Raw genomic sequence first — 115,343 nt, forward strand, 5'->3', positions numbered from 1 at the left:
ATCGGTCTCATCGTAGACGCAGCGCCTCCTCGTCCTGTTGAATGTAACCGTTCACGGATGAGCACGCCAGGCTGGGTTCGCGAGGAGGACGGATGGATGGATGGATGGACGTGGGGCGGCTCCTCGTCCCCGACCTCATCCGATGGAAAGGGCTCTTCACACCCAGCCGTCGTGATCCAGGACGTGCGTGCAGAGGATCGGCCTAGCGACGTGCCGGTGCCCGAGCAGCCCCTCGATCGTCCGCGACTCCTGAGCAGCCTCGTGGAGGTGCGTGGCGAACCGATGCCGGAGGTCGTGGCCGTGGACCCGCTTCCAGAGCGTTGCCTCGAAGGGCTCGACCCCGCAGGGCGTCCCAACGAAGTTCATCTCACAAGCTCGGCTTACCCCTCGTCCGCCTTGCCCTCCTCCGGTCGGTCGTCCTCGACACAGACAGCCGGCCCAGTTTACCTTGCACGAAAGATGATGAGCACCGTGAACGCTCCCGGTTCCCCGGGCCTCGCCGCGAGCTACATGAGGGCTGTCCGGAGCGCGCCTTTCGCCGTGATCGAGTGCGCGGGGAACCTCGACGAGCTCGTGGTCGCCGAGTGGAACGCCGAGGCAGAACGCATCTTTGGATATACCGCTGACGAAGCGGTGGGCCGCCGCCTCGCGGACACGATCGTGAGCGAGCCGGACGCCAGGACCTTCGGGCGTTCGCTCGGGCAGGAGAGCGCCCCGCACCGCTTCACCCATGCCCGCAAGGACGGGCGCGCCGTCGTGTGCGAGTGGCGGTATGCGCCCGTGCTCGACGACGGCGGCGAGCCGATCCGGCTGCTCTGCTTCGGGCAGGACGTCACGGAGCAGGTCAAGGCCGTCGAGAAGTTCAAGGAGGGCGACATGATCCTCCGGGCCATCCTCGGCACCGTGGATACGGCCGTGACCCGGATGGATCGGGATGGAGTCACCACCTTCCACGAGGGCAAGACGCTCCAGTCCCTCGGCCTCAGGCCGGGCCAGTTCGTCGGACTGAACGTGTTCGACGAGCCTCCCGCGCCGATGGACATGGAGCCAATGCGAAGGGCGGTCCGGGGCGAGTTCGTCCGCACCCGCGTCGAGGCGTTCGGGATGGCCTGGGAGACGTGGCTCATCCCGCTGACCGACGAGCGCGGGGAGCGCAACGGCGCGGTCAGCTTCACGCTCGACGCCACGGAGGCGTTGCTCAGGGAAACCGAGCTGAGGGCGCGGCTCGAGCTCATCGAGCGCCAGCAACAGGTGATCCGCGATCTGTCGACGCCGATCATCGAGGTCTGGGACAGCGTGCTGACCCTCCCGATGGTGGGCGTCGTCGACAGCAGGAGGGCCGCCGACGTGATGGACGACCTCCTGGCCGCCATCGTGGACAAGCGGGCCCGCTTCGCGATCCTCGACCTCACCGGCGTCGAGGTCGTCGACACGAAGACAGCGAGTTATCTCGTCGAGCTCATCCGCGCCATCCGGCTCCTGGGCGCCGAGGGGGTCATCACGGGCATCCGGCCCAACGTGGCGCAGACGATGGTCTCGCTCGGGCTCGATCTGTCGGGCATCGCGACCGTCGGAAACCTCCGCGCGGGCCTGAAGCTCTGCATGCGGCGCGTGGCAGCGGACGGCGCGGCGCCGCCCGGCGCGCCGCCGCGCGCCCCCGGGGGCGCGGCGCCGAGGCTCCCGGGAAGCGGCGGGCGCTGAGGTCCAGGACGCGAGGCGGGCCTCGGAGGTCGGGTAGATCGCGGTGGCCTGCGGAAGTTCACCTTTGCGTCGGCAATCCCAGGCCCGTAAGGAACGGCGGACAGGCACCGCGCGCGCGGCGCCGTGGAGACGCCGATCGTGACCACCCACCCCCGCAGCCCCAGGAGCGGCGGCGAGCGCCCCGGGAGCCCTCGCCTCGCCGAGCGCCCCCCCGTCGCTCGCCGCCCCCTCCTCGTCGCTCGCCGCGCCGCCCTGGCGCTCCCCCTCGCGCTCGCCGCCGCCGCGCCCGCCGCGTGCGCCCCTCGGGGCGCCGCATCGCCGCTCCCCGCCGACGCGCCGCTCCCCGCCGCGTTCTCCGCCGCGCTGGAGGCCGAGATCACGAGCTCCGCCGCGGCCGCGCCGTACCTCGACGCCCTCGACCGCGCCGTCGGGGCGCCGAGCGAAGGCGGCGCCCTCGCCACCGTGATCGCGTCGCTCGACGCGCTCGTCTTCGGCGCCGGCACCGCGGGCGGCCCCGATCCCGACGCCGCGGCCATCGCCTTCCGCTCGCGCGAGGCGCTCCCCGAGGTCGCCCGCCGGCTCCAGCGCGCCTGGGCGTTCGCGGACGTCGACGGCCGCGGCGCGCCGGAGATGCCGTTCGTGCGCGGCGCGCTCGCGAGCGCCCTCCACCGCATCGCCCTGTTCGTCGGCGACGAGGCCGCGGCGGCGACCTGGAGCGCGCGCCGCGGCTGCGCGGGCGAGGCCGCCCTCGTCGGCCCGCTCGACGCGGCGCCCCTCCACGGCCTCGCCCGGCCGTCCCCCGTGAGCTCCGCGCCGGGCGCGCCGCTCGCCAGGGCCTACCCGGGGCTCGCGCCGTTCGCGCAGAGCGCCTCGCCCGTCGTCGTCCGCGCCGACGCGTGCGCCATCGACATCGACGCGGTGAGCGCCCTCCAGGGGACGCGCGCCGTGGTCGTCGACCTCCACAACCCGATCGCCCAGCGGGTGAGCCTCGCGCTCGCCTCGTCGTCCGCCGCCGTGCTCGAGGTGGGCGGCGTGCCCGCCCTCCAGCGCGACTACGCGGCCGGCGGCGCGCAGGTCACGCGCCTCGCCACGGTCGAGGCCCAGCCGGGGACGCTGCGCGTCGTCGTGCGCGTGGCGCAGAAAGGCGACGGCGACGCCATCGAGCTCACCGCGTGGGGCGAGAACGGCCTTCCGCTCCGCGCCCGCGCGCCGCGCCCCGGCGCCGCCGCGACCGCGTCCGCGTCCCGGCCCGCCGCCGTCAGCCTGGCGCCGGCCCCGGCGTCGCGCGGCGCCGCGGACCAGCGCCCGGGCGCGGCGAGCGTCGAGGTCGCGGCCGCGGCCCTGCTCGCGCTCGGCGACGCGCGCGCGGCCGAGCACCTCCTCGACCCGGACGGCGACGGCGGCCTCCGCCAGAGCGACGCGCGCTCGCCGGCCGCCGCGCCGCCTCCGGCCACCGCCGCGCCGCGCTCGCCGCGCCTCGACCTGCTCTACGCGAGGGCCATCCGCCGCGTGGGCGATCTCCCCGAGGCCGAGGTCGTCGAGCGCACCCGCGCCGCCGTCGATCGCGTGCTCGCCGCGTGGCCCGCGTCGTGGGAGGCGCGCCTCTACAAGGCGGAGCTCGCCGAGCGCCGCGGCGGCCGGGGCGAGGGCACCATGGACGCCCTCCGCGAGCTCGGCGTCCGGGTCGCGCCACCGGGGCCGGCCGGCCCGAGCGCGCCCGCCGTCGCCGACGCCGATCGCATGGTCCTCGCGGAGCTCGCGGTGGTCGCCCGCCGCGCGAACGTCACCGACGTCGCCGAGGCCGCCTACGCGAAGCTCGCCGCGGCCGCGCCCGGCTCGACGCTGCTCGCCGTCGTCGACGACCGCATCCACGGCCGCGCCGGCGTCGACGCGGTGAAGGCCGCCTGCGAGGGCGGGCTCGATCGCTCGAGCGCCGCGTGCCTCGGCGCGCTCCTCGACGCGAGCGACCGCGACGCGGTCCTCGCCGAGATCAAGCGGCTGCGCCGGCTCCGCCGCGCGCCGGACGCCCTGCGCGAGGTCGAGCTCCGCGAGCGCGTCGCCCGCGGCGACCTGCGCGGCGCGCTCGCCGTCTACGATGCCATGCCGCCGGGGCAGCGGGCGATGCTCGAGGCGCTCGGCCTCGCCGCCGGCCGCGGCGACGCCCGCGCCGTGCGGGGCCGCCTCGCCCGCGACCGCGCGACGGCGCGCGACACCCCCGCCGGGATCGGCCCCATCACCCGCGCCCTCGGCCTCGCGCCGGACCCGGCGCCGGCGCTCGAAGCCGAGGGCCGCAAGCTCGTGCTGGAGGACCAGAAGAAGGCGTTCCTCCCCGGCGCCGCGACCGCGGTGCTCCGCCACGTCGAGCGGTTCACGATCTCGCCCGACGGGCTCGTCCACTACGTCACGTACGACCTCCGCCGCGTCTCCGGCACCACGGACGTGGCCCAGGGCGCGGCCACCTACGGCCCGCTCATCGAGGGCCGCGCCATGCCGCGCCTCCTGCGCCGCCGCATCCACAAGCGCGACGGCCGCATCCTCGCGCCCGACGCGGCGTCGAACGCCGCGCAGGACCAGAGCGACCTCTCCCAGCTCGAGCAGGGCGACTACATCGAGCAGGTCACCGAGGGCCACGCGCTGCCGGGCGACGGCGGCCAGCTCGTCATCGACACGTGGGACCTGCTCCCCGAGCGCACGAGCGTCCGCGAGGCGACGATCGAGGTCAGCCGCCCGACGTCGCTCCGGCTCGCGCTCTGGTCGCACCCGCTGCTCGGCGCCGCGGAGCAGCGCGCCGAGGGCGCCTCCACCGTCAGCGTCTGGCGCATCAAGGACCAGCCGCCGCGGCGCATGGAGGACGGCGTGCCTCGCGTGGAGATGGGCGTCGGCGTCAGCCTGGGGACGCAGACCTGGGACCACGTGGCCGCGGCGCTCGACGAGAACATCCGCGCGCTCGAGGACCGCGATCCGTACATGACCCGCTGGGCGCGGGAGGCCGCGGGCGCCGACCGCACGCCGTCGCCCGCGCTGCTCGAGCGCGTCGTCGCGGCCGCGGGCAAGGCGATCAAGGTCGCCGGCGGCGCCGAGCTCTCGGACATGGCGGCGCTCCTCGGCGGCGGCCCGCAGCGCACGACGGCGCGCGCGATGATCGAGCTCGGCCAGGGCAGCCGCTCGTGGGTCGTCTACCGCGCGCTGCGCGAGCTCGGCGTGCGCGCCGATCTCGCCATCGCCGAGACCGAGCCGTTCAGCTCGTCGGCGGACTTCCCGCCGCACGCGGGGCGCTTCCGCCACCCGCTCGTGATCGCCCGCCTTCCGGGCGGCGACGTGTGGATCGACGCCGACGTCGAGGGCCCGCCGCTGCCCCCCGGCCGCATCAGCCCCGAGCTGCGCGGCCGCGCCGCCATGCTGCCGGGCGGCGAGCTCGTCACCGTGGCCGGGACGAGCGGCGAGACCGGCGACGAGGTCGACCTCCGGCTGGCGGTCGACGTGCAGGGTAACGCCACGGGAACGTTCACGATCCTGCTGCACGGGCGGGCGGCGCAGGCGCTCTCGGAGGCGTTCGAGACCGTGGTGGGCACGGCGCGGCGCGAGATGCTCCGGGGCGTCGTGCTCGGCTGGCTCCCGTGGGCCGACGTCGAGGACGTTGTCGTCTCGTCGACGGAGGGCTCGTGGGAGGTCGCGCTCCGCGCCGCCGTGACGATCCACGGCTTCGCGCAGCCGGTGGGCAAGGACGCCGCGGCGTGGACGCTGCCGGGGCTCGAGCCGGTGCACCTCGTGTTCCCGCGCGCGTACACGAGCACGCTCGGCGCCTCGTACGCCTCGCGGGGGGCCCGCAAGAGCGCGCTCGCGATCGAGACCGCGCTCCAGTACCACGTGCGCCGCAGGATCGAGCTGCCCGAGGGCTACGCGGTCACGCGCGCGCCCGAGGGCGTGCGCGTCGAGCACGCGGGGCTCGCGGCGTCGCGCAAGGGCAGCTACGGCGCGGCGATCGAGGAGGACTTCGCGCTGAGCTTGCCGACGGGGACGGTGTCGATCGACGAGTACAAGGCGTTCGTCGAGCGGGTGCAGGCGGTCGACAGCGGCTTCATGGCGGGCATCCGGGTGGCGCGGCCGGCGGCGCCGGCGCGGCCCTCTGGCGGCGCGCAGGGGCCGGGCGCTGTCGGCGGCGCGCGGCCGCAGGCGCCGGAGAAGCGGCCGCAGGCGCCGGAGAAGAAGCCGTGAGCCTCGACGTCCGCGAGTCGGTCCCGCTGGCCCCGCTCACGACGCTCGGCGTGGGCGGGCCGGCGCGCTACTTCGCCGAGGCCGCCGATGAGGCCGCGGTGGTCGAGGCGTTCCGCTTCGCCGAGGCCCGCGGCGTGCCGCTCTTCGTGCTGGGCGGCGGCTCGAACCTGCTGGTCGCCGACCGGGGCGTCGACGCGCTGGTGCTGCGCGTGCGCGTCCGCGGGATCGAGCTGCTGCGCGGGCGCGGGGAGGAGGGCGGCGGGGAGGCCAGCAGCGGGGAGATCGGCGGCGGTGCGGAGGCCGGGCGCGCCCTCGTGCGCGCGGGGGCGGGCGAGGCGTGGGACGACCTCGTGGCGCGCTCGGTCGCCGAGGGCTGGGCGGGCGTCGAGTGCCTGTCGGGCATCCCGGGCGACGTCGGCGCGACGCCGATCCAGAACGTGGGCGCGTACGGCCAGGAGGTCGCGGAGACGATCGTCGAGGTCCGGGCGATCGATCGCGCGACGGGGGCGGCCGTGGTCCTCTCCGGTGCGGACTGCGGCTTCGGCTACCGCGACAGCCGGTTCAAGCGCGCGTGGCGCGGGCGGTACGTCATCACGGCCGTCACGTTCGCGCTGCGCCCGGGGGGCGCCGCGGCGGTGCGCTACCCCGAGCTCCAGCGGGCGCTCGCCGCGTCCGCGGGGGGCGCCGCGCCGCCGCTCGGCGAGGTGCGCAGCGCGGTGATCGCGCTCCGCCGCGGCAAGTCGATGGTGCTCGATCCGGCGGACGAGAACGGCCGGAGCGCGGGGTCGTTCTTCATGAACCCGACGCTCGCTCCCGGCGCCGCCGCCGGCGTCCTCGCACGCATCGAGGCAGCGGGCGTGCTCGCGCCCGGCGAGGCGATCCCGCGGTATCCGGCGGACGGCGGCCGGGTGAAGCTGTCCGCTGCCTGGCTGATCGAGCGCGCCGGCTTCGCGAAGGGGACACGCCACGGCGCCGCGGGCATCTCGACGCGCCACACGCTCGCGCTGGTGAACCGCGGCGGCGCCACGGCGGAGGAGCTGCTCGGCCTGGCGCGGCGCGTGCGGCGCGGCGTGCTCGATCGGTTCGGCGTGGCGCTCTCGGCCGAGCCGGATCTGGTGGGATTTGCGCCCGGTGAGATCGACGATCTCGTCGGCGGCGCCCACCTGTAAGAGGGGCCCCGGGCGACCGAGGGCCCCTCCTCGACAGCTCACCGCCCGGCGTCGTGGAGCATGCCCTTGATCGCCCAGCCGCTGTCGACCTGGCGCGGGTACAGGTCGCCGACGAAGTGCGCGCCGTGCATCAGCCAGATGCCGACCTGGCCGTTCGTGTGCCGCCAGACGATGTCGTCGCGGCGATCGTGATCGAAGTCGCCGACGCCCTGCACCTGCCATGCGAGGTCGCCGGGCCCGTGCGCGTTGTTGTACGAGGGCGAGTCGAAGCCCTGCTCGCCGCCGAACCAGATGGCGAGCTGGCCACTTTCGTCCCGCCACAGGATGTCCGAGCGCAGGTTGCCGTCGAAGTCGCCGATGGCCTGCACCTTCCAGAAGAGGCTCGGGTCCTGGCCGCCGGGGTAGGCCTCGCCGACCCGCGTCCCGCCCGACATGAACCAGAGGGCGACCTGGCCGTTCGTGTTTCGCCACAGGATGTCCGAGCGCGCATCACCGTCGAAGTCGCCGATGCCCTGCACCTTCCACGCGTTGTCGACCGGCGCGGGCTGGTTGTTGTAGCCGGGATAGGCGGCCTGAGCGGCGTCGCCCTTGAACCAGATGGCGAGCTGGCCGTTGGCGTCGCGCCACAGGACGTCCGAGCGCCCGTCGCCGTCGAAATCGCCGACGCCAGCCACCTTCCAGAAGAGGCTCGGGTCCTGGCCGCCGGGGTACGCTTGACCGACGACGGCTCCGCCATCCATGAACCAGATGGCGACCTGACCATTGATGTGTCGCCAGAGCACGTCGCTCTGGCCGTCGCCGTCGAAGTCTCCGGAGCCCTGGATCTTCCAGGAGAGGCTCGGGTCCTGGCCGCCGGGATAGGCCTCGCCGACGATGTCGCCGCCGTCCATGAACCAGATGGCCACCTGGCCATTGGTGTGCCGCCACAGCAAGCTCGTGCTGGCCGAGCAGGAGCACGTGTCGCCGTGGCCGCTGCACTCGTTCGAGGGTGACGACGGGCACATGTGCGATTTGATCCAGTCGAACTCGGAGCCTGTCGTGACCCCCTTGCTGACCCAGCCATGGCTCACCGTCCACGTGTTCATCGAGTGGACGGCGTAGAGCCGGCTCGCCTCGACGTTCAAGACGGCCCCGCCCGAGTCACCACCGCAAAGGACCTGGTCGTTGAAGCGCAGGATGTCGTGGCCGTCCTCGTACCCGCCGACCTCGGCGGTGTCGAAGTTCAGCGTGCCGAAGGGGGTGCTGCAATCGGCGCCCGTGCGCCCGAAGCCGGCGATCGTGACCCTCGAGCCCTCTGCGGGGTGATCGCTGGCCACGACGAAGGGCTTCACGTGCGCCGGCGCGACGCCATTCAGCTTGATGACCGCGACGTCATGCTCGATCTGCCTCTCGGTCCATGACGGGTTGTAGTCCGGCTGGATCTTGGCCACGCCGCTCAGCACGCGCGGGCGCGCGCCCGGGGTGGCCGGGTCGGGGCGAAAGGTCACCGTCGCGTCCGTGGAGCAGCCGTTGTCGCCGACGTAGCCCTCCTCGCAGAAGCAATGCGCGGCGGTGAGGACCGTGTCCGCGGCGATGACCATGCCCGAGCAGCTCCCCTGCGAGCTCGACACCTTCACCATCGCGAGCAGATCGCTGGGCCCCGCCGGCGTCGGGTCGACGATCGGCGATGCGACCTCAGCCGTCTCCTCGAAGTCGCCCGCCCCGCCGGGGTCGGCCGCGCAGGCGGCCAGCGACGCCGCCAGCAAGGGATACAGCAAGCGCCGTAGACGAACATGCTCTTGAGTCATCGATTCAATCATCATATCGCTACCCTCCTTTTCGCTTCGCCCGCCGCGGTGGCGCGCGAAGGGGACACGCATCGGTTGCTGCTCTGGTGCGCGCTCGCGCCCCCGGTCTTCGGAGGGCGTTCAGCGGGCCTCTTCAGCAACGCTTCGCTCTTCCGCCTTCAGCAACACACGTGCCGGGGCAGGGACGCGCCCGCCCTCGCGGTTCGTCGATGCGCAGGAGCGGGAAGTGCGCTTCTTCCGGCCCCCTCGCGAGCCCGTCGTCCCGAGCGAGGTGTCGCCCCGGGAGGACCAGGTGTCTCCTCGACAGAGACAGGGCGAGTGGGGCATCGCGCCAGGATGCGGAGCTCCAGCGCGACGGATCTCTGCTCTTCCAGCACGAACGCGCCGCGCCCACGCAGAGGCGAGGTTCGGATCGGGACCTCAGGCCGCCACGCCGAGGGCAGCCGGCGCCTGGGCGTGGTACGAGCGCCCCGTGATCGCGGGGGAGAGCGCGGTCGTTTTCCTGCGCTGCAGCGCGAACGACTCGCCGTTCAACCCGCGCTGCGCCCGCTGCGGGGAGCCGCTCTCGGAGGAGCCGGAGGCGCCAGCTGCGAGCAACCTGGATCTCTCGTACGAATCATCGCATACCAGGAAGCGCCCGACTGGGCATAACGCTCGACCAGCCAGCGGGTAGGTCGACGGCGCATGGACTGGGCGTTCGGCTGCGAGACGCCAAGGCTTCGAGATCAGGGAGTTGGTTGTCCGTGCTTTGGTCGATCGTCGAGCCACGGAGGTAGCGGGTGGCTTTCACGAAGAGGACATCGAGTGAGGCTAAAAAGTTTCACTGGGCTGTTACCGCCGGTCACGAAGGTGTCCGCGACGGTCCAGGCCCGGCGCTTGACGAACGCGAGGGTGTCGCACGCATGGGTCACTCCCTGTCTACTCCACCGGCGCTCCACTCTCGGAAGAGCTTCCACGCGAGCATGAACGCTTCCGGGTCCGGAGGTCCCTCGTTCGCACTGGGAGCGAGAACCCCTGCACGTGTCCTTGACAGCAGATGCTCCAGCCATGAAAAGAGCGCGAATACCTGCTGCCCACCCCACTCTGCTCCCATGCGGTAGTCGAACGCGATGGTGTCCTGAAAGACGTGAACGCCGAGACACGGAATGATGACTTCGCAAGCGCTAGCTCCCTCGATTGCGAAGTGGAAGGGTGATGCTTGGCCGGTGCTAACCAGCAGAGCGGCATTGGGCACCTCGTCCAGTCCACGTTCTGTTGTTGCCTGCGCGTCCCAGAATGTCGCATCTCGACTGACAACACGGGACCCGCGTCGAATCGACAAATACAGGTCCGCGACTTCACCGTTTGTTAGGTTCTGAAGCTCGACGGTTGGAAGAGAGCCATCATTGGTCTCAAAGCACTGCCGCACACGGTTCCAGAGCATCTCGGGTGACATCTGCCTCACCTAGTACTATTCCACGAAACCACCGAAGGAGCCGTCCGAATTGAACCGAGCACCTCTTCCATCAGGCGCGCTGACCTGCCAGCCTCCTCGACCGAGGGGCTTTGTTGTTGACCCTGGGCTGGCCAGTATGTCATCCAACTGATCCTGTCCAGCCTTGTTCCAGTTTTCGGGTGGCCCCTTGGCGCCAGGAAACTTCGTGCTCCCAGGCCTCCCGCCGGTCCGATGCTTTTGCAGTGCCCGCCCAGCCCTCGTCAGTAGTCCTGCCTTATCGGCCGGGTATAACGCCTGCCCTGCTTTCGAGAGAGCGTCAACGGATGGTCCCCCGCTTGCGGCCGGCTTCTTCGGCGGCTCCGCCGCAGGCGGCGCAGGCGGCTTGGGAGGATCCTTCGCCCCGCCCCCTCCCGCAGCCGGCGGCGGCGCCGCGACGTCCTCGGGCGTGTCCTCGGGGATGGGGAACGACTCAGGTGGCTTGGGCGGCTCTCCATTCGCGGCAGCATCAAAGATCAGATAGCCCGCGTAGCCGATAGACCCTACAACGAACGCCCCCGCAACGACAATCTCTCCGACAGGCGTCGGCTCGGCCACGGCAGCGGCGGCGGGCACCGAGAGCGCCGTCCCGACGACCGCCGTGCTCTTCACAAACGCCTCGGCTATCGCTCGCGTCGTAAGGCGCCCGTCCGGGTCGATGAGGACGACGGGGTTGTTCCACGCGTACGTGTACAGACCCAGGTTGATCGGCCTGTACACACCGCCGTTGATCCGGCCGGCCATGTACTCCGCCAGCACCGGATCCGGGCTCATCCACACCCCGAGCCGTGGCTCATAGCTCCGCGCCCCGTAGTGGTAGAGCCCCGTCGACAGGTCGAGCTCCTTCCCGGTGAACAGGTACGGCTGCCGGTTCTGGAACCGCGAGTCCGTCTGGTCCGCCCACAGCTCCCCGCTCGGCAGGTACTCGACGTGCTGGCTCAGCGCCTGGTCCTGGTCGGTGACGTACTGCGTGCTCCCGAGGTGGTCCGGGTGGTAGTACAAGACCGGCGGCATCTGGTAGTAGTCCGCGTCAATCTTGCTCGCGATCCGCGTCTCCCCCGCGAACAGGTGCTTCGTCGCGATCACCCCGTTGCGCACCACGAGGTGCTGATCGACGTACGCCGTCTCCTCCTCCCCGGCGACCCGGTGCAGGTGGACCCGCCGCTCGCCCGCGCCGTCGTACAGCGCACGCGACATCTCCTGCCCGTTCTCGCTCACCGACACCAGCCGGTTGTCCTCGTCCCAGCTCAGCGTGCGCTGCAGGTTGCCCCGGTACTTCCACTGCTTGTGGTTGCCGTTCGCGTCGTACGACAGCTCCCTCAGCCGCGGCTGCGACTCCGCCGGCACGTACTCGTCCACCTGGGTCGCCGCGTGTGGCCTCGGCCCGGTGTAGCGGTAGTCGTTCCGGTACGTCCTCTCCCGGATCGGATACTGCATCTGCCAGTTGTCCGGCCCGACCCGCCCGTACCGGGCGACCTCCTGCCGCTTCGTCGTCGCGTTGCCGAGGACGTCGTAATCGATGCCCAGCGTGTACCGCTGCTGCTCGTTTCCCCGCTCCTGGTAGTTCCCCGACGCCTCCGTCAGCTGGTTCAGGTCGTCGTACGCGAACCGCTGCTGCGTCCGCGCCACCATCACCGCCCCGCCCAGCGACTCGTCGAACGGCACCTCGTTGTTCAGCTCCCGGATGTTGCCGACGAGGTCGTACCGGTAGCGCAGCCGCTGGAACGGCCTCGGCGCCCGCCCCATCGATCGCATCTGCGCGCTCTGGTGGTCCGCGTCGACCTCCGTCATCCGCCGCGTCGACTCGTCGTACCGGTACTTCGTCTCGATCCCGTTGCCCGCCACGACGCGCGCCCGCTGCCCGAACTCGTCGTACCCGATGTGCCTCAGGTACTCCGTCGTCCTCGGCTCGCTCGGGTGCTGCGGATTGACCCGCTGGTTCTCTCCGACCACCGACACCACCGCGCCGCCTCGGTCGTACCCGTAGCGCACGATCTCCTCGCCCGAGCCGGGGAAGTGGAGCTCCTGCATCCGTCCCAGCGCGTCGAACACGTACTTCATCGTCGCCTGGTACGGCCCCCTATGCGGCTCCCGCAGCCGCGGGAACTCCGAGGTCAGCTCCGCCGTGTTGCCGAACCGATCGTAACGGAAGCTCCGTTTGCCCGCCGCGCTCGTCTCCTCCACCAGCCGCGCCGCTCGGTTGCCTTGCTCATCCCCGGCGTCGTCCGGCTCGCCGTACGTGTAGAGCACGTCCTGCGTCACCGGAGTGTCGATCTTCCGCAGCCGGTTGAAGTCGTACTCGTACCGGATCAGCTGCCCCTGCGCCGCGAGCTCCGCCGTCTGCTTCGCCCGAAGGTTGCCGACCAGATCGTAGCGCCACTCCGTGCGGCCCGCGTCGGGGCTGACCAGCGTCACCATCCGGCCCACCGAGTCGTACGTCGCCGTCGTCGCGTTGTTGCGCGCGTCCGTCACCCGTACGAGCTCGCCGAGGGGGCTGTGCTGGTAACGCGTCACGATCCGCGTCTCCACCCCCTTGATCCGGTTGAACTCCTCCACCGTCGCGATCCGCCCACCCACGTCTCAAGATCCTACACATCTCGCTTGATGTGTGCTGGGCGACGTGATCAAAGCTGCGGATGGGTTCACCTGCAGCAGAGCACGCAGCGGCACTCGCCGAGGAGATGAGCGACGCGCACTTCGGCGATGCGCGGCTTTCGAAGCGCCAGACCAAGCTGGTGCAGAAGCTGGCGCAGGCGCCGGACAAGAGCTTCCCCTCGCTCTTGTCCGACAGCGAGCTGGAGGCGGCGTACCGTTTCTTCGGCAACGACGCCGTCACGCCCGCGGCGATTCTGGCTCCGCATGTGCGCGCCACCCTCGCGCGCATGGAGGCCGAGCCGGTCGTGCTCGCCATCCATGACACCACGACCCTTTCCTTCCGCTCGGACGGCCAGCGGCAGGGGCTCGGACGGCTGCGCTCCTCGGGGCAGACGTTCTTCGCCCACTTCACGCTGGCGGTCAGCGGCGATGGAACGCGCCGCCCGCTCGGCGTGCTCGATCTGAGCACGCACGTGCGCGACGACGGCACGACGGACAACGAGCACGACCGCTGGGGAGAGCAGGTGGAGCGAGTCGCGGTCTTGGGCGCTGCGCCGCACGATGTGGTGCACGTCATGGACCGCGAAGGCGACGACTACGGCCTGTTCGCGCAGCTTCTGAGCGCAGGGCATCGGTTCGTGATTCGGCTCGCGCACAATCGCCTCGTCGAGGCTGACGCCCTCGGAGCGGAGGCCAAGCTCGAGCAGGCGCTCGCGCATGTTCAAGCGGTGGCCGTGCGCGAGGTAGAGCTTTCGCCGCGGCCGGCAGGCAATCGCAGCCCTCAACAGAAACGGCTGCATCCTCCGCGTGCAGGACGCTTGGCCAAGCTCGCCCTTGGAAGCACGCGCGTGACCCTGCGGCGACCGAGATCCCAGCCGCGCGAGCTGCCTGCGACGCTCTCGTTGCGGGTCGTACGCGTCTGGGAGATCGAGCCGCCGCCGGGCGAAGCGCCGGTCGAGTGGGTGCTGCTCACGAGCGAGCCGGTCGAGTCCGTCGAGCAGCTGACGCAGCTGGTCGACTGGTACCGGGCGCGCTGGATGGTGGAGGAGCTCTTCAAGGCCCTGAAGACCGGATGCGCCTACGAGAAGCGCCAGATCGAGGACCTGCACGGCCTGCGCAACGTGCTGGCGCTCTTCGCGCCCATCGCCTGGCAGCTATTGCTGCTGCGCAGCGAGGCTCGGCGCGCTCCGGAGCAGCCCGCGACCGCCGTGCTCACGCCCACCCAGCTCGAGGTGCTGCGGGTCTTCGCGCGCAAGCCCCTGCCCGAGAACGCCACGGCCCGCGATGCCTTCCTGGCGATCGCCGGGCTCGGCGGACACCTCCGGCGAAACGGCGAGCCCGGCTGGCAGACCTTGGGCCGTGGCTACGAGCAACTGCTCACCCTCGTCCAGGGCTGGAGCGCCGCGAGGGAGGTGGGGAAAATATGATCAATCCTGAGACCCACGTCCCGGTAGGTGTTCCGCGACTTGCCGTTCGCGTCGATGAGCGTTCCCTGGAACCACAGCTGCCGTCGCGCTGCACCAGCTCGTGCTCGGTGCGCGCCTTGGCGTACCCGCCCGTCATCGTCGCCTTGGGGTCCAGCCCCTCGATCGGCCGCGTCCGCGACAGAACATCGTGCCCAAAGTGCTTGCTCCGATGCATCTCCACGGCCGTGAACGTCGTGTCCGGCTCCCTGCTGGCTTGCCCAGCTTCGGCACGGCCTCGACCGTGGCGGCACTGGCGGAGGGAGCGGCGCCACGCGCCGCTAGGATAAGGGTATGATGGTTCGAGCGGACATGGGAAGGCGTCGACATGGGTCGCGTCCATTCTCCGCCCTCGCTACACAGATTTCGAGAGGAAAGCGGTCTCACGCGTCATGGGCACAGGGCCTTGCGGCATGGGCTCATTCCGCTCCTGGCACGGACTTCCTGAACTCTTCCCATAGCGCAACAAAGGCTCGAAGCCCGCTGAGGTCAGCTCCCTCGAACACACGGATCATCGCGTACCAGGAAGCGCCCGACTGCGCGTAACGCTCAGCTAACCATTGTTCAAAGGCATCGAAGCGTTCTCGTTCCTGCAGAGCCGCAGTCGGGTCGACCTCATCCAGTCCTGCGAGGAAGCCTTTCCAGAAGTTCGCGCACCAATCAACGGTAGGCTCAGCGAACACCATTCCCGTTCGCCCACTCACGATAGGGTCGCGCACAAGCTCCATAAACCCGAGCTGCGTATTCGCCGGCCGACTACCCGCCAACGCCGGCTCTGCAGCAAGCATTGAGCCCAGAGCTTCTAGCACGCGTCGGAGGGCACGTTCGGTGTTCCGATCGCTCAGATACGCTCGAGTACATGCGTCTGCCTGATCGGCCCCTTCGAATCGCCGTGTCAGCTCGCGAAGAACAGGAGCGCAATTTTCGTTCACCATACGATACCCAAACAGAAAGGCTCCAAGGGCCAGCACGCACGCCTCGGTGAGGTACTCCCCCGGATCCCTTCGAATCGCGTCAATCACATTCACAAGTCCCATCACTTCTCCCTCCGAGTCAAAACCCAACAGCTTTGATTGCCACACCACCGATCGCGTGCAGCGAGTCTACGTAGGTCTGATATGGAACGCCTCCGGGAAAGAAGTTATCGAAAACGATGTCCCCGACGCGGACGGCCTCGTGGTAGCCGTTCCGGGTGATGCTGGTCGTGCCCGACTTGACGAGATCGCTAGCAATGAACTCGCCAGCCTTGGCACGAATTTGCAGTACCTGCCCCGGAATTCCTCGAGCTTTCAAGGCATTAGCCATCGCACTCGCGCACTGCACGCATTGTAAAGGCTTGAACAGGCTCCCGGAGACCGTCCCAATTGCCTGGCGCGCTGCGGCGTAAATGTCTGAGTTGTTGTGCACGAGCACACCACGCTCGCCCACGAAGTACGTGTGAAACTGCTCCACCTCGAAGTTGTAGACGGTGACACTCTCACCGGTCTCGCTGACGGTCACTACCCGCGACCACGTCCCCGAACGCTGAAGTACGCGATCGCGGCTAGTGAGCTGCCGTGCGCCTACCCAACCTCGCTGTGTCCAGAACGGGTGCTCGACTGTCGAGCGGATGCTCTCTGCCTGGCCGTCATCGTCTTCAAGTACGACTTCGACCACGGGTTGATCGGGCGTTACGAAAGTGCGCACGACCCGTCGTAGTGCTATCTCGCCAGTGACCTCGTCCTGGGCCCACACAACGTCTCCTGGCCGAACCTTCTCGATAGGCCTGAGCCCGTCTTCGGTCTGTACAGGTGTCCCGGCCGCGAAGCACAAACCGCCGGCTCCCCTTGCTGCCAGAGCTTCCGCTTTCGCTAAGGTCTGCCGCGTGGCCAATTTGGTGAGCGCCCTACTTCCTGCTTTCCAAAGTACTTTGATTCCGCCGCCAGCGCCCACGAGGTCAATCGGATCGACCAGCGAGGTCTCTATGGGCACATCTGCCCTGCTGATCTGTTCCGCGTGCGCCCTCGCAACCTGAGATCGGCTTATATCGTTCAGCTGAGCGATCGTAGGGCTCATGCTCATGCATCCGCCGGAGGTGCATTCGGTAGCGGCTGGATCGACACTCTGCGCCTCGGAGTCCAACGCTCCCGCATACGACTCGCAACCGCCACCGGCGCATGTCTCACTCATCCCGGTCGGGTCAACGAACCTCAGGGGATTGTTACGCGTGTACGTGTACAGCCCCAGGTGAATCGGCTCGTACACCCCACCGTTCGGCGCCCCTCGCATGTACTGGTCGAGGATCGGATCCGGGCTCATCCACACCCCGAGCCGTGGCTCATAGCTCCGCGCCCCGTAGTGGTAGAGCCCCGTCGACAGGTCGAGCTCCTTCCCGGTGAACAGGTACGGCTGCCTGTTCTGGTATCGCGAGTCCGTCTGATCCGCCCACAGCTCCCCGCTCGGCAGGTACTCCACGTGCTGGCTCAGCGCCTGGTCCTGGTCGGTGACGTACTGCGTGCTCCCGAGGTGGTCCGGGTGGTAGTACAAGACCGGCGGCCTCTGGTAGTAGTCCGCGTCGATCTTGCTCGCGATCCGCGTCTCCCCCGCGAACAGGTGCTTCGTCGCGATCACCCCGTTGCGCACCACGAGGTGCTGATCGACGTACGCCGTCTCCTCCTCCCCGGCGACCCGGTGCAGGTGGACCCGCCGCTCGCCCGCCCCGTCGTACAGCGCCCGCGACATCTCCTGCCCGTTCTCGCTCACCGACACCAGCCGGTTGTCCTCGTCCCAGCTCAGCGTGCGCTGCAGGTTGCCCCGGTACTTCCACTGCTTGTGGTTGCCGTTCGCGTCGTAGAACAGCTCCCTCAGCCGCGGCTGCGACTCCGCCGGCACGTACTCGTCCACCTGGTTCGCTGCGTGTGGCCTCGGCCCGGTGTAACGGTAGTCGTTCCGGTACGTCCTCTCCCGGATCGGATACTGCATCTGCCAGTTGTCCGGCCCGACCCGCCCGTACCGGGCGACCTCCTGCCGCTTCGCCGTCGCGTTCCCGAGGACGTCGTAGTCGACGCCCAGCGTGTACCGCTGCTGCTCGTTTCCCCGCTCCTGGTAGATCCCCGACGCCTCCGTCAGCTGGTTCAGGTCGTCGTACGCGAACCGCTGCTGCGTCCGCGCCACCATGACGGCCCCGCCCAGCGACTCGTCGAACGGCACCTCGTTGTTCAGCTCCCGGATGTTGCCGACGAGGTCGTACCGGTAGCGCAGCCGCTGGAACGGCCTCGGCGCCCGCCCCATCGATCGCATCTGCGCGCTCTGGTGGTCCGCGTCGACCTCCGTCATCCGCCGCGTCGACTCGTCGTACCGGTACTTCGTCTCGATCCCGTTGCCCGCCACGACGCGCGCCCGCTGCCCGAACTCGTCGTACCCGATGTGCCTCAGGTACTCCGTCGTCCTCGGCTCGCTCGGGTGCTGCGGATTGACCCGCTGGTTCTCCCCGACCACCGACACCACCGCGCCGCCTCGGTCGTACCCGTAGCGCACGATCTCCTCGCCCGAGCCGGGGAAGTGGAGCTCCTGCATCCGTCCCAGCGCGTCGAACACGTACTTCATCGTCGCCTGGTACGGCCCCCTATGCGGCTCCCGCAGCCGCGGGAACTCCGAGGTCAGCTCCGCCGTGTTGCCGAACCGATCGTAACGGAAGCTCCGTTTGCCCGCCGCGCTCGTCTCCTCCACCAGCCGCGCCGCTCGGTTGCCTTGCTCATCCCCGGCGTCGTCCGGCTCGCCGTACGTGTAGAGCACGTCCTGCGTCACCGGAGTGTCGATCTTCCGCAGCCGGTTGAAGTCGTACTCGTACCGGATCAGCTGCCCCTGCGCCGCGAGCTCCGCCGTCTGCTTCGCCCGAAGGTTGCCGACCAGATCGTAGCGCCACTCCGTGCGGCCCGCGTCGGGGCTCACCAGCGTCACCATCCGGCCCACCGAGTCGTACGTCGCCGTTGTCGCGTTGTTCCGCGCGTCCGTCACCCGCACGAGCTCCCCGAGGGGGCTGTGCTGGTAACGCGTCACGATCCGCGTCTCCACCCCCTGGATCCGGTTGAACTCCTCCACCGCCGCGATCCGCCCACCCACGTCCCGGTACGTGTTCCGCATCTTCGCGTTGGCGTCGATCACCATCTCCTGAAAGAGCAGCCGTCCTTCCAGCGCCACCAGGTCGTGCTCGATCGCCGTCCGCGCGTAACCGTCCAGCGCGCTCGTGTCCGGCATGGCGACCTCCCGCACACGCGAGACCGCGTCGTAACGCGTGAGCGTCGGCCGCAGCAGCGCCAGGCTCACGAACGCCGTGTCCGGCTCCGCGCTGAAGCCCGGCTGCCCCTGCTCCACCACGCGGCCGAGCGCGTCGAACGCCACCGCCCCGCTGACCGTCATCCCGACCTCGATGCCCGTGCCCGTGTCCCGCTCGTGGTCCTTCTTGGTCTGCAGCACGCGCCCCAGCCCATCCGCGAACGTCATCGTCACGATCGGATCGCCCGGGTGCTCCACGTCCTTGTGGCTCGTCTTCGCCCACGCCGGCAGCGCGGCGGTCTGGTCGGGCTGGAGCGCGTACTCGAACCCGATCGTCGGCTCGCCCTCGCCCACGAGCGCTTCCGGATCGTACACCGTCGTTGGCGTGCACCCGACCGGCCCGGCGTCCTCGCCGTCCTCCGCCAGGTCGCTCGGCCCCCAGACCTCGGTGAGCCGCCCGAAGTCGTCCACGCGGTGCACCATCGTGTGCCCGTTGACATCGGTCTCCTGCGCCACCGTGCCATACAGCAGATTCGGCACGCTGTTCGAACGGTACCCGAAGCTATCGCTCGCGCACGTGCGGTAGCTGTGCGTCACCTCATCATAGCTGTACGTCAGCTTGTAATTGTTCGGGTCGGTCGATGTCTCGAGGTTGCCGAAATCGTCGAACACATAGCTCCACGTGGCCTCCGCGTTCGCGTAAGTCGTCCCATCCGCCCGTTTGCCGCCGGAGATGACGTTCGTGACCGTCCGCAGCGCGCCCGTCCCCGGCCAGTACGTCGCCGTTCGCCGGCGCAGCACGCGACCCTGCTCATCGGTCGTCTCGACGAGCTCCGGCTTCACGATGTAAGCCGAGCCAGGCTCCGTGTACTCCACCCGCTGATGCACGTTGTCGTCCGGCGTATCGGCCTCGCCGTCGGCGTGCAGCGCGATCAGGTTGCCGAGCTCGTCGAAGACCCTTGTCTCGCGCGTGCTCTTGTGCGGCGCGCTCGGGTCGTCGGTCGTCCCCTCGTAGAACGCGCTCCTCCTCTCCGTCTCCCTGGGGAAGAACCAGCCCATCCCGGGCTCCAGCCCCTGGGGCGGCGGCGCGTAGTCGACCTCGTTCACCGTATAGAGCAGCCCGTCGCCGTCGCGCAGCGTCGAGCGCGCGACCAACCCGCGGCGGTAGACGTCGTGGTTCAGATGCTCGACGTCCTCGCTCGACATCGCCGTGACGCCATCCTCGCCGAGCGCCGTCGTCGTCACGAGCCCGTACCCGAGCTCGACCCGCTCCTCCCGGTCGTAGACCCCATCCGCGTGCGTCGCGAAGCTCGTCCGGTACGCATGCACCCCGTACACCCCCGGCGCTCCCTCCACGCCGTCGTGCACCGTCACCTCGCTCAGCACCCACTGGCTCGACGGCATGTCGACCTGAGGTGCCCTATCCATCTCCCCGAGCGCCCCTTCGCTCGGCACGACCAGGTTGCCCTCGCGCCGGTAGTCCAGCTCGATGCCCCCGCCGAGCGGCCGGCTCACCCGCCGCAAGAGGTTCGTCTTGCCGAGCGCGTTCACCCGCGCGTACACCGTCGCGTCGCCGTCCCGCTTGAGCACGTGATCTTGAAGCCCATCGCCGTCGATGTCCTCGAACGCGAGGTGCGATGAGCCGGCGCCTTCCGAGTAGAACACCGACCCGCCGACGCACACGAAGTAGCAGACATCGACCTTGAAGCTGCCCTCGTAGCTCTCCGACCTGCGGAAGCTCACCGCGTCGCCCCCGCCCATGAACGCGTACTCCGGCGGATCGATCGACACGCCCCACGCCCCCGCGGGCCAGGACTCCTCCGGCGCGAACCGGCTCCCGAGGTTGAGCTGCACCCGGAACCACGGCTCTTCCGGGTCCTTCATCACCTTGTCCGGCAGCCCGTCGCCGTTCACGTCCGCGAAGTCCACCACCGTCCGCGCCGTCGTGTACGTGTACCCCGCGCCGGCGGCGGCCACCGTCGCGTCCATGCCGACGCCGACGCTGTTCGCGCCCGTGTCCTCCAGCCGCACCGCATCCACCCCGGCCGCGTCCGTGAACTCACTCAAGATGTCGCCGAGCGTCTCGCGCAGCGTCCCCGCGTTGAAGTCGCTCTTCTCGAAGCGCGCCCGCTCCAGCGGCGCCGGCCCCGCGAACCGATGCCCCAGGTTGAACGCCACCTTCATCACCCCGCTCTCGGGATCCTGCGTCACCTGGTCCACCAGACCGTCGCCGTTGACGTCCACCAGATCCACGTGCGTGGCAGACAGGCCATAGCTCGTCCCAAGGCGGAATTGCGTGTGCAGGTACCCCTCGAAGCGCCCCTCGCTCGTGGTCTTGGAGATCGTCTGGATCTCGCTGTCGACAGTGACCGATGCGCTCCCTTCCAGCCGGATCGCACGGTGCTCGATCCGCCGCAGCGCCTCCGGCAGCGACCAGCTGTCCCGCGGCCCGAACCCTCGCCCCGTATTGAGCACCGCGCCCTCGCGCGTCACGCTGTCGGGCAATCGATCGCCGTTGATGTCGATGAGGTCCAGGTCCGACGTGGTGCTGCCGAAGCTGTAGCCCGCCCCCAGTGGCCCGAGGTTGGCGCTGATCTCCGCGTTCCACGTCTCCGCGCTGCGCAGCCGGCCGAGCTGACCGTCTCCCCGCCTCACCTTGCCCACGATCGACGGTTTGACCGAACTGCCCCCGACGAACGCCTCCGACGCGGCCGCGCCCCACACCGGCGCGCTCCCCTGTGGCAGCGGCACCGCGAGCGTGAAGCCGCGCTCCGGGTGGAGCGTCGGAAAGGCGATGTCCGCCTCCGAGAACGCGCGATCTCCATCGAGGAAGCCGACCGACCAGCCATGGAACCCGCCGGCCATCGGGTCCTCTGACCCGGCGCTCGCCGCCGCCTCGGGCGCGAAGACGCCGAGCGACACCGGCTCCCCGTCGATCGTCGCGTTCAGCGCGGCGCCCGTGGGCGGCACCTGCGCGAAGGCCGTGACGAAGATCGGCTCGCCGGCCTGGACCTCCAGGTCGATGTCCACGGGGAATGCCGTCCCGGCAGCGCTCGGCGCGGAATACGCCTGCTTGAAGAGCAGCCGATGCACGCCCTGAACGACCAGGGTCAACGGCTGAGTGAATGTATAGGTCCCCGGCACGAGCAGCAATCCCTCGAGCCGCGCCGTCCCCGTGCTCGGCGCGATCCACGGCCGCGGGCGCGTCGCATGCGACCACCTCGCGACAGGCATCGACACATGCGCCCGCTGCTCGATGAGCGCGAGCGGCAGCGGCCCGTCCCCGGGTCCATCGTTGTGCAGCGTGCAGCCGGTACGGCCATTCGGCTGCGCGCTGCACTGCACTTGCCCGCGCCGCGGCGCGCCCGTCGCCCGGTCCACGCGTGTGTACTCCTCGTAGCGAACCACCGGGCTCCATGCGATGCGCGCCGGGTCATCGGGCAGCTCCGCCTTCACCCGGAACCGGAGGCGATCGCCCGCGAGCACCGGGATCGCCTCGGGAAGCAGCGCGCCCAGCCCGAGCCCGCCGGCGCCCGCGCCGACGTGCTGCGGCGCCAGGATCGACTCCGCCGCGGCGCTGCCGCGCTCCCGCACGATCTCCACCCACAGCTCATCGCTCGTCGCCCACTTCGTGAGGTCGCCCGTGATCCGGACGCTGCCGTCGGCCGGCGCCACCCACGGCACGTCTGGGCGCCCCGCGAGCCGGTGGTCGTGGCTGTACTCGAAGCGGTGGATCGGCGCCCCGTCCGGCCCCGCCTGCGCGAGCTGCGCCTCGCTCACGTCGTAGGTGATCGACGGGCTCCACGAGATCAGGTCAGCCGCCGTGTCCACGCGCCGCTCGGGGTCGATCGCCGGCGCCGCGCTCACCCGGAAGTAGATCCGGTCGCCCGCGGCCACATGTGTCGTGAGGACATCGCCGCCGCACCGATGCGCGCCAAGGAGGCACGGAGTCAGCTCGTCCCCGTCGAGCACATCGTCGAAGAGCGGCTCTTCCTCTCCGCTCCGCACGATCTGCACCCGCACCCCATCGCCGCCCGCCTCCTGCTTCTGCAGCGCTCCGCCGATGCGGATGTCTCCCTCGAACGGCGCGATCCAGCGCAGCAGCGGATCGGCCGGATGCAGGTCCTTGCGCGCCGCCTGGGCCAGGTCGGGACGGCCGGACGGCGCGCCGCTCGTGTCGAGCGCGCCCCACGGCTGCTTGCTCCCGAAGCGGCCTCGCCGGTCGTTGAGCGCGGCGTAGACGCCCCCGAGCGGGCCGCCCGACACCAGATCGGGGTAGCCGTCGCCGTTGATGTCCGTGACGATCTGCTCGTCCTCCGTGCTGCTCCGCGTGTACCCCACCGAGCCGCTCAGCGCCGCGACGTTCAGCCCCGCATAGACGCTCCATCCCGAGCGGTCCGTCAGGCCGAGATCCCTGTCGAACAAGCCCAGCGCGCTCGCCGCCGTCACATGGTTCCCGGACGCCGCGCGAAGCAGGTTGAGCCCGACATCGCCGCTGTCCTCCAGGAAGTCGGGCATCCCATCGCCGTTGAGGTCGAACACGCTCTTGCGCACCGTCTCGTCGCCGAAGAAGCCGCCCCCGCCGACCGAGATCGAGAACATGCCGATGCCGAGCCCCACCGACGCGCTGCCGCCCGCGGTCGAGTCCTCCGTGCGCGACAGGCCGCTTCTCGCCTTGGCCTGTCCCCATACCTCGGCCGCCTGCGCGAACGCCGCCACCTCGCCGGACGCGGTGCGAGGCGCCGTGAAGTACTCGAACGTATGCCGGTACAGCTCCTCGCCGACCGTCACCTGCCCGCCCGCCTGCCGCGCGCCTCGCCCGTGGAACGCGATGGCCTGCAGCAGGCGCTTGCCGAAATCGCCGTCGATGTAATGGAGCGCGTAGCTGCGGACCACGACGTCGCCGAACCGCACGTCCACACGCGAGAGCTGCTTTTCGGTCTGCTCGAGAAAGCCGGGCCTGCCGCTGAGCATGACGTCGGGCCGCCCGCCCTCGGACACGAAGTCCACGGCATGGGCCGCTTCGACCCCTCGTGACGCGTTCGCCGTGTACTCGATGCGCTCGGGGTGCACCTCGATGCGCGGCGGCGGACCGGGCTCGATCTCCCGATCGTAGCGGACCCGCATCTGGTTGCCGAACGTGTCGCGCACCTCGTCGAGGTACCAGCGGAACACGTTGCGCGGCTGGCCCGGTGCCGGCTCGGGATCGTCGAGCCGCGCGTTCGCGTCGCGGCCATAGACAGCCGTTGTCCCGTCCTTGTCCGTCACCTCCCAGAAGTAGCTGGCCGCCCCGGTGCCGTGCCGCACGATGCGGTCGAACCGCCCTTCCACCCGCCGCCGGAACAGGCACGGGTCGCCGCAGGCGCCGCCTTCGACTTGCACGAGCTCGCTCCCGTCGAGCAGGTAGCGCGGCGCCTCACCCGCCGCGTACGCCGGCACCCCGAAGCGCGTGTCGATCTCGATGCTCGACAGCCTCAGATCCCACCCCACGCCGAGCCAACCGTTGCGGTGCTCGCTGTCGTACGCGATCGCGAGCGCCGGCTCGATCCCGTTGCGCCCCGGCGGCACCTCGATCGCATGACTCAGCCGCGCAGCGCCGCTGGAGCTCGCCTCCGGCGGCGCGACCACCGTCACCGCGGCGAACGGGCTCCCCAGCGCGAGCCCCTTGATGCTGTTCGGATCGAAGCTGCGCGCTCCCGGCGCGTCCGGCATCGCCAGCGTCGCATTGACGAAGTCGGTGAAGTGGTCGGTCAGGCTCGCCAGCTTGCCCTGTGCGGCGTCGCCGTCCCGTGCGACGCGCTCCCACTTGCCCAGCGCCTCGTCGAAGTAGAAGCCCGTCACGTGCTGCGCGGTCATCCCCGGGGGAATCGCATGCTCGTCATAAGGCAACGTCAGCCGCACCGGCTTCTTGAACTTGAGCCCGTGCGGCCCGAACCGGTACGCCCTCGCCCCGGGCGTGACGTTGACCATCGCGCGCCCCATCGGACGGACCTCGCCCTGGTCGAGCGGGCGAATCGTGATCCGCACCGGCTCGTCCACCGCGCCCTGAGGGATCTCCAGCACGGCCCCCTCGAACGCCACCACCTGCGCCTTGTCGGGCAGCACCATCTCGCCGAACGGCGCCCCCACGTCCTCGACCGGCGGCGCATCGACCCGAGGCCCCAGGGACAGCCCCCGGACACCGTCGCTCGGCAACCGGAAGGGAATCGAGGAGAGCGCTACCCCGCCGCCTGGCGGCGACAGCGGCATGAGCCGCGGCTCCGGAGGACCTGCCAGCGCCAGGCCTTCATGCCCCCGCCCGAGCAGCAGCACCACCGCACAGAACAAAGCAAGACGGCACAACCAGCCCGCGTGTCGCATTCGAGACACTCCCGACGCAAGGTCTGTTGAATTCGCGGCCACCTATGTCCCGCATGACCCGCCGTGTCAACACCACCTCGATTACAATCGATTACAGCGGGCCGCCCTCTCCTCGCCTCGCCGGCCGCAAAGCCCCTCGATCCGACCAGCGACGAGGCGCTCCTCGCGCTGGACTCGGCCTACGCCTCCGCCCCCGACATGTCCGCGAGCGTCGCGGAGCGCGAGCTCACCTCGCTGGCGCGCCTCGCGCACGCGCAGCAATCACGCATGGCGAGGATCGGTATCACCTCCGACAGGGTGGATCTCCTCGCGCGCTTCGCGCGGCGCCTCGGCGCCCTCGAGAAGGGGTGGCAGAAGGCGCGCGGCGCCGTGACGCTCACGTCCGCGCAGCGCAAGCTCCGCGACGAGGCCGAGGCGCTCGACGCGAAGCCCGTGGCCGGCGGCCGCTCGGGCCGCCGCGACGCCGCCGCCCAGGAGGTGCGCTCGTTCAGTGATTTCCGCCGCAGGAGAGATGATGATGGCGTCGACGAGGTGACCGGCGCGCCTCGGGTGCGGAACCGCGCCCTCGGACCTCAGCATGCGAATCGGCGCAGCAGCGTTCCGGCGCCGGGTCGCGCGGAGTGCCATCGACAACTCTCCCCTGTTCGCAGCCTTTGCACGGTTACGCTGAGCCAGGAGATCCGCACGCTCTGCGCGACGCCTTCGCGAGCCAGGTTGCCGAGACGGCGCTCGCGCTGCTCGACCCCGATCGCATCGAGGCGATCGGCGAGGACATGGGCATCGTCCTCCAGCACCGCACCCACCACGCCGGGTTGCACCTCCGCCTCTGCGCCGCGGCGAGGCCCTCGATCCGACGATCCCCGGGCGGCGGCGCGCACACGCTCCGATGCGCCCAGAAGCGGTCCCACCGCCGAATGGGACGCAGATCTCCCGCTCCCTCGACGGGTCACCCGCCGCTCCAGGCGCAGATCTGTAATCCAACCAGCGCCACCCCCGCCGAGCGGCCGACAGATCTGTAACAGATATTACGCTCCACCCGTCGCCTCGCGCTCGGGGCGCGGCAGGCGGCAGACCCCTTCGGTCCGGCAGCATCGCGGCAGCCGCGCGCAGCCGGGCAGCACGGTCTCGGCGGCGCTTGCCCTCCGAACGACCGGGCGAATTGAACAGGATGCTGGTTTCATGGCAGCGTCCGCTCGGCGAGTCGCCCCACGCGATCCGCTGGGCGAGTCGCCTCCACGTGAAGGGAGACCCATGGGCGGGAACAAGGAAAAAAAGGCGAGCAAGACCGACAAGGCAAGCAAGGCCGACAGGGCGAACAAGGCCGGCAAGGTGAGCAAGACCGGCAAGAAGGACGCGCGGCGCCTGCGCAAAGGCAAGCCCAGCGACGCCGATCCGGCTTCGCTCATCGCGGCGGCGCGGCGGGGCGCGTTCGTCGACGAGATGCCCGAGCGCGCCTTCGCGCACTTCCGGCCGCTCGCGGAGCAGGTGCCGACAGCGGACCTGCCGATCTTCACGGGCCAGCCGCTCCTCATGCGCGCGAACGTGAAGATCGCGCTCGCCGCCGTCGAGCCGCACCTGCCCGCGGCGGTCAGCGCGCTGCGTGAGCCCAGGCTGAAGGACGTCTTCGAGCTGCCCTCCCTGGTCATGGCGCTCGACTTCGCCACGGCGCGGGTGCCTGTCGCGAAGCTCAGCGCGGGCGAGATCGAGAAGATGCTCGCAGAAGGCGCCCCGTGGCGCGAGCTGATGCTGACCTTCCTCGAGGTCGCGTCGCACCCGCTGCTCGGCCTCCTGCCGCGCGAGCGCGTCGCCGCGGTGCGCGCGGGCTCGGGCAAGCTCGACAAGGCACGCGATTTCGTCGCCCTTCCAGGGCTCTTCGCCGAGTTCTCCAGCGCGCTCGAGGGGAAGCACCCGTTCCCGGCCGACAAGCTCGATCTGCTCGCCACCCTCGGCGGCGCGCTCGTGCAGCAGGTGCGACCCGGCAACGCCGCGGCGACGGTGGCGAAGCGTACCCCCGAGTCGATCCTGCGCGACCAGCTCGCGTCGCTCGTCGCCGACCGCTACGACCAGCTCCAGGTGCTCGCGGCCGTCGCGCTCGGCAAGCGCAAGGCGGACGAGCTCCTCCCCGCGCTCCGTTCGGCGGTCTCGTTCGGCTCCACGGAAACCGCCGATGCACCAGAGTCCCCGCCAGCAAGCGGAACGGCGGAGAGGCCAGGGGCAAACGGAACGGCGGAGAGGCCAGGGGCAAACGGAACGGCGGAGAGGCCAGAGGGGTGACACCCGTCCGGGCTGGGGCCGCTCACGCGCTCTTCCCGCAGCACCGCTTGTACTTCTCGCCGCTCCCGCACGGACACGGGCCCTTGCGGGACGGCCCTTCCCGCCGGGGCGCCTTCGCCTTCGGGTGGTAGTGCTCGCGCAGCGGCGCGAGCAGCTGAATCGTGGCCTCCGGCGTCCAGCGGGTATGGACGACACGGATGAGCTCGCGCGGAAGATAGAGCTGCTCCGGCTCGGCGCGCACCGCCCACGGGACGAAGAGCATCGTCAACGCCATCACCTCCGCGTCGTCAACGAACGACTGCCGGGTGTTCACCGCGAGGGTCATCGCGAGCGCCTCGGGCACGTCCTCCTCGCGCTCGAAGCGCAGCGGGTCGCCCGCGGCGAGCCGGCGGGTGAGCGCGACGGCCATGTGCGACCCGAGCTCCCGCTGCACGGCGGCCGCCGACTCGGGCTCGTCGAACACCACGTCGGCGGTGGTCCGGAAGAGGGTGAGGAGCGACTCGTGGAAATGGGCCCCGGAGAGATCCCGCGGCGCCGACAGCACCTTTCGCACCTCGGCGCGGAGCCTGGCGTGGCCCACGCCGAGCGCGATGAGGCTCCCGACGCTGGTCACGAGCCGGAGCGGCGACGCGGCCTCGTCGAACGCCGTCTTGCAGGCGCGGAGCTGCGCCTTGCCGATCTTTGCGACGCCGCGGAAGCCGCGCAGGGCGAGGGCGACGCTCCCCTGGCGCGAGGCCCCCCACGCGAGGCAGCTGGTCGAGAGATCCAGCTCCTCCGGGAGCGACTCGATGAGCGCGCGACCGTCCATGAACGCGAGGGCCGCGAGGTGCCCGACGGCCCAGAACAGGTCCCAGTACCGCCGGAGCACGGGCGTCAGCGTTCGCTTCGGGTGCTCGATGCGGAGGAGCGCGCCGCGCAGCTCGTCGAGCTCGGTCACCGAGCCGAAGAAGGCGCGCAGGAACTCGAAGCCGAAGAGCGGCCGGAACGCCGAGATGCCCACGAACTCTTCGCGCGACAGGTCCGGGCCGGCGTGGAAGATGCGGTCGAGGAGCTGCGCAGTGTGCCCCCTCGGCCCGGCGAGCGCGTTCGCCGCGGCCATGCGCGCGCGCAGATCCGCGACCTTCGCGGTGAGCCCGTCGAGCTGCCCGCGGGTGATGACCGGGAGGTCGCCCGTGCGCATCCCGGCGCCGAGGCAGGTCACGAAGCGACCCTCGCGCGTGACGACGAGGAACGGCCCGCGCTCGGGATCGTCGAGCGCGATCGCGACCCGCTCGGCGCCGTCGGGGAGCTTGACGCAGCCGAGGAGGTACTGGACGAGGCCGTGATCGCGGTAGAGCGTGAGCGCGAGCTCGACGTGAGGGAGCGAGACGCGATCGAGCCTGGACAGGAAGTGATGTTGATGCCCCACGTTGCGGGCGGATTCTAGCTTGTTCCTCTGCCCCCTCACCGGCTCTCTCTCACCCATCCGCTCCACGCGTCGAGCCCGCACGGGTGCCGCTTCGCCCCTGACGTGCGCCTCCGTCGCGCGCGTTCCGCGCCGCACGCGCGTTCCGCGCCGCATTCCCTGCGCCGAGGCGAGCCTTGCGCTGCGGCGCACCCTGCGCTTTGATGCCCGCCCTTCCCCATCCGAGGTGGAACGAACCATGGCGACCCTGGGCGACCTTCGCGAGCGCATCGACAGCATCGACGACCGGATCCTCGATCTCCTCGCCGAGCGGGCCGAGGTGGCCGTCGAGGTCGCGCACGCGAAGCGCGCCGCGAACGCCACGCAGTTTCACGACCCGGAGCGGGAGCGGCGCGTGCTCACCCGCCTGCAGGCGAAGGGCGCGGGGCGCTTCCCGCGCGACGCCATCCGGGTCGTCTTCCGGGAGGTGATGAGCGCCTGCCTGTCGCTGGAGGAGCCCATGAAGGTGGCCTTTCCGGGGACGGAGGGCGCCTTCGCGGAGGTCGCGGCGCGGCACCTGTTCGGGCTGGCCGCGCGCTACCGCGAGACGGGCACCATCGAGGGCGTCTTCGACGCCGTGCGCGCGGGCGAGGCGGCCTGCGGCGTCGTCCCCGTCGAGAGCTCGACCGACGGCTCGGTGACCCTGACGGCGGACGCCCTGATCGAGAGCGACCTCCAGATCCGGCAGGAGCTCGTGCTCGACGTCGCCTATTGCCTGTTCAGCAAGGCGGAGGGGCTGAGCGGCGTCGCGCGCGTCCACGGGCACCCGCACGCGCTCTCGCAGTGCCGCCTCTGGCTCGCGAAGCACCTCCCCGGCGCGCAGATCGTCCAGACCGTCTCCGCGGCCGCGGCGGCGCACGAGGCCCTCGGCGACCCCGCCGCGGCGGCGATCGGCAGCCGCGGGGCGGGCGAGCTCTACGGGCTTCCGCTCCTGCGGGAGCGCATCCACGACCGCGCCGAGAACGCAACCCGCTTCATCGTCATCGCCCCGGCCGACGCGCCCGCCACCGGCGCGGACAAGACCTCGATCGTCTTCTCCGTGCAGGAGGAGCCCGGCGCGCTCCGCCGGGTCCTCGCCATCTTCGACGATGCGGGCATCAACCTGACCCGGATCGAGTCGAGGCCGAGCCGGCAGAAGCACTGGGACTACGTCTTTCTGGTCGATCTGGAGGGCCACCGGAGCGATCCGCGCGTCGCCGACGCGATCGAGCGGCTCCGCGCGCGCTGCGAGATGGTGAAGGTGCTCGGGAGCTACCCGCGGTCGACCGGCGCGCGCTGAGGCGCGGAGGCGGACATCCCGCCGGGCCCGGCCCGGGGCAGAGGCGTTAACGAAGCCTCGCGCCGCGTTCTCCTACAGCCGAACGTTTACGTGGTCGTGGTCGTGGTCGTGCGCGTGGTCGTGCGCGTGCACGTGCACGTGCACGACCACGACCACGACCACGACCACGACCACGCGCACGCGCACGTGCACGACCACGAGCACGACCACGTAAACGTAAACGTCCACGTAAACGTTGGTCATCGATGGGTGGGAACGCCTATGCCCGACGGGGGATGGTGCCCCGCGGGGAACGATGATAATTTTCCGCGCCCGTGCCGGCTGCGTCGCTCGCGCTCGCCCTCCGCGCTGCCCGAACGGCCGCGAGCGCGGTCGCCGGCACCCTGCTGGCCGCCGTCGCCCTGCCCGCCGCGGCGGGCGAGCCTCGCGGCGCCGGCGAGCCGTTGCTCGTCCTCGCCGCCTTCCCGGGCGCCGGCGGCATCGACAAGCGCGCCCTCGACCTCGTCGTCGCCCATATCCGCCCCGTCGGCGTCCGCCTTCAGATCGTCCGCCCCGGCACTCCGAGGCCCGTGCTGCAGACGCTCCTCCCCGAAGCCAACGCGCTCGCCGACACGTGGGACGCGCGGGGAGTTCTCTGGATCGACGCCGGGGCGAGCGACGAGCTCGCCTTGTACGTGGTCGAGCGCAACGGCGAACAGATCTACGGCCGCCGCATCCCGGTCTTGCCCGGGCAGACCGCCACCGCCCTCGAGTCGCTCGCCAACATCGCCGGCGCGGTCGCCGAAGAGCTCCGCGAGGGCCACGTCGCCGGCCTGGCCGAGGTGAAGGTCGCCCCTGTCGCGCCGGCTCCAGCGGCTCCGCCCGAGCCCTACGGTGCCCCCGCGCTCGCCGCGTCCCCCGCGGCGCCCGCGGCCACCACGCCCGCGGACGCCGCGCCGGACCTGCAGCCGCCCGCGGGCCCACCGTCGCCATCCACGGGCGCCCGCCGCGAAGCGAGCCCGCTGCCCACGTTCGGCGTCCTCGCCGGCTACTCCGGCGCGAGCTTCAGCAGCGCCGCGCCCTGGCAGAGCGCCGCCGCGCTGCGCGCCTCCTGGGCGCCGGTGGACTACGCCGTCCTCGGCCTGGGGTACGAGCTCATCCCCTCGACCTCCCTCGGCAACGAGCAGTCCACGTTCGAGCTCTCGCGCCACCCGGTGATCACGACCGGCCAGGTCCGCCTCAGGCTCCCCCTCGGCCTCGACCTGCAGCTCGGCGCGCGCGCAACCGTCGATATCGTCGAGCGCGTCCCCGAGGAAGGCACGACCCAGCAGGCGCTCCGGGAGCCACCCCCGTTCCCGCCTCCTCCCGGTCATGTCCCGCCACCGCCGCCCCCGTGGCGGTGGCCACGGATGTTTCCCCAGCAACTGCCGCCGCCGGAGGCCCGCACCGACGTGCTCGTGAGCGTCGCGCCGGTCGCGGAGCTCGGGGTCCCGCTCACCGGGTGGCTCCGCCTCAAGACGACGCTGGGTGTGGACGTGCTCCTGACGGAGCCTGACGCCACCGTACACCCGGCCCTCGCGCTTTCAGCCAATCCGGTGCGGATCCTCGCCGGCGTCGGGCTGGAGCTCGGCCTCGACCTGACGGCCCCGCCAGCCCCCGCGGGCATGGTCAGGAAATGACCACCCGCGCCGCATGACCCGACACGAAAGGAAAATTGACCCGCTTCGGGCCGTGCGACGCACCAGGTCGAAGCGATGGACGCTGAGCACGCGCGAGCTCTCTCCAGGAGCCTCGGCCCCCTGCCCGAGCCGCTCCTGGCCAGCGCCATGACGCGCCCCGTCCCCGCCCCGCCGCCTGCCCCGTCGGCCGCCGTGTCCTCGCCGTCTGACCTCGAACGGATGCGCCACGCCGGCGCGGGTGACCCGGAGGCCCAGGCCTGGCTCATGACGCACGTGATCTCGCGGGTCCGCCGGATCGCGCGGACGTTCCTCCGCAGCGCGGCCGACGCCGACGACGCCGCGCAGCTCGCCCTGCTCGCGATCCTCGAGAGCGCGTCGAGCTACCGCGGCGACGCCGCCGTCGAGGCCTGGGCCAGGCGCGTCGCCGTCCGGACGATCCTCCGGTACGCAAGGCAGCAGCGCAGGGAAGGCGCGCCCGTGGCCCCGGAGAGCGCGATCGACGAGGAGATCGCCCAGGCGCCATACCAACCCCCGTTCGAGGCCCTCCCGCGCGAGGCGCGCGCGTACCTCGACGAGCTGCCGGAGGCGCAGCGCCATGTGATCCTCCTGCACCACGCGCTCGATTACTCCATCGAGGAGATCGCCGGAATGACCGAGGTCAGCGCCGATACGGTGAAGAGCCGGCTGCGCCTCGGGATCGGCGCGCTCCGCAAGCAGGTGCGACAGGACCTCGCCGTCGGCCGGAAGAGAGCATCATGACAGGGACGCAGAAGTCCGAGATCGATCTGGACCTCCTGCCCGCGATCCTCGCCGCGGAGGCGCGCGGCGAGCCGATCCGCCCCGAGGACGCGGAGCTCCTCCGCCGCGCCGAGCAGGACGACCCCGAGCTCCGCGGCGAGGCGCCGCTCTGGGCCGCCATCGGCCGGCTCGGCGACGCGCGCGGCGACGGCCGCGAGCTCAGCGACGCCGCCATGCTGCAGCAGGTGCTCGCGCGCGCCCGCCTCGGGCCCGGGGGCGCCCGCGTCGAGCCCCGCGCCGCTCGCCTCGACCCGAGGGGCGCCCGCGTCGAGGCCGCGCCCGAGAGCACGGCGCGGCTGCGCGCTGCGCCTCGGCCGATGCTGCGGCGCGGGATCGCCGGGTCGCTCGCGGGCGTCGCCGTCGCGGCGACGCTCCTGGCCGCGCTCGCGGCGGAGCTGTTCGACGGGCCCGCGCAGGCGCCCCCGCCGGCGCCGAGCGAGACGCTCGATCCGAGCGGCGCGCGGCGCACGGTCCTGAGCCTCCCCACGCTCTCGGTTCCGGAAGCGCCTCCGCCAGGCGCCGGCGCGCCCACCGGCGCGCCCTCGCCCGGCGCCGGTGAGCCCTCGCCCGGCGCCGGCGCGCCCTCGCCCGGCGCCGGCGCGCCCAGCGACGAGCCGCCGCCCGGCGCGAGCCCGCCCGCCGCCGAGCCCTCGCCCGGCGCCGGCGCGCGCACCGGCGAGCCCGCGACCGCCAGCGCCGTCGGGGCCCGGGATCGCGCGCAGCAGCCGCCCAGGCCGCGGGCGGAGGAGCCCGCGGCGGGCCCGCAAGCGCTGCTCCTGCGCGCGCAGACCCAGCTCGGCCAGGGGAAGAGCGCCGAGGCGAACGCCTCCTACCGCGCCCTGCTCGCGCAGTACCCGGCGAGCCCCGAGGCGCGGGCGGCCCTCGTGTCGCTCGGGCAGATCGCGCTCCACCAGGGCAAGGCGGCGGAGGCGCTCGGCTATTTCGATCGCTACCTCGCCGGCGCCGGCGGCCCCCTCGCCGCCGAGGCCCGGGTCGGCCGGGTGCAGAGCCTGCGCCGGCTCGGACGGGCGGCCGACGAGCGCGCGGCCATCGCCGATTTCCTCGCGCGTCACGGCGAGAGCGTCCACGCGCCGCGGCTGCGCGCGCGCCTGTCCGAGCTCGGCGGCGGCTGAGCACAGGGGCCTGACGCCGGATCGCCGGCGTCCGCGCGGTGGGGCTTCTTCGGCGTCCGCGCGGCGGGGCTTCTTCAAAAAAGATTGACCCCTGTTCCCGCCGCGTCGCCACCTGGCCATCGACATGTCGCAAAACCTTTGCCGAACTGAAAAATTCCTCTCACGAGGCGGATGGCGCGCCGGCATCCTTGGCGGGGTCGTGGCCCTCGTGACGCTCGCCTGCTCGAGCTCCGATGGTGGCAACGACGCGTCGGGCTCGGGGGGCTCGGCCGGCGGCTCCGGCGGCTCCGGCGGCTCCACAGGGTCTGGCGAGCCGACCGGCGATCCCACGAAGCTCGTCGGCGCCTTCCAGGTGCGCTCGTTGCCTGGTGCCGAGCCGGGGACGGGCACCACGTCGGTGATCGGGAAGATCTACGACGGCCCCACGCCCTCGCAGATCGTCTGGGAGGTGAAGTCCGAGGAGGGGGGCTGTCAGCTCCTCACGCCGCGCGTCCCGTTCTGCAACGAGCCCTGCGGTGGCAGCGCCGTCTGCGTGGAGGACGACACGTGCCAGCCCTACCCGGCCGCGCACAGCGCCGGCAACGTGACGGTGACCGGCTTGAACCTCGAGTCGGGCGAGGCGTCCCTCGTCATGAGCCCCACGGCGAACAACTACCAGCCTCCCGCCGGCGTGAAGCTCCTCTACCCGCCCGTCGACGAGGGCGAGGCGCTCAGCTTCGAGGCGAGCGGCGATTTCTTCAGCGCCTTCAAGGTGGAGGCCAAGGGCGTGGGCCCCCTCGCTCTCCTGAACGAGACGATCGAGCTCAAGCCCGATCAGCCCCTGCAGCTCACGTGGACCCCGCCGGCGCAGGCCAACGTCGCCAAGATCCACGTGAAGCTCGACATCAGCCATCACGGGGGCACGAAGGGGATGATCGAGTGCAACGTCGAGGACACCGGCTCGCTCGAGCTCTCGGCGTCGTTCGTCAAGCAGCTCCTCGACCTCGGCGTCGCGGGCTTCCCGACGATCATCGTCACGCGCAAGTCCGTGGGCTCCACGACGATCCCGCCCGGCCGAGTCGATCTGGTCGTCTCGTCCCAGATCGAGCAGGCGGTGGTGATCGCGGGCATCACGTCGTGCAACGACGACTCGCAGTGCCCCGAGGGCCAGACCTGCCAGAGCGATCTCACCTGCAAGTGAGCCTCGCCGATCCGCGGCGCGGCCGACCGTCTAGCTTAACAAGGAAAAGGACACAGAGACCATGACACGCACTTATCGCCCCTTGCTGCTGCCCCTCACCCTCGCGCTGCTCTCCCCCGTGGTCGCCTGCTCCAGCTCGGACCCGGGCGTCTCGGACGACAGCTCGACCAGCACCTCGTCCAGCTCCGGCGGCAGCACCTCCTCGTCGTCCGGCGGCAACTCCTCCTCGTCCAGCTCCGGTGGCAGCACCTCCTCGTCCAGCTCCGGCGGCAACTCCTCCTCGTCCAGCGGCAACACCACCTCGTCCAGCTCCGGCGACACCACCACCTCGTCCGGCTCCGGCGGGACGACCGAGAAATTCAGCTTCTTCGTGACCAGCCTCGTCGCCCTGCAGGAGCTATCGGGCTCGCAGGACGGCTTCGGCGGCGATCTCCGCTTCGGCGAGACGGGCCCCGGCGCCGGGCTCCGCGGCGCGGACAAGATCTGCGCGACCATCGCCGAGAAGAGCATGCCCGGCGCGGGGAGCAAGCAGTGGCGCGCCTTCCTGAGCGCCGTCGCAGGGGAGGACGGCAAGCAGGTCAACGCGATCGATCGGATCGGCGAGGGTCCCTGGTACGACCGGCTAGGCCGGCTGCTCGCCAACAACAAAGAAGAGCTGCTCAACGACCGCCCCTCCGCGGCCGACCCTGCGATCATCGACGACTTTCCGAACGAGGACGGCGTCCCCAACCACCAGCCCGATCCGAGCCAGCCCGAGGTGGACAACCACGACATGCTGACGGGGACGAACGACAAGGGAGAGCTCTACAGCGCGACCGCGACCTGCAAGGACTGGACGGCCAAGTCGGGCGACTCGAGCGAGGGGCGGCCACGCGTCGGTCACTCGTGGCCCAGGAACTTCGGAGGTGGCGGCTTCCCGACCGGCGGCAGCAGCGGGGCCGGCTTCCCCGGCGGCAGCACCGGCGCCGGCCCCGGCGGCAGCACCGGCGCCGGCCCCGGCGGCAACATCAACATGGCCAACTGGATGTCGTCGCTCGACGAGGCGGGGTGCGCGCCGGGCATCAACCTCCTGGAGCAGGGGGGGCCGCTGCCCGGCACGGTCACCGTCGGGTCCGGCGGCGGTTACGGCGGGTTCTACTGCTTCGCGCTGACGCCCTGACGCCTCGACGCCCTGATACCTTGACGCCTTGACGCGGGATCACCGGCGCGCGCCGCTCCTCGGTCAGCATCCTTATCTCAGGAGGAATCATGTACAAAGGCACTCGCATCACGTCGATCGTCGCGCTCGCCTTGCTCGCCTCGGCGCTCCCGGGCGCGTGCGGCGGCGGCGGCGGCGGCACGGACGACCCCGGCGTGACCGAAGAGGTCTGCGAACGCACGGACCCCGGTGAATCCACGGAGTTCCTGAAGCGCGTCGGGTGCGCCGCCGACTTCGAGGCGCTCGCTTCGGTGCCCATCGACGCCAGCTTGCCCGGCGCGCGGTCGGTCAAGGTCGTGCTGGATCAAGCCGATCAGAACGCGCTGTATTTCCAGAACAGCGTCCTCTACCTGATCCACTACGACTTCGTGTCATCGCACCTCTCCGGCGACGCGCTGCCCCTCGTCCCGCCGCTCGCCGAGTTCAACGCGACCGAGTACTTCACGCCGGATCGCCGCTTCGTCCTCGGCGCGGTGACGCATTACGAGGGCCCCGGCGTGTGGGCCGTCGAGCTCTCCCCCTACGACACCGCGTCCGCGGACATGATCGCCACCCTGTTCAGGGCGGTCAAGGCGGCCTCCTTCTTCGGGTCGAAGCTCGCCTTCCACCCGACGTCGGAGGCCGTCGCGGCCGAGGCGAAGAAGCTCCCCGCCGACATCCCCGTGGTCAGCACCGGCGATCTCTACGCCGGGATCGACTACCAGCCGCTCTCGCTGGGCACGGCGGTGGGCCGGCTCCACTTCGCGAAGGCGGCGGATCTCGACTCGGAGTACCTGTCCCACCAGGACATCGTCGTCCTCGACGAGGCGCCCAACGACATCTCGGTCGTCCAGGGGATCATCACCGAGGAGTTCCAGACGCCGCTCTCGCACGTCAACGTGCTCTCGCAGAACCGGCGCACCCCCAACATGGGGCTGCGCAACGCCATGACCCACCCCGACCTGCTCGCGCTGAAGGACAAGCTCGTCGAGCTCACCGCGGGGCCGACGTCCTGGAGCGTCCGCGAGGTCACCGAGGCGGAGGCCGAGGCGTTCTGGGAGGCGCACAAACCCACGCCCGTCACGCTCCCCGAGATGGATCTGACGGTCACCGATCTGCGCGACCTCGAGGAGGTGACCCCCGATCCACCGGAGGGCGAGACGCTCCGGGACGCGATCAAGAAGGCCGTGCTCGCCTTCGGCGGCAAGTCGGCCCACTACTCCATCCTGGCCAGGATCCCCGAGGTCCCGATCCAGAAGGCCTTCTCGATCCCGATGTACTACTATGACCAGTTCATGAAGCAGAACGGGTTCTACGAGCAGATCGACGCGATGCTCGCCGACCCGAAGTTCGCCACCGACGCCGCGGCCCGCGACAAGCAGCTGAAGGCGCTCCGCGACGCCATGAAGACCGCGCCCGTCGACGCCGAGCTCCAGGAGCTCCTCAGGGCGAAGATCGAGGCGGAGTACGCCGGGCACCCGATCCGCTTCCGCACCAGCACGAACAGCGAGGATCTCGACGGGTTCCCGTGCGCCGGCTGCTACGACTCGAACACGGGCGATCCGACGGACTGGGAGGACGTCCTCGACGCCATTCGCAAGACGTACGCGAGCGCCTGGAAGCTCCGCACCTTCGACGAGCGCACCTATTACGGCATCGACCACCGGACCATCGGGATGGCCTTGCTCGTGCACCACAACTTCCCGGACGAGGAGGCGAACGGCGTGGCCATCACCAACAACCCGTTCGACACGGCCGGGGTCCAGCCCGCCTTCTACGTCAACGTGCAGTTCGGCGGTGACGTGGAGGTGGTCGCCCCGCCCGCGGGCGTGACGAACGACGCGTTCCTCTACTTCTTCAACCAGCCGAACCAGCCGGTCACCTACCTGACGCACTCGAGCCTCATGCCCGAGGGCCAGACGGTCCTCTCGACGGCGCAGGTCCACCAGCTCGGCGTGGCGCTCGACGCCATCCACGAGCGGTTCTCCCCCGCGTACGGGCCGGCGAGCGGCAACGACGGCTGGTATGCGATGGACGTGGAGTTCAAGTTCGACGACGACGCGAACCCCGACGAGCCGCCGACGCTCTACATCAAGCAAGCGCGCCCCTACCCTGGCCGCGGCGCCGCCTCCGGGGCGCCGTGACGCGGACGCGCGTGGATCGCGTGAATCGCGTGAATCGCGTGAATCGCGTGGAGCGCGTGGAGCGCGTGGAGCGCGTGGATCGCGTGGATGGCGCCGGGCGCGCGCCGCGGCCGGCGATCACCCCGGGAAAGAGCGGCTCGCCGTGATAGACTGGCTCGGATGGGTCACCCAGGGGAGCGCCATGGACTTCCGCAGGGCGGTCGTGGCGCTCCTGCTGGCGTTCGGGCTCGGCCAGGGGGTCGCGCTCGTCTACATGGCCACATTTCGCGGGCTGTCCTACTCCCGCTCGTCCGTGCACAGCATGGCGATGGGCAGCGTCATCACCTGCATGCTGATGCTCTCCGTGGGCAGCAGCATCGCCGCCGGCATCGGCGTCGCCGTGGGCCTGAGCGCTGTCCGGTTCCGCACGACCATGCGCGATCCGCGCGACGTCATGTTCGTCTTCGCGGCCCTCGGCGTCGGCATCGCCTGCGGGCTCCAGGCGATCGGCGCGGCCCTCGGCGGGACCGCGATCTTCGCCGCCGGGACCTTGCTCCTCCATTTCACCGGCTGGGGCTCGCGACGACAGCCGGATGGCCTGCTCCGCTTCACCGCGCCCGCCGCGGCCGAGGTGGAGGACGCGCTCGCGAGGGTGCTCCGCGCGCACTGCCGGACCTTCTCGCTGGTGACGCTCCGGGAGGCTGCGCAGGGGACCGTGATGGAGCATGCTTACCAGCTCACCATCCTCGCGCCCGAGCTCCGCTCGGCGCTCGTCGCGAAGCTCCAGGCGATCCCGGGCGTGCAGGATGTCTCTCTCATGCTTCAGGAGCCGACGCTGGATCTCTAGCGGCCGAGGTCCATCGCGGAGGATGCCTGTCGGTCACGCCCTCGTGGGCCATCTCGCTTCGTTGACGCAGCCGCCGCCGTCATCACCGCGCAAGGATCATCGATGTACAGCTACCAGCGACTCCGCTCGGCGCTCCAGGACGCCGCCCCCGCGATCACCTTCGTGCTCACGCTCGGCGCCGCCCTGTGGCTCCACGTGGGCAGCGGCCCGCGCGGGCGGGTCTTCGGCTACGCGGAGGCGCTGCCCGAGGTGCTCTCGCCGGTCGAGACGGCCCGGGTGGCCTCCATCGAGGTGACCGTCGGCGAGGAGGTCGAGGCCGGGCAGATCATCGCGACGCTGGACACGTCGGTGATCGACGCCGAGATCGCCGTCGCCAAGGCGGAGAAGACCCAGGTCGAGGCCGATCTGAACATGGAGCTCGCCCTCCTCGAGCAGGAGCTCGACACGAACCGCGAGACGGTCGAGCGCCACCTCGCGGTGCACCGCGAGGAGCAGCGCCGGGCGGCCGCCGAGGCGAAGGTGCTGGACAGCGAGATCTCGCGGATGAAGCAGCTCGTCGAGAACCGGCAGGCGGTCCTCGAGGACCTGACGAAGCTCGACCTGGCGCACGCGACGGTCACGGCGATCGCCAGCGAGAAGCCGCGGACGCTGAGCGTCCTCACGGAGCAGCTCAAGGCGACGGAGCGGCGGCGGAACGGCCTCCGGGATCGGACGTCGGGGCTGGCGGCGAAGCTCGACGCCGACGTGCGCGTCGCGACCGAGAACATCGCGATGCTCGAGCAGCGGCGCGCGAGCTACGTGCTGCGCGCCGCGAACGCGGGGCGCGTCATCTCCATCGACAGGCAGCCCGGCGACGTGGTCCCGGCCGGGATGCCCCTGGTGCAGCTCCTGAGCGCGCGCACGGGCGCGCGCGCGATCGCCTGCGTCCCCGAGCGCTTCGCCCTCGGCGTCAGCGACGGGGACGCCGCCGAGCTCTACGTCCGGGGCCAGCTCGGCGACGCGATCCCGGGCACGGTCATCGCGGTGGGGCCGCTCGTCTCCCAGCTCCCCCCGCGCTGCTGGCTCACGCCGGAGCTGCCGGCGTGGGGCCGCGTCGTCACCATCTCGCTGGACGCGCCGATGGCGCTCGTCCCCGGCCAGGCCTTCGACATCACGTTCGACGCGCGCCGCGGCGCGGCCCCCGCCCAGCCGCCGCCGAAGCCCACCACGACCGCGCCGAAGGCCGGCGGCACGCCGAAGGCCGGGGCGGTCGCGTCGCAGTCCCCCATGAAGGTGCCCCCGACCCTGGCGAGCCGGACGCGCTTCGAGCCGTCCGGCGTCCTCGCGCGCCCCGGCGAGTCCCGGTACCTCCTCGTCAGCGACGACACGGGCCACGAGCAGAACAACGAGGGCGCGCCGTGGCTCTTCGCGATGTCCCCGGGCGGCGCCGTCGCCGCGGATCCGGTGCCGGTGAGCGGCGTCGACGAGCTGAGCGACGTCGAGGGGATCGCGGCCGGCGACGCGGGCGAGATCTACCTCCTGTCGTCGCAGAGCTACAGCAAGAAGGGGAAGCGCAAGTCGGAGCGGACCGCGCTCCTCCGCCTCCGCCAGGACGGCCAGGGCTTCCGCGTCGACGGCGGGATCCACCTGGCCGAGGTCCTCGACGCGGACCCCGCGCGCGCCGCGGCGCTCGGCCTCCCCGACGGGACGCGGGCGCTCGACATCGAGGGCCTCGCCTTCCGGCAGGGCGCCCTGTACCTCGGGCTGAAGGCGCCGCTCGACGCGCAGGGCAACGCGATGATCTGGCGGATCGGCTCCCCGAGCGCGCTGTTCGGCGGCCTCCCCGGCGAACAGCGGGCCGCGGCGGTCGAGGCCGCGAGCGCGAAGAAGAAGCATCGTATCACGGCCGAGGCGGCGCGCTTCGACGCGGCCCGCGTCTCGCTGTGGGCGCGCGCGCGCGTCGACGTGGAGGTCGCCGGGAAGCCCACGCCGGGCGGCATCTCGGAGCTCGTGTTCATGCCGGACGGCGCGCTCGCCATCACGTCCACGCCCTCGACGGCGGACGGCGACGCCGGCGCGCTGTGGCGGGTGGATCGCCCCGAGGGCGGCGTCCTCTCGCCGCGCCTCGTCCAGCGATTCCCGGGGCTCAAGCCCGAGGGGATCACGCCGTCGCTCACGCCGGGCTCGCTGACGATCGTGTTCGACGCCGGCAGCGGCACGCCCTCGTTCGAGGAGCTCTCGTGGGGCCCGTGAGCCAGCGCCGCCGCCGCGCGGCGATCCCCGTCATGGTGCTCTGCGCGGCCCTCTCGGGCTGCGCTTCCCCGCCGAGGCCGGCGGCGTCCGACCGCGCGATCGCCCTCTACCGCGAGGGCCGCGCGCCCGCCGGCGCGCCGGCGCTCCGCCGCGCGGGCCCGGGCGCGCGCCCGGGAGGCGCGGCCAGCGCGGCGCCGCTCGCGATGACGGTGGAGGACGCCGTCGCCTGGGCGAGAGACCACAGCGCCGAGCTCGCCGCGCAGAACGCCCGCGCCGAGGCGGCCGCGGCGCAGGTCGAGGCGGAGGACCACCTCGAGAACCCGGAGCTCCGCATCACGAACATCGAGCTCCAGCGCATCCGCGAGCGCGAGCCGCGCGTGAGCACCGCGCTCCGCTTCCCGGTGACCCGCCCTGGCGAGGTCGACGCGAACGTCGCGGAGGCGCGCGTGGACGAGGCCAAGGCGCTCGCCGATGCGCGCGAGATCGAGATCGCCCTCGAGGCCGACGTCCGGTCGCTGTTCGACGAGGTGCTGCTCTTCGACGCCGAGATCGAGGCCGCCGACGCGGTGGCCGAGGCGCGAAGATCGCTCGCCACCTGGATGAAGGGGCAGCTCGCCGCCGCGCGGACGACGGCGGTCGACGAGGCGATGACGGAGCTCACCGCCGTCGACGCGGAGCAGGACGGCGTGGATCTGCGCGCGCAGCGGAGCGCGGCGCTCGCCGCGCTCCTGTCGCGCATGGGGCTCGATCCCGCGGTGCCCGTGCGCCTCCTCGGCGCGCCGAAGAGCGCGTGGCCTCCCCCGGAGCTCCCCACGGAGGAGCAGGCCGTCGAGCTCGCGCTCAAGCGCCGCCCCGAGATCGAGCTCGCGGCCGCGCAGGGCGACGCGGCGGACGCGGCGCTCCACGCCGAGCGCGCCGCGCGGTGGCCCTGGCTCTCCTTCGTCGAGGTCGGCTACGACTTCCGGCGAGAGAACGACCTCGGCCTCGGGTGGACGTTCGGGCTCGGCATCGAGCTGCCGCTGTTCGACACGCACCGCCCGGCCGTCGCCGCGGCGGACGCGGCGCGCAAGGCGGAGCAGCGCTCGCTCGGCGCCGCGGTCGAGCTCGTGACGCGCGAGGTGCGGACGAGCCTGGCCGAGGCCCAGGCCACCCGGGCCCTCGTGACCGAGCTACGGCGCCGGATGACCCCTGCCGCCGAGCGCGCGGGCGCCGAGGCGCAGCGGGCGATCGAGGGCCGCAACGTCGACGTGGGGCGGGCGCTCGAGGTCGACGAGCGCCGCGTGCGCCTGGAGCTCCGGCTGCTGCGCTTCGTGCGCCGCTACTGGACCGCGGTCGGCGAGCTCCGGCACGCGGTCGGCGGCCGGCTCCCCGCCGAGGCGGGCGACCATCACCGGAAGGCGGAGAGCAGGCGAGATCCCCAACAGTAGGGCGGGAACGATGAGATCCCTTCATGCATCCGCGGTCCTCGCGCTCGTCGCGGCGAGCCAGGGTGGCTGTGTGCCCCTCGATCCGGGCAGCGACGTCGTCTTCGATCGGACGGCGCTGCACGAGATCGCGATCACCATCGACGAGGCCCACCTGGGGCAGCTCCGCACGGACCTCGACAACCGCGTCCCGTGCACCATCGTCTACGACGGCGACGTCGTCAGCGGCGCTGGCATCCGGCAGAAGGGCAACTCGGCCGTGGATCTGTCCGAGAAGCCGAGCTTCAGCATCAAGTTCGACGAGTTCGATGAAGAGGCGAACCTGCACGGGGTGAAGAAGCTCCTGCTGAACAACTCCAAGCAGGACCCGAGCTTCCTTCGCGAGCAGATCGGCGAGGTTCTGCACGACCGCGCCGGCGTGCCCGCGGCGCGCACCGCGCACGCGGTGGTGAGCGTCAACGGCGTGGACAGGGGGATCTACGTCGTCACCGAGGCCATCGACAAGCGGTTCCTGCGGCGGCACTTCGGCGAGGTGAACGACGAGGGCGCGCTCTACGAGGGCCCGTGCTGCGGCGACTTCGCCGAGGACATCGACGCCGTGGAGCTCGACGGCGGCGACGACGGCGGCGGGGCAGAGCTCCGCTCTCTCGCCGCCGCCATCCAGGACGCGCCGGACGAGCAGCTCGCCGCGGAGGTGAGCAAGCGCCTCGACCTGAGTCGGTTCCTCACGACCTACGCCCTCGAGGCGCTGCTCGGCCACTGGGACGGCTACGCCTACCGGGCGAACAACTACTACCTCTACGAGAACCCGGCCGACGGGCGCTTCGTGTTCATCCCCCACGGGATGGACCGCATCCTGGACGACCCGCACTTCGACACCGAGACGGAGCCCGTCGCCGTGCTCCCGCGCCGGATCCGGGAGATCCCGGCGCTCGACGAGCGGTATCGCGCCGAGCTCGCCCGTGTCGTGAGCGCGGCGTGGGACGAGGGCGCCGTGCTCGCGGCCATCGATCGGGCGGAGGAGGTGCTCGGCGAGGCCGCCGCCGGCGACGCGACTCGAGGCGACCTGAGCGAGTTCAAGGCGCACGTGGGCGCCCTGCGCAGCGATCTGAAGCTGCGCCGCACGCTGGTCGATCCCGCGATCGTCTGCGGCGACGGCGACGTCGCGGGGCTCGAGACGTGCGATGACGGCAACACGGCGGCTGGCGACGGGTGCAGCGCGAGGTGCCGCGTCGAGCCTTGATGGCGACGAGGCGCGCCAGCGCATTCAGCGCCGACGACGTACGGCCGGCTCAGGCCGATTGGACGCGCGGCGGCCCATCTCATGCCTCAGCTCCTCGACCGCGCCGAGGCAAATCCTCGGATCCAGGGGCGCGCCCGGGACCGTCAAGTGCTTCGACAAGAACTCGACCGAATCGGCCACGCGGCCGCAGGGTCGAAATGGGATGCGCGTGTTCGCCAGCATCATGATGCCAGTCGCGACGCTGCGCACGGCGGACGCGAAGAAGCCTTGTCCTTCGAACGCGACCGATACCGCGCTCACCGCCGTGGGATGCTCCTCGAAGACGCGGACGATGATCTTCCGCAGATCCGGTGTCGGGAGCGGGGTATGTGGCTCGATGACGGCGAGGTGACCGACCCCCGAGTAGCGTGTACGAGAGATGGCAGCCGAGCCGCGCGGCGCCGAGCGACGGCCTCTTGCGGGCCGCTCCGGATGAACAGGGCCGCCTGGTGGGCGAGGTGACGACGCGCGATCGGTCGGCCGCGTGCCGCGCGGCATGGTCGCCGGGGTGAGGCTCCGCCTGCCCCGTGCTATGGGGCCGGCATGCCGAACGCCGCCGGCGACATCGACGTGGAGGCGCTGAACGACCGCCTCGCCCGCGAGCACCCGATCGACGACTACTACGAGCGCTCCCCGCTGCCGATCCGGCTCATCGAACGAAAGCGGCTCGCCATCCTCCGCGACATGCTCGGCGACTGCGCCGGCCTCGATCTCGCCGAGGTCGGCTCGGGCGGCGGGCATGTGCTGCGCCTGTTTCCGCGGGCGCGCATCACGGCCATCGACGTCTCCGACGTCTACCTCGACACAGCCCGCAGGAACCTCGCGGGCTACGACGCTCGCTTCCTCAAGGGCGAGGTCGACAAGCTCGACCTGCCCGCCGCGAGCTTCGACCGCATCGTCTGCACCGAGGTCCTGGAGCACACCGTGGATCCCGCCGCCGTCCTCGCGGCGATCGCGCGCCTCCTGCGCCCCGGCGGCGTGGCCGCGATCACGGTGCCGAACGACCCGCTCATCGCGCGGCTGAAGGGCATCGTCCGCCGCACGCCCGTCGGCTACCTCCTGCGCGACCGGATCCAGTGGGGCGGCGACGTCTACCACCTGCACCAGTGGACGCCCGAGGAGTTCGGCCGCCTGCTGGCGCGCCATCTGCGCGTGACCGAGCGCCGCGCCGCGCCGCACGACGCGCTGCCGATCCGCGCGTGCTTCCGCTGCGTGCCCCTGTGACTCCGGCCCTGTTTCCGGGCCGCGCGGCGCGCCGCGCACCCGCGAACCGACGCGCGCTCCGCTTCCAGGTAAACTAGGGAAACACGCCATGACCGACGCCCATCATGAGCTTGCTCCGGAGACGCCGATCGAGCTCTCCGTCCTCGTGCCCTGCCTCAACGAGGAGCTGAACATCCCCGAGCTCACCGACCGCATCCTCGGCGTCTTCCGCGCGGGGGCGCTCACGGGCGAGCTCATCCTCGTCGACGACGGCTCGACCGACGGCACCGCCACGACGATCCGCGCGCTCATGGCCGCGCACCCGGGGCTCGTCGTGGGGTGCTTCCACCCGCAGAACCGCGGCATCACGGCGGCGTGGCGCACCGGCGCCGCCGCCGCGCGCGGCAAGCTCGTCGCCACCATCGACGCCGATCTCCAGTACCAGCCCGAGGACCTCCTGCGCCTCCGGCGCGAGCTCTACGAGCACAGCGTCGATGTCGTCCAGGGCTGGAGGAGCGCCGTCGGGCGCCGCAGGGACCGCCGGTACCACCTGAGCCGCGGGCTCAACCACCTCTTGAACACCACCTTCGGCATGTCGCTCCACGACAACAAGAGCGGCTTCGTGATGTGCGCACGGGAGGTGTTCCAGGATCTCTTGACGTACAAGGGCAGCTATTTTTACTGGCAGTCCTTCATCCTGGTCGCCGCCCACGCCAAGGGCTACTCGTACAAGGAGGTCGAGACGCTCTTCGAGCAGCGGCGGCAGGGCGTCTCCTTCCTCGACCAGGCCGCGGCGCGCGCGGTGGTCAAATCGTTCTACGACCTCGGCAAGGCCGCGTGGGAGTACCGCGTGGACCGGATCCCACCGGACGTGGCGACTCAGTACCTCCGCCGCAACCCGGTGGTCGACCGCTCGCCGGAGCGCGACCCGCTCTCCACGGCGAGGTGGCGCGCGTACCTGGCCGCGTTCAACCACACCCACTGGATGATCACGCGTGACGTCGAGCACTACTACGAGACGCTGCGCAGGACACAGTGGCTCACGCCGTCGCAGACCCGCGAGCTCCAGGACGAGAAGCTCAGGCGGCTGCTCCGCCACTGCTACCGCAACGTGCCCTACTACCGCGCTCGCATGCAGGAGCTCAAGCTCCGGCCCGAGGACATCCGCGGCCAGGAGGACCTCCACAAGCTGCCGTTCCTCACCAAGGCGGATATCCGGCGCCACCTCTACTTCGACATCATGTCGGAGAACCACGACAAGTCGCAGGTCCTCAAGATCACGACGAGCGGCTCCACCGGCGAGCCCTTCGTCTGCTACGCGGACCGGGCTCAGCTCGAGTTCCGCTGGGCGGCGACGCTCCGGGCGCAGGAGTGGACGGGCTACCGCTTCGGCGACCCCACGGTGCGCCTCTGGCACCAGACGATCGGCATGACGAAGTGGCAGGCCGCCCGCGAGCGCGCGGACGCCGTCCTGTCGAACCGGACGTTCATCCCGATCTTCGAGCTGTCCGACGACAACCTGGGAGAGATGATCGCGAGGATCGCCGGCGCGCGGCCGGTGCTCATGGATGGCTACGCCGAGGCGCTCGATTTCCTCGCCCATTACGTCAAGAGCACCGGAAAGGTCGCGGCACGGCCGCGCGCGATCATGTCGAGCGCGCAAACGCTGCCGCTGCCGAGCCGCCGGCTCATCGAGGAGGCGTTCGGCTGCAAGGTCTTCGACAAGTACGGCAGCCGCGAGTTCTCGGGCATCGCGTACGAGTGCGACGCGCACGAGGGCCACCACGTGGTGGCCGAGGGGTACATCGTCGAGGTCCTGCGCGACGGGCGCCCCGCCGAGCCGGGGGAGATCGGAGAGGTCGTGATCACCGATCTCAACAACTTCTGCATGCCGTTCGTCCGCTACCGCATCGGCGATCTCGCCGAGGCGATGTCCCCGTCCTTGCCGTGCCCCTGCGGCCGCGGGGCGCCGCGCGTCGGCCGCATCGAGGGGCGCGTCCAGTCCATCATCCGCGGGACGGACGGGCGCTATCTGCCCGGCACGTTCTTCGCGCACTACCTCAAGGAGTTCGATTACGCGATCAAGCGCTTCCAGGTGGTGCAGGAGGAGCGCGACGCCATCACCTTCCGCGTGGTCAAGGGCGGGCGGTTCTCGCAGCAGGTCCTGGACGAGGTGCTCGCGACGTTCCGCCGTCACCTCGGCGAGCGGATGCGCGTCGACGTCGAGTTCGCCGACGACATCGCGCTCGTCCGCACGGGCAAGCACCTCGCGAGCGTCTCGCGCCTCAACGTCGATTTCCAGCGCGCCGCGCCGGCGGAGATCCTCGCGTCCGGCCTGAGCGGCCCGGGCGCTTGACCGGGGGCTCCCGATGACAGCGACGAGCCGCCGCGTGGTGACGGTCTCTCGGCCGGGCGTGAGCTACGGGGGCAGCGCGCCCTATGGCCCGCCGAGCCCGGTCTACGAGGCCGTCGAGGCGCTCTTCCGCGGGCTCGGCCTCGACGCGGCCCGCGCCGGCACGCCCGCGTGGAACCCGCTCGGCGACCTGATCGCGCCGGGGGACCGCGTCGTCGTCAAGCCGAACCTCGTCTCCTCGAAGAACCTCCACCAGAAGATCACGGGCGAGCGGCTCGCCGCCTCCAGCACGCACGGCTCGCTGCTCCGGCCCGTGCTCGACTATGCGCTCCGCGCCGCCGGCCCGCGCGGGAGCGTGCGCGTCGTCGACTCCCCGGTCGAGGGCTGCGAGATCGAGAAGGTCGCCGGCCCGCTCGGCATCTTCGACGTCATCGATCACCTGAAGGGCCAGGGGCATGACATTGATTTCATCGACCTGCGGTATTTCCGGATCGCGCCGGTGTTCGCGCTCGACGACGTGCGCCGCTTCGGCCGCTCCTGGAACCTCGGCCTGCTCCTCCGCCGCCGACTGCCCGGCGATCCGCGGGGCTACCGGGTCGTCGATCTCGGATCGAGCAGCTTCTTCGCCGGCGCGGGCGCCCCGCGCAGCGCCGCGCTCCGCTTCCACCGCAGCCATTACGCGACGCCGGTGCCGCACCACACGGGGCAACGGCACGAGTACAGCGTTCCCCAGACGCTCCTCGACGCGGATGTCGTCATCAACCTCCCCAAGCTGAAGACGCACAAGAAGACGGGTATCACGCTCTCGCTGAAGAGCGTGATCGGCCTGACGAACGAGAAGTACTGGCTCCCGCACTTCACCGAGGGCGATCCATCGGTCGGCGGCGACGAGTTCGATCGGCCTCAGGGCCTCGGAGACGCGGTGGAGAACAAGCTCAGCCGGCTCCCGCTCCCCGGCGATCACTCGCTCGTCGCGCGCGCGCCGCGGCTCGAGGCGCCGCCGAAGGTCATCGATGGCAGCTGGGAGGGGAACAACACGCTCTGGCGGACCATCCTGGATCTCAACCGCATCCTGTTCTTCGCTGACCGCGGCGGCGCGCTGCGCGGGGAGCCGCAGCGGCGGTACCTGACGATCGTGGACGGCATCGTCGCGGGTGAGGGCGAAGGGCCGCTCGGGGCGACGCCCGTGCGCGCGGGGCTCCTGCTCGGCGGGTTCGATCCAGGCCTCGTCGACGCGATCGCCTCGCAGGTGATGGGCTTCGATCCGGCGCGGATACCGCTCGTGCGGGAGTCGCTGGGCGGGGTGTTGCTCCCTGGCAGTCACCTCGACGAGGTCGAGCACATCGTCGACGGGCCCGCGCCGACCCACCGGTTCAAGCCACCGCGGAGCTGGCCGTCGCTGCTGCCGGGCGCGGGCGGCGCGGCGGCGTGACGGGGCCGCGCGTCACGGTCGCTCCGCCACGGGCGCGAGCGTCCGGTGAATCGCGTCGATCGCGAACGTGACGTAGGCCTGGCCCTCGGACCGATCGAACCCCTGGTTCGAGAGGTGCTGGTGGAACGGCCGGAAGTGCAGCGCGCCGAGGAAGAGGTCGGCCGCGTGCTCCGGGCGGACCGGGCGCAGGAGGCCGCGGTCGATCGCTCGCGAGAACCACGCGACCACCTCGCGCCGCGCGCGGACCGGCGGCAGGTCCTCGCGCTGCTCGGCCATGCACTCGACGTGCATGCCGGCCGAGCGGAGCACCGCGAGGCACGGCACGATGCGCTCGAGGTAGGCGGAGAGCTCCTCTGCGAGCTCGAGGAGCTGGATCCGCGCGTCGCGGTCGTCCGGGCCCGCCCGCGCGCGCGCCATCCACGGCGGCTCGAACGGCGGCAGCAGCGCGGCGCGCAGGAGCTGCTCCTTGGTGCCGAAGCGCTGGAACAGCACCCCGTGCGAGACGCCGAGCCGCTCCGCGATGAGCGTCGTCGAGACGCCCGCGCCGTGCTCCAGAAAGCACGCGCGTGCCTCGTCGAGGATCTGCGCGTCGGTGATGTTACGCGGCCTTGCCATTTATAAGTATCATGATACTTACTTCGTGACGTCACAACGACTTTCGGGTGACGGTCGAGCGGACGCTGTCGGCGCGAGTGAGGCGCTGCGCGCTGCCCGAAGCGCGGGCGAGCGCCGGGGAGCGCGCGGCGCGGCGGAAGCAGCCTTTCTTTGCCGAAGGAGATGCATGATGCTTGTTCATCGCTTGAGCCAGCTATCCCGAGCCGACCTCGCCAGGGCGGGCGGCAAGGGCGCCAACCTCGGTGAGCTGATCCAGCTCGGGCTGGCCGTGCCGCCCGGGTTCGTGGTGAGCGCCGACGCGTACGCGGAGCAGGCGCGCGCATGGGGGCTCGCCGAGCGGCTCTCGGCGCACCTCGCCGCGAGCCGCTGGGAGGCGGCGGCCTCGGAGGCGGCGGAGCTCTTCGAGCGGGGCGCGATGCTGCCCGGGATGGAGAGCGCGGTCCGGGACGCGTACCGCGAGCTCGGCGCGCCGCCGGTCGCGGTTCGCTCCTCGGCGACGGCGGAGGACCTCGCCGACGCCTCGTTCGCGGGCCAGCACGAGACGTACCTCGACGTGGCGGGAGAGGACGGGCTGCTCCTCGCGCTGCGGCGGTGCTGGGCGTCCCTCTGGAGCCCGAGGGCCCTCGGCTACCGGGCGGCGCGGGGCATCGATCACCTGGGGGTCCACATCGCCGTGGTGGTGCAGCGCATGGTCCCGGCCGAGTTCGCCGGCGTCCTGTTCACCGTCGACCCGGTGGCCCAGCGCGCCGACCGCATGCTCCTGGAGGTCGCCCCGGGCCTCGGCGAGGCCGTGGTGTCAGGACACACGACCGGCGACGTGTACCGCCTGCGGCGCGCGCCGTTCGCCGGGGCCGCGGCGCCCGGCCCGGACCAGCCGAACGGGGCCGCGGGCCCCGGGACGAACGACCTCGCGATCGACGACCGCGACCGCCGGGAGGCCGGCCGCCCCGCGCCGAGCGACGCGCTGGTGCTCGATCTGGGCCGCATCGGGCTCCGCCTCGAGGCCCACTTCGGCTGCCCGCAGGACGTGGAGTTCGCCTTCGCCGGGGGCTCCATCCACCTCCTCCAGTCGCGCCCGATCACCACGCTCGGCACGGCCGAGATCGATCCCCTCCCTCCGCCCCCGCGGCTCAACCGCATGCAGCGAAGGATGCTCGAGGCCAACGACAACGACAGGTTCCCCGTCGCCCCCAGGCCGCTCGATCAATGGGGCTTCCGGGCGACGCTCCCCGCGCTCGTGCGCATGGTGCGCTTCCTGGGGCTCGACGTGGACGAGGCCGAGGAGCGCGCGTGGGTCGACCAGGTGTGGCGCCCGATGTTCGTCCCACCGCGGGCGCGACCCACCCTCCGGTTGCTCCGGCTGCCGCAGAAGGTCGCGGCCAGCCTGCGCGACGACCCGATGGCGTGGTGGGAGGGCGACGGGTTCAAGCGGCTCCAGGAGGCCTGCGCGCCGGTCGATCTCCGCGCGCTGGACGACGCCGCGCTCCTCCGCCGCGCCGACCGGATCACGGAGACGACGACCGCGGTCCTGGGCGAGCGGTTCGAGAGGAGCGCCAGCCAGCTGGCCGCGATCGCCCTCCGCGTCCCGATCGCCCTCGCCGTGGGACCGAAGCGGACGGCGACCGTCATGCGCGACCTCGTCTCGGGCCTGCGCACCCGGACGTCCGACGTGAACCTCGCGCTCTTCCACCTCGCGCGCAGGGCGGTGAGCGCCGGGCCTGAGGTCGCCGGCGCGATCCGGGCGGGGCGCCCGGAGGCCCTCCGCGGATCGGAGGCCGGCCGGGCCTACCTGGCCGAGGTCGACGCGTTCCTGGACGAGCATGGGCACCGGGAGAGCACCGGTTTGTACCTCTCGGCGCCGACGTGGCGGCAGGATCCCGCGCCGCTGTGGGGGCTCCTTCGCGGCCTGCTCGACGTCGCCGAGCCGCCGTCCGAGGAGGCCGGGCTCGCGCGTTACCGGGCGGCGCTCGAGGAGGTCACCCGCGCGCTTCGCCTCGTGCCCGGTCTGCCCGACGCGTTCCGCCGCACCCTCGAGCGGCTGCGGAGCGCGATCGTGTTCCGGGAGCGCACGCACTACGATCTGGTGCGCTCGTTCTCCGCGCTGCAGGCGATCGTCGCCGAGATCGCGCGTCGCCTCTGCGAGCGCGGGCGCCTGCCGCGCCCCGACGACGTCTTCTACCTGACGGAAGCCGAGCTCCGGGGGTGGCTGGAGGGGCCGGCGCCGCCGCTCGACGAGGTGGAGCGGCTCCTTCGACGGCGGCGCGCGACGTACGGGGTGGTCAACGCGAGGTGGCAGAAGGTGTCGTTCGGGGCGGGCGCGGGAGGCGCCTCGGGCGACGAGCTCCGCGGCATCGGGGCGTCGTCCGGGGTGGTCCGCGGCAAGGCGCGCATCGTGCGGGACGAGCGGGAGTTCGAGCGGCTGAAGGCGGGGGAGATCCTGGTCTGCCGCTACACGAACCCCGCGTGGACGCCGCTCTTCACGCTGGCCGCGGGCGTCGTGACGAACGTCGGCGGCGCGGTCTCCCACGCGGCCATCGTCGCGCGGGAGTACGGGATCCCGGCGGTGCTGGGGGCCGCCGGGGCGACCGAGCGCATCACGGATGGCCAGGAGATCCTCGTGGACGGGACGGAGGGCCGGGTGGTGCTCCTGCGCCGGGGCGACCTTCAGGACGGCGCGGGCGAGCTCGCCCGTGCCTGAGCCTTCGTCGCGCCTGCCGGTGCGGCTCCTCGCCGCCATCGCCCTCTCCACGGCGCTCGCGCCGCTCAACTCCACGATGGTCGCCGTGGCGCTGCCGGAGATGTCGCGCGCGCTCCGGGTCGACTCCGGCGCGCTCCGGCAGGCGCTCGTGACGAGCTACCTGCTCACGAACATCGTCCTGCAGAGCCCCGGTGGGAAGCTCGGAGATCGCCTCGGCCACCGGCGCGCGCTCGGGCTGGGCCAGCTCCTCCTGGCGGTCGGGGCCGCGCTCGCCTACCTCTGGCCGGTGGTCCCGGTGCTCGCGGCGTCGCGCGTCGTGATGGCCGCGGGCGGCGCGATCGTGGTCCCGAGCGCGACGGCCATGCTCCGCACGGAGCTGCCGCCCGAGGTGCGCGGGCGCGCCTTCGGCGCCTTCGGGGCGGTGATGGGGCTGTCGGCGGGCACCGGACCGACGATCGGGGCGCTGCTCGTGGGGACCTTCGGGTGGACGTCGATCTTCCTCGCGAACGTCCCGGTGCTGCTCCTCTCCGCCGCGCTCGCGCACATCGGCGCGCCGCCGCGCCCCGCGGCCGTGACGCCCGCCGCGCCGCGACCGCGGTTCGACGTCGTGGGTTCGGTGCTGCTGGGCGGGTCGCTCATCGGGCTCGTCCTTGGCCTGGAGTCCGCGCACCTCCGCTGGGCCGCGGCGCTCGGCGCGCTGGGCCTCGTGCCCTTCGTGCTCTGGGAGCGGCGCGCCGCGGACCCCGTCATCGACTTCTCCCTGTTCCGGCGGCGCGCGTTCCTCGGCGGCAGCCTGCTCATCGCGCTCCAGAACTTCGCCATGTACGCGACGATCTTCGAGCTGCCCCAGGTGGCGGGGCGGCTGTTCCACGTCGGGCCGCGCGACGTCGGCACGACGCTGCTGGCCATGATGGGGACGATGGTTGTCGTCTCGCCCCTCGCGGGGCGCGGCGCCGATCGCTTCGGGCCGCGCGCGCTGGCGCTCGCCGGCTGCTCGCTCGCCCTGGCCGGCATGCTCCTGCTGGCGATGCGGCCGCTGGGCGCGCTCACGGACGCGATCCCCGCGCTCGTGATGCTCGGCGCCGGCCTCGGCCTGACGTCCCCGCCGTCGCAGTCCGCGGCGATGAGCGATGTCCCGCGCGAGAAGAGCGGAATGGCGGCGGGCCTCACATCGACGATGCGTTACATGGGGGGCATCGTCGGCCTCACCGTGCTCGGCCTCGTCCTCACCGACCACCCGGCGGCCGACGTGGTGAACCGCGAGCACACGATGGCCACGTCCATCTTCGGCGCGGCGCTGCTCCTGACGATCGGCTGCGCCTTCCTCCTTCCCGGCCGGGCCGCCGCGCCGGTGGCAGCCGCGGGATCACGGTAGTCAGTCCACGGCCTACGGGGCGCCGACGGAGGGCTCCGGCGCTCTCGCTCCGATCAGGATGCGCAAGTCGTCGAGGTACTCCGCGTCGTCACCGCCGCAGAGGTCCGGGTCCCCTCCCATGGAGCGATCCACGCTCGCGCCCACGATCACACGATAGGCCCCGCTCGCGCCCACCTCACCTTCGTGCCCGTCGAGGATCGAGCCGGCTGGCAGCTCGTCGATCCAGAAATCGATCCGACCTCTGCGGTGGGCCACGCACATCTTTCGAAGTTCTTCGGGACACCCTTCCTCGGGGCTCATCGCCATCCTGATCGGCGCGAAATAAGGTTCAACGTCCGTGTCGGGCCACGGGTTGGAACCTCGGACGCCTCCCGCGAGCAGCGCGCCGGTGATGTCGGAGCCGGCGCGCACCTCGAACCATTGATGGTCGATGACAGGAACGATATCCGTGTAGTGCACAACCCGCAGGAACACGGGACCGCTCTCGGGAACGGCGCCCAGGATGTCGGAATCCTGGACAGCGATCGTCACGCCATGCGCGACGCCGTCCTTGTCCGTGCAGGCAAGGGAGCGTGATGTCGAGCTGGCCGCCTCCACCTGGCATGGCGCGGCCATGTTCACTTCGTAGGAATCGAACCCCTCGTCCGGCCAAGCCTCGACGGTGACCTCGAATTCAGCCGATATCCCGGCCTGCCGGGGCTCGCAGGCGGACGTCTGCTCTGGTCCCGTCGACTCGCCGCTGCTCGTGGTGCCAGGTGACGAGGTCTCTGTGGGACCACACGCGGGCGTCATGCAGAGGGGGACGAGAGACATCACCGAAAGAGCAACCACGGAGGATGTGCGCTTCATGCCGTCACGTACAAGCAACGCGTGCGCCAGTGCGGAGATGCACGAGCTCTCTGGACCTCGCGCCTGGCGCACAGGCACAGCGGCACAATTCGTCTCGAATTTGTGCCAAAATGCGCCGCGCACACCGTGCTCCGCGCCGGTGTGCGCGAGCCGCCAGGGGGAGGTTCGCGCGCCGGTTTTTGATTGACGCCGGCAATGTGAACGTTCACAATTTGGTCTCCGGGTATCCTTCTGCTTTGCCCTGGGTGGGCCGTCATGCGCCCCGGCTTCTCGTCCTCATGCGCGTTCACCCTGGCGGTCGGGCTCTGAGGAGCTCGCTGGCCCGATTGGGCATCCCTCTGGAGACTAGCATGATCACTCACCTCGATTTGCCCTCCCACGCTCTGGCTCCGTGCCGTTCCCTCCTTCGTCTCTCTGCTCTCGGCTGTGTGCTCGCGGCGCTCGCCGGCTGCAGCGGCGGCACGACCGACGACCAGCCCTCCCCTGATGGGACGGGTGGCTCGGAGAATCCGGTGACGGGCGCCAGCAGCGCCAGCAGTACGACGGGCACCGGCGGGAGCACTGGTACGTCGAGCTCCGTCGGGAGCGGGGGAAGCGGTACGACGGGTACCGGCGGGAGCACGTCGGCCTCGGGGAGCGGCGGCGATCCAGGGGACGGTGGTGGAGGCGCAGGCGGCTCCCCGCCGACCTGCGACTTGCCCACCACGTTCAAGTGGAAGGCGGGGCCTCCGGTGATCAGCCCCAAGCCGCCTGCCGGCCGCAGCTGGGCATCCGTCAAGGACCCGACGATCGTGTTCTTCGAAAACAAGTACCACGTGTTTGCCACCGTGTTCGACACCACGTCGGGCAATGGCGGATGGCAGTCCATGTACTCGAACTTCACGGACATCCCTCAGGCGAACGCCGCTGAGCAGCACTACATGGCGAACTGGCCCACCGGCAGCACGGTCGCGCCCCAGGTCTTCTTTTTCCAGCCGCACAACAAGTGGTACCTCATTTACCAGTGGAACGGCCGGTACTCGACCAACGATGACATCAACAACATGAACGGCTGGAGTCGGCCCCAAGGGCTGCTCCGAGGCGAGCCGAACGGCGCGCTGGACTTCTGGAACATCTGCGACGACAAAAACTGCCACCTCTTCTTCTCGCGGGACGACGGAAAGCTCTACCGCTCCAAGGTCAGCATCGATAAGTTCCCGGCTTTCGACGGTTACGAAACCGTCATGTCGGCCCCCAGCGCGAGTCTCCTGTTCGAAGCCAGCAACGTCTACAAGGTGGATGGGTCGAACAAGTACCTGCTCATGGTGGAGGCGTACGACAACAGCCCTCGCTTCTTCAGGTCGTGGACGTCCGAGAGCCTCGACGGCCCCTGGGCTCCCCTGGCGGACACCAAGCAGAACCCTTTCGCCGGCCCTGCCAACGTGACCTACGAAGGCCAGGACTGGAGCGACGACATCAGCCACGGCGAGCTGATCCGCTCCGGGCACGACGAGAAGATGACCATCGACCCGTGCGACCTGCGGTTCCTCTACCAGGGCAGAGATCCGAAAGTCGGGGGTGATTACGGCAAGTTGCCCTACAGGCTCGGGATGTTGACGCTCCAGAAGTAGCTCCGCTCCCCTCCAGTTGTGGTTTTACGACCTCCGTGGGCTGGCTCGGCTATCCGGACGAGAAGATCCGGCGCGCGTGCCGCGAAGGTATCGAGCAGGGGTTTTCGCGCTTCGAGCTCAAGGTCGGCCTGGATCTCGGGGACGACCTGCGGCGTACGGCGCTCGTGCGCGACATGATCGGGCCGGAGCACACGCTGATGATCGACGGCGCGGCGGGCGCTACCTCGCCCCCACGGCGCCAGGCACATCGATCACCATGAAGGCCGACTCGCTCGCGGCGCACACGTTCCCCGGCGGGCAGGTCTGGCAGGACCGCTGCGCTCGAGCACGTGCTCGGTTACACGTGCGCGAACGATGTGTCGGCTCGCGACTGGCAGCTCCGGCGCGGCGGCGGGCAGTGGTGTCGCGGCAAGACGTTCGACACGTTCGCCCCGCTCGGCCCCCGCCTCGTCACCGCGGACGAGGTCGGAGATCCAGGAGCGCTCCGCATCGCCACCCTCCTGAACGGCGAGCGCGTGCAAGACTGGACGACCGGCGACATGATCTTCGGCGTGCCCGAGCTCATCGAGTTCTTGAGCGGCAGCACGACGCTGCTGCCGGGCACCGTGATCCTCACGGGGACGCCGCATGGCGTCGGATTTCCTCAGCCGGCCGACCGTGTGGCGCGCGGCGCTCGCGCTCGGAGGTCGGGTCCAGATCCTGCCGGAACGGCTCGCGCCCGCGGCGGCTCGCGCCTGGCGCCAAGGTCACGCATGGCCCGCGTGGCGCGGGGGAGCCTCCCGCCGCTGGCTCGCCGAGCGCCGCGGTCAGGAGAGGTGAGCTGGAGCACGGGCCGCGATCGCGAGCGTGTGATGGACCGGGTGCGCGGGGCGCTCGCGGCGTTGCCGGAGCGGACGCCGCTGCCCGACATCTCCGAGGCCACGCTGCGGCCCCGCGTTCCCCCCGGCGACGTCGACCCGGTGGCCACGTTCGCCGCGGAGATCGAGAGAGCAGGCGGGCGGGCGTTTTCAGGGCGTGCACGGACCGGGCGAGCCAATCGCCCTGATCGTCGATGCCTGGTGGAGCGACGCCGGGAGCGCGTTCTGAGGAGTTTCCGGCGATCGGCATCGTGGCCGGCGAGTCCCGCGCGCCGGTTTTCAATTGACGCCGCAGATGTGAGCGCTCACAATTTGGCTCGCAGATTGCTCCGCTTTGCCCTCGGTAGGCCGCCATGCGGCACCGGGCCCTTCGTCCTCGTGCGCGTCAACCTTGACAGTCGGGCTCTGAGGAGCTCGCTGCCCGCTCGGGCATCCCTCTGGAGACCAGCATGATCACTCCCTTCGATTTGCACCGTCAGACCCTGACTCCTTCCCGTTCCCTCCTTCGTCTCTCTGCCCTCGGCTGTGTGCTCGCCGCGCTCGCCGGTTGCGCCAGCGACACGGGGGACGACCAGCCGTCCAGTGGTGGTACGGGTGGCTCGGAGAACCCGACGACGAGCGCCAGCAGCACGACAGGCGCGGGCGCGGGCGCGAGCACGAGCGCAAGCGGCACGGGTGGATCAGGCCCCGGCACGAGCACGAGCACGAGCACGAGCAGCGGAAGCGACCCGGGCACGGGCGGCGACCCGACGTCCGGGGCCGGGGGGAGCGGCGGCGATCCGGGGGACGGCGGCGGCGGCGCGGGCGCGGGCACGGGCGCGGGCGGCTCGCCCGTGACGTGCGACCTGGCCACCTCGTTCAAGTGGAAGTCGGGGCCTCCGGTGATCAACCCCAAGTCGGCTGCCGGTCGCAACTTCGTCTCCATCAAGGATCCGACGATCGTGTTCCACGACGGCAAGTACCACGTATTTGCCACCGTGTACGACACGGCGGGCAACGGGGGGTGGAGTTCCGTGTATTTGAACTTCACCGACTTCTCTCAGGCGGCCTCCGCGCAGCAGCATCACATGGCGAACTGGCCCACCGGCGGCACGGTCGCGCCCCAGGTCTTCTTTTTCCGGCCGCACAACAAGTGGTACCTCATCTACCAGTGGAACGGCAGGTACTCGACCAACGACGACATCAGCAACGTCAACGGCTGGAGCCGGCCCCAGGCGCTGCTCAAGGGCGAGCCAGGCCAGATGGGGAACACCCTTGGCGCGCTGGACTTCTGGAACATCTGCGACGACAAGAACTGCCATCTGTTCTTCTCGCGGGACGACGGGAAGCTCTACCGCTCCAAGGTCAGCATCGATAAGTTCCCGGCTTTCGACGGTTACGAAACCGTCATGTCGGCCCCCAGCGCGGGGCTCCTGTTCGAGGCCAGCAACGTCTACAAGGTGGATGGCACGAACAAGTACCTGCTCCTGGTCGAGGCGTTCGACAACAGCCCTCGCTTCTTCAGGTCGTGGACCTCCGAGAGCATCGACGGCCCCTGGGCTCCCCTGGCGGACACCAAGCAGAAGCCCTTCGCCGGCCCTGCCAACGTGACGTTCGAAGGCGGAAAGTGGAGCGACGACATCAGCCATGGTGAGATGGTCCGCTCCGGGAGCGACGAGCGAATGACCATCAACGCGTGCAACATGCAGTTCCTCTACCAGGGCAGGGATCCGAACGCCGGAGGGGCTTACGAAAGATTGCCGTACAAGCTGGGTCTGATCACGCTCGAGAAGTGACGCCGCGCCCCTCCTCGATCTCTCGGGAGGGACGTCCAGGCAGAAGCGCCGATCTCCCGATCGGCGCCTCCCCGGCGAGCCCGGGCCGACATCGGCCAGGGTCGTGATCGGGGCAAACCATCGATACGTCCGGGGCGCCGCGCGCGCAGGATCCGCGGCCTGAATCCAGGGGATCGCTGGACGAACGGCATTCTCCGTCTATCCTTGAGCGGTGCGCTCGGGGGAGCTCTTGGGGGGGCGCTTCCGCGTCGAAGCGCTCGCGGAGAGCGGAGGCATGGGCGCGGTCTACCGCGCCTGGGACGTCACCACCGGAAGGCGGGTCGCCGCCAAGGTGCTGCACGATCCGTCGCCGCACCACCTCGCGCGCTTCGCGCGGGAGGCCGAGCTCCTTGCCCGCCTCGCACACCCCGGGATCGTCCGGTACGTCGCCTACAGCGCCGCGCGCGAGAGCACGCCCTTCCTGGTCATGGAATGGCTGGAGGGAGAGGACCTCTGCCGGCTCCTCGCGCGCCGGCGGCTCTCGGTCGCCGAGACCGTGGAGCTCGGGGCGCGCGTCGCCGCGGCCCTGGGCGCCGCGCACGCGCTGGGGATCGTCCACCGCGATCTCAAGCCGGCCAACATCTTCCTCGTCGGCGGCCGGATCGAGGAGCCCAGGCTCCTCGATTTCGGGGTCGCCCGCCTCCCGGACATGGCGCCGATCACCGGCGCCGGGATGCTCGTCGGCACGCCCGATTACATGGCCCCGGAGCAGGCGCGCAGCGGCGATGAGGTCGGCGCGCCCGCCGACATCTTCTCGCTCGGCTGCGTGCTCTTCCAGTGCGTCACCGGCGCGCCGCCGTTTCAGGCCGATCACCTGGTCGCCCTCCTCGCCAGGATCATCTTCGACGATCCGCCGCGCCTGTCCGAGCGCTGCCCCGGCGCGCCCCCGTGGCTCGACGCGCTGGTCTCGCAGATGCTCGAGAAGGATCCGGCGCGGCGCCCGCGCGACGGGGCCGCGGCCCACGCCGCGCTCGCGGCGCAGGAGGTCCACGGCGGGTCGATCCCGGCGCCGGCGAGCTCCGCCCTCACCAGCAGCGAGCGCCGCTTCCACGGCGTCGCGGTGATCGGCCGCGCGCCGGCGTCCGCGCAGGACGCCACCCTCTCGATCTGCGAGGCGGACCCGGACGCCGGCGCGCTCCGGGAGGTCGCCGCCCGCTTCGAGGGGCGCCTGGAGCTGCTCGCCGACGGGACGGCGGTGCTCATCGTCGGCCGCCCGCACGTGCCCACCGACGTCGCCGCGCAGCTCGCGCGCTGCGCGCTGGCGCTGCGGGAGCGCGTCCCCGATCGCCCGATCGCGATCACGGTCGGCTGGGGCGAGCTCGGGCGCGGCCTGCCGGTCGGCGACGCCATCCAGCGCGCGGCGGGGCTGCTCCGGAGCGCGGGCCGCGCGGGCGCGCCGCGGATCCTCCTCGACAAGACCACCGCCGGGCTGCTCGAGGCCCGCTTCGAGGCCGCGATCTCCGCGTCCGGCGCCGTCGAGCTGCGCGGCGAGCGCAGCGCCGCCGAGCCGTGGCGCCCGCTCCTCGGCAGGCCCACGCCCTGCGTCGGCCGCGATCACGAGCTCCGCCTGCTGGAGCAGACCTTCGCCGCCTGCGCCGGCGAGCCCGCCGCCCGGGCGGTGCTCGTCATCGGCGCCGCGGGCATGGGCAAGTCCCGCCTGCTCCAGGAGCACCTCGCGGCCCTCCGGCGCGCCGGCGCGCCCGCGGAGATCTGGGCGGCGCTCGGGGATCCGCTGCGCGCGGGCTCCATCGGCGGCCTGCTCGCGGAGGTGATCCGGGGCGCGGCGGGGATCCAGGGGGGCGAGCCCATCGAGGAGCGGCGCGCGCTCCTCCGGGCCCGCGTCGCCCGCCGCGCGCCCGAGGCGGAGCGGCGCCGGATCGAGGAGTTCCTCGGAGAGCTCGCCGGCGTCCCCTTCCCCGACGAGGACAGCCTCCCGCTCCGCGCCGCCCGGCAGGATCCCGAGCTGCTCGGCGAGCAGATGCAGCGCGCGCTGCGCGATTTTCTGCGCGCCGAGTGCGCGGCCCAGCCGGTGGTGCTCGCGCTGGAGGACGTGCACTGGGCCGATCGCGCCTCGGTCGCGGCCATCGACGCGGCGCTGCGCGAGCTCGCGGACCAGCCGCTCGTCGTGCTCGCCACGGCGCGCCCCGAGATCAAGCAAGCCTACCCCGATCTCTGGGGCGAGCGCGGGCGGCAGGAGATCTGGCTCAGGCAGCTCTCGCCGAAGGCGTGCGCGCAGCTCACGCGGGAGGCGCTGGGCGGCGCGGCCGACAGCGCGCTCGTCGATCGTCTTGTCACCCAGTCCGAGGGCCAGCCCTTCTTCCTCGAGGAGCTGATCCGCGCGACGGCGGAGGGCCGGGGCGAAGCGATGCCCGACACCGTGGTGGCGATGGTGCAGGTCCGGCTGGAGGCGCTCCCGCCGCCTGCGCGCCGGATCCTGCGCGCCGCCAGCGTGCTCGGCGAGGTGTTCTGGCGAGGCGCCGTCGCCCACCTGCTCGGCGGCGACGCCGCGCCGCTCGCGGATCACCTCTCCGCGCTCGTCACCGGGGAGCTCTGCGTCCGCCGACGCGAGGGCCGCTTCCCCGGCGAGGAGGAGTACTGCTTCCGCCAGGCGCTCCTGCGCGAGGGCGCTTACGCGCAGCTCACCGAGGACGATCGAGCGCTCGGCCACCGCCTCGCCGCCGAGTGGCTCGAGGGCGCGGGCGAGGCCGATCCGCTGGTGCTCGCGGCGCACTGCGAGCGCGGCGGCATGACCGCCCGGGCGGCGTCGCTGCTCGTCCGAGGCGCCGAGCTCGCGGCCGCGCGCCGGGCCTACCTCGACGCCGAGGGCTGCTACGGGCGCGCCGAGGCGCTGGTCGGCGCGCTGCTCCCCGCGGCGCGCCACGCGCGGGGCCTCGCTCGCTTCCGGCTCGGGCGCCACACCGAGGCCCTCGCCGACCTCGCCGCGGCGCGCGAGGAGGCGGCCGAGGCGGCGGAGCCAGGGGCGGAGATCGAGCTCCTCCTCGATGAGGCCATGATCCTCGACTGGACAGGCGAGTACCGGGCCGCGAGCGAGCGGGTCGAGGCCGCCGAGCGCCTCGCCGACTGGGTGGACTCCCCCCTGCTCAACGCCCGCCTGCTCCTCGGCGTGGGCCGCTCGCTCCACCGGGACGACCGCGAGGACGAGGCCGCCATGGTGCTGTCGCGCGCCGCGGAGCAAGCCGCGCGGCTCGGGGACGAGGGCTACGAGACGCACATCATCGCCCGGCTGATGCTCGGCTTCATCCTGGCCAGCCTCGGCCGGATCGACGAGGCGGTGCGGGATCTCGACGCGGTGATCCTCAGCTGCGAGGAGCGCAGCGATCTCATGCACCTCGGCGCAGCGCGGAACAACCGCGCGCTCGCGCGGGCCCTCCAGGGCGACCGCGCCGGGATGATCGCCGACCTCGAGCGCACCATCGCGCTCGGGCGCGACCTCGGCCAGCCCGCGTTCGAGCTCGTCGGCCGCTACAACCTCGCCGAGCACCTGTATCTGATGGACGATCTCGAGGCCGCGGCGCCCCACGCGCGCGCCGTCCAGGCGATGGAGCCGCGCTGCGACGACCACCACGCGCCGATCGCCGTGGCGCTCCTGACCGCGCGCCTGCGCCTCTACCAGGGCGACGAGGCGGGCGCTCGCGGCATCGCCCTGCGGCTGCGCGCGGCGCAAGAGGGAGCCGGCAGCGACGCGCTGAAGCCCTCGGAGGACGTGCTCTGCTCGATGATCGAGCTCGCGACGCGCGACGACGACGGCGCCGCGTGGGCCGCGCTCGAGGAGCGCTCCGCGCGCTGCTCGGTAGGGCAGGAGCGGATCGAGGTGCTCGAGGCGCGGGCCCTCGCCGCCTTCCGTCGCGGCCGGTACGTCGATGCACGGCTGCAGATCGAGCGCGCCCTCGCGGCCGCCTCCACCACGCCGACCGTCATGGGCAGTCGCCTCCGCCGCTGGCACACGGAGCTGACGGCGCTGACAGAATCGGAGGCCCCGGACACCCACCCTCGTCGCCGCTGAATCACCTTGCACGGGCGCGATAATGCGAAAAGATAGAATATTGAACCCATAGTCAACCTATGGGCGATGTTGGTGAGCCCGCGCTCGCGCGCCGCGCGCAGGGAGCCGCCGGGTATGCGCCAGAAATGGGGGAGGAACCCATGTCGCTCAAGGAGACATTCATCGTGCTTGTCTGGGCTGGGGTGCTGTCGGGCTGCGCCGCGGAGGTGGGGGACACCGAGGCGCTGGAGGAGCTCGTGGGGGAATCCCAGGGAGCCCTTCTGGGCGGCAATGCGCTCACCGCGAACGCCCTGAACCTCAATGCCTTGAACCTCAACGCCTTGAACCTCAACGCCCTGAACCTCAACGGTCTCAGCGCGCAAAACCTCGCCGCGATCCGGGATCCCGGCCCGAGCGGGGCGCTGGCGCGCGAGTTCATGAAGTATGCGACGAGCTGCGCCCTGAAAAGCACGGCGTCGTTCAACTTCTCGTGGACGGACGCCAGCGGCACCGTCCACAACGAGCGCTACCCAGGGCTGCTCGGCGCCGCGCCGACCTGGGCGAACGGGCCGCTCGACGAGCTCGGGCAGCGCATGGTCTCCAGCTGCGTGGCGGCGCGCGTGAACTACTATCAAGTGCCGGTCCTCCTCTCCGCCCGCTCGCTGCGGGATCCGCTGAAGACGCTCTCCTCGAGCCAGGAGCTCATCGATTATCCGGACGTCGAGGGGGCCTTCTGGGGCAACCTGTTCGCGGCGCAGCCCTACGTCAACGCTTGCTACAACAGCGCGACGGTCGACAACTCGCGCGCCTACCAGCGCGACTGCGCCGCGGGCCACCTGATGTCCGACGGCCAGCTCGTGGGGTGCGGGGTGATCCGCATGGTCGGACCCTGCAGCCAGGTCTGCCAGGCCCTCAACGGGGCCGGCCAGTACTACCCGTCCTGTGTCGACCGCCCCGGCCAGAGCACCGCGACCGTCAAGGAGGTGATCACCACCGCCTTGCCCTGACCGCGTGCCCTCAGAAGGCGCCGACCTCGCCGAGCAGCGTCCCATTCTCGATCAGGTCCACATGGCCCCGAGGGGTCGACTCGCCCGCCGCCCAGCGCGATTCGACGGAGAGCTCGAATGCGCCGCCGCACCCGGCGCAGCTGTCCCCCGATCCGCGGCCGGCGTACACGTCCGGGAACGGGTTCTCGTCGAAGAGGAAGGACAGGCGAAGGTGCGCGGCCCCGTCGTCGCCCCGGTAGAGCGCCCCGCGCTGCTCGTGGTCGAGGATGCCGTCGCTGCTCGATAGATGCCCGAGCACGAGGATCTGCAGATACGCGTCGGAACACTGGCTGCTACGGTCGATGTACGCCACGACCGGCGAGCTCTCGGTGTCGGCGACGAGGGACCAGCTCGCGGCGCTCGTCGTCCCGTTGGCCCATGTCACGTCGAAGCTTCCGGCCCCCCCGGTCGCGTCGATGGCCTCCTGGCCGCTCACACCGAGGGGCGTCGGGTCGGAGAGGGCATGCTCCACGGCCTGGCCCGTTGACTGCGGGAGGAAGTCGCAGGGATCGGCGGCGACCTCCCCCGTCTGTCCCCCGCGCGTGCACCCCATGAGCAGCCCCGCCACGAGCCAGCAAGCAAGCCGTACGTTCATCGCAGCCTCCATCGACATCCACTTGCCGCAGCGCAGGAGCCCCCGCAAGCGCCGCATAGCGCAGTTACGCATTATCTATCGCTCCGATGTGCTAGTATCGATGCATAAATGCGATACAAACCATCGCAATACGATGAAATCGCGAGGGATTTCTGCCGGGCGCTCCGCGGCCGGCGTTCGCAGCGGCAGCTGAGCGTCCGGCTCGGCTACGGAACGAACGTCGCCTTCGGCTGGGAGTCCGGGCGGCGTTTTCCCACGTTCCCCACGGTGCTGCGCGTCGCGGCGTACAACGGCGTTGACGTCCATCGTGTGCTCTCGGACTTCGTGCGCCAGGAGTCGGCCTTCGGCGCGGGCGTCGCCGTCTCCGACCCGGCCCTCACGGCCATCCTCCTTCAGGTCGTCAAGGGCGGGCTGAGCAACGCCGAGATCGGCGCTCGCATCGGGCGCAGCGCGTCCCAGGTGTCGCGCTTCATCGCGGGCACCTCCCAGCCGCGGCTGCCCGACGTGCTGGCCCTCGTCGACGCGACCACCGACCGGCTGCTCGACTTCCTCGCGCTCTTCGTCCCTCCGGGGCAGCTGCCCTCGGTGGCGCGCGACTTCGGTGTGCTCGAGGAGCGCCGGCGGATAGCGACGAAGCTCCCCTGGTCTCACGCGGTCCTGCGCGTCCTCGAGCTCGCGGGCTACGCTGCCCTCCCCTGCCATGACGACGCGTGGGTCGCCGCTCGCCTCGCGCTCCCGCGCGACGAGGTGCGCGCGTGCCTCGAGGCCCTGTCGCGGGCAGGCCTGATCCGATGGCGCGGAGGGCGGTACGCCGCCACGGCCGAGACGGTCGACATGACCCGCGGCGCGGCCGAGCCGCGACAGCGATTGAAAGCGCACTGGCTCGACGTCGCCGCGGGCCGGCAGCGCCGCGGCGATCCGGGGCTGTACTCCTACAACCTCGTCAGCGTCGCGCGCGGCGACCTCGCGCGGCTGCGGGCCTTGCACGTGCGGTATTTTCACGAGCTCCGGCAGATCGTGTCGGACTCGCGCGAGCCCGATTGCGTCGCGCTGGTCGCGATGCAGCTCTTCGAGCTGGGCGCGTGAGGCGCGAACCGGGCAGAGAAGGACGTTCTGTCAACCCGGGGCAGGCCCGCAGCCGTGCCTACGAGCGCCTCGCGGGGAGGCCGTACTTTACCCCAGCGTTGCATAAGTACACCTCCCCACAAGGAAAAGGGGCAGGCCATCACACGGCACGAACCCGTGGTCGTGGTCGTGGTCGTGGTCGTGGTCGTGGTCGTGGTCGTGCGCGTGGTCGTGCGCGTGCGCGTGCGCGTGCGCGTGCGCGACACACGTGGCCATCGGCACATCCTTGTCAGCATGGCGGCGAGGCGTGACAGAAGGCGCTTGCCTTGCTCGACGTCCTTGCTCTGGACGACGCCCATGATGCGGCTGACGTCGAGCAGGCCCGCGCACTCCATCGCCGAGCCCCTGGCGATCCCGTGGTAACGCGCCCTGTCGGCTGGGCTCGGCTTGCCGGCACCCTCGGCGATGTTGAGCGGGATCGACATCGCGGCGCGCTCGAGCTGGAGCCGGAGCTCGCGCCGTTCCTTCGGGATCTCCTCGAGCAGCTGCACGGAGAGCGCGAGGAATTCGATGGCAACGCGGTAGGCGTCAAGGTTTTCGTGGTCCAGGAGTGGACGGTCGGTGTTGGACACGCCCGTTGCATCGACGGGAAGGTCTCTCGCGCGTTGCGCGCCTTCGCGCACGTGCACGTGCACGCGCACGCGCACGCGCACGACCACGACCACGACCACGACCACGACCACGACCACGCGGGACCGGGGGTCTGTGCGGCTTACACCCCGGGTCGTACCTGCTTTCTGGTGAGTCTCACCTCGGGTGCCTTTCTTTGTTCGTCGGAGACACCTGATCTTGCAACCACTTCGACGCACGAGAAGGGCACCTTCGCTCATTCTTTTTCGGAGAGAGCGTCTATTTTATGCAACCTGGGGGTTTACCGACGCGAAGGCCCCTTGCGCCCGCCCCTCGCGGTCGAGCCGCCTCCGCCCTAGATTCGGTGCGCTGACAGCCAAGTCGACTGCCAGGGCAGACGATCCGCTCGAAGGAGGAGAATCGCGATGCGTCCTACTATGCCGACCCTCACGGGAAGCCTGATCGCAGGGCTCGCGCTCGGCGTCATGACCTGCATTTCGTCGACCGCGCTGGCCGGGCGCCCCGTCGCCGAGGCCCTCGCGGCGGATCGCCTCGCAGCCAAGGAACCCGGGGCCACGGCGAAGAATCACGAGAACCGGACCATCACGATCGGCGGCATCGGCGAGGTCTCGAGGCCTGCGGATTCGATGCGCACGAGCATCGGCGTGGAGGTGCGCGAAAAGACGCTCTGGGCCGCGCGCGACAAGGCCGCGGGCAGGTCGCAGGCAGTGCTCGCCGCCCTGCGTGGCCTCGCCATCCCCGGGCTGGAGATCCGCACGGTCGACATCTCGCTCTCGCCGATCCGAGAGTCGCACGTGGGGCATGAGGAGATCACCGAGCCCAGGATCATCGGCTATTCGGCGTCCAGCCAGCTCTCCGTCGCGCTGCGGGGCGCGTCGCCGGCCGAGCTCCAGTCCGCAGGCTCGAGGATCCTCCACGCCGCGCTCGCCTCGGGCGCCAATGACGTCGGCGGGCTCGAGTTCTTCTTGAACGACCGCACCGAGGCGCGCCGCAGCGCCATCGCCGCTGCCGTGCAGGACGCGCAGGCGAACGCCAAGGTGGTGGCCAAGGCGGCGAACGTCAGGCTCGTCGACCTGCAGTCGATCTCGGTCGTCCAGCAGGAGCGTTATGGATTTGCGCAGCAGATGAAGGGGTTCGGAAGCGCGGACGGCTTCCCCGTCGAGCCCGGCAACATCCGTGTCACCGCCGCGGTGACGGTCCGCGTGGCGTTTGCACCGAGCCCGTGAGCTCAAGGCGGCGGCCCGCAGGCCGCGCTCGCGATCGCGGCCCGGGGCGTCCTCACGGCATGCCCGTGAAGAAGTCGTACATCGCCTCGATGGCAAAACACGGCACGCCGTGGCTCGTGTTGCTGTACGCGGGATCGTCGTGGGAGCACCAGATCGTCGGCTCCGAACAGCCGATGTAGGAGACGCAGCCGGGGTTCACCGTCTTGCCGCTGCTCTGGCAGCCCATCACCTGGGAATACGGCGTCGAGCCCCTCTCGCACATGTTGGCGGAGGAGAACCTCGCGACCGTGCTCGCCCCGTCTCCCCCGCGGACAGTGTCGTTCTTGCCCTGGATGTACATCACGGGCGTGGGCACCTGGAGCGCGCCGTAATCGGAGGCCGCGACGGGCGCGACCGCCTTGAAGTTCATGTGCTCGGCATCGGACTTGTGCGTCAAGATCTGCACGATCATCTGCGCGCCGGAGCTGTGGCCGGTGGCGAACACGCGGTCCATGTCGATGCAGTAGCTGTCCATGAGGTCGTCGTAGATTCGCAGGACCTTGGCGATGTCGTTGTTGTAGTTCCAGCATCCACCCCCGTCCGACGACCTCCCCACGGCGCGCACGTACTCCGTCTCGAAGGCCGACCCTCGCGTGAGGTTGATGAACTGGTCGATCGGGTTGCCGCAGGCGTGGAAGCCCATCAAGAGGGGGAGCGGGGTGTCGCCATCGTAGCTTTCCGGGAACGTGTAGATGTGATCGCCGTCGACCTTCACCGTTCCGCTCTCGGGCCGCCCCGACTTGCCGCAGCCCGGGCTCGGGTTGCCCGCCGGCGATTCCGTGCCGCCGGTCCCCATGCCACCGCTCCCGGCCTGCGGTCCGCCCCCGGTCGACCCGCCTGTCGTGCCGCTGCTGGAGGAGCTGGCGTCATCGCTCGTTCCCCCTGTCGAGGAGGTCTCCCCGCCGCTCGCAGACGTGTGGGCCCCGCCCGCGCCGCCCGTGGCCTGACCGGCTCCGCCGCCTCCCGTGCCGGGCGAGCCTGTCTCGGACGAGCAAGCGAGGAACATCAAAGCGACGGCAGGAAAAGAGGAATAAGCACCTGATCTCGGCATCGTCTAGACCCTCTCGTGATCGCCCGATTCGCCTATCCGCGCTCGCCGCGTGCCGATCCCGCGATGATCTCGGGCGAGGAAACGCCTCACCTGGAGGCACCAGCCCGACCGTCACGGCCGACGCGCAGAAGTGACGAAAGGCCCGGTGCGCATGGCACGCCTATCCGTGGCAAAGCGGAAGAAGGATCGACGAGTCGACTGTGAGCGTTCACATGGTCGGCGTCAATCAAATTGGACCGGCGCGACGCGCACCTTGATCCCGGCGGGCGCGCGGCGGCGGCCGCCGCGGCACCCGCGTGAGCTGTCATCGGAGCTCGGCTCGCGCGAGCTCGTCGTGGCCGGCTCAGTTGGCAATGAACGCGCAGCACCCGACGACGCAGATGTAGCCGTCGGCGCAGCCGTCGCTGCAAGGATCCGCGCATGTCGGAGCCGACCCGCCTTCGCCACCGCCGGGGTCGGAGCTGCCGCCGGGGTCGGAGCCGCCGCCGCCATCGCTCTCACCCGTGCTTCCGTCGTCGGGGCAATCGTGCCCGCCGTCGTCGCTGCCGCCCGGATCGCCGGAGCCGCTGCTATCCCCGGGGTCGCCGGAGCCGCTGCCGGGGCCGCCGTCGCAATGGCCAGGGCCGATGCCACCCTCGTTGAAGTCCGCAAGCGCACCGGACAGCGCGACGGCATCCTCGGCCGCGTCGCCTCGCTTGATGCCGTACGGGAGCCGGCCATCGGCGTCCTTGTTGTCCTTCATCCACGCCTCGGCTTCCGCGAGCGCGCCGCCCAGGGCCGCGTCGCTCGCGCCGCTCCCCACGTTCAGCAGCGCGGCGATCAGCTGGTGGCCCAGGATGAGGCTGGTGTCGCCCCGCGGCGGCGTCTCGAAGAGATCCAGCAGCTCGGCCTGTGAGTACTCGACTCCTCCGATGGTGAGCTTCGAGGTCGGCCAGCTCTCCTCGTGGTTCTTCCAGTAGCCCTGGGTGAGCGTACAGCCGTCGCCCTCGGACGGGGGCGGAGTCTCGACCACGTTGCCCCTCCCCTCGCCGAAGCGATCCGGGTCGCCGTTCCCACAGGCGACGAGAGCGGAGCCAACCAGCGACAGACACCCCACGAGCACCAACCTGCCAAGCCTCATGATTCCTCCTGAAGTTGCGCATCGCGCGATGGGCGCTCCTCGCGAGGAGCGAGCGGCATCGCGCGTGTCAGGCGGCGGGCATCGCGCCGGCTCGGGGCACACAGGCGACCCCGAGCCGGCGGGATCATGTTCTCGATCCACCCGCCCCAGCTGCAGCCCATGAGGAGCCGCGCTCTCGGTTCCTTCAGTGCCGGCCTGCGCTCGGCGCGGCTCATGTTTTTGTGGGCGCTTTCCGATCCCGTGTCGTTCTCGATCGATTGAATTTTTCCTTCACCAGCACACGAGTGACCGAGAGCACCTCAGCCCATGAGATCCCGTGTCATTCTCGTTTGATCAAATTCTTCCTTCACAGCACACGAGCGACCGAGATCACTTCAGCCCGTGACGATCCATCTTGTTGAGCAGCCCCTGCCGCGACAGCCCGAGCCGCGCTGCTGCCTGGCTCCTGTTGCCCTGGGTCGCCCGGAGCGCGGCGGCGATCTCGCGCCGCTCCAGCGCCGCGATCTTCTCTTCCAGCGTCGCCCCCTCGGCCGGCTCGTCGCCTGCCGGCGCCGCGGGCGCGCCGCCTCGCCGCGCCGGCGAGAGGTCCTCCTCGAGGATCTCTCCCCTGCCCCCGGCCATCACGAGCGCGCGCTGCATCTCGTGCCGGAGCTCTCGCAGGTTGCCGGGCCAGTCGCAGGCCTCGAGCCGGCGCATCGCACCGGGCGAGATCGCGGTCGCCGGCGCGCGCGGCACGAGGGCCCGCGACAGGTTCAGGAAGTGCTGCGCGAGGAGCGGCAGATCGCCCACGCGATCCGCGAGCCGGGGCAAGGCGATCTCGATCCCGCGCACGCGCCAGTAGAGGTCGTCACGAAAGGTCCTGTCCGCCACCATCGACTCGAGCGCTCTGTGGGTGGCCGACACGACACGGACGTCCACGGTCAGCGGGCGCGCCGCGCCCACCGGCAGGATCTCGCCCGTCTCGAGCACGCGCAAGAGCTTCACTTGCAGCGCCGGCTCCATGTCGCCGATCTCGTCGAGGAACAGGGTCCCTCCGTCCGCCTCGACGAACAGGCCGGGAGCGTCCTTGATCGCGCTCGTGAAGGCGCCTTTCCGGTGGCCGAACAGCGTCGATTCCAGGAGGGTCGGCGCGAGCGCGCCGCAGTTGACCGCGATGAAGGCCTTGTCCTTCCGGCGGCTCCTTGCGTGCAAGTAGCGGGCGAACACCTCCTTGCCCGTGCCCGAGTCGCCGGTGATGAGCACCGGCACGTCGGTCGGCGCCGCGCGCTCGCACAGCGTCCTCGCCTCGAGGAAGGCCGGCGACTGGCCGAGCATCGCCGAGGCGTCGCCCTCGCGCGCGGCGAGCGAGCGCTCGAGCTCCGCCACCCGATCTTCCAGCGCGAGGCGCGCGGCCGCGCGAGCGACCACGGAGAGCAGCACGTCCGGGTCGACGGGCTTGGCCAGGAAGTCGTACGCGCCGCGCTCGACGAGGCGCAAGGCGAGCGGGGTCTCACCCGCGCCCGAGACGACGATCACCTTGGCCGCGGGCCGCTCGGCGAGGAGCCTGTCCGCAAGCGCCGCGCCCTCCTCGGCGCGGCCCGTCGGCGGGAGCATCAGGTCGAGCACGACGAGGCGCGCGCTGGTGCGGCGGAGCTCCGAGAGCGCCTTCGGGGCGGCCCCGGCCTCGGCGACGGCGTACCCCTCCAGCGCGAGCAGCTCGCGGTAGGCGTCGCGGAACCCCGGATCGTCGTCGATCAGCAGGACGGTCTCGGTCACGGGTGACCGTACCGCGTTGCCAGGGCGCGGATCCAGGGTTGCGCGGGGCGGGGGCGCGGCGCGCTCCCTGCTTCACCCGGTTTCGTCCGGTACCTCGTGCCTGGAGGACGAACGGCCGGAGGGTCCGTATGCGAGGCTGGACGACTCCGGCCGACCTCAGCAGACTACCGCATGACCGAGAACGCCAAGACGTGGTTCGAGGACGGCTCCTACCCGGCCGACCTCGGGGTGAAGATCGTGGCCGCCGACGACGCGCAATCGCGCCTCTTCCTGCCCTACGAAGAGCGGAATACCATGTTCGGGCTGGTCCACGGCGGCGCGCTCGCGTCGCTCGTGCCGATCTCCGCGCACGCCATCTCGCGTGATCCCTCTCGCGCGGTCACGAAGCCACTCCGCACCGTCTCGATGCACGTGGGCTACGTGCGCGCGGCGCGCAAGGCGGTGACGGTCGAGACGCGCGCGTTGCGCCGCGTGCGTGAGCTGGGCTTCTTCGAGACGCTCATCACGGACGTGGACGGGAATGCGGTCGCACACGCCTCGTCGACCGTGAGCGAGGCTGGGCCGGACAGCGCGCCGGCGGCATTCCCTCCCCTTACCGATCTTCCCGAGGGAGAGCGCGCCGGCGTCGCTCCCTCGGACGACGCGGAGGGCGGCGGCGCGGGAGCGATCCGCGCGGCGACGGCGGCCAGTCCATTCCTGTCGCGAAGGCAGCTGCGCCTCCTGGGCATGCGCCGCGGGGCGGTCGAGATGGCGATGGATGCAGCTGCGACGAACCTCGACGGCAACGGCGCCACCCACGAAGGGGCCGTCCTGACGCTCATCGATGCCGCAGGCGCCACCTGCCCGTGGACGGTCGTCCCGCCGTCGCCGGGGGCGTCGGGGGCGACGATCGCCCTGAGCGCGCAGGTCCTCGGGCCGTTGCCCCGAGCAGGGCTCGTCGCGCGCGCCGTCGTGCGTGCGCGCGATGCGCGGATCTGCTGGACCGACGTCGCCATCGTCGACGGCGCCTCCCGGATCACGCACGCCTTCGGAACGGTCGTGTACCGCTTCAGCGAGAAGAGCTGGTCATGATCGTTCAGCCGAGCGAGCGCCGAAGCGCCTCGAGCGGCGCCTCGGGTGCGCGGGACCGCCGCGACCCCGGGCGCCGCCGCCGCATGCGGCTCGGCGCGCCGCGCAACCTGGCGGGGCGCGCCCACCGGAACGGCATCGATTTCACGTTCACGCCGCTGACCCAGTTCGAGCGGAGCCGGCGAGCACCATTCAGCTGGCCAGGCGGGATGGCCCGGACCGGTGCGCAGCCAGCGAGCTCAGCAACAGATGGAAGTACAACATCCCGCGATAGGGACCGAGCGCCTCGACGAGCTCGCCCCCGTGCTCGCCGGCGATGGCGCCGAGGCCGCGAGCGGCCGCCACGTCTCCGCCCGGAAAGACATCGAGCCGGCGAAAGCCACGAAGCAGGATGACCGAAGCGGTCCAGGGCCCGATGCCCGGAAGCTCGCGCAGGCGCCGCTCGATTTCACCATTGGCCAGCGCTTCGAGCTCCTCCTCCCGCAGCTCGCCCGCCGCGATCATCCGCGCGCATGTCCGCAGCGCGTCCGCCTTCGCTCCGCTCAGCCCGAGGGTGCGCAGATCGTGCGGGGTCGAGCTCGCCACGACCTCGGGCGGAGGGAACGGGAACAGCCGCTGCCCCGCGAGGTCGACGGGGCTCGCGAACCGAAGCACGAGGCGTCGCACCGCCGCCATCGCCGCTGCCAGGCTGAGCTGCTGGAAGACCACCGAGTTCACGATCGCCTCCCAGAGCGAGGCAAAGCGTGGAGGCTTGACCCCGCGGAACCGCGCCGCGAGCGCGGCGAAGGCGGGCAGCCGCTCCGCTCGCGCGTAGAATGGCGCCAGATCGATGTCGGTCCCGAGCAGCCGGGTGACCAGGCCGCGCCACATCCTCGGATCGTCGACGTCCCCGAAGACCTCGACCCGGAGCTGCGTCCCGCCTGGCTCCTCGGTCACCGCCCAGACCACCGGACCGCGCGCGGTGTCGAACGCCCGCAGGTAGCGGCGATCCGCGGACCACGTGTCGACCGGGTTCTCGGGGCGCCTCTGGAGCGCGGCAACGGTGAGCGCGAGGCGGAAGGGCGCCCTCACCGGAACGGTGATCCTCGTCGTTCGGGCCGCGGTTCGGCGCGACATCGTGCCGAGCTCAATGCGAGCGCACGCGTGGGCCGGTGCGCCGCGCGGGCGACACACGCGCCTTCGTGGCGCCCAGGGCCCGCCCCCTCGACGAGGTAGGGTGTGACGCCGCGAGGGCTCGATCTCGCGCCCGGGGGGCGGCCTCTGCAGGGACGCGGGCGGCCGGTGCACGGGGGCGAGCCCTGCGCAACCGCTGCTCGATCCTTTCGCGGAGGACGACGGCCTGGTTGTGGAGCTCGTCCTTTGCTCCGTACACGAGCGTGAGCGTCCCGCGCTTCGCCTGCGCGACGAGCTCGTCCACGAGCCCCGAGGCCGGCTGGCGGCGGAGCTCCTCGCGATAGCGCGCCGCGAACTCCTCCCACCGGGCAGGGTCGTGACCGAACGAGCGGCGGAGCTCGTCACTCGGCCCGATCTCCTTCATCCAGGCGTCGATCGCGAGCGCGTCCTTGCGCACGCCTCGCGGCCACAGCCGGTCCACGAGCACACGGTACCCGTCGGCCGCTTCGGGCTGCTCGTAAGCCCTTTTGAGGAGCACCGCGCCCGCCGTCCCGGCACCGGCGCGCGCAGTCCGCGCCCTCCCCGTCGCCGTTCGTCGCCTCACGCTGGCCATGCCCCCTTCTTCCCTTCTCGTTGCAATCCCTACGAGGCAAGACGCGCTTTGACCACGACGAGCGTAAGATCTTCCAGGCCCTTGCGCTGCACGACGGTCTCCCGGCCAATCTGCCGGTGATCCGTGGACTCCGCCTTCCCGGCGCTCATGGCCCTCCTCCTTCGAACATGGGCCTGGACGCCGGCCTATCGGGTCGGCTGCTCCCCCATCGCGGCGATCGCGATGGCCGAGTGCGCGAACGCGCCGCCCGCGCGCATCTCGGCGGCGACCCAGATGGCCTCCATGATCTCCTGCTCACTCGCCCCGTGTCGAAGCGCGCCCTGGGTGTGGCCGCGGATGCAATACGGGCACTGCGTGACGTGCGCCACGGCGACGGCGATGAGCTGCTTCACCTTCGCCGGCAGCGCGCCCTCGGCAAACACGCGCTTGCTGAACTCGCGGAAGGCCTCGTCCGGCCCGGGCGCCAGATCGTGCCGTTTCTGCGAGGTCTCCTTCGATTGCAGCGGGTACACCTGGTCTCCCATCGGCTTCTCCTCATCGCTGGCCCAGGGGCTTTTTCGATGCGGCGGCCGCGCCGCACAAGCAAGGAGCCCTCTCCATTCTGCGTCCGGCGCAACGGGTGCCGGCTACGGCGTTCGGCCGACCGCCCGCCCTGGCATTCCCCGACGCACCGATCGAGGAGACGTGCGCGGTCGCCGTCGCTCGTGCCCATTCCCAGCGTGGGATGCCTGTTTCTCGCCGCCGCGGGCTACGGGGCGGAGCGCGCGCACCGGACCGGCATCGATTTCACGCCGCTCACCCAGTTCGAGCGGAGCCGCACGGCCGGCCCGGCGAGCTCGAGATCGGGGAGCCTGCGCAGGAGCTCCTCGAAGGCGACCCGCGCTTCCAGGCGCGCGAGCACGAGGCCCAGGCACACGTGCGGGCCGATGCCGAAGGAGAGGTGCTCGTTGGGCGTCCGGCCGACATCGAATTTGTGCGGATCCGTGAAGACCGCCTCATCGCGGTTGGCCGAGACGTACCACAGCACCACCTTGTCGCCGGCGGCGATCCGCTGCCCGTGGAGCTCGATGTCCCGCACCGCGGAGCGCCGGAAGTAATAGACCGGCGGCGTGAAGCGCAGCATCTCCTCGATGGCGGTCGGGAGGAGCGAGGGATCGTCGAGCAAGCGCCGGCGCTGGTCGGGGTGCTCGAGGAGCGCGAGCATCCCGTTGGAGATGAGGTTCTTCGTGGTGTCGTGGCCGGCGGTGAGCAGCAGGTTGAAGAAGCCGCCGAACTCCGTATAGGAGAGCTTCTCGCCGTCCACCTCGGCGGCCATGAGCAGGCTCAGCATGTCGTCCTTGGGCTCCTTCCGCCGCTGCTCGGCCAGCTGGTGCGCATAGGCGTTCATGTTGTGGAGCACGGCGTTCAGCTCCTCGGGCGTGACGCCATAGGCGGGATCGCTGGCCCCGAAGAACCGCGTCGTCCAGTCGAGCATCTGCTCCTGATCCTCGCGGGGGACGCCGATCACCTCGAGGATCACGGAGAGCGGCAGCTTGCCCGCGATGTCGCTGGCGAAGTCGCACCCGCCGCGCTCGCAGGCGTCGTCGATGAGCCTCGTCACGAGCTCCCGAACGTGGCTCTCGAGGCGCTGGATGACACGGGGCGTGAACCCCTTGCTGACCAGCGCCCGGAACCGGGCGTGCCGGGGAGGATCCATCATGATCATGACATCGGGGTTGTCGCGCATGTCCCCCGGCGGGAGATCCTCGATGAAGAGGCCGCGCCCCGAGCAGAACGCGGCCGGATCGCGCGAGATGCGGGCGACGTCGGCGTGCCGCGTGATCGCCCAGAACCCCCTGCCCGCCGGCTCGGGGTGCCAGTGGACGGGCGCCTCCCGGCGGAGGATCTCGAAGCGATCGTGCGGCGCGCCCGCGAGGTAGAGGTCCGGATCGAGGACATCGACGGTTTGAGGGGTCATCTGGGCAGGATCTCCTCAGGAGCTGAGGGAGCGCAACCGCTTGCGACGCATTCTGAGCAGCGCGATGAGCGGGAGCGCCGCGGGCCATGGCCAGGGGGGCTCGTCACTGCCAGCGAGGCGGCAGCCGCAGCCGCCCGTCGTGTCGCTGCTGGCGGGCGGGTTGCCGTTCGGGCCGGCGCCCGCGCCGCTGCTCGACGCGGGAGTCCCGGTCCCCGCGCCAGAAGAGCCGCTGCCCGTCGCGCCGCCTTCGCCCGTGGTGCTGCCGCCGCTCGTGCCAGCGCCGGTGACCGCCGTGGCGCCGCCGGTCCCCGCGCCGCCAGCGCCGCTGCCCGTCGCGCCGCCTTGGCCCGTGGTGCTGCCACCACTGCCCGCCGCGGCGCCGCCGACCCCTGCGCCGCCACCGCCGCTGCCCGGCGCTGCGCCGCCACCCCCTGCGCCGCTACCGCCGCTGCCGGTCGCGCCGCCTTCACCCGTGGTGCTTGCGCCGCTCGTGACGGCGCCGCTGGTCGCCGTGGCTCCGCCGGTCCCCGCGCCGCCAGCGCCGCTGCCCGTCGCGCCGCCCTCACCCGTGGTGCTTCCGCCGCCGGTACCGCCGGTACCGCCGCCTTCGCCCGTGCTGCTGCGTGGGCAGCCCAGGACCGACACGTCGTCGATCGCGAGACCGGCAAGCTGGACGCTCGCGTCGCTGTCGAGGTGGAACACCACCTCCACTCGCTTTCCGGCGTATCCGCTGATGTCGGCGTAGTGCGTGCCCCATCCCGCGCTCTCCTGGAGCACCAGGTTGGAGCTACCGACGGTCGTGGTCATCGATGCGTCAAGGAACTCCCAGAGACGCCTGGCGTTCGCACCCCCGACCTCTCGGATCTCCACCCACGCGTGATCCGAGGACGCGTTGTCGAGCTGGTACTTCATCGCCCAGCGGAGTTGAATGGGCGCCTGCACCCCGGACAGGTCGATCGGCGGGGAGACGAGGTCCTGATTCGAGCTCGCGTTGTACACGCCCGAGAGGTTCGTCTTCCAGCATTGCGTCCCGCCGTTGCACGTCGCGATCGGCGCGGCGCTCGGTGTGCCGAGCGCCCACGCGTCGGCTGTGCCTGCGTGCGTGAAGCCCTGCGCGCCGCCCTCGAAGTCCGCCGACAGCAGGGCGGCCGGGGCGTCGCCGCTCGAGCACGAGAGCGCGGGGATCGGCGCGTCGCAGATCGTGAGGCTCCACGCGGACAACACGCCGAGGTTGTTCGAGTTGTCCGTATCGTCTCCGAGCGTGAGCGTCCACCGGCCCCCGCCGTTTTCCCCGTCGAACCAGTGCAAGCGGTAGTCGAGCTCCGGCTGCACCATCATGCCGTTCAGCAGGGTGAAGTGTCCGGCCGGGAACGCCGCCTCGTCGTCGAGCGTGATATCGAGGTTCGGGTAGGTCCTGCTGCCGATATCGGTGAAGAGAGCGTTGGTGTTGCCGGCCGGCGAGACGAGGTACACGTCCACATCGGGGGGCATGGGATGGCTGAGCCGGACGCTCACGTTCAGGTCACCGATACGGGGCGCGCCCGGGACGTCGATGAACGACGTCGTGGGCGCGCCGAAGACGATGTTTCTGGGCACGTTCGCGCTGTCGTACGTGGTGCACCCCACGCTCGGCGCCGCCGGACGCACGCTCACGCTGAGCCCGTAATCACCCGCCGTCACCGAGCCGGTCACGGTCACCCTGTAGGTGCCCGCTGCTTTGACGGTCGCGAAGATGGCGTCCGAGTACGGTGTCTCGACAGGTCCGGATTGGTTGTCCACCTGGATGTCGAACCCGGACCCGAAGGGACCGATCGCGAGCGCGGCGGCGAACTGCGTGAGGTCGCGCGTCGGGTCCTGATCGAGGCTCGCGAAGAGGGTGTCGCCGGCGTTGAGGGAGAGCGAGTAGCTGTCGACGTCGCTCGCGTTGCTGTGCGTGCCAGCGATCCAGCCGGTCGCGGGGAGCGCCTGCGGCGTCGTGTCGTTCGGCTCGACCTCAGGCGTGGGCGTGCCGCTCTGCACCTTGAGGTGGAGGTCGTAGGGGCGCAGCTGGATGGTCGCGGAGGGCACGCGCACGCGCGCGTAGTACGTTCCCGCGGTCGCGAGGGGCGTGCCTGCGATGCTCGGCGAGGCGCCTCCGAACGACCCGTTGAAGACGTCGGTCTCCAGCACTGTCGTGCCGTCCTGATCGAGGATGTCGAGGTCGGCGTCCTGCGATGCGGTGGAGGACGCTGTCATCACGGCCGCGTAGACACGGCTCCCGGCGGGTGCCTGGAACGAGAAGAGATCCGCGTCGCCATCCGGGACGACGTTGGCGCGCACGACCGTGTCGCTGGAGATGGCGTTCGCCTGCGACGCCGTCCCATTCGGCTCCGCCTCCGAAGCGAGCTCCTGTCCGACGGCCAAGTGTGCCCTGCCAAGGCCGTCGCCTTCACTTGCGGCGCAGCCGGCGAGGAACAACGCCACCGCGCCCTGCGCGACGGACGAGCTGATGAAATCCCTGCTTCTCACGTCGTTTCCCTTCCGTTCAGCTGCTCCACAGCACCCAGGCTCCGCCGCGGGGCAACATCATAGCTGCCGTCTCGACGCCGTGGGTGCCGACTTCAGGAGCGGGACGTCTGAGGTACGTCGCTGTGCGCCCCGCAGGCTGTGCGGTGAAGGCGGCTCCTTCGACACATGGATAAGCTGTTGATATAGCGTCGCTTTTCCAGGGGGACCGCGAGGCCACGACCAGCCAGGTTTCAGCGGGTTTTGAGGGGGTCGAGGCCGACGTCGAGCTGGCGATGGCGGGCGCTAACCCCGCGATCTCTGGTCGGCCGGACGATTCCGTGACGCTGCCGGCAGGGGCCTCGGCGCTCGCGCAGCAGACGGCGCTGGCGCCCGCTCCCCGACTGGAAGCAGCCTCGAACACACCTCCGGCGAGGAGCCCGCGCCAGCTGCTCGTCGCGACCCTCACGCAGACGATTGCGACTGCCCATGCGGCGGGCGACCTCGCGACCGCGCAGATTGCCGCCCGCACCCTCTCGAAACTCCTCAGTGCCCCGCAGGTAGCGCCTGTCGTCGACCTCGCCAGCACCCGGCACGCGCGATTCTGATCCGATCCTGAACGCCACCGTGGCCGCCGGACGCTGTCACCGTCCACCGGGCGGGGAAGCACGACGAGAAGGCCTACCGCCGTTGGGAGGTTGCCGTCGCCGACCCGCTGGCCCACGTCGCCCGCCGGGAACGGATGCCGTCGCCTACGGGGACGTGGAGGCACAGGCTCTGCTGGAGGTGCTCTGGTTGGTCGAGCCCCGGGAGCGCCGGGGCTGATCCTTGTGGGCGAGGATGCGCAGGTGAGCGAGATCGTTCGAAGGATCGCGATGCCCATCGGGACGGCGTTCTCACGGCTCCGTCGAGACCGCCGGCGTTTTGCCGCTTAGACTCAAGCGGCGACGCCGCATGCGCTGAGTTTTATCCACGCCTCGCCGACGACCCCCACCGCGCGGCCCTCCGCCACGGATCGGCTGCGCATGATGCCGCTGCGTTCGCAGGGAAATGAGTGGCACGGGGAGGCCTGGCTACGCTCGATGGCGTGCGCGGCGTGACCGGGGTCTGGACACGCTGTCTACACCAGCGCTACCGTACGAGTATGCTCGAGCTCGAGAAGGCGCTGCACCAGCGCTGCGAGGCTGACTCACAGTACGCTACGCTAGGTGCGCAGTGGACGTTCGACAAGCAGCTCATCGGACAGGCTCTGCAGAGCGTCCCGCTGGTGTTTCCACACTACAGCTTACACAACGCATCCCACGCCGACACCATTCTCCGGCAGATAGCTCGCGTCCTCGGAACACGACGCATCGAAAGGTTGAGTCCGACGGACTTATGGCTGCTGCTCGAGTCTGCGTACTACCATGACATTGGAATGATTGTCCCCGGCGAGACGATGCGTGCGTGGTGGCTCCACGAGAAGTTCGGCACCTTCCTTGATGGTCTCAAAAATCATACGGACGATGATATCCGTTGTGCCGCTGAGCTCCTCGACAAGAATAGCGATGTGCGTCCGCAGGGTGAAACATGGCCGTTCGATGTTCAGCGAGCGCTCGTGCTCGTCATGGCGGAGTACGCGAGGCCTCGCCATCCAGGCGAGTCGCGAAAATACATCAATGCGCCCTCACTTATCGATCTGCGGTCCCCTCGCACTCAGCTCGTGCCGCGACGATTCTGGAGTCTACTCGGCCGCATCTGCGAGAATCATGGCCTTGGCTTTAGTGAGACCATGAAGCTGCCCGCGCGCGAGTCGGGTTTTGCAATGGATGAAGCACACCCTCGCTTTGTTGCGTGTATGCTGCGCCTAGGCGACCTCCTCGATCTGGATGACGGCCGCTTCTGCCCAGTGCTGGCGCGCACGTTCGGGGGGCTGCCTCCGTCATCCAAAGCGCACAAAGAGAAACACCACTCGATCGAGGAATTCCTGGTCGATGCCTCAGAGATTCGCGTAGTTGCAGAGTGCAAAATTCGCGAGGCATTCGACGTGACGGAGCAGTGGTTCACATGGCTTCGCAACGAGCTGCGCGATCAAAGCGTGCATTGGGCCGAGATAAGCCCCGAAAAGAACTTCGGCGCCGTACCGAGCGCCGGGATAATTGCAGTACGGCTCCGCGGTCATCTGACGTCCCCTGATGGCCGGAGACCGCGCTTCGAGGTCGACAAGGCGGCCATGTTGGACTTTGTGCGCGGCGCTGGTCTCTACAGTGACGAGACGGCCTGCATAGCGGAATTGCTCCAAAATGCTGTGGATGCGACATTGCTTCGAGTCTGGGCGACCAATCGCAGCAAGTGGCAGCGGCTTCATCGCCTGAAGGATGACCAGGCGCTCGAAGTGCTCCGAGGCCACCTCGAGAAATATCCCATCGACGTCCACGTCCGGAAGTCGAAGCGCGTTGGCGAGGAAAACCATTGGAGCGTTGTTATTCGCGATCGGGGCGCCGGAATCAGTAGAGATGACATACCATATCTTCAGTGCGTCGGATCCTCACGCAAGAATCCGCGTCGTATCGAGCGCATGTACGACATGCCGGAATGGATGAAGCCGGCAGGATACTTCGGGATCGGTCTACAGAGCGTGTTCTTGTTCGCGGATCGCGTCGTGCTGCGTTCGCGTGCCGATGACAGCATGGAAACGATCGAAATCAAGCTGGAGCAGCGATCCGGCAGTCATGACCCTCAGATTCTTGTGCGCGTTGTCGGCGGCAAACAAGCGCTGGCGAGCCCGGGGACACGTGTTCGCTTCGTGCTGCGCGAGCTGAAAGTACCCAAGAGATACAGTCTTAGTGACAGCGACCAGGAAACGAAGCGTGTTGCCAGAGATTTTGATGCACTTCTGGATGACGAGTTGCCGATCTTGCCTAGCAAGGTGCGGGATGCGACAAGGGAATTTGGGGTAAATTCACTCGCCCACGTCCGGCTCGATGGATGTCCTGTGGAGCAAAACGCAACTCCTGCGATGCGAAAACGTTCGAATGATCGGAATGAGGTGTTTTTCGACGCCGGAAGCGGAATAGAGCTCGGGCTGCGGGCCGGCAACGTCGGCGGATTTGATTTTTTATACCGAGGTCGTCGCACTCAAGAGCATTTGGATAGATGGTTCCTCTGTGGCGATGTGGTGCTTCATGATGGCAACGCGTCGCAGGTTCTCACTATCAATCGTGAGAAGTTTAGGGGCAAGGAGGCGCGCGCTGCTGCGGAGGTTGGACTCAATCGCGCCCTCCTGAGCGCTCTTCCACGATATTATGAGAGGATACGGAACGACCCTGGGCGCGCCGAGGAGTGTCGCTACCTGGCCCTCGCAATCGAGGTCCACGGGAGTATACGTGATGCGGGCACGATTCCTCGCGACGAATGCTGGAGGGCAATCAAGTATGAATCTTCGGAGGTCACACTGGGAGACATTGTTGACTCCGATCGGGTGCGGATTGTTGCAGATCCGGCTTGGCATGAACTTGGTCTAAAAAGCGACAGTGTCTCTATGCTCGACGATCGCAAGATCGTGACGATTGAATGCTCGAGTGTTGAAAATTGGCTATGGGAGCTCCTGCGAGGGCGAAATGTGGTACTTCAGAGCGTTCAACGCATCAATGACGGCAGGTATGCCAGGCACTGCAAGCTGGAGTGGCTCGTGCTGCGCGAGAGGCCGGAAGATATTGTTGGCGATGCTAGTGTGTTTATTGAGATAATTGTTGACGCGTTGGATCGGTATCGTGGGCGCATAAGGCGAACTGTTCCATGTCCAAGAATGTTTCGCTCGATGGCGCTCGCTGCTGGTGCCGAGCGAGGGCTCGGGTACTTCGACAATGTTTATGGTCTGCTCTCGCCGCGGGCCGTGTTCCCATTTCGTGTAGAGTCCGATGGTAAGCTGTCGCTTGAGGGCGTGGATGAGCTCATCCGGTGGACGCACGAGCATCGCCTGGAGAAGGAGACTACCGAGATTGACGTGGCCCGAGCCGTGTTGGCTCTGGTGCAAATCACGGATCGGGTCATTGGCGAAGGGCGCGGGGGTTCGGATGATTGTGTAGATTACTCCGTCGATGACTTGCGCCGGCGACTTCGGAGAAGGTACGGTGCCGATGTGCTCTCGAAGCACTCCGGCGCCCAGTAGCAGAGCATCCTGCTCGGCGCCTGGCGCTCCGCGCCGCAGCATGTACCGGCCGGACCCCACGATCGAGGCGCCCAAGGCGATCCGTGTGTGGCTCTACGGCATCTCGTGGCATCTCGTGTCACATTACCCGAAGAGCGCGCGGATTCGTCACATGGTCTTCCATCCGAGCCCGCTCGGCCTGATCAGCGAGCCCGTCGGGCCGAGTTTGGAGGCGCAGGTCGCCGCGCGCGATGTGCTGGCGACCATGGCCAAGCTGCCGCTCTGGCAGCTGGAGGCGCTCCTCTCCGTGGGCGACCCGGAGAGCGCGTCGGGCAGCGCGGGATGAGCCCGCACACCGAGCTGAGCCGGCTCCGCATCGCCCGGCAGGCGCTGGACCTTCGGGATCCAGAGGTGCACTGATGAGCAAGCCTGTGCTGACGTATCCGTTCGGCGACTAGCATCCTGACGTGGAGCGGGCTGCGGACATAGGCTTGCCCGTGGGATGCGAGAGCGACGGCAGGGCGCGGGCAACAACGGCGAGACCGGTCTGAGGGGGCCCGTATTGCCGCGCACTCTCGTTGATGCCGAAGCTCCTCTTATCGAGCATGCTTCTTGATGGCGAGGAGCCCTGCCCGGCGGAGCTGGCCATCATGGAGCGTGCTCGCTCCGCATGGGCAACGAGGGCGATGGCGTCCGGAGAGTGGCGGCGCCGTGCATTCCGGTCAGCTGCTCAAAATTCTCACCACGGACCCCTCCCAGCACATTCGCGTCGGCCGAAGGCGCCGCTGATGCCCGATCGCAGCCCCGTCCGTTCAGCCATCGAAGATTTCCAGCTATCGTTGCTCGCACGCCCGACTCACGACGGGGTAGGTCCACCCGAGGAGCGGAGCAGCGGCGCGGGGCCGGCCACAAAATAGGCGACGAGGAGACCTGATCTTGGCCGACAGTCTCCTCGTCGTGCTCCGGTTCCCGTGCCCAGGAATCGAAGCGGTCGCAGTGTCGTCCAGAGCGCCATCGACATCAAGCGCTGGCAGCAGCAAACGCCCACGGTCGTCGAAGCGCGACCTGCTCGGTGCCCAGCCTGCGGCGTCGCGAGCTGCCCCCTCGGCGGCGCCATCCGGCTCCAGGCCACGGCAAACGCGAGCGGCAGGTCTGGGGCCCATCAGGGCCGGACCAGCCGCCCGAGATGCTCACGGTGGCCGCCCGCCGCCCCCGATTCCGTTCCACCCGCTTCGCTCCGCCAGCGCGCAGGCCGCGCCGCGGTAGCGCTTGCGGCGAGCGCGGACCCGACGACCCGGGCGCTGCCGATCGAGCACCGCGCCTTCTTCGGCGCCGCGCACGCGGCGTACGTGTCCGTGTCTCCCCCTTTAGGGGGGACACGGGACACGATGCTCACGGCGTGTCCGGGACACGTCAGGACACCGCGGGACACGGGACACGTTCGCGGCGAGAGCGGAGCGGGTCAGGCAGGAACACGAGAGGGGCAGAGAAGAGGTGGGCCAAGGGAGAAGATAGGTAGGCCAGGAAGAGAGGGGCGAGGACGGGCTCAGAGCGAGCGCTTGAAGCAGACGGCGTAGAGCCGCAGGGCATCAGTTGGGTGGAAACTGTAGCCCATAGGCTCCCAGCCCTGCGCTCCGAACCGGTTCAGGGCAGCGTTCCAGCCGCCTGCCTTGGCTGCATCGTCGACGTGCCTTTCCGTCACCCCCGCAGCTTCGGAACCGATGCACAGGCTCTCCCAACGGGTCGGGTCGGTCCCGGCTTGAACCGGTGGCACTACGAAACGCGGTACGACGTACGAGGCAGAGCAGCCGAAGACGAACGCGAGGGAGAGAGCAGTTCCGGTGCGGAGTCCGGAAATGGTCGAGTCCTTTCGAGCGGTCGAGGTGGACACGAGCATAGCCGGCCTCGAGGCCGACGGGCCCCGAAACGCCGCGCGCGTCGGGCTGCCGCTGTTGGCCGGCCCCCTTGGCGTCGGGCTTGGCCGTCGGGCTGGTGCTGGTGTCCGTCAACCACCTGGCCGTGCTGGATCAGGGCGGGCACGCATGCCGATCCCCGCAGGCTCGATCGCGACGTCGACCTCGACCTCGGCGCCCTCATGATCGGCGGAGTCGCTCAGCACCTCGACCTCGACCCCGGCGGAGCTCAGCGGCGGGGTGCGCAGACACTTCGCCGTGACGATTCGATCGCGCGACGCCTTGGTTTCAAGGCATTTCCGCTCGGTTTGCGTCCCATCAGCCGTCGTGCCGATACCACTGGAGCTGGCCGCCGGACATGACACCATAGATGACGCCATGGCCTCCGAAATACGCCTTCCTGGGCGGCCATGGCTTCCCGGACAGGAGAGAGGGCCGATAAGCCAAGGGCTGCGGCAAACACTCCCCCAACAAACCCGGAACACTTCATGGCGACCTCCTTGTGTCCGCAAGATTCATAAGGATCGAAGCGGTCGCCTGGAAGCCTCTACGGCAAGACCTGGTTTACGTGGGATGTGGGCGAGCAGCAGATGTCATCGAGCCGTGCGCGCGCATCATGAGAGATGTCTCGGCAGGTCGCCCCCGGGGCGGCTCGGCGTCGAGCTCCGCGCCTCGACGCACGGCCATCTCGGCCCACAAGTGCTGATGCTCCTCCTTCGAGAGCACATCCACACTTTCCCGCGGAATTACCACAAGCCGCGTGATCGACCACGCCTCTGCCGCGGCCAACCGCTTCTCGCTCCTGGCGCGCTGCAAGCTCCACGGTCTCGATCCCGAACCCCACCCAGCCGCGGGTCATCCGCGTCACCTCACCCCGCCGCCTCCCCCGCCCTCTCGGGCCACCGCGCCTCGAAGCGCGCTCCGCCCCCCGGGCCGCGCTCATAGCGCAGCGCTCCCCCGTGCCGCTCCAGCCAGCGCGCCGCCACAGCCAGGCCGAGGCCCGTGCCCGGGTGCTTCGCGTCTCGCCCCCGCCCCGTCACGAACGGCTGGAACAGCATCGCCTCGATCTCGGCCGGCACCCCCGGGCCGTTGTCCTCCACGCGCACGACAACGAAGCCGCCCTCGTTGCGCGTGACCACCGCCCGGATCCGCCCCTCGGGGCTCCCGTCGAGCGCGATGGCCGCGTTCTGCAGCAGCGCCGTCGCGACGTCGAGGAACGCCCCGCGGTCGGCCTCGACGAAGATCGACCCACCTGCCTCGGGCGCCACCTCGATGGGCGGCGCGCCCTCGCCGACGATCTGCCGGACCTGGCTCGCCGCGAGCCGCAGCGTGGAGAGCACGTCGACCTCGCTCACCTCGAGCGGTCTCGGGCGGCTGTAGCGCAGGAGATCGTCGAGGAAGCGCCTCGCCCGGTCGACCTGGGCGCGCAGCGACGCCACGGTCTCGGGCTTCGCGCCCTGCCGCTCGAGCAGCTTCGCCTGCGCGGCGATGACCCCGAGCGGATTGCGGATCTCGTGCGCGACCGCGCTCGCGAGGCGGCCGAGCTCGGCGAGCCGCTCGGCCTGGTCGGCGCGCACCTCGACGCGCTCGATCTCGTCGGCGAGGTCACGGACGCCGATGGGCCTCGAGAAAAGCCGGCGACCGAGGTGCTCCACGACGAGCATGCGCAGCGGATCGGACGGGAGCGCGGCGAGGAAGACGACGAAGGCGAGCCAGCCGAGCGACGCGCCGCCTCCCGGCGCGAGCGCGGGCAGGACTTTGAAGAAGACAACGAGACCGAGCGTCGAGAGGAGCGCTGTCAGGCCGGCGTAGGCGAGCCCCTGCGCGAAGACGCGGCGGGAGCGGCCCAGCTCGCCGATGAGCACGGCGTAGGCCACGAGCAGGATGGCGAGGAGCAGCAGCGGCGCGCCGAGGAGCACGTCGCCGAGCCGGAGCACACGCAGCACCACGACGAAGCCGCCGCCGAGCGTCGCGAGCACGCTGCCGAAGAAGAGCGCGGCGATGCGCCGCCGCTGGAGCCCCCGGGCCGCGAGCGCCGCGCGCCCGAGGCGAACGCCGACCACGACCCAGGCGACGCCCATCACGACCGAGAGCGGGAAGAACAGCGGTCCCGGCGAGCGGGCGCCAGGACCGTAGAGGAGGCGCGGGTCGACGGCCCCGAGCAGCGCGACCGCGGCGCTCACGGCGTAGGCGAAGACGACGGGGCGGCGCGAGGCGCCGGCGATGTCGGCGTAGGCGTGGGCGAGCCCCGCGGCGACGATGATCCCGCTCGGAATGACGTGCTCGGCGAGGACGAGCGTGCCGTCCGTCTCGAGCAGGATGAGCCCTGTGACCCAGAAGGCGAGAAAGAAGCAGAGCGCGACGAGGCCGCGGCCGACGTTGCGCCCGAGCCGCAGCGCGGTGACCGCGACGGTCACGGCAGCGGCCCAGAGCGGGTAGTACGCGAGAGCGACCAGGGGTCTCACACGGCCTCGGAGGGGTAGGAAGCCCCGACGATAGCGCCAGAGGCCCCGCAGGCGCGAGGTGTCCACGGCGTGGACAGCGGCCTGCCCATGGCCTGGGCACCGCGGCCCGCCGCCGCGCCTCGATCCGGTCGATCAGCGCGGATCCCGCGGCTGGCACGGGCGCTGCTGAGAGGCCTGTCGAGGAGACGAACCATGGCAGACGCGGTCGAAAGCTATCTCATCGCGGTGTACGGGGCCTATGCGGTCATCAGCGTCGGACTGACGATCTGGATCGCCCGCACGCTGTTCAAGAATGGATCGGTGTTCCTGGAGGAGGTGTTCGCCGACAGCCCGAGGATGGCCGAGGCGGTGAACCGCCTGCTCGTGGTGGGGTTCTACCTGGTGAACCTGGGGTATGCGTCGCTGATCCTGAAGGCGGAAGGCTCGACGACGATGACGGAGGCGGTCGAGGTGCTGTCGTCGAAGCTGGGCCTGCTCTTGCTCTCGCTCGCGCTGATGCACTTCACGAACCTCCTCGTGTTCCACCGCATCCGCCGCCGCGCGAAGCTCGCTGTCCTGCCGCCTCCGGTCGCGCCGCAGATGCGCATCGATCCGCGCACGGCGCGCGCGGAAGAGGAGATGTCCGCGCAGCGAGAGCGCCGGCGGGCCGTCGCGGAGGTCTCGGCGTGACGAGCGCAGGCGCGGGCGTGAGGCGCCGTGGCGCCTCGCGCCGGCGGCGCGGCCAGGCGCCCTGGCCTCCGCGCTGCGAGGAGAGCGGGCCATGATCGAGCGAATCACCGTGCTCTATGACGCCGAGTGCGCGCTGTGCGCGCGGTGCCGCCACTGGATGGAGCACCAGACGGCGCTTGTCGAGATGGAGTTCCTGCCAGCCGGCTCGCCCGAGGCGGCGGAGCGGTACGGGGCCGTGCCCTGGCTCGGCGAGGAGCTCGTCGTGATCAGCGATCGCGGCGAGGTCTGGGCTGGCCCCGCGGCCTTCATCGTGGCGCTCTGGGCGCTCGAGGGGTATCGCGAGTGGTCGTACCGGCTGAGCGGCGACACGCTCTCGAAGATGGCAGAGCGCTTCTTCCACGCGCTGTCGGGCAACAGGAAGTGGCTCGCGGGCTGGTTCGGCCACCCGTCCTGCGCGAGCGGCTCCTGCCGGCTGCCGGGAGCGCCGGCGGCAGGGCCTTATCGGTGAAGAGAAGCAGTTCCGCCCGGTGGCGGCAATTTCCCGCTCGCTCTCATCGGACGTGCGCTTCTCTGTCGCGCCCGTCGCAGACCCGCCGTCGCAACGCTCAGCTGAACGCGGCGAGATGGTCCGAGACGGCCGAGGCGTCACCGGCGTCGGAGATCAGCGCGACGTAGCCGTCGGGACGGATGAGCACGAGGGTGCGCTCCGTCGCGCCGTAGGCGCGGGCGAGATGGCCAGCGCTGTCGGCGACGTCGTCGGGGCCCGCCGGCTGCCCGACGACATGGAGCGTCCTCAGGTCGGAGGCTGAGGCGCCTATCGCAGGCGCGGGCCCGAAGCTCAGCAACGTGAAGCGCCCGCCGCGCGTCAGCTCGAACAGCCGGCGTTCACCATCCACCGTGGTCAGCTTCGTCGCGTCGGGGGCGCGGTCGCCGGCGCGGAGCAAGGCAGTCTCGTCGCGGTCGTCGCGCGCCAGGGAAGAGCCGCGGTAGTGGATGTCGAGCTGGGTGATGCTCGCATCGCGGCGGAGGGCGACGTCCTTCCGCTCGAGCACCTGCTGGAGGCGCGTGTTCGAGAGCGCGAGCACGCCGGCCGCGATCGGCCGCCGCTCGGCCTCGTAGCTGTCGAGCAATGCCGGCGAGGCGCCCTTCGCGACCGCCGAGAGCTTCCAGCCGAGGTTGTGCGCGTCCTGGATGCCCGTGTTCATCCCCTGGCCGCCGGCGGGCGAGTGGATGTGCGCCGCGTCGCCGGCGAGGAACACGCGACCCGCGCGATATCTGTCGACGAGGCGGACGTTCGCGCGCCACAGCGACGACCACGTCGGCTCGTGGAGCCGGAGCTCGGTGCGGCCGCTCCGCCGCTCGAGGATCGCCTGCAAGTTCGCGAGGCTGAGCTCGGGGTCCTGTCGCGGCGCGACGACGGCGTGAACCTGGAAGAGGTCGGTCGAGGGCAGCGGGCAGAGGCCGACGGCGCCCTCCTCGTGCCACCAGATGCGCCAGGCGTCGCGGTCGAGGCCGTCGACGCCGGCGTCGGCGACGATCATCCGCACTTCCTCGCGGGTCTCGCCCTCGAACGCGATGCCGGCCTGCTTGCGGACGATGCTGTGGCCGCCGTCGCAGCCGACCAGCCAGCGCGCGGCGACCGTCTCCGCCTCACCGCCCTTGACGACCACCGCCGACACGCCTTCGTCGGACTGCTCGAAGCTCGCGAGCGCAGCTCCGAACTCGACCGCGCCGCCGAGCTCCAGGAGCCGCAGCCGCAGCGCTTCCTCGGTGCGCCACTGGGGCGTGATCAGGCTCGCCGGATAGGGGATGTCGGAGCGACCCTTCAACGCCTCGGGGACGGCGCCGCCCAGCGTCTCCCGGCCGTCGGGAGCCGTGGAGAGGATCGGCATCGCCATCCGGCCGTGGGCGATCACGCGATCGACGATGCCGAGATCGTCGAAGACCTCGAGCGTGCGCGGCTGGATGCCCTTGCCGCGCGAACCGGGCCGCGGCCCTGGGGCGGCCTCGATCAGGCGGAAGGACACGCCGCTGCGGGCGAGCTCGCAGGCCAGCGTCAGCCCGGTCGGGCCGGCGCCGACGATCAGCACTGTGCACGCCTCGGGATTTGCCATCGGCAGCCTCCGGTTGAAGAGAGTGATCCATCTCTTATCATCCGCGGCGTTGATAAGAAATGAAAATCTCTCTAAACGATCAGGACCATGACGACAGGAACAGGAACGCGAGCGCGCCGCAGGCGACGCGGCGCGCAGCTCGAGGCCGATCTGCTCGACGCGACCTGGGAGGAGCTGGTCGAGGCCGGCTTCGCGAACCTGACCATGGAGTCGGTCGCCGCGCGCGCTCGCACGGGGATCGCGGTCCTGTACCGTCGCTGGGCGAACAAGGACGAGCTGGTGTTCGCCGCCATCCAGCACCGCCGGGACGTGAGCCCGGTCGCGGTCCCCGACACCGGCGCCCTGCGCAGCGACCTGCTCGCCCATCTGACGGCCCTGAGCGACGCCCTTGCCGGCTTCTTCGCCATCGCCGCGGCCGCCGCCTTCTCGGGGTTGCTGGCCGGCACCGGCCTGACCCCCTCGCAGGTGCGCGACAGGGTCATGGACACCCAGAAGCCGCGTGTCCGCGTCCCCTACCAACGCGCCCACGACCGCGGTGAGATCGACCTCGAGCGCATTCCCTCCGCCGTGCTCGCCATGCCGTACGACCTCGTGCGGCACGACCTGCTCATGGATCTCAGGCCGCTGAAGCCTGCACGCATCCAGTCCATCGTGGACGAGCTCTTCCTGCCCCTCGTGCAGAGCTTTGGAGCGCGCGAAGGCAATGCAGCACGTGCAGCACGTCGCGTTCGGCGTCGATGACGTGCTGACGGGTCCACGAGAGCGCGGCGCGTGGAGCTCGTCGAGAACGCGGCTCTCGCTCGTACGGATCTCGATCAGCTCGCCGTCATCGACCGGTGTTTCTGGCGGGATTTGTGGCACGCGGAGCTACGGGAGCCATCGGCCCACCTCGGCGATGGCACGGGCGACCCCAACGACAGCCGCCGTCCCGCCCAGCCGCAGCAAGAGCGGAGAGAGCTCGGTGAGGCTGCCGAAGCCCACCAACATCCCGGGGAAGTCGCTCGTCCAGTCGCCCCCGAGCTCGCTGCACACGACCGTGGCGGCGTCGGTAAGAGCCATCCAGGGCGCGCACGCCGAAAGGACCCGCAGCGCCACCCGGTCGCCGTGGGCCCAGTACGCGGTCATGACCTCTCGTACGGCCTTCTCGCGCATGTCCTCGGGAAGATCGGGCAAGATGCCCGCGAAGCTGACCATCCGTGATTCCCCTTCTCGGCTCTCCGCGAGGCGCCAAGCTTCGTCGGGCGAGAGGTCCGTGGGTCGAACCACCATGTCCCTCGACAGGTAGGCATCGACTTCGTCGTATGTCGCGCCCGCGCGGATCCGGCGCGTGCGTTCGGGGTCGGCCGCGCTCCGGTCCGTCGTCACGTGCGGGATGGACCGGGGAAGGATCTCATCGAGACCTGCGCACGCATCCGTTGCCCATGCCTGAACCAGCTGCCGCTCCGAGCCTGTCACCAGGGAGACAAGCGTCACCAGCGCCTCGGCGCGCTCGCGCGCGGCGCCCGTCGGTCGGGTAAGGTCCACGGCGGGTTCGGTGTAGGGCTCGGCAGGGTCGCGCTCTTCATCGCGACTGCCCTCCTTCGCGCAGAGCGCCCCATCCACGAGCGCACACCGGACGACATCGCACACACGAGCGGCCCTCTCCGCGCTGGCACCTGGATCGCTCTCGGTCCCGAAGCGACAGGCCAGGAGGAGCGCATCCGTCGCAGCGCGACGAGCTCGCTGGACGTCCGCCAGAAATCCCACGAGGCCTCCCGGCCTGTCCATCCAGGCCCTGAGCCACGCCGGCGAGACAAGAGCCATGCAATCGGTCACTCCAGCGCTTCGCCGCGTCATGTGAGCGCCGAGGTACTCCACGAGGTACGGAGGCCACGCGACGTGAGGCTCGGAAGCCGCGTTGCACGCACGCAGCGTCGATAACCCGCGCTCGACGATGGCATCCTCGATGGCCGCGACGCGATCGGACGCGCCCCAGCGGGCGCGCCCCGCGTCGTCTCGGAACCGGTAGGCTCCCCCGTCGTCCGTGACGACGAGCCGGCGAGCTGGATCCGGGGCGCGCTCGAGCGCCTCGAGCTCGGCTGGGTCGACGCCCACCGCCCGCACGAGATCGTCACGCGACACGGGAGCAAGGCTCGCGGCGAGCGCGTCGAAGGCACGCGCGGCGAGCGCTCCCTCCTCGCCCAGGGACTCCAGAGCGCTCCGTGCCCTGGCAGGCTCGTCGAGCGATGGACGAGCCGCGGAGCATGATATTGGCGTCATCTCCTCCGCCACCCACGCGAGCCTGTCGCGCCATGGCACACCACTCGGCGCGTGCTCCTCGGCGTCGACGGACACGACGATATGCGCGCCGTCACCGGGGTCGCGCAGGAGAGGAATTCGTGGATCCGGCCACCCGTCGGCGGCGCGCTCGAGGCCGTCGAGGATCACGAGCAGCTGGGGGTTCTCGTCGTCAGGCACAGAGGAGACCCATCCGACACCCCCCAGGGCCAGACGGATGGCAGCCACCAGCTCCCCCGGGCTCCGCGGGCGGCTGAACATGGCGGTCGCCGATCCCTTGAACAGGCCGAAGAACAGCTTCAGCATGTCGCGCTCGACCGCGGTCCCGAAGCAAGCGCTGACAGGCACGAAGATCACCTCCGCGGCGCGGCGCTCGGCCACCGACAGGGCCCAGCGCGCCAGGAGGGCGGAGCGGAAGCTCGGGTCCGCGCCCGCGACGAGCGCGCAGGTGGGCCCCGCCGTGAACCACTCATCGAGCGCGGCGAGCAGCGCACGGCTTCCCTGCGGCGCAGGGTCGAGGAGGACGTCCTCGGCGACGGACCGCCAGAACGCGGCGAGCCCTCCATGCGACCGCGCAAGACCGCCCTCCGGGCCGCGCAGGGATGACAGCGCGGCCAGCTGCTCGGAAGGGCCGTTCATCAACGTCTTCCCGCGTTCATGAAAATCTTCCGTGTACCCGGGTTGTAGGTCGACTCTCCATTCCAGGGCCCGGTCTTCGTCAGGTTCTTTGGCGAGTGTCCCTGGACGGAGGTATGAGGGATCCCCATATCTTTCAGCATTTCCTTGCAGACAGGGCAGGGGTTGGCCGCGACTCGCCTATTTCTCTTGTAGTCGTCAGCGTTGCCTTCGTACGTCTCCAGCGTGTAGCCCTCTTCCTGGAACATCCTGGCAACATCCGCCTTCGTGGCGCCGGGACCGAGTCGATGCGCCAGGTTGGTGAGCGCCGAGCGCTCGGCGCAGGGCTTGCCATTCGGCACCGCACTGTGAGACGCCGGGAGAGGCCGACCTGTGTCCTGACTATGACCATCAGCGACGATGTTGCCCGCCCTGTCCTTGATGATCGAGTACATCAGCCCCTCGACGTCGACCGCCGAGGTCGGGCAGTTGGCCGCGTAGGCGAAGACGTTGAGGCCGCCCTCGATCCCCAAGGGATCGGCGCTGATGTACCGGCCGAGCTCGGGATCGTAATAGCGATATCTGTTGTACGAGAGCCCGGTCTCCTCGTCCGCGTATTGCCCCCGGAAGCGCAGCGGCGTGCTCGTCTGCGCGCCTTCCGCCGACGTCGCCGATCCCCACGGGTCGCGGGCGAGCTCGCAGCCGATCTGCCCGTCAGGTCCGACGAGCATCTCGGGCGCGCCCGAGTCGTCGGTCAGATAATGCCACCACGCCGACACGGTGCGCGCCCCGCCCTGGGCGCGGGCTTCTCGGTGCGCGACGGGGACGGTCCTGTCGTGCTCGAACACGTACGTTCGCTCGTCCACGATGGGGTCGCCTCCGGCGTCGGTCTTGCGGCGAATCTCGTGCACGAGCGCCCCACCATCCCAGACGAAGCGCGTCGCCTCGACCAGCCGCTCGGAGCCGTCCGCCGTGCGGGCGAGGAGCCGCTTCGCGACACGCCTGCCGAACGGATCGTACTCGAACGCGACGATCTCGCCATCGGGGCGTTCGACCCTCGCCAGCATGCCTGACGCCGACCAGAGATAACGCGTGAGCTCCTCCTCGCCTGCCGTGCGGCGTATGCGCTTCGTGACGAGGCGACCGTCTTCGTCCCAAGTGTATTCAGTATCTCCAGCACGCTGGATCCGACCGCCGACCGCGTACGAGCGCGGCGGAGCTCCGGGCGTGGCGTCGTGCAGGTTGCCCGCGAGATCGTACCGGAACGAGGCTACCTCGCCCCCGTGGCGACGCACCCCGGCAAGCTGGCCGGCAGGATCGTAGCCGTACTGCGTGACCCCACCGCGAGCGCTCCAGTGTTCCTCGAGGAGGCCGGCGGGCGTGTAGCGACGCCACTCGGCGTGCACCGTCCCGGGCGGCAAGCGCCCGACCCAGGCGGGCTGCACGGAGAGATCCCTGCCCCTCACGCCGGAGGTGCTCGAGACGATCCGCCGCTCGGAGAGGCGCCCCAATGCATCGTACGCCATGTCGATCCGCGCTCCGCCCTTGAGCGAGCGTGTCAGCTCACGCCCCCAGGGATCGCGCGTCGACACAGCCTCGGCCTGGCCGTCGAGGAACAGCGCTACTTGCTGCCGCGCGAAGTCGTGGGACCACTGCGCCGTATGCCCGAGCGAGGTGCGGCGGGCGGCGACCTCCCCGGTGATCCGATACTCGGTCTGCACCGTGACAGGAGCCCCGGCGACCTCCTGCGTCTCGGCGACGATCCATCCCTTCTCGTTTCTGTCGAACGCGAAGCGGCCCGCGGCGTTCTCGGCGAAGATGATCTCGCCTCGCCCATTGTACTCGAACGACTCCTCGGTTCCATCGTCGAAGATCCGCCTGGTCATCTGGCCTGCGAGATCGCGCTTGTACTCGGAGCGTTGTCCCAGCCCGTTCTCGGACCACACCACCCTGCCCATCGCGTCGTACCCGTACCGCAGGACCCGTCCATCGAACGTGCGCTCGGCGATGACGAGCCCGGCGAGGTTCCTCTCATAGCTGTGCACCTCGCCCCGGCCGTTCGTGACGCGCATGAGCCACCCTTCGCGGTTGTACTTCAGCTCGGTCACTTCACCGTTTGGCCTCTCGACGCGAACGGGTTTGTGAAGTCCTCCATAGGTGATTCGCGTCGTCTGACCATCGGGTTCGGTGAGGCTGATGAGGTTGCCCGCTCCGTCGTACTCGTAGCGCTCGACCGACCCATCCGGCGAGATCACGGACAGGACGCGACCCCCCGTGGAGTACGTGAACGCCGTCCGTCCACCCCGCGCGTCCCAGAGCTCGACGCACCGGCCCCACGCATCGTAGCGCGCTCGTGTTTGCGCTCCGGCCTGGTCGATGTGCTCGATGACGTTGCCCTGCACATCGCGGCGGAAGACGAGCGTCCTGCCGTCGGGCCAGCGGACCTCGATGGGCAGACCTCGCGCATCGAAGCGCGCCGAGCAGACGGCGCCGATCGGATCGGTCCAGAACAGGCTGTCGCCCGCGCGATCGACGCGGGTCGTCTCCCCGTCCGGCCCGATGACAGCGGTGATCTCTCCCGATGCGTCGCGCTCGATCACGGTGCGCCGGCCGAGCGGGTCCACCACCTCCGTCTCGCGCCCCATGGCATCACGCTTCCAGGTCGTCCGCGCCCCGAGCGGATCGGTGAACGAGGCAAGAAAGCCCCGCTTGTCGTAGGTGCGGCCGAAGACGCCGAGCGGCGTCACCGCCTTGTCGACCAACCCATGCGCGTTGCCGAAGTACCGATGGAGCGCCACCGAGTCGACGGCCTCGGAGTAGCCGTCTCCTGAGTACTCGAGCTTCGTGTGGAGGATCCCCCTGGCCCGGGTGACATGATCGGCGAGCATCTCGGGGACGTCGTCCGTCAGGCTCGGATCCGCCTTGCCGAGGTACTCACCCCACGTCTCGACGCACCGGCCTTGGTCGTCGTATCGGAAGGAGAACATGAGGCCCGTCGGGCCCGTGATGGACGTCAACCGATGGCTCGCGTCGTACTCGTACCGCGTCACGTACCCGTCGGCGTCAGCTGCCTCGACGAGCCTGCCCCCTGCGTCGTAGGCGTAGCGGGCGAACGCGACCCACCTCCCCTGGGCGACGGTGTTCTTCGCCTCGAAGGCGGCGATGCGGCGGTCCCGCCCGCGCAGCACGCGGACGATACGCCCGGAGGCGTCCGTCACCTCAGCGAGGGCGCCACGATCGTAGGCGAGGACGATCCGGTTCTGGGCTCGGTCGCCGATGACGGTCGGCAGGTAGCGCTCGCCCTCGTCGGAGAGGACCTGCTCGCCGAAGAACAGGTACTGCCCATCCACGAGATCGAGCCGGAACCCGTCGCCTTCGCGGTGAACGATCCAGCCGTGGGGGCCGATGACCCCCGTCCCTGGCAGCACCTTGCCGAGGTCGTGCTCGACGCCGTCGAACGAGAGGATGTGCAACGAGCCGCGGCGCTGGAGGAGCTGCCAGGCGAGCGAGTGGGTCCACCCGAACCCGAGGCCGACATCGCGGTCGCGCGCGCTGCTCGAATACGTGCGCTCGATGACGAGCGGCAGAGGGCCGGGAAAGCAGACATCGACGGCGGGTACCGTGAAGACGCGTCCGGTCACCACGTCGACGGGATCGCCGCGCGACATCTTGCCGCTCGAGCCGGAGCCATGGTGGTTCGGGCAGCCGCCGCCGTCCGTCGAGCCGGTGCCGCATGAGCCGGCGCCCTTGCCGCCGCCGCCCGCGCCGTCGCCCCCGTTGCTGCCGTTGCCGCCCTGGCCGTCGCCCGCGCCATTGCCTCCACGACCGCCGGAGCCACCACCACCGCCGCCGCCCCCCATCACGAAGACGCCGGGGTTCATGCCAGGGATGGCAGGGATGTTCGGGACCGGGGCGGTACGGGCCATGCGCCAAGGATACTTTGGCGAGCCGATATCCGGGCGACGATCGACACCCGCTCGTTATCCGGCAGCTCTCACGTCGGCGGGGCCGTCCTCGCGGGCGGCACGCGACCACCGGCGAGGACCTCCGTGAGTTCCCTCAGTGCACCCGCATCCCCGGCTTCGCCCCCGAGTCCGGCGACAGCAAGTGCACCGTCTCGTCCCCCGCCGCGAGCACCATCCCCTCGCTGAGGCCGAACTTCATCTTCCGCGGCGCCAGGTTGGCGCACACGATGACGAGCCTGCCAATCAGGTCTTCCGGCTTGTAATACGCCTTGATCCCGGCGAACACCGTCCTCCGCGCCTCCCCGCCGAGCGAGACGGTCAGCTTGAGCAGCTTCTTCGCCTCGGGCACGTGCTCCGCCGCGACGATGCGCGCGACGCGCAGATCGACCTTGCTGAAATCGTCGATCGTACACTCCGGCGCGAGCGGCTCCTTGGCGAGCGCCGCGCCGTCGTCCTCCGCGGCCGCGCCCCCGCCCGCCGCCTGGCCCGCCTCCGCGTTCGCCCCCGCCGCGCCGCCCGGCGCCGCCGCCTCCTCGGCAGGGCGGCCCTCCGCGATCATCTTCTCCACTGCACCCGGCTCGACCCGCTTCATGAGGTGCTCATACGCGGCCACAGGCGTGCCCACAAGCGGCGTCTTCGCGAGCGCCCACCGGTCCATGGGGCACCCGAGCAGCCGCGCGACGTCGTCGGCCAGCTTCGGGAGCACCGGCGCCAGGTAGAGCACGATCTGCCGGAACAGGTTGAGCGCCACGGTGCAGACGGCCTGCAGCTCCGCCTTCTTCTCCGGCTGCTTCGCCAGCGCCCACGGCTGCATCCGGTCGACATACTCGTTCGCCCGGTCCGCCAGCGCCACGATGCTCCTCGTCGCCCGCGCATAGTCGAACGCCGCGTACGCCGCCCCGATCGCGTCGCCCTCCTCCGCCGCCGACGCGAACAGCCCCCCGTCCTCGGGGTAAACCGCCGACAGCCCCGTCTGCGCCACGAAGCGCGACGACCGGCTCGCCAGGTTCACGACCTTGTTCACGAGCTCGGCGTTCACCTTGTTCACGAGCTCTTCCAGGTTCAGATCGATGTCGTCGACCTTCGAGCTCAGCTTGCTCGCGTAGTAATAACGGAGGTACGCCGGATCGAGGTGCTTCAGGTACGTCGAGGCCAGCACGAACGTGCCCTTGCTCTTCGACATCTTCTCTCCGTTCACGGTGAGGAACCCGTGCACCTGCACGCGCGACGGCAGCGAGAAGCGCGCGCTCTTCAGCATCGCCGGCCAGAAGAGCGTGTGGAAATACACGATGTCCTTCCCGATGACATGGACGATCTCCGTCTCCTCGGATCGCCACCAGTCGTCGAACGCCTCGCCTTCCCGGTCGCACCACTCCTTGCTCGCGGCCATGTACCCTATCGGCGCGTCGAACCAGACATACCAGTAGTTCCCCGGCGCGTCGGGGATCTCGAACCCGAAGTACGGCGCGGGGCGCGACACGTCCCAGTCGCGGAGCGGCTCCGACAGGAAATGCCCCGCGAGGTAGTTCGCGATCTCCTTCGGCATCCGCCCCTCGCCCTGCGTCCAGGTCGACAGGAACGGCCGCTCCGGCTCGATCGCCACCATGAGGTGCTGCGCGCTCCGCACCTCGGGCCGCGCGCCCGTGAGCGCGCTCCTCGGCTCGACCAGATCGGTCGCGGCGTAGGTCGAGCCGCACCGGTCGCAGCTATCGCCGTACTGGTCCGGGGCCGCGCACTTCGGACAGGTGCCCTTGACGAAGCGATCCGCCAGGAACATGCCCTCCTGCGGATCGAAGAGCTGCGTGACCTCCTTCGTGGTCACCATGCCGCGCTCGCGCAGCGACGCCCAGATCTCCTCGCACAGCGCGCGGTTCGCGGGGGAGTTCGTGCTGCCGTAGTGGTCGAACCGGATCTGGAACGCCGCGAAATCGCGCTGGTGCGCCGCGCTCATGTCCGCGATGACGTCGGCCTCGCTCCGCCCCTCTTGCCGAGCGCGGATCATGATGGCCGTGCCGTGGGTGTCGTCGGCGCACAGGGATATGCACCTCCGCCCGGTCATCCGCCAATAACGGGCAAAGATGTCGGTCTGGGTGTACTCGACGAGGTGGCCGATGTGGATGTGCCCGTTGGCGTAGGGTAGCGCGCTGGTGAGCAGGAGCCGTTTCATGCTGCGCTGGACTTTGCACGAAATCCCACCCGGATGCGAGCCGCGCGGTGGTGCGATGGCGCGCGGGCGCGCCTTCCAGCCGAGCGCCGCGCGGGCCCGCGTGGACACGACAGCGGACGTGCGGCCATGGACGGAGCGGGCTCGGGCTCTAGATACGTAGTGAACCGATCGACGTGGAGGGGACCATGGCAGTACAGAGGAAGCAACAGAGGAAACAGAGGCGTGGCGGCAAGGAAGGCGGAGCGCGGGCGCTGGAGGCCCAGCCCCTCCTCCGCCAGCGAGGCAAGGAGATCCAGCCTTTCGGGACGGTCGTGGACTATCCGCTGGCGCTCGCCGCGAAGTCGCGCGCGGAGAGCATCCGGGCGCTGAATCAGATCCTGTCGGACACGCTCGTCCTGCGCGACATGTACAAGAAGCACCACTGGCAGGTGTCCGGGGCGACCTTCTTCCAGCTCCACCTGCTCTTCGACAAGCACTTCAAGGAGCAAGCCGCGCTGATCGACATGCTCGCCGAGCGCGTCCAGATGCTGGGCGGCGTCGCGATCGCCATGGCGCACGACGTCGCGGAGATGACGAAGATCGAGCGGGCGCCCCGCGGCCGCGAGCAGGTGCCCGCCCAGCTCTCGCGCCTGCTCGACGCGCACGAGCTCATCCTCGCGGAGACGCGCGAGGCGGTGAAGCTCACCACCGAGAACCGCGACGACGGCACCGCCGACCTGCTCATGAGCGACGTCCTCCGCACGAACGAGATGCAGGTGTGGTTCCTGTCCGAGCACCTCGTCGACACGCCGCTCGTCCGCGCCACCTGAGCGCCGGCACGCCGCTTCCCCCTCGCCGTCCAGCCCCCTCCCCGTAGAGCCCTCCTCCCCGTCCCGCCGCGCTCCGAACATTCGACAGGGCGCGCGTAACCTTTCCGGCCCCCCGATCGTGGTACCGCCAGGAAAGGGGTCATGTGATGCGTACTACAAAAGACGTGGTGGTGATCGGCGGCGGGCTCGCGGGCCTGGCCGCGGCGGCGTACCTGGGCCGGGCGGGTCGGTCGGTCGCCCTCGTCGAGAAGGCGCACGCGCCGGGCGGCCGCGCCTCCACGCAGGAGAGCCACGGCTTCTCGCTGAACCTCGGCGCCCACGCGCTCTACCGCGGGGGCGCGGCGCACGAGGTGCTCCGCGAGCTCGGCGTCCGGTTCACCGGCGCGGCGCCGTCCCCGTCGGGCGCGCTCGCGCTCGACCGCGGCGCCCTCCACACCTTGCCGTCCGGCGCCCTGTCGCTGCTCACGACGGGCCTCTTCCCCCTCGCCGCGAAGATCGAGATGGGGCGCGTCCTCGGCAGCCTCGCCGCGACGAACCCCGCGCCGCTCGCGGCGGTCCCGGTCTCGGCCTGGCTCCGCGACGCCTTCCGGACGCCCGAGGCGCGCCGCTTCGTCGGCGCGCTCGTCCGGCTGTCGACCTACTGCGCCGACGACGATCGCCAGAGCGCCGGCGCGGCGCTCGCGCAGGTGCAGCTCGCCCTGAGCCACGGCGTGCTCTACCTCGACGGCGGCTGGAAGACCCTCGTCGCCGGCCTGCGCGACGCCGCCGTGGCGGCCGGCGTGGAGATCCTCACCGGCGCGCGCGCGGCGCAGATCGCGGCCGAGGGCGGCGCCGTCTCCGCCGTGGAGCTCGCGAACGGCGACCGCCTCGGCGCCGGCGCCGTGCTCGTCGCCGCGAGCCCGCGCGCCGCGGCCGCGCTCGTGCCCGCGAGCGCGGCGCTCGCCGCGCACGCCGAGCGCGCCGTCCCGGTCCGCGCCGCGTGCCTCGACGTCGCCCTGTCGAGGCTCCCTCGCCAGCGCCCGGGCTTCGTGCTCGGCATCGACCGCCCGCTCTACCTGTCGGTCCACACCGGCGCCGCGCGCCTCGCCCCCGCCGGCGGCGCCGTGATCCACACCGCCCAGTACAGCCCCGAGCTCGCCGGCGGCGACCCCGAGCGCGAGCTCGAGGATCTGCTCGAGCGCGCGCAGCCCGGCTACCGCGGCGCGATCGTCGAGCGCCGCTTCCTGCCCTCGCTCATCGTCTCCAACGCCGTGGTCACGGCGGAGGGCGGCGGCCCCGCAGGGCGCCCCGGCGCCCGCGTCCCGGATCTCGACGGCCTCTTCCTCGCGGGCGACTGGGTCGGGCCGACGGGCATGCTCGCCGACGCGAGCCTCGCCAGCGCGCGGGACGCCGCGAGCGCCATCCTCTCGCGCCGCGCGCTCGACCGCGCGGCGTGACGGGGTTACCCGACGCTCCATGAGCAGCTCCACGGCCTCTCCTGCCCCGAGCGCCGGGCGCGCCGCCCCCGGCTTCGTCGCCGCGAGCTACCGCGAGCACGAGCGCTTCCTCTGGGCCCTCTCCTACCGGCTCACCGGCAGCGCCGCGGACGCGGACGACATCGTGCAGGAGACGTTCGTCCGCGCGCTGGAGCGCCCGCCCGCGCGCACCGGGGAGCCCGTCCGCCCCTGGCTCGCGCGCGTCGCGCTGAACCTCGGCCGCGACGCCCTCCGGCGCCGCAAGCGCCTCGCCTACGACGGACCGTGGCTCCCCTCCCCGATCGAGGCGGAGCCCGAGCCCCCGTCGTTCGAGATCCCGGGCAAGGAGGGCACCGAGGGCCGCTACGACCTCCTCGAGAGCGCGTCCTTCGCCTTCCTCATCGCGCTCGAGGCGCTGACCCCGCAGCAGCGCGCGGTGCTCCTGCTCCGCGACGTCTTCGACTACTCGGTGCAGGAGACCGCCGCCGCGCTCGACCTGTCGGAGGCCAGCGTGAAGACGACCCACCACCGCGCCCGCCGCGCCTTGGAGCCGTACGAGCGCGACCGCTGCCGCCCCTCACCCGAGCTCGTCGAGCGGTCGGGCGCGGCGCTCGTGCGCTTCCTGCAGACGCTGGCGACGCAGGACGTCGCCGCCATCGAGGCGCTCCTGAGCGAGGGTGTCCGGGTCATCAACGACGCGAACGGCGAGTTCAAGGCGGCGCGCCGGATCGTCGTCGGCCCGAACCGGGTCGCGCGGTTCTACGTCGGCCTGCTGAGGCTCGACGACCCCGGAGCGCTCCGCCACGAGCTGCGCCTCATCAACGGCCTCCCGGCGGTCGTCATCGAGCGCACGACCACCGTGGAGAAGCTGGCGCCGCGGTTCGTCATGCGCTGCGAGATCGACGCGCGCGGCCTCATCACCGCGATCCACTCCGTGCTGGCCTCGCACAAGCTGACGGCCGTGAAGGCGCTCGCTCCGTGAGCGCGACGGCGAGACCGGCAGGTGAGCAGCGAGGAGACAGCCCCCTGCCGGCCGAGCACTGGAGTGAGTCGTGTCGCGGGGCGTACTTCGGCCGGCGAAGTAGATACTGTTGGAGCAACATAGCGCCGGCTGGCGCTCATGTCCATAGCGGAACAGCCCGCTCGCTCAGGTGGCTTTGCCGCCTCCCTGGGCCCGTTCGCGGTGCGCCTCTGCGATGAAGTGACGAACCTCCTTGTCGATGGCGGCGATCGCTACCCCCTTGAAGGGGCGCATCAGGAGAGGCACGTCGAGATCCACGTCCACGGCGCCGGGGCGGAGCTCCATGCTGCCTTTCAGCTTGACGCCCTTCACCGAGAAGCCGAGCTCGGCGCGCTTCGCGTCGCGCCACACGAGGAAAGGCTCGTACTCGGCGTACCGCTCTCGGTATTGCGCGATCGCTCGTTCGGTCGCCAGCTTTGCCTCGCTGTCGCTCAGGTCGTGCTCAATCGTGTGCTTCATGATGGGACCTCGCAGTTCGTATCAGGGCACATCGCGAAAACCGGCCTGGGGACCGCGCGCCGTGAGGCGTCGCTCGCGGGCGCGGCGCCCGGCCGAGTTCCAACGGTGAGATATCACGGATGCGCGGGGCCTGCGGCCCTCTGGCGCTCGTCAGCGTCGCGCATCGCGCATGGCGCGCCGCGCTCTGTGACATTTCGCCACGCGGCGGAACCGCGGGTGTCTGTGGGCGGCCGACCGGGGCCATCGCCGTGAAGGCATCGTCACACCGGAGGGCGCCTTTCCACGGACCGGGGGCCGGCCCTGCGCCGGAGGCCGCCCTTCGGGCGCCCTGGCCCTGCGCCCCTCAGTGGCCAGTGGTCACCGAGCCCGGCCTCGCGTAAAGAGAGCCGCCGCCGTGGACCTCCTGTATTTCGCGCTGCTCTGCTCCGTGCTCATCTTCGTGCACGAGCTCGGCCACTTCGTGTGCGCGAAGATCTTCGGCGTGAAGGTCCTCACCTTCTCGATCGGCTTCGGCCCCCGGGTGCTGCGCCTGCGGGGCCGGGAGACGGAGTACTGCGTCGCGCTCCTGCCCCTCGGCGGCTTCGTGAAGATGCTCGAGGAGAACCGGCAGGAGGCCGTGCTCCCCGAGGATCGCAAGCGCACCTTCGAGTCCCAGGCGCTCTGGAAGCGCGTGATCATCGTCATGGCCGGCCCGGCGATGAACGTGCTCTTCCCGGTGCTGCTCTACTTCGCCGTCTTCATCGGGGAGACGCGCTTCGTCCCGCCGACGGTCGGCGTGGTCCTGCCGGGGCACCCGGCCGAGGGCCGGCTGGTCCCGGGCGATCGCATCCTCGAGGTCGACGGCGAGCGCGTCAGCACCTTCGCCGAGCTGCACCGGATCGTGGCGAAGAGCCCGAACCAGGAGCTCCGGCTCAAGGTGTTCCGCAACAAGACGCACGTCGAGGTCACGGTCGTCCCGGAGGAGAAGGTCGTCCAGAAGCCGCTCGAGATCGTGGACCGGGTGGGCGAGATCGGCATCCGGCCGAGCCGCCCCGCCGCCGTGGTGGGCGTCTCGCGGCCCGACTCGCCCGCGTTCCGGGCCGGGCTGCGCACGTTCGACGTCGTGACGGAGGTGCGCGGCACGCCCGTGAAGACGTTCGCCGACCTGGAGCTCGCGCTCGAGGAGAGCCGCGGCGCCACGGTGCCGGTCACGTACCTGCGGCCGGTCACGGTGCCGCGCGCGCTCGGCGGCCTGGCCGAGCTCGCCGTCTACGAGTCGGGCGTCGCCGCGCTGACGCCGGAGAGCGGCCACGGCGACCTGCTCGCGCGGACCGGCATCGAGCCGGCCGACCTCTACGTCGCCGAGGTCCCCGAGGGCTCGGCCGAGTGGGACGCCGAGCTCCGGCCGGGCGATCGCATCACGGAGGTCGACGGCGTCGAGGTCACCGCCTGGTCGACCTTCGTCGAGCGGCTCTTCGCGGCTCCGGACAGGCCGCACGTCATCACGTGGCAGCGCTCGGGCCAGCGCAAGAGCGGCACCATCGAGCTCCGCCGCGAGGACTGGATCGACGAGTACGGCCAGCACCGCCCGCGCTTCTACCTGCGCGCGTCGAACTGGTCGCCGATGGTGGCCGAGCCGTTCGTCGACAGCCCGTCGGCCTTCCAGTTCGCCCTGGAGAGCGCGATCGACGAGACGTACGACGTCATCCGGTTCATCGTGGTCGGGATCGTCCGCATCATGGAGGGCAAGGTCAGCATCTCCACGCTGGGCGGCCCCATCACGGTGTACGACGTGATCGGCGAGGAGGGCGCGAAGGGGGTCAGCTACTTCGTCTGGGCGATGGCGGTCATCTCGATCAACCTCGGGCTCATCAACCTGCTGCCCATCCCGGTGCTCGACGGCGGCCACCTCCTGTTCTTCACGTTCGAGGCCGTGCTGCGGCGCCCGCTGCCGCTGCGCGTCCGCGAGATCGCGAGCCTGGTCGGGCTCGTTGTGCTCATCGGCCTGATGGGCATCGCCTTCAAGAACGACGTCGAGCGCCGCTGGGACGTGATCCAGGGGCAATTCAAGGAGCTCGTTGGCTGACCGGGACCAAAGTGACGGGCGTGACGGGCGCGACGGCGGCCGCGGCGCGGCGCGCCCGCCGCCTCCGCCCGAGAGCGCGCCGCGCGCGGTCGCGGCGCGCGTGCTCGCGCGGGTGTGGGGCTCGGACGCCTTCGCCTCGGCGGCCCTCGACGCCGAGCTGCGCCGCGCGCCGGCGCTGGACCCGCGGGACATAGGCCTCGCGACGGAGCTCGTCTACGGCGTCCTGCGCGCGCAGGCGGCGCTCGAGGCGCGCATCGCCGAGTTCGCCGCGAAGAGCCGCTGGACGGCCGACCCGCTGGTACGCGCCCACGTGCTGATGGGGGCGTACTCGCTCTGCTTCCTCGATCGCGTCCCCTCGTTCGCCGCGGTCTCGGAGGCGGTGGACGGCGCCCAGGCGGCCGGCGGACCGCGGGTCGGCGCGTTCGCGAACGCCGTGCTGCGCCGGCTCGCGGCGGCCGTGGAGTCCGGCGGTCGCCCGCCGCTCGCGAGCGCGGTGGTCGCCTCCGCGCCGGGGTGGCTGCGGGGCGCCCTGCGCCGCTCGCTCGGCCGGGCCGCGGCCGAGGCGTTCCTGTCGGCCGGCCCGGTGCCGCCGCCGACCGGCCTCTGCCTCGCCCCCGGCGAGGACCGCGGCGCGTGGCTCGAGGCGCTGCGGGCCGCCGCGCCCACCGCGACCTTCGAGGCGGGGCACGTCTCACCGGCCGCGATCGTCGCGCGGGGGGCGGGTGATCTCCGGCGGCTCCCGGGCTTCGGCGCCGCGTGGATCGGCCAGGAGGAGGGGGCGCAGGCGCTCGCCTTCGCGCTCGGCGCGCGGCCCGGCGAGGCCGTGCTCGACGCCTGCTCCGGCCGGGGCAACAAGTCGTGGCTCCTGTCGCGCGCGGTGCTGCCTTCCGGCGCGGTGGACGCGGCGGACCTGTACCCCGCGAAGCTCTCGCAGCTCCGCGCGGCGCTGGGCGCGCCTCCGGCGAGCGCGGAGGGCGAGGGCGCGGGCGCGGAGGCCGGCGATGCGCAGGCCGGCGCGCGCGACGGGCTCGGGCGGGCCGCGGCCTCCGTGCGCGAGACCTACGCCGTCGACTGGACGGTGGGCGCGGGCGACGTCCCCGAGGGCTACGACCGGGTGCTCGTCGACGCGCCTTGCTCCGGCGTGGGCACGCTGCGGCGGCGCCCGGAGATCGCGCTCCGGCGCGAGGCGGACGATCTGCCGCGCCTGGCCGACCTCCAGGTCGCGATCGCGCGCCGCGCCGCGACCCGCGCCCGGGACGGCGGCCGGCTCGTGTTCGCTGTGTGCAGCGTGCTGCGCGAGGAGTGCGAGGCCGTGGCGGCGCGGCTCGCGGCCCCGGCGGACGACGACCTCGGCGTCAGGCTGGAGCCGGCGCCGTTCGACGCGGAGCTCGCGCGCGAGCTCGCGGGCGGCGGCGACGCGTTCCGGCTGCTGCCGCACGTGCACGGCACGGACGGGTATTTCGCCGCGATGTTCGTCGTGCGGCGGTGACGACGCGCGACGACACGTGACGGCGCGCCCGTCCGCCGTCCTTGTACGATGGTGGGTGGATAAGAGCAGCTTGACTTCCGGACAACGTTTGGACTTGCTAACGACGTTTTGGCGGCAGCTGCCCATCCACGAAGCGCCGCCGCGAGCTGTCGGCAGATGTAAGGAGGTGGGGTTATTGGTGCGATAGCCGCAATTTGTCTCCGCGGTGTTTCTTATCGCTGGGCACTCGCTTCGTGACACCGCACACTCGTACGGTCAGGGAACTTAACAAACCTTCTGAGTAGCGTGAATCCTGCGCCGAACCTCCTGCCCAACACCCCGTCCGATCTCGGGCCCGGGTCCGTGTTGGGTCGTTACGAGCTGCTGCTGCCGATCGCGGCGGGCGGCATGGCCATGGTGTGGGCGGCGCGGCTGAAGGGGACGCGCGGCTTCCAGAAGATCGTCGCAGTGAAGACGATGCTGCCGACGCTGTCCGAGGACGACCAGTTCGAGCGCATGTTCCTCTCGGAGGCGTCGCTCGCGTCCCAGATCCGGCACCCGAACGCCGTCGAGATCCTCGACCTCGGCGAGCAGGACGGCGTGCTGTTCCTGGCGATGGAGTGGATCGACGGCATTCCGCTCAACCAGGTGATGAAGGTCGCGAAGCGGCAGAGCGGCATGCCGATCCCGATCGCGGTGCGCATCGTGGCGCAGGCCTGCGCCGGCCTGCACGCCGCGCACGAGCTCAAGGACAAGAGCGGCAAGCTCGTCGGCCTGGTGCACCGCGACATCTCCCCGCAGAACATCCTGGTCACGTACAACGGCCTGGCCAAGGTGGTGGATTTCGGCGTGGCCAAGGCCACCGCGCTCAACGACAGCACGACGCAGGCCGGGCAGCTCAAGGGCAAGGTGAGCTACATGGCGCCGGAGCAGGTGCGCGGCGACGCGATCGACCGGCGCGTCGACGTGTTCGCGATGGGCATCGTGCTCTATACGCTCACCACCGGCAAACACCCGTTCCGCAGGGAATCCGAGGGCGCGACGCTGTTCGCCATCTCGTCCACGGACCCGGTGGAGGCGCCGCACGAGTTCCAGGCCGACTACCCGGCGTCGCTCGAGGCCGTGCTGATGCGCGCGCTCGAAAAGGAGCGCGACGAGCGCTACGCCACGGCCAACGAGCTGATGCGAGCGCTCGACAAGGCGCTTCCGCCGAGCCAGCGAGCCACCGACGAGGACGTCGCCAATTTCGTCCGCGAGCTGTTCGAGGACCAGCAGGAGCAAACGCGCGCGGCCCTCACCGAAGCGCTGGAGCGCGCCGACCGCAATCAGCTGAGCAACCACCCGGGCAGCTCCGACGTGACCGGCCGGAGCCCCTCGTCGGTGAGCGCCTTCAGGACCGTCAACCTCCGCGGCGCGGCCCGGGACGTGGCCGGACAGAGCGCGCTCGACGACGAGATCCCGCCGTTCGCGCGCCCCAGGAGCCGCGCGCTGCCCGCCGTCGTGATCCTCGGTCTCCTCGCCGCCGGCGGGCTCGCCGTACTGCTCCAGAGCGGCGACGCGCCGGCCCCTCTTCCTTCCGGCGCCGCGCCCGCCGCCCCGGCGTCCACCGCCCCGGCGCCCGCGCCTTCCAGGGCGGAGGCGCCCTCTGCGACCGAGCCCGGCGCGCCCCCGGGCGAGCCCTCTGCCACGGTCTCGGCCAGCGCTGCGCCGGCCCCGGCGCCGACTCCGGTCCCGGCGTCACCCGCGCGCGCGACGCCCCGCCGTCCGACCAAGCCCGCCGAGCAGAGCAGCTCGCCGACCCCCACGCCAACCCCCACGACACCGAAGTCGTGGAAGCACGATCCGGGGTTCTAGCACCCCGCTCTGGACGAGCTCGGCTCCCTCAGAATGTTCCTGAGAGACTCGCGCCGATCTCGGATCCGCCCGCGACGGGCACGAGCTCGAGCGAGGTTTTCTCGGGCTGCTTTGGCTTCCTGTTCTGAAGAAGCAAGATCGCGGTCGCGGTGCCGACCGCGACGACGCCGACGCCCAGCGCCACCTGCGCGCCGTAGTGATAGAATTTGAGGTCGTCGTAGCGCGACTGCATGGAGGGCGGGCACGACTTGCCGTCCGCACCGCAGGCGTCTTCCAGATCCTTGAGCGCTCCCTGGCGGAGCCCGAACAACACCCCGGAGCCGATCAGGCTCGCGGCGCCGACGCCCCCGATCACGTACGGCACCACCTTGGACGGCGGCCTCTCCCGCAAGGCGCCCGCCTGGATCAGCAGCTCTTGCGGCAATGCTTCGAGCGTCACCTCGACGCGCGCCACCCCCTCCTCCTTCAGCTCCACCGTTTGCTGAAACGGCTTGTAATTGGGGGCCTTGGCGGTGAGCGCGTGAGGCCCGGGATCGAGCGGCACCTCGACGCCGATGGACGTCGCGCCGAGGGCGACGCCGTCGAGCGCAATGGCCGCGGAGGCCGCCCCTTTGCCGCGCACGATGACGAGCTTCGGGATCCGGGCGCGCAGCCGGCCGATCGACTGCTCGACCTCGGCCCGAAAATCGGGCCCCACCGTGTCGGCCTCCGCGAGCGCCAGCTCGTAGCCACCGAGCGCGGTCACGAGCCGCCCCAGGTTCTCCTCGCACACGGCGATGTGGAAGCGCACCTGAGGCGTCATCCGCACCTGGCCGACCTCGCGGAACCGCTGCAGGGCCGCGGCCCAGTTGCCCGCTTGCTCGAGCTCGGTCGCCTGCTGAAACTGCGCGCGGGCTTGCTTGAGCGCGTCGGTGTCCTCGGCGAGCGCGGGCGCCTCGAGCAGCAGCAGCACCGCTGCGACGCGGAAAATTCGCGGGAAATTCCTCATGCGGCGCTTGCCATGGTGACTTGACGCCTCCGCTCCTGTCAACGTGGCGCCGCGCGCGTCGACGTGGCGGCGCGGTCTTCGGCCGCGCACGTCGACGTGGCGGCGCGGGCTTCGGCCGCGCACGACGCCGCACCGCGTCGTGGTCGAAGGTGCGCGCGCGCCGGCGGAGGTCCAACGCGCGGATCCTGACGCCGTCTTCTCGATTTCTGGCCGCGAAATCCGCTCGCGAATGGTACTTTTGTCGCTGGATGTCGACCCCTAGCTTTGGCTTTCTGCGTCGCTTCGCCCTGCTCCGCGCGTTCTCGGCCGCCGCGCTGACGGCGGGGATCTTCGCCGCCGCCGCTTCGTGCAGCGTGCCGGACTTCGAGTTCGCGTCGGTATCCGGCCCGCCGGCGCACTGTACAGACGACGTGCAGTCCGACGGCGAGACGGGCCTGAACTGCGGCGGCGAGTGCGACCCCTGCCCGCTCGGCTCCGGCTGCGCGGCGAGCCGCGACTGCGCCGAGGGCGAGTGCATCGACGGCGTCTGCCAGGAAGCGGGTTGCATGAACGACGCCCGCGACGGCTCGGAATCGGACATCGATTGCGGCGGCAGCTGCGACAAGAAGTGCACGACCGGCCAGAAGTGCAACCGGGCCAGCGACTGCGAGAGCGGCGTGTGCCAGGAGGGCCAATGCGTCGCGGCGACCTGCACCGACGGGGTGCCCAACGGCACCGAGAGCGACGTGGACTGCGGCGCCGACTGCGGGGGCTGCCAGGACGGCAAGAACTGCCGCTCGAGCGCGGACTGCCTCAGCGACGATTGCATCGACGGGGTGTGCGGCCCCACCTGCTCGGACGGCTACGCCAACTGCGATCGCCAGGCCGGGGGCGAATGCGAGGTGAACGTCCGCACCGACACGAACAACTGCGGCAGCTGCGGCCTGAAGTGCGCGTTGCCGAACGCGACCGCCGAGTGCCAGGGCGGCGCCTGCAAGGTCAAGGCGTGCGAAGCACCCTACGCCGACTGCGACGGCGATCCCGAGAACGGCTGTGAGGTGAACACCTCGACGGACTCGAGCCACTGCGGCGGGTGCGACGAGCTGTGCCCGGCCGCGAACGGCGACGCGTATTGCGAGGCGTCGGAGTGCAAGATCGCGTGCGACGCGGGCTTCACCGACTGCAACGACCAGGTCGTCGACGGGTGTGAGAGGGCGACTACCCGTGACGTGTTGCACTGCGGCGGGTGCGGCATCGAGTGCGTGCCCGAGGCGGGCGGCAGGCCCTGGTGCCGCGACGGCGTTTGCGGCGAGACGATTTGCCCGGCCGGCAGGGGCGACTGCAACGGCGACCCCGAGGACAGCTGCGAGGTGAATCTGGCCGCCGATCCGGAGAACTGCGGCACGTGCGGCGGCCTGTGCACGGTCGCCAACGGCACCGGCAAGTGCACGGCCACCGGCTGCGCCATCGGCAGCTGCGAGCCGGGCTTCGCCGACTGCGACGGCAGCTACGACAACGGCTGCGAGACGAGCACGGACACGAGCCTCAGCCACTGCGGCGCCTGCGGCGAGACCTGCACCATCGCCGGCGGCACCCCCAAGTGCGAGGGCGGCGACTGCAAGGTGCGGACGTGCAACAGCGGGATGGGCGACTGCGACGGCAATCCGGACAACGGCTGCGAGACGAACGTCAACTCGAACCAGACCCACTGCGGCGCCTGCGCGGCCGCCGGCGGCGTCAACTGCAACACGATCTACGCGAACGCCACCGCGACCTGCCAGGGCGGCGCGTGCTCCTTCGCCGGCTGCAAGGCGGACTACGGCAACTGCAACAGCTCGCTGACCGACGGCTGCGAGGCCAACGTCAGGACCGACGAGGGGAACTGCGGCGCCTGCGGCACCCAGTGCAACATCATCCACACCACCAGCAACCTGTGCCTCGACGGCACCTGCAACCCGGTGTGCACGAGCGCGCAGTACGACGACTGCGGGGTACCGAGGAACGGCTGCAACATCGACCTGTGGGACGACGAGAACAACTGCCTCGGCTGCAACCTCGTGTGCCAGAGCGGGGCCAGCGCCCACGTCGCCAGCAATCAATGCAGCTCGTCGGGCTGCAACCCGGTGTGCAGCGGCCTGTGGCGCAACTGCGACGGCAACGGCATGAACGGCTGCGAGAAGGACGTCTCCGGCGACGTCAACGCCTGCGGCGCCTGCAACACCCAGTGCCTCCAGGCGCACGCGAGCGCCACCGCCTGCACGGCCGGCACCTGCGTGCCCACCTGCGACCCGGGCTGGAAGGCTTGCGGCGACCCCAGCGGCGGCTGCACGACCCAGCTCGGCACCGCCAGCAACTGCGGCGACTGCGGCCACGTGTGCTCGGGGACGAGGTCCATCTGCTCGAACGGCAACTGCGTCGTCTCGCCGGACATCGTCGTCGTCAACTCGGGCACGACCGGCACCTTGAGCACCATCGGGAACTCGGCGCCCACCATCAACGTGAGCCACGCCCTGCAGACACCGCGGGACAACGATCGCATGGTCCTTGTCGGGATCGTCGCCTCCGAGAACTCGCTCGTGCCGGTGAGCGTCACCTACGACGGCACGCCGATGACGCTCTTCAACACGCGGCAGGCCGACAACAACTCCGCCGCGCACATCTACTACCTCCTGGACAGCCAGCTTCCGGCCGCCACCGGCAACAAGCCCGTGGTGGTGCAGATGGCGAGCTCGAACACCTGGGGCGTGTACTTCGCCAACGTGGTGGAGCTGAAGGCCGTGCACCAGTCGAACCCGTTCGCGAGCGCCACCACGACCGGCATCCACACCAACGCGACGGACTGCAGCGGCACGGTGTCCCGAGGGGTCAGCACCAACTTCAGCGCGACCAACTCGTTCGTGTACACGGTGATGGCGGCGCGCAACGCCAACACCGGCGCCACCATCAGCCCCACCGCGGCGACCTCCACCATGAACCGGCGCCTGACCGATCCGACGACCATGGTCGCGCTGGCCGGCTATCTCGTGGCCAGCTCCAACACCACCATCTCCTGGATGGTGAGCGGCTGCTACAGCACCGCCGGCGTCGGCGTCGCCGTTCGGCGCGCCAGCGGCGGCTGAGCGCCTCGAGGCGAGTCAGCCGGAGACAGGCGAAACCGAGCCGACCTCCGCGCTCTCGTCGACAGCAGAGGAGGCTTTCAGCAAAGACCGCGGAATCGTCGACACGCCCACATGCGGCCAGCGCGAGCATGGCCGCGGCGATCGACGCCGAGAAGCCTGTCAGGCGGTTTTTCTGCGCGGCATCTCCTCCCTCAATTCACAGGAACTACGCCGAACTCTAGAGCGGTTCCCACCTGCCCCTCGTACGAGCGTCGCAGAGCGGCGGTCACCCGCACAGGAGACGGGTCCAGATCGACGTTTTCGGCGCGGAAGCGCACTCCAGTGCGCTGAGCACCGAAAACGTCGAGATGGGCCTGTATCCGAAGCGGGTGACCGCCGCTCTAAACGCCACCGGTCGGCGCCAGCTACCTGACCAACCGCACCACGACGAAGTCGCGCCGCCCGCGGACGGGTCCGAAGCCGAAGTCGCTGGAACCGTCAAGCTTGCCGGCGAGGTAGACGGAGTGCTCTCCTCCCGTGCAGACGGCGAAGAAGCGTCCGATAGCGTTGAAGACCTCCGGTTCGTCCGGCGTGCCGTCGGCGGCGAAGCGGACGAGCATCGGGTTGTCCGCAACGTGGAAAGCGCCGCCCGTGATGAACACGCTACCGTCAGCCGCGACGGCGGAGGCTCGTGCGTCATAGTCGTAGTCGGCCGCGTCGCCGAGGAGGGAGCTCCACAGCGGCTCGCCGCCGGGGCCGAAGCGAGCCGCGAAGAGCTTCGTGGAGTCGCCCGCGTTCCGCGGGCCTTCGCCGAAATCGGCCGTCCCGTTCATGTTACCGACGATCAGGGCGCCGCCGCCCCTCACGCCGTTGATGTCGCTTGCCAGTGTGTAACCATCATCACCAAAAAGTTTGCGGGTCAAGAGCTGTCCGGTCGGTGACACCTGCGTCAAGTACGAGCCGGAGCCCTCCGACAGACCGGCGTGTCCCGTGAGCCAAACGGTCCCATCCCTGCCGAGCGCCATTCCGGTTGCGTTCGTCATGGGCCAAGCGTCGAGGTCACCTCTCGGGGAGAACACCTGGCTGGCGACATAACCGCCGTCGGCGTCGAGCGTCAGTAAGAAGGCCGTGTCCTCACCGGCGGCGTGGACGCCGCCTCCGAAGTCGATCGCACTGCTGACATAACCCGAGACGTACACGTTGCCGTTCGGCGCCACGGCCGCGCTCTCCGCCCCGTCGTACCCGGCACCGCCGAAATGTCGCGCCCAGATTACCTCGCCGTTCGCCGCGACCTTCATCACGAACATGTCGGGGCCCCAGTTCTCGTTCGTGGGCACCCAGATCTCGTCGCGGACGACGACCGTCGTGCGGTACGTGCCGACCGCGATGATCGACCCGTCGGCGACCGGAGCAATCCCGTTCACCTGCGTCTCGTAAGCGGCGCTGCCGAAGCTCTTGGCCTGCACGAGCTCGCCGCTCGGCGAGAGCCACAGCAGCACGGCGCCGGCGTGGTCCTCGCCATTCAACGAGAGGGTGCCATCCGCACCGCCGCCGACCACGAGCCGCCCCTGTGCGTCGAGCGCCGCCGCATAGAGGCTCTCGTACTCGCCGTCTCCGCGGAACACGACGCTGTAACCGGGGCCGTCCTCCGCAGGAAAACCGACGCCGGGGCCGTCACCTCCCGCACCCGGGCCCCCCGAGCTACTGGCGCCGGTCGAGCCCACCTCTTCGCTGGAGCCGCTTGTTCCCGCGGCGTGACCGCCGCCAGCGCTTCCTTGCTCGCCGCCCTCGCCCGCGCCCGCGCTCGGAGACGAACCGTGCTCCCCTTCGCCGAGCACTCGCACGACCCTCCCATCGCACGCGACCGTCACCAGCGCCGCCGCGAGGAACCAACGCGCGGACAGCCCCCGCCGGTGCCAACGCCCACGCCCGTCGCCACTGCTCCGCCCGATGACCGATATCACCATGAAGCCAAATCTATCATGAATACCCGAGCGCCCTCTACGCTCCGCACCCATACGCCCCAGTTGCAACCATCACCGCTCCGGCATCCTTCGGCGCTCACCAGAAATGACCTACCTGCGCTCGCGGTGGCTCAGGCCCTCGCGGTGCTGGGCGTGGACCTCGGCCCGCTGCTCACGCTTCGCGACCTCCGGCATGGCCTGGAGACGTGCATCCGCCTGAGCAACATGGGTAGCACCAGCATTCAGCCCCGAAGCGATGAAGCGGTATCTGCGAGCTCTGCCGTACGGCAGTGACTCTGCTGTAGCTCGCCGCAGGCGAGGTCTCCGCCCCGCGCGTGGCGCCGCGACCCGGGCAGGCAAGCACGGTCGCTCGACGATCACGACGGTCTTCCCGCGCCAGCCATTGTCTCCCCGCTCTACCACCACTGCGTCACGCATATCGGGCAAATGCGCGATTTTGTTCAGGATCTACCGCTACGTCACGAGGTCAAGAAGTCGAATGATTCCAATGGATTACATGCGCGCGTGACACAGTAGTGCTAAGCCGCCCCCCTCGCCCCTTCCGCAAGCGCTCACCTCCCCCTTGGGAGAGGGCGCGCCCCTCTTCCGTGCCCCGCACCCGTCTCTCGCCGCCTCGGAGGCCGGTCGACTCGACGGTCGGGCGAACCCGACCCCGCCGTGTCGCCCGCCCTACAGCCGGCTGTACCGTGCCGCGCGCGTGTGAGAGGATCGCCCACGCCTATGAAGAGGATCAAGCTCAAGCTGCACAGCGATGAATACCATCTGAGCGCCGTCGGCTTCCTGTTCGAGGCCCCTGCGCCCGCCGCAGATCCGGAGGGAGTGAAGCCGTTCTCGATCCGCAACACGGTATTCCCGGAATTCGATCTCGAGCCCGGCAACTACGTTTTCCGCTTCAGGATCCGGAACGGCAGCGGCAAGTTCCAGCTCTTCGCCTTCGATCCCAAGACGAACCAGAGCACCCGCGCGGAATACGACACGGCGAGCGGCGCCGACGGCCTCACGTTCCGGTTCACGGTGGCGCCGTGAGGGGCGCTCTCCTGCTCCGGCGCGCCGCCGCGCTGCTCTCGCTCGCGCTGGCCGCGCCCGCGCCCGCGCTCGCCCAGGGCGCGGGGCAGCCGTCGGCTCCTGTGCCGCCGGGCGCTCCGCCCGCCGCGCCCGTCCGGCCGGCCGCCACTGCGCCCGGCGCCGCCACTGCGCCCATCCCGCCCGCCGCCGCGCCCCCTGCCGCTGCGCCCGGCGCCGCCACCGCGCCGAGTGCCCCCGCCGCGCCGAGTGCCCCCGCCACGCCGGTGCCAGGCGCCGGCGCGGCCGTGGCACCCGCGCAGCCGGGCCGCGCCGTTGCGCCGGTCGCCGCGGCGGCGGCGAGCGCCCCCATCGCGCCGCTCGCGCCT

Annotated in this window: 75 protein-coding genes and 1 pseudogene (1 of these 76 cut by a window edge); 45 read left to right on the forward strand and 31 right to left on the reverse strand. The window is 70.7% G+C overall.

Annotated features, from left to right (window positions below; all coding sequences use genetic code 11):
* Positions 1–156 precede the first annotated feature (156 nt).
* Positions 157–366 carry a tyrosine-type recombinase/integrase gene (locus tag WMF34_RS39715; protein ID WP_437991053.1) on the reverse strand — a complete coding sequence of 70 codons (210 nt, stop codon included), beginning with the start codon at positions 364–366 and terminating at the stop codon, positions 157–159.
* A 96-nt stretch (positions 367–462) separates the two neighbouring features.
* On the opposite strand from WMF34_RS39715, the gene WMF34_RS39720 reads away from it, so the two are divergent.
* The 3 genes from WMF34_RS39720 (at position 463) to WMF34_RS39730 (ending at position 7,085) form a co-directional block, all read left to right on the forward strand.
* Positions 463–1,701 (forward strand): PAS domain-containing protein, encoded by a 1,239-nt coding sequence (locus WMF34_RS39720; RefSeq protein ID WP_437994698.1) that lies wholly within the window; start codon positions 463–465, stop codon positions 1,699–1,701.
* A 138-nt stretch (positions 1,702–1,839) separates the two neighbouring features.
* Positions 1,840–5,916, forward strand: coding sequence for a hypothetical protein (locus WMF34_RS39725; RefSeq protein WP_437991054.1), 4,077 nt, complete (start codon positions 1,840–1,842; stop codon positions 5,914–5,916).
* Positions 5,913–7,085: a UDP-N-acetylmuramate dehydrogenase gene (locus tag WMF34_RS39730; protein WP_437991055.1), complete on the forward strand. Its 1,173-nt coding sequence runs from the start codon at positions 5,913–5,915 to the stop codon at positions 7,083–7,085. The genes WMF34_RS39725 and WMF34_RS39730 overlap by 4 nt, the downstream gene beginning before the upstream one ends.
* Positions 7,086–7,123: 38 nt before the next feature.
* Here the strand turns inward: WMF34_RS39730 and WMF34_RS39735 are convergent, their stop codons facing one another.
* From WMF34_RS39735 to WMF34_RS39750, 4 genes are all read right to left on the reverse strand, one after another.
* Positions 7,124–8,872: a trypsin-like serine protease gene (locus tag WMF34_RS39735; protein WP_437991056.1), complete on the reverse strand. Its 1,749-nt coding sequence runs from the start codon at positions 8,870–8,872 to the stop codon at positions 7,124–7,126.
* 420 nt (positions 8,873–9,292) lie between these two features.
* Entirely contained in the window at positions 9,293–9,469 is a 177-nt protein-coding gene (locus WMF34_RS39740) for a hypothetical protein (RefSeq protein ID WP_157907234.1), read from the reverse strand.
* 310 nt (positions 9,470–9,779) lie between these two features.
* Complete coding sequence (locus WMF34_RS39745) at positions 9,780–10,307, reverse strand: hypothetical protein (RefSeq protein WP_157907235.1); 528 nt, start codon at positions 10,305–10,307, stop codon at positions 9,780–9,782.
* A gap of 15 nt (positions 10,308–10,322) precedes the next feature.
* Complete coding sequence (locus WMF34_RS39750) at positions 10,323–12,920, reverse strand: RHS repeat domain-containing protein (protein WP_437991057.1); 2,598 nt, start codon at positions 12,918–12,920, stop codon at positions 10,323–10,325.
* Between the two features lie 104 nt (positions 12,921–13,024).
* On the opposite strand from WMF34_RS39750, the gene WMF34_RS39755 reads away from it, so the two are divergent.
* Positions 13,025–14,365, forward strand: coding sequence for an IS4 family transposase (locus WMF34_RS39755; RefSeq protein ID WP_012237105.1), 1,341 nt, complete (start codon positions 13,025–13,027; stop codon positions 14,363–14,365).
* A 455-nt stretch (positions 14,366–14,820) separates the two neighbouring features.
* Here the strand turns inward: WMF34_RS39755 and WMF34_RS39760 are convergent, their stop codons facing one another.
* From WMF34_RS39760 to WMF34_RS39770, 3 genes are all read right to left on the reverse strand, one after another.
* Positions 14,821–15,483, reverse strand: coding sequence for a hypothetical protein (locus tag WMF34_RS39760; RefSeq protein ID WP_437994721.1), 663 nt, complete (start codon positions 15,481–15,483; stop codon positions 14,821–14,823).
* The gene (locus WMF34_RS39765) at positions 15,455–24,970 is read right to left on the reverse strand and encodes a papain fold toxin domain-containing protein (protein ID WP_437991058.1); all 9,516 of its coding nucleotides are present in this window, start codon (positions 24,968–24,970) and stop codon (positions 15,455–15,457) included. The genes WMF34_RS39760 and WMF34_RS39765 overlap by 29 nt, the downstream gene beginning before the upstream one ends.
* Positions 24,971–25,587: 617 nt before the next feature.
* Positions 25,588–25,833 carry a hypothetical protein gene (locus WMF34_RS39770; protein ID WP_157907238.1) on the reverse strand — a complete coding sequence of 82 codons (246 nt, stop codon included), beginning with the start codon at positions 25,831–25,833 and terminating at the stop codon, positions 25,588–25,590.
* Positions 25,834–26,266: 433 nt separating this feature from the next.
* Here WMF34_RS39770 and WMF34_RS39775 point away from each other — a divergent pair, with 433 nt between their 5' ends.
* The gene (locus tag WMF34_RS39775) at positions 26,267–27,289 is read left to right on the forward strand and encodes a hypothetical protein (RefSeq protein ID WP_437991059.1); all 1,023 of its coding nucleotides are present in this window, start codon (positions 26,267–26,269) and stop codon (positions 27,287–27,289) included.
* Positions 27,290–27,311: 22 nt separating this feature from the next.
* On the opposite strand, the gene WMF34_RS39780 is transcribed toward WMF34_RS39775, so the two are convergent.
* Complete coding sequence (locus tag WMF34_RS39780; RefSeq protein ID WP_437991060.1) at positions 27,312–28,697, reverse strand: YecA family protein; 1,386 nt, start codon at positions 28,695–28,697, stop codon at positions 27,312–27,314.
* Positions 28,698–28,932: 235 nt separating this feature from the next.
* On the opposite strand from WMF34_RS39780, the gene pheA reads away from it, so the two are divergent.
* Positions 28,933–30,012 (forward strand): prephenate dehydratase, encoded by a 1,080-nt coding sequence (pheA, locus tag WMF34_RS39785; protein ID WP_437991061.1) that lies wholly within the window; start codon positions 28,933–28,935, stop codon positions 30,010–30,012.
* Between the two features lie 72 nt (positions 30,013–30,084).
* On the opposite strand, the gene WMF34_RS39790 is transcribed toward pheA, so the two are convergent.
* Positions 30,085–30,255, reverse strand: coding sequence for a hypothetical protein (locus WMF34_RS39790; RefSeq protein ID WP_437991062.1), 171 nt, complete (start codon positions 30,253–30,255; stop codon positions 30,085–30,087).
* Between the two features lie 71 nt (positions 30,256–30,326).
* On the opposite strand from WMF34_RS39790, the gene WMF34_RS39795 reads away from it, so the two are divergent.
* From WMF34_RS39795 to WMF34_RS39810, 4 genes are all read left to right on the forward strand, one after another.
* Positions 30,327–31,670, forward strand: a complete 1,344-nt coding sequence (locus WMF34_RS39795; protein WP_437991063.1) for a hypothetical protein — start codon at positions 30,327–30,329, stop codon at positions 31,668–31,670.
* A 75-nt stretch (positions 31,671–31,745) separates the two neighbouring features.
* A complete protein-coding gene (locus tag WMF34_RS39800; protein ID WP_012240442.1) occupies positions 31,746–32,429 on the forward strand; it encodes an RNA polymerase sigma factor in 684 nt (227 codons plus the stop codon).
* A complete protein-coding gene (locus WMF34_RS39805; protein ID WP_437991064.1) occupies positions 32,426–33,601 on the forward strand; it encodes a tetratricopeptide repeat protein in 1,176 nt (391 codons plus the stop codon). Before WMF34_RS39800 ends, WMF34_RS39805 begins: the two co-directional genes overlap by 4 nt.
* Positions 33,602–33,800: 199 nt before the next feature.
* A complete protein-coding gene (locus WMF34_RS39810) occupies positions 33,801–34,781 on the forward strand; it encodes a hypothetical protein (protein ID WP_437991065.1) in 981 nt (326 codons plus the stop codon).
* 72 nt (positions 34,782–34,853) lie between these two features.
* Here WMF34_RS39810 and WMF34_RS39815 read toward each other — a convergent pair whose 3' ends face one another.
* Positions 34,854–35,102 (reverse strand): hypothetical protein, encoded by a 249-nt coding sequence (locus WMF34_RS39815; RefSeq protein WP_437991066.1) that lies wholly within the window; start codon positions 35,100–35,102, stop codon positions 34,854–34,856.
* 49 nt (positions 35,103–35,151) lie between these two features.
* Here WMF34_RS39815 and WMF34_RS39820 point away from each other — a divergent pair, with 49 nt between their 5' ends.
* From WMF34_RS39820 to WMF34_RS39860, 9 genes are all read left to right on the forward strand, one after another.
* Positions 35,152–35,940: a hypothetical protein gene (locus WMF34_RS39820; protein ID WP_437991067.1), complete on the forward strand. Its 789-nt coding sequence runs from the start codon at positions 35,152–35,154 to the stop codon at positions 35,938–35,940.
* Between the two features lie 89 nt (positions 35,941–36,029).
* Positions 36,030–38,102: a PEP/pyruvate-binding domain-containing protein gene (locus WMF34_RS39825; protein WP_437991068.1), complete on the forward strand. Its 2,073-nt coding sequence runs from the start codon at positions 36,030–36,032 to the stop codon at positions 38,100–38,102.
* A 142-nt stretch (positions 38,103–38,244) separates the two neighbouring features.
* Positions 38,245–38,928 (forward strand): DUF4956 domain-containing protein, encoded by a 684-nt coding sequence (locus WMF34_RS39830; protein ID WP_157907240.1) that lies wholly within the window; start codon positions 38,245–38,247, stop codon positions 38,926–38,928.
* A gap of 102 nt (positions 38,929–39,030) precedes the next feature.
* On the forward strand, positions 39,031–41,160 hold the full coding sequence (locus WMF34_RS39835; RefSeq protein WP_437991069.1) for a DUF3616 domain-containing protein: 2,130 nt from the start codon (positions 39,031–39,033) through the stop codon (positions 41,158–41,160).
* Entirely contained in the window at positions 41,148–42,587 is a 1,440-nt protein-coding gene (locus WMF34_RS39840; RefSeq protein ID WP_437991070.1) for a TolC family protein, read from the forward strand. The genes WMF34_RS39835 and WMF34_RS39840 overlap by 13 nt, the downstream gene beginning before the upstream one ends.
* A 10-nt stretch (positions 42,588–42,597) precedes the next feature.
* Positions 42,598–43,827 carry a CotH kinase family protein gene (locus WMF34_RS39845; RefSeq protein WP_437991071.1) on the forward strand — a complete coding sequence of 410 codons (1,230 nt, stop codon included), beginning with the start codon at positions 42,598–42,600 and terminating at the stop codon, positions 43,825–43,827.
* A 582-nt stretch (positions 43,828–44,409) separates the two neighbouring features.
* A complete protein-coding gene (locus WMF34_RS39850; protein WP_437991072.1) occupies positions 44,410–45,090 on the forward strand; it encodes a methyltransferase domain-containing protein in 681 nt (226 codons plus the stop codon).
* Between the two features lie 88 nt (positions 45,091–45,178).
* Complete coding sequence (locus WMF34_RS39855; protein WP_012240453.1) at positions 45,179–47,425, forward strand: glycosyltransferase; 2,247 nt, start codon at positions 45,179–45,181, stop codon at positions 47,423–47,425.
* A gap of 34 nt (positions 47,426–47,459) precedes the next feature.
* Positions 47,460–48,854 (forward strand): DUF362 domain-containing protein, encoded by a 1,395-nt coding sequence (locus WMF34_RS39860; protein ID WP_437991073.1) that lies wholly within the window; start codon positions 47,460–47,462, stop codon positions 48,852–48,854.
* 12 nt (positions 48,855–48,866) lie between these two features.
* Here WMF34_RS39860 and WMF34_RS39865 read toward each other — a convergent pair whose 3' ends face one another.
* Positions 48,867–49,469: a TetR/AcrR family transcriptional regulator gene (locus WMF34_RS39865; protein WP_437991074.1), complete on the reverse strand. Its 603-nt coding sequence runs from the start codon at positions 49,467–49,469 to the stop codon at positions 48,867–48,869.
* 166 nt (positions 49,470–49,635) lie between these two features.
* On the opposite strand from WMF34_RS39865, the gene WMF34_RS39870 reads away from it, so the two are divergent.
* Together WMF34_RS39870 and WMF34_RS39875 are read left to right on the forward strand one after the other, a co-directional pair.
* Positions 49,636–52,167, forward strand: a complete 2,532-nt coding sequence (locus tag WMF34_RS39870; protein ID WP_437991075.1) for a PEP/pyruvate-binding domain-containing protein — start codon at positions 49,636–49,638, stop codon at positions 52,165–52,167.
* A complete protein-coding gene (locus WMF34_RS39875) occupies positions 52,160–53,542 on the forward strand; it encodes an MFS transporter (RefSeq protein ID WP_437991076.1) in 1,383 nt (460 codons plus the stop codon). Before WMF34_RS39870 ends, WMF34_RS39875 begins: the two co-directional genes overlap by 8 nt.
* 12 nt (positions 53,543–53,554) lie before the next feature.
* On the opposite strand, the gene WMF34_RS39880 is transcribed toward WMF34_RS39875, so the two are convergent.
* Positions 53,555–54,514, reverse strand: coding sequence for a hypothetical protein (locus WMF34_RS39880; protein ID WP_231864501.1), 960 nt, complete (start codon positions 54,512–54,514; stop codon positions 53,555–53,557).
* A gap of 305 nt (positions 54,515–54,819) precedes the next feature.
* Here WMF34_RS39880 and WMF34_RS39885 point away from each other — a divergent pair, with 305 nt between their 5' ends.
* From WMF34_RS39885 to WMF34_RS39910, 6 genes and pseudogenes are all read left to right on the forward strand, one after another.
* Positions 54,820–56,001: a non-reducing end alpha-L-arabinofuranosidase family hydrolase gene (locus WMF34_RS39885; protein WP_231864502.1), complete on the forward strand. Its 1,182-nt coding sequence runs from the start codon at positions 54,820–54,822 to the stop codon at positions 55,999–56,001.
* 35 nt (positions 56,002–56,036) lie between these two features.
* Positions 56,037–56,261, forward strand: coding sequence for an enolase C-terminal domain-like protein (locus tag WMF34_RS39890; protein WP_437991077.1), 225 nt, complete (start codon positions 56,037–56,039; stop codon positions 56,259–56,261).
* A 48-nt stretch (positions 56,262–56,309) separates the two neighbouring features.
* Positions 56,310–56,642, forward strand: a pseudogene (locus WMF34_RS39895) (fumarylacetoacetate hydrolase family protein); the annotation flags it as partial.
* Positions 56,643–57,307: 665 nt separating this feature from the next.
* Positions 57,308–58,633, forward strand: a complete 1,326-nt coding sequence (locus WMF34_RS39900) for a non-reducing end alpha-L-arabinofuranosidase family hydrolase (protein ID WP_437991078.1) — start codon at positions 57,308–57,310, stop codon at positions 58,631–58,633.
* 211 nt (positions 58,634–58,844) lie between these two features.
* Positions 58,845–62,696, forward strand: coding sequence for a serine/threonine-protein kinase (locus WMF34_RS39905; RefSeq protein ID WP_437991079.1), 3,852 nt, complete (start codon positions 58,845–58,847; stop codon positions 62,694–62,696).
* 125 nt (positions 62,697–62,821) lie between these two features.
* Positions 62,822–63,682, forward strand: coding sequence for a hypothetical protein (locus WMF34_RS39910; protein WP_437991080.1), 861 nt, complete (start codon positions 62,822–62,824; stop codon positions 63,680–63,682).
* Between the two features lie 10 nt (positions 63,683–63,692).
* Here WMF34_RS39910 and WMF34_RS39915 read toward each other — a convergent pair whose 3' ends face one another.
* Complete coding sequence (locus tag WMF34_RS39915) at positions 63,693–64,316, reverse strand: hypothetical protein (protein ID WP_437991081.1); 624 nt, start codon at positions 64,314–64,316, stop codon at positions 63,693–63,695.
* A 108-nt stretch (positions 64,317–64,424) separates the two neighbouring features.
* Between WMF34_RS39915 and WMF34_RS39920 the strand changes: the two genes are divergently transcribed.
* Positions 64,425–65,402 (forward strand): DUF4423 domain-containing protein, encoded by a 978-nt coding sequence (locus WMF34_RS39920; RefSeq protein WP_437991082.1) that lies wholly within the window; start codon positions 64,425–64,427, stop codon positions 65,400–65,402.
* Here WMF34_RS39920 and WMF34_RS39925 read toward each other — a convergent pair.
* Positions 65,315–66,130, reverse strand: coding sequence for a four helix bundle protein (locus WMF34_RS39925; protein ID WP_437991083.1), 816 nt, complete (start codon positions 66,128–66,130; stop codon positions 65,315–65,317). The genes WMF34_RS39920 and WMF34_RS39925 overlap by 88 nt on opposite strands.
* A 306-nt stretch (positions 66,131–66,436) precedes the next feature.
* On the opposite strand from WMF34_RS39925, the gene WMF34_RS39930 reads away from it, so the two are divergent.
* Complete coding sequence (locus tag WMF34_RS39930; protein WP_437991084.1) at positions 66,437–67,258, forward strand: SIMPL domain-containing protein; 822 nt, start codon at positions 66,437–66,439, stop codon at positions 67,256–67,258.
* 52 nt (positions 67,259–67,310) lie between these two features.
* Here WMF34_RS39930 and WMF34_RS39935 read toward each other — a convergent pair whose 3' ends face one another.
* From WMF34_RS39935 to WMF34_RS39945, 3 genes are all read right to left on the reverse strand, one after another.
* Positions 67,311–68,303: an alpha/beta hydrolase family esterase gene (locus tag WMF34_RS39935; RefSeq protein ID WP_437991085.1), complete on the reverse strand. Its 993-nt coding sequence runs from the start codon at positions 68,301–68,303 to the stop codon at positions 67,311–67,313.
* Between the two features lie 388 nt (positions 68,304–68,691).
* Positions 68,692–69,468 (reverse strand): hypothetical protein, encoded by a 777-nt coding sequence (locus WMF34_RS39940; RefSeq protein ID WP_437991086.1) that lies wholly within the window; start codon positions 69,466–69,468, stop codon positions 68,692–68,694.
* Positions 69,469–69,837: 369 nt separating this feature from the next.
* Positions 69,838–71,223 carry a sigma-54-dependent transcriptional regulator gene (locus WMF34_RS39945; RefSeq protein WP_437991087.1) on the reverse strand — a complete coding sequence of 462 codons (1,386 nt, stop codon included), beginning with the start codon at positions 71,221–71,223 and terminating at the stop codon, positions 69,838–69,840.
* 171 nt (positions 71,224–71,394) lie between these two features.
* Between WMF34_RS39945 and WMF34_RS39950 the strand changes: the two genes are divergently transcribed.
* Positions 71,395–72,294 carry a PaaI family thioesterase gene (locus WMF34_RS39950; RefSeq protein ID WP_437991088.1) on the forward strand — a complete coding sequence of 300 codons (900 nt, stop codon included), beginning with the start codon at positions 71,395–71,397 and terminating at the stop codon, positions 72,292–72,294.
* 189 nt (positions 72,295–72,483) lie between these two features.
* Here WMF34_RS39950 and WMF34_RS39955 read toward each other — a convergent pair whose 3' ends face one another.
* The 5 genes from WMF34_RS39955 to WMF34_RS39975 form a co-directional block, all read right to left on the reverse strand.
* Positions 72,484–73,362, reverse strand: coding sequence for a DNA-3-methyladenine glycosylase family protein (locus tag WMF34_RS39955; protein ID WP_437991089.1), 879 nt, complete (start codon positions 73,360–73,362; stop codon positions 72,484–72,486).
* A gap of 55 nt (positions 73,363–73,417) precedes the next feature.
* Positions 73,418–73,942, reverse strand: coding sequence for a DUF488 domain-containing protein (locus tag WMF34_RS39960; RefSeq protein ID WP_437991090.1), 525 nt, complete (start codon positions 73,940–73,942; stop codon positions 73,418–73,420).
* 260 nt (positions 73,943–74,202) lie between these two features.
* On the reverse strand, positions 74,203–74,541 hold the full coding sequence (locus WMF34_RS39965) for a carboxymuconolactone decarboxylase family protein (protein ID WP_437991091.1): 339 nt from the start codon (positions 74,539–74,541) through the stop codon (positions 74,203–74,205).
* A gap of 224 nt (positions 74,542–74,765) precedes the next feature.
* Entirely contained in the window at positions 74,766–75,974 is a 1,209-nt protein-coding gene (locus WMF34_RS39970; RefSeq protein ID WP_437991092.1) for a cytochrome P450, read from the reverse strand.
* A gap of 15 nt (positions 75,975–75,989) precedes the next feature.
* On the reverse strand, positions 75,990–78,482 hold the full coding sequence (locus WMF34_RS39975) for a proprotein convertase P-domain-containing protein (RefSeq protein WP_437991093.1): 2,493 nt from the start codon (positions 78,480–78,482) through the stop codon (positions 75,990–75,992).
* Positions 78,483–78,799: 317 nt separating this feature from the next.
* On the opposite strand from WMF34_RS39975, the gene WMF34_RS39980 reads away from it, so the two are divergent.
* From WMF34_RS39980 to WMF34_RS39990, 3 genes are all read left to right on the forward strand, one after another.
* Positions 78,800–79,066: a hypothetical protein gene (locus tag WMF34_RS39980; protein ID WP_437991094.1), complete on the forward strand. Its 267-nt coding sequence runs from the start codon at positions 78,800–78,802 to the stop codon at positions 79,064–79,066.
* A gap of 536 nt (positions 79,067–79,602) precedes the next feature.
* Positions 79,603–82,608 (forward strand): HD domain-containing protein, encoded by a 3,006-nt coding sequence (locus WMF34_RS39985; RefSeq protein ID WP_437991095.1) that lies wholly within the window; start codon positions 79,603–79,605, stop codon positions 82,606–82,608.
* Positions 82,609–82,648: 40 nt separating this feature from the next.
* Positions 82,649–82,933 (forward strand): hypothetical protein, encoded by a 285-nt coding sequence (locus WMF34_RS39990; protein ID WP_437991096.1) that lies wholly within the window; start codon positions 82,649–82,651, stop codon positions 82,931–82,933.
* 2,436 nt (positions 82,934–85,369) lie between these two features.
* On the opposite strand, the gene WMF34_RS39995 is transcribed toward WMF34_RS39990, so the two are convergent.
* On the reverse strand, positions 85,370–86,965 hold the full coding sequence (locus tag WMF34_RS39995) for an ATP-binding protein (RefSeq protein WP_437991097.1): 1,596 nt from the start codon (positions 86,963–86,965) through the stop codon (positions 85,370–85,372).
* 192 nt (positions 86,966–87,157) lie between these two features.
* Here WMF34_RS39995 and WMF34_RS40000 point away from each other — a divergent pair, with 192 nt between their 5' ends.
* A complete protein-coding gene (locus WMF34_RS40000; RefSeq protein ID WP_437991098.1) occupies positions 87,158–87,634 on the forward strand; it encodes a hypothetical protein in 477 nt (158 codons plus the stop codon).
* A 91-nt stretch (positions 87,635–87,725) separates the two neighbouring features.
* Positions 87,726–88,142, forward strand: coding sequence for a thiol-disulfide oxidoreductase DCC family protein (locus WMF34_RS40005; protein WP_012240487.1), 417 nt, complete (start codon positions 87,726–87,728; stop codon positions 88,140–88,142).
* Between the two features lie 97 nt (positions 88,143–88,239).
* Here the strand turns inward: WMF34_RS40005 and WMF34_RS40010 are convergent, their stop codons facing one another.
* A complete protein-coding gene (locus tag WMF34_RS40010; protein ID WP_437991099.1) occupies positions 88,240–89,748 on the reverse strand; it encodes an FAD-dependent oxidoreductase in 1,509 nt (502 codons plus the stop codon).
* 204 nt (positions 89,749–89,952) lie between these two features.
* On the opposite strand from WMF34_RS40010, the gene WMF34_RS40015 reads away from it, so the two are divergent.
* Entirely contained in the window at positions 89,953–90,489 is a 537-nt protein-coding gene (locus WMF34_RS40015; protein ID WP_437994699.1) for a TetR/AcrR family transcriptional regulator C-terminal ligand-binding domain-containing protein, read from the forward strand.
* A gap of 126 nt (positions 90,490–90,615) precedes the next feature.
* On the opposite strand, the gene WMF34_RS40020 is transcribed toward WMF34_RS40015, so the two are convergent.
* The 3 genes from WMF34_RS40020 to metG form a co-directional block, all read right to left on the reverse strand.
* A complete protein-coding gene (locus WMF34_RS40020) occupies positions 90,616–92,664 on the reverse strand; it encodes a hypothetical protein (protein WP_437991100.1) in 2,049 nt (682 codons plus the stop codon).
* Positions 92,664–96,566, reverse strand: coding sequence for an RHS repeat-associated core domain-containing protein (locus tag WMF34_RS40025; RefSeq protein ID WP_012240491.1), 3,903 nt, complete (start codon positions 96,564–96,566; stop codon positions 92,664–92,666). Before WMF34_RS40025 ends, WMF34_RS40020 begins: the two co-directional genes overlap by 1 nt.
* 133 nt (positions 96,567–96,699) lie before the next feature.
* Positions 96,700–98,772, reverse strand: a complete 2,073-nt coding sequence (metG, locus tag WMF34_RS40030) for a methionine--tRNA ligase (protein WP_012240492.1) — start codon at positions 98,770–98,772, stop codon at positions 96,700–96,702.
* A 185-nt stretch (positions 98,773–98,957) separates the two neighbouring features.
* On the opposite strand from metG, the gene WMF34_RS40035 reads away from it, so the two are divergent.
* The 3 genes from WMF34_RS40035 to WMF34_RS40045 all read left to right on the forward strand — a co-directional run bounded on the left by WMF34_RS40035 (position 98,958) and on the right by WMF34_RS40045 (position 102,017).
* Positions 98,958–99,581 carry a Dps family protein gene (locus WMF34_RS40035; RefSeq protein ID WP_437991101.1) on the forward strand — a complete coding sequence of 208 codons (624 nt, stop codon included), beginning with the start codon at positions 98,958–98,960 and terminating at the stop codon, positions 99,579–99,581.
* A 146-nt stretch (positions 99,582–99,727) separates the two neighbouring features.
* Positions 99,728–101,017, forward strand: a complete 1,290-nt coding sequence (locus tag WMF34_RS40040) for a phytoene desaturase family protein (protein WP_437991102.1) — start codon at positions 99,728–99,730, stop codon at positions 101,015–101,017.
* A 19-nt stretch (positions 101,018–101,036) separates the two neighbouring features.
* Positions 101,037–102,017 (forward strand): sigma-70 family RNA polymerase sigma factor, encoded by a 981-nt coding sequence (locus tag WMF34_RS40045; RefSeq protein WP_437991103.1) that lies wholly within the window; start codon positions 101,037–101,039, stop codon positions 102,015–102,017.
* Between the two features lie 165 nt (positions 102,018–102,182).
* Here WMF34_RS40045 and WMF34_RS40050 read toward each other — a convergent pair whose 3' ends face one another.
* The gene (locus WMF34_RS40050; protein WP_012240496.1) at positions 102,183–102,515 is read right to left on the reverse strand and encodes a polyhydroxyalkanoic acid system family protein; all 333 of its coding nucleotides are present in this window, start codon (positions 102,513–102,515) and stop codon (positions 102,183–102,185) included.
* A 394-nt stretch (positions 102,516–102,909) separates the two neighbouring features.
* Between WMF34_RS40050 and rseP the strand changes: the two genes are divergently transcribed.
* The 3 genes from rseP to WMF34_RS40065 all read left to right on the forward strand — a co-directional run bounded on the left by rseP (position 102,910) and on the right by WMF34_RS40065 (position 107,902).
* Positions 102,910–104,580, forward strand: a complete 1,671-nt coding sequence (rseP, locus tag WMF34_RS40055; RefSeq protein WP_157907246.1) for an RIP metalloprotease RseP — start codon at positions 102,910–102,912, stop codon at positions 104,578–104,580.
* The gene (locus WMF34_RS40060; RefSeq protein ID WP_437991104.1) at positions 104,573–106,069 is read left to right on the forward strand and encodes an RsmB/NOP family class I SAM-dependent RNA methyltransferase; all 1,497 of its coding nucleotides are present in this window, start codon (positions 104,573–104,575) and stop codon (positions 106,067–106,069) included. The genes rseP and WMF34_RS40060 overlap by 8 nt, the downstream gene beginning before the upstream one ends.
* A 285-nt stretch (positions 106,070–106,354) precedes the next feature.
* A complete protein-coding gene (locus tag WMF34_RS40065) occupies positions 106,355–107,902 on the forward strand; it encodes a serine/threonine-protein kinase (protein ID WP_012240499.1) in 1,548 nt (515 codons plus the stop codon).
* 28 nt (positions 107,903–107,930) lie between these two features.
* On the opposite strand, the gene WMF34_RS40070 is transcribed toward WMF34_RS40065, so the two are convergent.
* Complete coding sequence (locus WMF34_RS40070; protein ID WP_437991105.1) at positions 107,931–109,013, reverse strand: PEGA domain-containing protein; 1,083 nt, start codon at positions 109,011–109,013, stop codon at positions 107,931–107,933.
* A gap of 125 nt (positions 109,014–109,138) precedes the next feature.
* On the opposite strand from WMF34_RS40070, the gene WMF34_RS40075 reads away from it, so the two are divergent.
* Positions 109,139–111,988 carry a hypothetical protein gene (locus WMF34_RS40075; RefSeq protein ID WP_437991106.1) on the forward strand — a complete coding sequence of 950 codons (2,850 nt, stop codon included), beginning with the start codon at positions 109,139–109,141 and terminating at the stop codon, positions 111,986–111,988.
* Between the two features lie 404 nt (positions 111,989–112,392).
* Here WMF34_RS40075 and WMF34_RS40080 read toward each other — a convergent pair whose 3' ends face one another.
* Complete coding sequence (locus tag WMF34_RS40080) at positions 112,393–113,811, reverse strand: hypothetical protein (protein WP_437991107.1); 1,419 nt, start codon at positions 113,809–113,811, stop codon at positions 112,393–112,395.
* An 861-nt stretch (positions 113,812–114,672) separates the two neighbouring features.
* Here WMF34_RS40080 and WMF34_RS40085 point away from each other — a divergent pair.
* The gene (locus WMF34_RS40085) at positions 114,673–114,978 is read left to right on the forward strand and encodes a hypothetical protein (RefSeq protein ID WP_012240503.1); all 306 of its coding nucleotides are present in this window, start codon (positions 114,673–114,675) and stop codon (positions 114,976–114,978) included.
* A protein-coding gene (locus WMF34_RS40090) for a hypothetical protein (RefSeq protein WP_437991108.1) crosses the window boundary here: on the forward strand, positions 114,975–115,343 show its 5' portion. 999 nt of this gene lie beyond the right edge of the window; 369 of the gene's 1,368 nt are visible here — the first part of the coding sequence; its start codon is at positions 114,975–114,977; its stop codon lies off the right edge, out of view. Before WMF34_RS40085 ends, WMF34_RS40090 begins: the two co-directional genes overlap by 4 nt.

It is taken from the genome of Sorangium sp. So ce145 (assembly GCF_051525985.1).
Classification (GTDB): domain Bacteria; phylum Myxococcota_A; class Polyangia; order Polyangiales; family Polyangiaceae; genus Sorangium; species Sorangium cellulosum_B.

Excerpts from the sequence above, each read along its gene's own strand:
- WMF34_RS39715 (WP_437991053.1), bottom strand. The coding sequence starts at position 366 with ATGAACTTCGTTGGGACGCCCTGCGGGGTCGAGCCCTTCGAGGCAACG.
- WMF34_RS40040 (WP_437991102.1), top strand. The coding sequence starts at position 99,728 with ATGCGTACTACAAAAGACGTGGTGGTGATCGGCGGCGGGCTCGCGGGC.
- WMF34_RS40000 (WP_437991098.1), top strand. The coding sequence starts at position 87,158 with ATGGCAGACGCGGTCGAAAGCTATCTCATCGCGGTGTACGGGGCCTAT.
- WMF34_RS40020 (WP_437991100.1), bottom strand. The coding sequence starts at position 92,664 with ATGAACGGCCCTTCCGAGCAGCTGGCCGCGCTGTCATCCCTGCGCGGC.
- WMF34_RS39855 (WP_012240453.1), top strand. The coding sequence starts at position 45,179 with ATGACCGACGCCCATCATGAGCTTGCTCCGGAGACGCCGATCGAGCTC.
- WMF34_RS39845 (WP_437991071.1), top strand. The coding sequence starts at position 42,598 with ATGAGATCCCTTCATGCATCCGCGGTCCTCGCGCTCGTCGCGGCGAGC.
- WMF34_RS40085 (WP_012240503.1), top strand. The coding sequence starts at position 114,673 with ATGAAGAGGATCAAGCTCAAGCTGCACAGCGATGAATACCATCTGAGC.
- WMF34_RS39910 (WP_437991080.1), top strand. The coding sequence starts at position 62,822 with ATGGGGGAGGAACCCATGTCGCTCAAGGAGACATTCATCGTGCTTGTC.
- WMF34_RS39865 (WP_437991074.1), bottom strand. The coding sequence starts at position 49,469 with ATGGCAAGGCCGCGTAACATCACCGACGCGCAGATCCTCGACGAGGCA.
- WMF34_RS39970 (WP_437991092.1), bottom strand. The coding sequence starts at position 75,974 with ATGACCCCTCAAACCGTCGATGTCCTCGATCCGGACCTCTACCTCGCG.
- pheA (WP_437991061.1), top strand. The coding sequence starts at position 28,933 with ATGGCGACCCTGGGCGACCTTCGCGAGCGCATCGACAGCATCGACGAC.
- WMF34_RS39965 (WP_437991091.1), bottom strand. The coding sequence starts at position 74,541 with ATGGGAGACCAGGTGTACCCGCTGCAATCGAAGGAGACCTCGCAGAAA.
- WMF34_RS39930 (WP_437991084.1), top strand. The coding sequence starts at position 66,437 with ATGCGTCCTACTATGCCGACCCTCACGGGAAGCCTGATCGCAGGGCTC.
- WMF34_RS39745 (WP_157907235.1), bottom strand. The coding sequence starts at position 10,307 with ATGTCACCCGAGATGCTCTGGAACCGTGTGCGGCAGTGCTTTGAGACC.
- WMF34_RS39990 (WP_437991096.1), top strand. The coding sequence starts at position 82,649 with ATGTACCGGCCGGACCCCACGATCGAGGCGCCCAAGGCGATCCGTGTG.
- WMF34_RS39950 (WP_437991088.1), top strand. The coding sequence starts at position 71,395 with ATGACCGAGAACGCCAAGACGTGGTTCGAGGACGGCTCCTACCCGGCC.
- WMF34_RS40050 (WP_012240496.1), bottom strand. The coding sequence starts at position 102,515 with ATGAAGCACACGATTGAGCACGACCTGAGCGACAGCGAGGCAAAGCTG.
- WMF34_RS40005 (WP_012240487.1), top strand. The coding sequence starts at position 87,726 with ATGATCGAGCGAATCACCGTGCTCTATGACGCCGAGTGCGCGCTGTGC.
- WMF34_RS39720 (WP_437994698.1), top strand. The coding sequence starts at position 463 with ATGAGCACCGTGAACGCTCCCGGTTCCCCGGGCCTCGCCGCGAGCTAC.
- WMF34_RS39735 (WP_437991056.1), bottom strand. The coding sequence starts at position 8,872 with ATGACTCAAGAGCATGTTCGTCTACGGCGCTTGCTGTATCCCTTGCTG.
- WMF34_RS39850 (WP_437991072.1), top strand. The coding sequence starts at position 44,410 with ATGCCGAACGCCGCCGGCGACATCGACGTGGAGGCGCTGAACGACCGC.
- WMF34_RS39900 (WP_437991078.1), top strand. The coding sequence starts at position 57,308 with ATGATCACTCCCTTCGATTTGCACCGTCAGACCCTGACTCCTTCCCGT.
- WMF34_RS40015 (WP_437994699.1), top strand. The coding sequence starts at position 89,953 with ATGGAGTCGGTCGCCGCGCGCGCTCGCACGGGGATCGCGGTCCTGTAC.
- WMF34_RS40025 (WP_012240491.1), bottom strand. The coding sequence starts at position 96,566 with ATGGCCCGTACCGCCCCGGTCCCGAACATCCCTGCCATCCCTGGCATG.
- WMF34_RS39985 (WP_437991095.1), top strand. The coding sequence starts at position 79,603 with ATGCTCGAGCTCGAGAAGGCGCTGCACCAGCGCTGCGAGGCTGACTCA.
- WMF34_RS39825 (WP_437991068.1), top strand. The coding sequence starts at position 36,030 with ATGTACAAAGGCACTCGCATCACGTCGATCGTCGCGCTCGCCTTGCTC.
- WMF34_RS39790 (WP_437991062.1), bottom strand. The coding sequence starts at position 30,255 with ATGACCAACGTTTACGTGGACGTTTACGTTTACGTGGTCGTGCTCGTG.
- WMF34_RS39870 (WP_437991075.1), top strand. The coding sequence starts at position 49,636 with ATGATGCTTGTTCATCGCTTGAGCCAGCTATCCCGAGCCGACCTCGCC.
- WMF34_RS40035 (WP_437991101.1), top strand. The coding sequence starts at position 98,958 with ATGGCAGTACAGAGGAAGCAACAGAGGAAACAGAGGCGTGGCGGCAAG.
- WMF34_RS39920 (WP_437991082.1), top strand. The coding sequence starts at position 64,425 with ATGCGATACAAACCATCGCAATACGATGAAATCGCGAGGGATTTCTGC.
- WMF34_RS39940 (WP_437991086.1), bottom strand. The coding sequence starts at position 69,468 with ATGAGGCTTGGCAGGTTGGTGCTCGTGGGGTGTCTGTCGCTGGTTGGC.
- WMF34_RS39835 (WP_437991069.1), top strand. The coding sequence starts at position 39,031 with ATGTACAGCTACCAGCGACTCCGCTCGGCGCTCCAGGACGCCGCCCCC.
- metG (WP_012240492.1), bottom strand. The coding sequence starts at position 98,772 with ATGAAACGGCTCCTGCTCACCAGCGCGCTACCCTACGCCAACGGGCAC.
- WMF34_RS40045 (WP_437991103.1), top strand. The coding sequence starts at position 101,037 with ATGAGCAGCTCCACGGCCTCTCCTGCCCCGAGCGCCGGGCGCGCCGCC.
- WMF34_RS40010 (WP_437991099.1), bottom strand. The coding sequence starts at position 89,748 with ATGGCAAATCCCGAGGCGTGCACAGTGCTGATCGTCGGCGCCGGCCCG.
- WMF34_RS39915 (WP_437991081.1), bottom strand. The coding sequence starts at position 64,316 with ATGAACGTACGGCTTGCTTGCTGGCTCGTGGCGGGGCTGCTCATGGGG.
- WMF34_RS39755 (WP_012237105.1), top strand. The coding sequence starts at position 13,025 with ATGAGCGACGCGCACTTCGGCGATGCGCGGCTTTCGAAGCGCCAGACC.
- WMF34_RS39805 (WP_437991064.1), top strand. The coding sequence starts at position 32,426 with ATGACAGGGACGCAGAAGTCCGAGATCGATCTGGACCTCCTGCCCGCG.
- WMF34_RS39775 (WP_437991059.1), top strand. The coding sequence starts at position 26,267 with ATGGGCGGGAACAAGGAAAAAAAGGCGAGCAAGACCGACAAGGCAAGC.
- WMF34_RS39800 (WP_012240442.1), top strand. The coding sequence starts at position 31,746 with ATGGACGCTGAGCACGCGCGAGCTCTCTCCAGGAGCCTCGGCCCCCTG.
- WMF34_RS39935 (WP_437991085.1), bottom strand. The coding sequence starts at position 68,303 with ATGTTCCTCGCTTGCTCGTCCGAGACAGGCTCGCCCGGCACGGGAGGC.
- WMF34_RS40075 (WP_437991106.1), top strand. The coding sequence starts at position 109,139 with ATGTCGACCCCTAGCTTTGGCTTTCTGCGTCGCTTCGCCCTGCTCCGC.